Source organism: Chryseobacterium sp. 2987 (genome assembly GCF_031456375.1).
Taxonomy (GTDB): domain Bacteria; phylum Bacteroidota; class Bacteroidia; order Flavobacteriales; family Weeksellaceae; genus Chryseobacterium; species Chryseobacterium vaccae.
On record NZ_JAVDUN010000001.1, the window covers coordinates 1 to 115,343 of the forward strand.

Sequence of the window (115,343 nt, forward strand, 5' to 3'; positions counted from 1 at the left end):
TTTTTTTTATTTTTTTTTTTTTTTTTTTTTTTTTTTTTTTTTTTTTTTTTTTTTTAAATAATTTTTTGGTTGCCGGCGCGCCCCCCCCCCCCCCCGAATCCCAACTATAAAAACTATTATTTCAATGCTTTTAAAATTCTTTCCAGTTCCAGATCCCGTTTCTGAATAACATCATCATCAGTATACCGAATCAATTCATTGATTTTTATTCCTACTTTCTGAGTCTGGGTATGGTCATAATAAAATATACCGTTTCCTGTAAATACGAGATTGTATCCTGCATAGAGCGGTACTGTTACAATGTCTCCATCGGCTCCGGCGGTTTTCTGGCCAATGGTAATGGCCTGAGGAAAGATATTTTGCAGATTCATCGTGTTCCATTCACTCATGCTCAGGGTGTCAGGATTTACGATCAGAAAAACTTTTCCCTGATAAGGATGAACTGTTTTATTTTTAATGTCGTTGTAATAGTGACCAAATTCTTTATAGCTGATGGGAATATATGTTCCGATGTTGTTGATATTGGGTTTGTAGTATAGTCCAAAATGGTTCTCTATCGGGGAGAAATATTGATAAACGTAATTGAATACAAATCCACCCCAGTCCGGATAGCCTCTCATATCAAAGACCATGATTTTTTTGGATGAGGCTTCTTTAAAAATATTTTCCATGTGCTCATCAAGCTTATCATCAGGAATGTCGTTTGTAAGAGAGAATACATCATTGATTTTAAAATAGGCAATATCCTTATGATTGATTTTATAATGGTCTTTTGTCTGGATTTTTCTTTTTATATATTCTGTGGCTTTAGCGAGATCTTCCTTGTTTTTGAAATTGATAAAATCAGTATTTGAAATAAATGTTTTATGTTTTTGTTTTGATTGGATCCTCAGTTCTTTCTGTTGATGATCATTCGGCCATATCAGATTTCTTTGATAATCAGATAGCATATACAAAAGGGTTTCTGTATTGGATGTGGAAAGCAGTTCCTGTTTTTCTTTAATGATTTGACGGATGGTTTTGCCATTAATTTCTGTTATTTTATCGCCAGTATGAATATTAGCCATGGAGCAGGCTTCAGGGAAAATAAGATCAGTGACAAGAATATGGTCATCAAAAATTGCATAATCAAAAGGAGGATAATATAGACGGTGGTAGATTTCATTTTTATAATTCAGCTGCTCATAAAACTGGAAGGAATGAGTGTCTTCCATTCTAGCGGCTGCACGGGCCATAATGATCTCAAAATCTTTTCGCGTTGCACATTGAACAGTCTGATCTACCAGATTGGTAAAATAAACCTCAGAATTTTTAGGCATCAGATATTTATGCGGATAAAGATAGTCAATGGAACCTTGTATCTTAGCCATGATCAGCAAACGGTAAGGAAGAGGAAGGTTTTCGTCCTTGGCAAATGAGTAGGTGCTTTTATCTTCAGCTGTTTTTTCTTTTTGTGAAGGATCAGCGATAAACCGACGACTGTAAGCATTGTTAAGAAATAATCTGTTTTCAGCACTGATTTTTTTACTTTTCTGAAACCATCCAAAATCCTGATTAACAGACAATATATTTTTTTCATGGTCAGAGACAGGAACTTTGGAGAAAGTATGATTTAAATTTTCCGATAAAAGATGGATAATGGTGTTGATATCGGATTGGGAATTCACTTTTCCAACGGTTGCCAGAAATAAGCTGTCTGCATTAATTTTGCCGCCTGCAATGTCTGAGTGATAATATTTTAAGAAATTCCATGTTTTGAAGAAAAAATGATACTGATCTTTTTGACCATAAACTAATGAATGAATAATAACCAGAAAAAGAATAGTGAATTTTTTCATACCTAACTAATTTACAGATGGAAAAGATAAGCTTTTTCTGTAAATAGAATTTCAGATATTACGCAAAATAAAAACATACGGAAGATATTATTTCTGCTGGTTGACGAAATTCCAAATGGCTTGCGTAAACTCCCTGTTCTTCTCATAATACAAAAGATGCCCTCCTTTTATGGAAACCGTCTTCTGATTCGGGAAATGAAAGGTTTTATAATGCTGTGTTCCGACAGCTTTATCCTCTTTTCCGGTAATAACAAGTACAGGAATAGTAATCTCTTTGGTAAGCATTGTATAATCCGAGTAATATTCCGGGAATTCTTTGGGTTTTGAGATGACAGCCATTCCAAAATCGATGATCCTGGGATGAAGAGAATCTATTTTGTCCGTCTGTCTGATGGTTTCGATATCATCGGTGAGGAATTTATATCCGATTCTTTTCTTTCTCAGCTGGCTGCTTATTTTTGAAAGCTCAGAGGAAAGGCTGTCTTTCGGAACTGTTGTATTCTGCAGTCCAAGGAGACTGTTTCCATATTCAATCTGTTCTTTTAAAGATTCATCATTGAGAAAATGAAGGGTAATATTGGACAGGATCAGGCCTTTGATATGCTGTGGATATTTTTTAGCATAATTAACTGCGATAATTCCTCCGAAAGAATGGGCAAGAAGGTAAACCTTATCGAGTTTCAGATGCTTTCTGAGTTCCTCAATATCCTGTACCATAACATCCAGATGATAATTCCCGGACGGATCAGACTTTCCGGAACCGCGCTGATCCATATAGACCATTTTCATATTTTTTTCAAGACTGTTTCCGCCCAGAAGCTCAAAAGAGCTGTAGCCCTGTCCCGGACCTCCCGGAATATAAATACAGGTTTCCCCTTTTCCGGAAACTTTATAGTTGATCCTGATATGATCTGAGGTCTCGAAAAAGCCTTCAGCACTACGGTTCTGCGCTGGAATTGTAGTGTTAAATGCAACCAGGAAGAAGAGTAAATAAATAGTTCTCATAAAGTAATAACAATCTGGAATAGACATTTATTACTGAAATGCTGAAGATTTTAAAAATAAAATAACCTTAATTCGGAATAAGAATATCTGATTGATGCAGGTTTGAAGCTGGGAGATGGAAGAGGGAAGTTCTGAAGGCCATCCATAATATGAGTGTTAATTTGATTTTACAGCAGTTTTCAGTGCCTATATAACTAAAAATAACATCCAGCCTCTTTTCTTTCATTTTCCAGCCTTTTATCTTATTTTCTTAACCCAAGGTTAAAATAACAGATTTAATAGAGAGGATTAATAAAAATCATAATACAAACTCCATTCACCGGTTTTGCTGTTTTTTGCAAACATCAGGCTTCCGCTGTCAATGACATTAAGTCCCGCCTTTCCGTCTGATGAAATCTGGAAAACATATTCAAACCCTTTTCCGAAACCATCTTTAATTCCGATGCCTGGCTGGCAGAAAGAAGGATAACCTCCCAATTTTGTGCTGTAGCAATGTTCAATGATATCAAAATAACTTCCAATAACACCTTCTTTTTCGAGGTTAATGATTTGCTGCTGTATATCATCGGGAAGATCTTCAAGGCCGCCGCCATCCCATAGCGGAGCATCTTTGGGGACCAGTTGTGAACGAAGTGGGAAAGGTTTCAGGTAAGATTCAGGATTTTTAAGATCTTTAATAACGAATTCCTCTGAATTTTTATATTCCCGGATTATCCAGTTAACGCCCATTTTTTCAAGAGGTTCAGGAAAGTCATAAGTGATAAAGACCGTGAGCAGTTTAGTATCTCTGATAGGTTCAGGAACGAATGGCTGGTCGGGAAGGTATAGCTGAAGCAGGGGCATCATCTGATCCCCGTTTTGGTCTAAAGGAATTTCTTCGTGCTCTGCATAAGCGGTGACACGCCCTATCCAGCATTCTTCTATGGTATTTTCCGGTCTGAACCCTCCGGTGATAAATTCTGTGGCGGGTATTTCAATTTTGTCTTTTATTTCCTGAATTCGTCTATCCATATTTTGGTAGTTGATTATAGGTTAATCTTCTTCCTGAAATTCCCTCATCATCAGATCATGGTAACCCTCTATTTCTGCTTTTTCATTTTCAGTCCAGAGATCCAGCTCAAGAGTTTTTTTTCTTGCTTCTGAGAGTGAAAGCTGTTGGTTGTGCTGAATGAAATAAACCAAGCCCAAAAACGATACTTCTTTATCTTTGAGTTCCTTTATTTTATCCGAAAGTTCAGATATATTCCGTGCTTTGAACAGAAGAGCTTCCTGCTTAATGTCATCCAGTTTCATAAAATTTGTATTTGTTCCATAGCAGAGCAGCTTACAGAAGAGCCTAAAAATAAAGAATATTTACCGGAATTACAAAATAAAGCCTTGATAGAGATGAGTTTTTCATGGTATTGGTAGGAAGCTAAAGCAATAAACTAATGAAGTCCCCGTCTTTCTTTCTCCTTTTTCAGATTTTTCAGATTCATGATATTGACGATCAACAAAGGAAGTAAGCCTATCGGGATAATCATGATCGGATTAAAGCCTTTTTTTATCACCAGAACGATAAAGGTGAAAAATAAAACCATCATGGAGGAAGCGAGCATAATGGTAAGAACCTTGATTTTCTTTTCATTACTGATCAGTTCTTCATCCGTATATTCGGTAAAGTGTTTATTTTTCATATTATTTTTTCTTAATAATTTCCAGATTATTGATAGTGCTAACCGGTGCTATTCTGATCTGCTTTTCTCCTTTTTTAACGTAAAAGTAATAGCTGCTGTTAATATCAATCATATAAATTTCGGCAGGAGCATCCGAACCGGTGGTTAATTTATAATTATAGCGCAGATTCTGGGTGTCCAGCCTTTTTTTGATACGGTTTCCACCACCAATTCCCAGGCCTACAAATAATGAAAGCAGTTCCAGAGCTACAAGTAATACAAATGCAGGGATCATAGCTTTTCTGAGCTCTTTTTTCTCCGGATCTACATTGATCCTGTAACCTTTCAATAATTTCTGGACCCAGTTTTTGTGGCTGTTTTTAATCAGAAGAACCTGAAAGCCAAAGAAAAGAAGGATCATCAGAAGGATCATCACAATCAGAATAGGATTGGTCACCATATCGGCTACAGGACTTATCAGAATATCTGTGAGCGATGAATATTTCAGAATATTAATATCCAGCTGGTAAAACATTACGCTTTCCTTTAAAAGACCCAGTACGATCAGATATAAATAACCAAGGGGAAGAAGGCCCTGAATTTTTTCTAAATATCTCATGCTGTTAATAGATGTATTGATTACTCTGCCCTTCTCTAAAGCTAAAAGATAATTTGTTTATAGTGATAAAAAAGGAAATAAATTTCATGAAGTTAGTTTTTTACTTTTCCAAAGATGCATTTTTTATTGATGGTAAACAAAAAAGAGCGGTAAAAACCGCCCCCTTGTATTTATCTAACAATACTTTATATATTAATATACACATCCACAGCCTGTTTCCCATGGCATACACAGGCGTTGAGGCTCACTGCAGCCACCTCCGCCACCGCCCCCTCCAGGATTGCTGCCCGGATTAAAGCTGTAGCAAACACCATCACTGCAATAATAAATTCCTGCTGTAGGCGGACATTCACCGTTTATATCACAAAATGCATACGGATTATCGCCTCCTTTAATGAATTCCAGTTGCTTTCTTGTTAATTTTTTTCGATTTTTCATGGTCATTAATATTTTTAGTTTGCTGATTACTAATATACAAAAAAAATATTTAATACACATGTGTGGGATTTAATAGAATGTGATCATTAAATTTTGATACAGTGGATTTTAATTCATGTCTGTTCTTCTTATTATTTTTCAGAATAGGGCTTTATTATAAATCGAGGGTCATAAATACAGCAGTTTCATCCGTATTTTCATACAGCCTGGTATTCAGTCCTGTAATGCTGAAGCCCAGTCTTCTGTAAAACTGGATAGCAGCATAATTGGTATTCTGGGTTTCCAGTTCAATAATTCTGCAGTTGAGGTTTCGGGCTTCCTTAACAATGTTTTTAATCAGCAAGATTCCGGTTCCGGATCTTCTGTGCTTTTCACTAACCAGAATATTTTCGATGTAAAAACTGTTGTTCCAGATTCTGTGTTCGCCAATAATCCAGCCTGTTAATTTTCCATCTGTATAAGCTCCGAAAGAATGTCCTTTTTCAATAATTTCGTTAAGCTCTTCTATATCACCGGAGCTGGTTTCCCAGATTTTGGTATAGGGAATTGTTTTTTCTTTCAAAATAAATTCAAAAGAACCAGCATGTTCAATGGAAGAAACGGAAAGAATTTTATCTGTGGTATAACCATTATGTCCCCAGTCTAATGTTGGATTGTCAGTCAGTTGTTCCAGTCTTTTTATTTCCATACTCTTGTTATTGAATTTCTGTGCAGATTTCCACCAGATAATGATCCGGATCTTTGATGTAAGCAGTGGTCTGTCCCCAAGGTTTTACAGTAACATCTTCATAAAGTATGGCACCGTTATCTATAGCCTTTTTTACAAGAGAATCCACATCATCGGTTACAAATCCCAGTTCAATTCCGAAAGGTTTTTCTGAAGCTCTGGAAGTTAAAAATCCTTGCTTAATATTAGATCCGGCCAGTGCAACAGAAGCAAAGGAAAGACTAGTCGTTCCGGTAATCAGTTCTCCGTAATCTTTTTCCGGGGTGATGAATTTTATTTCAGTATCAAAGGTGTCTTTGTAGAAATTCATTGATTTTTCAACGTCTTCCACGTATAAAATAACGTATTTAAATTGGATCATATTGAGGATGATTTTTGTTAATGATATGGAAATTATTCATCTGATTAAAACTTTAAAAAACTGAATAATCCTGATAACTTTGATTGAGATTTTACCAGATCTGTCTCAGGATTGAAAACTTTAATATCAACCTTATCCCGATCTTTTACTACAGTTCCGGAATAGTGTTCAATATTGGAATGGATTTTCTCAAGATACCCCAGACTGAGCATGACATCAAGAATCTTTTTCCCATCATCAAAGTCATCAAAAATCTCTATAGGTAAAGGTTGATATTCGGGAGTTGATTTAATAAAAATGCTAAAAAAATAAGGATCCAAGTCTCCGAATTCCATTCCAAACATATAAGGAACTTCTATTTTCTGCTTTGTTTTTTTATGTTGAAAACCACAGTGATAGCCGTGAAAAAAATAATCCCAATCATCAACTTTTCCGGAATAGTTTCTCCGGATGTTTTTAAATTTATTCAGGCTAAGAAAAGGGAAATCAGTATTTAATGTTATTCTCTTTGTTTCTATAAGCCGGGTGATTAATGCTGTCCCGAGACTTCTGTAATCCTTGGCACATTGCAGGAAGAATAGTTGATTTTTTTCAATTTCTTCATAGGTAATAAGTTTACATATATTTATTTCATGTTCTGTATTATGGATGGCTATCTGAAAATCGGGGAGTAATTTCTCTAAATCTTCACCATAGCTTTTTCTTAAATGGCGAACGGATTCTTCAAAAACTATTTTAAGTTTTCTCTGCCGGGGAATATTGGAAATCTCATCAAGACCAGGAAGTTGGTCTGGCGCTGCAGCGGATATTATATGAATTGTCCTTTCCAAAGTATTTAATTCGGTGATGAGGTCAAATTTAAATAAAATTTCACACTCCAAAACTTTCAAAACCTGTAAATTTGTGCTCAATAAAAATTTTACCGGATGTTTAGGAAAATTTCAATTGCGGCGGCAGCTTTTTTGTCCGTAATTACAATCAATGCTCAGAAGAACAATTCTCAGGTACCAAGACCCAAATTAGTAGTAGGAATGGTGGTAGACCAGATGCGATGGGACTATCTTTACCGCTATTACAGTAAATACGGAAAAGACGGCTTTAAAAGGCTGTTGAATACAGGATATTCATTAAATAATGTTCATATCAACTATGTTCCAACCATTACTGCTTTAGGGCATACCTGTATTTTTACCGGTTCTGTTCCGGCCATCCACGGTATTGCAGGAAATGACTGGACAGATAAGGAAACCGGAAAAGGAGTATATTGTACTGCAGATGACAGCGTTCAACCGGTGGGAACAACCAATACAAGAATAGGAAGTCATTCACCCAAAAATCTTTGGTCTACTACGGTAACGGATGAATTAAGGCTGGCAACCAACTTTCAGGGAAAAGTAATCGGTGTTTCACTGAAAGACCGAGCTTCCATTCTGCCCGCAGGCCACACTCCGAACGGAGCTTTCTGGTTTGATGACAGTACCGGGAACTTTATAACCAGTACATGGTATATGAATGATCTGCCTCAATGGCTGAAGTCTTTCAACGCACAGAATTTACCTGCAAAACTTGTAGCAAATGGTTGGAATACACTGCTTCCGATTAATCAGTATACAGAAAGTTCACCGGATAATTCTTCCTGGGAAGGACTTCTGGGAAGCTCAAAAACACCTGTTTTCCCGTACACTAATCTTGCCAAAGATTATGAAACTAAAAAAGATAATATCCGGTATACACCATTTGGAAATACACTAACCCTGAAGCTTGCTGAAGCTTCTGTGGAAGGAGAAAAGCTGGGTGCTGACAATATCACGGATTTCCTGACGGTGAATCTTGCTTCTACAGATTATGCGGGGCACAAATTCGGGCCAAACTCTATTGAAGTAGAAGATGTTTATTTAAGACTGGATCAGGATCTGGCACAGTTCTTCAATTACCTGGATTCAAAAGTAGGGAAGGGCGAATATACCGTTTTCCTTTCTGCAGACCATGGTGGAGCACATTCAGTAGGATTCCTGAAAGAACATAAAATCCCGACAGGTTTCTTCGGGGAAGGAATGGAGAAGGATGTGAACCAAAAGCTGAAGGATAAATTCGGAGTAGATAAACTGATCAATGCTGTAGATAACTACCAGGTTTATTTCGACAGAAAATTGTTGAGTGATAATAAGCTGGAGCTGGATGATGTAAGAGATTTCGCGATCAAAGAAATCCAGAAAGACCCAAGTGTTTTATATGCCGTTTCTGTAGAAGAAGTTCAGGAGTCAAGTATCCCGGAGCCGATTAAACAGAGAATTATCAACGGAATCAACAGGCAGAGAAGCGGTGATGTTCAGCTGATCTCCCGTGATTCTATGCTGCCTCCGTATTCTAAAACAGGAACAACACACAGCGTATGGAATTCTTATGATTCCCATATTCCGCTGATCTTTATGGGTTGGGGAATCCAACATGGAGAAAGTAATAAAGCATATAACATGACGGATATTGCGCCTACGGTTTCTTCTTTACTGAAGATCCAGTTCCCAAGCGGAAACATAGGAAATCCAATTACGGAAGTTATTAGTAAATAAAATAAAGAAGAGGCTGTTTCAAAAATGAGACAGCCTTTTTCAATGTATGCGTTAAATAAAGGGGCTGCCTTATCTTCGAAATAAAAAATATCTACAAAAATCCATGAAATCTGAGCGATCTGTGGGAAACTTTTTTAACCACAAAGGAAAAGAAATTTAGTACTTAAGAATTATTTTAGGTTTAAAACTTTGTAAATAGAAGTTCACTTAAGCTCTTTAAAAATCTACGATTTTTATTAGGTTAATTAAAAAGATCTGCTCAATCTGCAAAATCCGCGAGATAAAAAAAATACCAAAGAGTTTTAAAGAAAACCTTTATGTTAGACTGTAGAATTTATTCCGCCTAAATAATAAAAACAATCCATTGGCTTTAGCCAAAGTCTAAATTTTCTCAATATTTTAAAACAAAAAAATGTCAGTAAGCTTTTACCTTGTTGTAAAATACTCACCGACACTATAATTTTTTCAGTTTAAATACTGCTGAATTTATTCTTCATCTTCCGTATCCTCATCTTCATACTGCTCCAGATAATAGGTGAAGCTGAAATCCTCTACCTCATCTTCGGCATCTTCCAAAGTAGTCAGAAGATCTTCAAAGATCTCAAGCTGATCTACAGTCATATTAACGAATTCGATGTGGAGAGGCATTTCCAGTTCTCCGGTAATAACATCAGAAAGAGCATCAAGGTTATCTCCAAAATATTCCGGAAGGGTGATTTTTTCTTTCAGCTGAGCATAAAAATCCTCATAATCACCGATGTCTGTAAAATCTATATATATTGTCTTCATATTGAATTGAATTTCCAGTTTTTATGGATTAAAAAAGTTTTGCAGGATGGGCAGAAATCCGTTTCTTCATCTGTGGGATTTCCTCCTTTTGCATCTCTCATGAAGCAGGTTTTTTCAGGGCAGTGCTTCAGTCCCTGAGTGTGGCCGAGTTCGTGAATGGCTATTTTAAAGAACTGTTCGTCTGCATTCTTTTTATTCAGTCTGAATTTTGAGGCGATACAGGCTTTTCCCGGTCTGTAGCCGAGTCCCATAATTCCGTAATCTTTTACTTTTCCTTTGGTTGCACTGATATCTTTGGTAGTCAAACCAATTGTTACAAAACCTTCCTTCGTTTGGGTATTCAGAAACTTAATCGTAGAGTCAGCTCTGTAGCGGTTTCTTTCTTTATAGTAAGCATTTTCAGGAAAATCAATGGGGTCCAGAACCTTGATATTAGGATAGATCTTTCTGATTCCTTCTGCGGCAATGGTCACTTCTTTTGAACTGATGTCTCTGAAAGGCTGTATCAGAATAGTCATGGGCGATCTATCTGTCTGTGCTGGGGAGTTTTTTTCCGAACATGAAAATATCAGGAAAAACAAAAGGCCCAGGCTGTAAATCTTACTGCTTTTCAAAACTTTTATAATGGTTTTTGGTGAGATAAACATCACCATTTTTTGTAAAGATGATCCTGTCAGCATTCCGGTTCCCACAATGATAATTCACATCAGCCTCGTAATATTTTTCACCTTCCGGCAGTCTCTTTTCGCGGTTACCAAACTTGTCCCCGCCAATGGCTTTTCCGGGAAGCACATCGCAGAGATTTCCTTTGGAGGGGTTCCAGCCCTGCTGTCTGGCTTCATTTTTAGTGATATAATAATCCGGCAGCCTGTGATTTTGCTTCACATAGCTGATGACTGTTTTTTCTTCCGTAAGCTGGTCAATGGAAACATGTTCCGTTGAATTTCCTGCATTATATTGCTCTTCTGTTGCAGCACTTCCATAATTTACCGTTTCAGTTTTATTCTCTTTCTTGCCTTCAATAAAGTTCTTATAAATGTACATCACAGACATTCCGAAAAGAAGTCCGAGACACATGAATAATACCGATCTTATTTTACTGTTCATAATATGATTAATGTAACAATGTACCAGTCTGGCAATGTAATAATATATTGGTAAACTGGTACATTGTTATATTGGTAAATACAATTAGCTGTTTCTCCATTCCTCCGGAATATCACACACCGGAATAGGATCAATTTTATGTCTTGCTGCTTTGTGCATCCTGTCGAAGATTAAGAACACTTCCTTGTCACGCCCTTCATAATCGTCAGCTGTTTTCGTTCCATATTCTTTCTGGATTTTTTCCAGTTCAGGGTAAGTAGCACCAATCTGCTGTTCGTCTGTTCTGTCTACATCCCAAAGTCCGTCTGTAGGAATTGCTTCCTGGATATTTTTAACTAGGTTCAGTGCTCTGGCAAGGGTATACACTTCGGTTTTATAAAGATCAGCAATAGGAGACACATCTACACCGCCGTCCCCGTATTTGGTATAAAACCCGATTCCGAAATCTTCCACTTTATTTCCTGTTCCGCATACCAGAAGCCCGTTCAGCTGTCCGTAATAATACAGGGTAAGCATTCTCAGACGGGATCTTGTATTGGCGAAAGCAAGCTTTTCATTCGGATACAGATCATCTTTTACATCGAATGTTTTATAAAGTTCTTCAAAAGCAGGTGTAAGATTAACAGACATGGCCTCTACATTCGGAAATTTTGATTTCAGATCATTCATATGCTCCCAGGCACGGTCTATCTGATCAGGTTTCTGGCGTATTGGCATTTCAATCAGAAGGGTTTTTAAACCTGTCATGGCTGCCAGCGTTGATACCACTCCTGAATCCACACCACCTGAAACTCCTATTACATACCCGTTTACTTTTGCTTTTACGGCATAATCTTTCAGCCAGCCTACAATATGATCTATTACTTTTTGTGTCTGCATTAATTTATTTTTTTAGTCTATTCCAAATTCTTTAGGGTATTTTACTACACCTGTTACATTTTTTAATCCGTCTTCTATCAGTTCTATGGCCATGCCATTTTCTTCAGGAATATCAAACGGAAAAGAAATTCCAAAATTACTGGTTTTTTCGTAACCAAACCTAGGATAATAATCTTCATGTCCGATGAGGATAACAGATTGATGCCCCAGTTCTTTGGCAATAAGGTGGCCAAAAAGAATAAGCTGCCCTCCAATACCCTGGTTCTGGAATTCAGGCTTTACCGAAACAGGTGCCAGCGCCAGTGAATCAAAGGACCCTGTATTATTTTCTATTTTGATTTTGGTGAATAAGATATGCCCGGCAATCACTCCGTTTTCATTTTCTGCAACCAGGGAAAGTTCCGGGATAAAGGCATCAGATTTCCTTAATCGTTCAACAAGAAAGTGCTCCTGATGATCACTTTGTTCCATCGTGCGGAAAGCTTCTTCCGTAAGTTCAAACACTTTCCTATAGTCTTTTTCCTCTTCCTGTCTTATGGTTAACATGATTTAAATATATTTTTCGCGTTTTAATTCATACCAGTTACAGACTCCATCAGGTTCTGTGAATTCTCCTGTTTTTTCAAAGCCTAATTTTTTCAGAATGTGATTGGAAGCTTCATTTCCTGAATGGGCATGAGCGTAGATAATCTCAGCATTCATTTCATTAAATCCCAGATCCAGAGATGCCTTTGCAGCTTCTACGGCATAGCCTTTTCCCCATGTTTCAGGAAGAAAACGATAACCGAGATCCAGAACATTGCTGTAACCGTTGATAGGTTCGGTCAGCAGTTTAAGACCGCTCCATCCAATCAGAAGTCCGGATTTTTTTTCAATCACAGCCAGCCGTCCGGTGCCGTTCTCAGTATATTGATTTCTGATGAATCTGATAACGTCTATGGTTTCGCTCACTTCTGTAAGTACCGGTACACCGATATATTTCATGACTTCCGGGCTGGAATCAAGCAGAAACATTCGTTCTGCATCAGTCTCTTCCAGTGGCCTTAAGATCAATCGTTGGGTTTCTATTTTCATGGTATTTTGTTTATTCCTCAGTTCCGAAAATGGTTACATCTGTTTTAATTCCTTTTCTGATATCCGTTTCCTTTATTCCGTTTCCTCCTACGTTAAGCGTTTGCAGTAAAGAATTTCCGGAAATATCAAGCTTCTGGATCCTGTTGTGTTCGATGTTCAGTTTTCTCAGATTTCTGAGGGGTGTTATATCTATTGTTTTTAGCTGATTTAAAGATAAAGTTAATTGATCAATTTTCGGGGTTTCTTTTAACGAAATATTCTCCAGAAGATTGTTGTCAAGGTATAAGGCGGTTAGTTTTTTAAGATTTTCAGCTTTGAATAATGATACTTTGCATCCCGTACATGAAAACAGCTCAAGATGCTCCATTCCGCTTATAGAAATGGCAGGAATTGCATTATCGTCAAGAACAATCATTTTAGCATTCTTAAAAAGAGCCAGGTCATCGGTTGAGGTGATATTCTTCTGAGCCAGAAACAGATTGACGATTTGGTTGGCTTCAGGCTGTTCCAGACTTCCGTTTTTATTCAGATCAAAATTTTCCAGCACTGCTTTTTCCAGATTGGGATCCTTACAATGCAGTTTTTGGCTGTTATAAAAAGAAAATCCTGAAATAATCAGGCCGAGGGTTGCAAATATTTTAAAATTCATCACCAATTGTCTTTTTAATCCTTATTTTTGTGTCCTTAAATTTCATGTAAAAATAATGAAGATTTTCAGATTTATTGCGCTTTCTTCTATTTTAATTCTGTCATTGGATTCCTGCAAAAAAGAATCCGGAGATCTGTGGAAGGTAGAAATAAAAGAAACTGCTGAGAAAGTAGACATCACAGATATTTCCAAAGAATTTTATGATGTAAAAATTCCGTTGGACCAGTTTAAAACCAAATTTCCATGGTTCCAGGGGACTGTTTCCGATGCTGATTTTGAGAAGAGAAGAGCCGATGCAGAGGAAATAAAGATCTATAAAGAAGCTGCTGGAAAAATAGATCAGGCTAAGCTTCAGAAAGAGCTTCAGGATTTGTTTTCCCATATCAAATATTATTTCCCGCAGTTCAAAAGTCCTAAAGTATATCTGTTTTCATCCGCTCTGCAGATGGTTCAGGATCCTATTATTTATGATACAAAAGGAAATCAGCTGTTCATTGATATTACAGGCTTCATGGGCGATGGAAATCCAAATTATAAAGGATTGGAATTGTATTTTCAGAAATCGATGAACCCGCAGAATATTGTTCCTAAAGTTTCACAGATCTTTGCTGAAAATATTGTGACAGAATCTCCTGATCACCAGAAATTCATTGATCAGGTGATCCTGAACGGTAAAATAATGATGATTCAGGACGCTTTTCTTCCAGATACTCCTGATTATCTGAAAATGAATTACACCCAGAAACAATACGAGTGGGCAGTAGCCAATGAAGCCAATATCTGGAATTATTTCGTGGAAGGAAATCTGATCTTTGGTGATGATCCGAGATTAGTTGAACGTTTTATTACACCGGGCCCGTTCTCGAAATTTTATACAGAGATTGATAATGTTTCTTCGCCACAGATCGGAATATTTACCGGATGGCAGATCTGTAAATCCTACTTTAAACAGAAACCTGAAACTAAACTTGCTGATTTCCTAAAGCTTGATGCTACCAAAATATTTAACGAATCAGGATATAAGCCTAAATAAAGTAATCACAATAAAAATCAGAAGCCTTCAGAACTATTCTGGAGGCTTTTTCATATTTAAATTTTAAAAAACATACTACTTTGTATTGCATAATACCGTTTTAATTGTATTTTTGTTACAAACGAAATACACCCATGGACAACATGATACAGATTCAAAATCTGAGTTTTGAATTCTCTAAAAACAAACCGGTGCTTAAAAATATTAACCTTTCGGTTCCGAAAGGAAGCATTTTTGGCTTTTTAGGAGCCAACGGAGCCGGTAAATCCACCACTATGAAAATGCTGATCGGCAGCATTCCTGATGAAAACGGAGCGATCAGAATCTTTGATCAGAAATTATCAGACCTTTATCCTGATGGATTCAATAAAATAGGGAGTCTGATTGACACGGCAGCCTTTTATGACCATCTTTCGGGATGGGAAAACCTTCTTGTGATCTCCAGATTAAGAGAACTGCCGGAAGCAGAATGTGAAAGAGTTCTACGCCTTGTAGACCTCTGGGACAGCCGGAACATGAAAATGAAACGGTATTCTCTGGGAATGAAACAAAGACTTTCTATCGCCATGACCCTCCTGGGGAAACCCGAACTTCTCATCCTTGATGAACCGGTAAACGGACTTGATCCAAATGGAATGCTGGAAATGCGGGAACTTCTGATCAAACTGAACAGGGAAGAAGGCGTAACCATTTTTATTTCAAGCCACCTGCTTCAGGAAATTGAAAAAATGATCACCCATCTTGCGATTATTTCACATGGCGAAATACGCTTCACAGGCAGCATTAAAGATCTGAATGAACTTTACCGCTACGATCATATCAGAATAGGGCTGAATCATGCATCACAGTTCATCAGTGAAATTCCGGAAAATTATTCACCTCAGAAAATTGATGAAAATACCATAGAAATCACAGCCGGATCAAAAGAAGACATTGCTGCTCTTGTCAGAATGCTGGTGCAGAAAAATGCTGAAATTTTTGAAATTAAAAACAGTGCAGGCCTTGAGGACTGGTTCATGGAAATAACTAAAAACTAATAACAGATGAAAAAATTAATAACCGCGATCAATATCGAATGGCTGAAAACAAAAGGACTGGGACTTACTTATATTGCCATCATCTTAGGAGGTCTGATTCCTTTACTGGGATTCATTCCAGGATTTTTTGAATCAGAATTTGTGGTGGAAGGAGAGCTTCCGTATTCTGTTTTTGAAGACGCTATCACCGGAGATGCCATTAAATCTTTTACCTTTTTTATATTGCTTGTATTTGTGATCATTGCCGCCAATAGAATTGCCCAGACTGATCATAAAAACAATGGCTGGCAGCTGATGGAAACCCAACCGGTAAGCAGATTTCAGCTTTATTTTGCCAAATATATCGTGTTGATTCTGATGAGTCTCATCTGTATTCTCTCTTATTTTGGTTTCAGCATCATCATGTCAACCATAGATTACTATATTCACCCGAATCCTGCAAAACTGTTGAGTCTGGATTGGGTATGGATGATTAAGACTATCATCAGGGTTTTCATAACTGTTTTAGGGATTGCAGCATTACAGCTTTGTGTTTCGGTGGTATTTCCGGGGTTTATCTGGTCGTTTCTGATCGGTTGTCTGGGACTGGCTTCGAACATCGCTTCATTGATACAGAAACAGTCTTTTTTCTTTAATCCTTACAGTTCTTTGTATATCTTCTCAAAATCTGTGGAAGTGAGAGAACTGAACAGTTTTATTTCCTATTCGGAATATCTTAGCCTTTTCTGGATGGTGGTCTTCCTTACATTGGGGTACTTCTGGTACAGCAAGAAAGGATTCAAAAATGCCTTTCTTAGAAATAAAAAACAGATTATTGTTTCATCTGTATTTCTGATTATTACAGGAGGATTTCTGTATGCTTTCCAGAAACCAAGAGCCTATCAAAGGAGTGATAAAGGAGTGGTGATCAATGGAAAACTGCAGACTGATCTGAAGATCGATTCTGTACGTATCTATTCTAAAGATTTCCATAAAAAGATAGGGGCTGCGGCAGTGAAGAATAATACCTTCAGCTGGACTACTTCACAAGAGCTTCCATTAGGCGAATATATTCTGGAAATAGGAAATAAAAAGACCAATATTTTCATGGGCAGCGGAGACTGGTTTGATTTTGATATCAGACTTAACAGTACCAAAATGGTGTCCTACGTTAATTCCAACAGAAAAGCAGATCAGAAGTATCAGAATACAGAGAATTCTTTCGGGTATGAATTTGGATATTCACTGGAAAAGCAGAATTATAATAATGATCCTGAGAAGTTTTATGAACTGGCAGAATCCGACTGGAAGGAAAACAAAAGAATTCTGGATGTTTTTGCAGACCCGGAAAATAATGCCCTTTCGGATGATTATAAAACCTACAGAAAACAGCTGATGGCCATTGAATACCTCAATGAAATCAATAATTACAGAAAAATGACTTCATGGAATGATCCTAAATTTGCCCCTCCGAAACCTTTCCTTGATGAACTGAATAATAATATTCAGAAGCCAAGCCCGCTTTTAAGCAAAAACGATAATTATCTTCAGTATAAGCTGGATATGATGCTTACCGATGCTGATCAGGCTTCCAATGCGGACAGTATTCTTTTTGTCAAAATAGACCGGCTTCCTGCAGGAATTTCAAAAGATCAGCTTTTATCAAAACATCTTTCAAAAAATATTGAACTTCAGTCTGACAGCCTGGCAAGAAATAAACTTTTTGCTGCTGAGATCAATAAAATACAGAATACGGATTATAAGCAGATGCTTTATTCAAAACTTGACGGAATTAACAGGTCGCAGAAAGGCGCCATATTTCCTGATCTTGTTCTTGAAAACGATAAAGGGAAAACCCAGAATCTTTCAAAATATAAAGGAAAGTATGTGGTGATTGATTTTTGGGCTACATGGTGCGGGCCGTGTAAGCAGATCCGTCCGGTGTTTGAAACCAGAAGCCATCAGTACAGATATGCTGACAACATCCAGTTTATTTCCATTAGTCTTGATGAGGACAAATCGAAATGGGTGAATTACCTTAAAACCAAAAAATCCAATAACCCGCAGTTCTGGCTTACCAATGCTGAAAAATTTATGGGTCAATATAAAATTCAGTCTATTCCAAGGTTTATTATTGTAGATCCGGAAGGAAAGATTTTTAATTTTAATACACCTTTTCCTGATGAAGATAATTTCGTAGAAATTTTAGATAAGCTAAAGAAGTATTAACTTTGCAGAAAAATTTTAGATTGATATGAGAAAAACTCAGATTACGATAGATGTAGAGCTGGATGAAAACCACATTCCTGAAAATATTACATGGAACGCTCAGGATGGAGGTGTGGAAAAGGAAGAAACTAAGGCTACCATGATCTCTGTATGGGATGATAAAGCAATGGAAGCGTTAAGAATCGATCTTTGGACTAAAGAAATGCCGGTAGACCAGATGAAGATGTTTATTCACCAGATCTTAGTTTCTTTAGGAAATACCTATCAGAGAGCAACTGGTGAAGAAGATGTTGCCCAATGGATAGAGCAGATCGCAGAAGAATTCGCAGTAAAATCAGCTATCAAAATGTAAAACAATTTGAAAACGAGTTAATTTTACGATAGAATAAATTGATTATTTAAAATGCTGATCAGTATCTGCTTTATTTCAAATTAACTCATTTTCAGATTTTCAAATTATATACATATGAACTTTAATACAAAAGTAATTCACGGAGGGCAGCATCATGAGTCTGCTACAGGTTCTGTTAATGTACCTGTATTTTTAACCTCTACATTTGCACAGAAAAGCCCGGGAGTACATTCCGGATACGAATATTCAAGAGCTGCCAACCCTACAAGACAGGCTTTGGAAGACTCTCTGGCAAGCATTGAAAACGGAGCGAGAGGTCTTGCTTTCGGTTCTGGTCTTGCAGCTATTGATTGTGTTCTGAAACTGTTAAACCCCGGTGATGAGGTGATTGCTGTAGACGACCTTTACGGAGGTACTTACAGAATGTTTACCAGACTTTTTGAGAAATACCAACTGAAATTTACGTTTGTGAATTTTGATGATGTTTCTAAAATTGCTGATGTCATTACCGATAAAACAAAACTGATCTGGGTGGAAACACCTACCAATCCGCTGATGAAGCTAGTAGATATTAAAGCGGTTGTTGACATGGCAAAAGGAAAAGACATTCTGGTTGCCGTTGACAATACTTTTGCTACTCCTTACATTCAGAGACCGATTGATTTAGGAGCAGATATCGTCATGCATTCCGCTACAAAATATCTGGGTGGACATTCGGATGTAATCGCCGGAGCACTTATTGCCAAAGATGCTGAACTGGGAGAAAAACTTCACTTCATTCAGTTTGCAAGCGGTGGTATTTTAGGACCTCACGACTCTTATCTGGTTTTAAGAGGAATCAAAACACTGGCATTAAGAATGCAGAGACATTCTGATAACGGACTTGCTGTAGCGAAATATCTGGAAACCCATCCTGCAGTAGATAAAGTAATTTATCCGGGATTGGAATCTCACCCTCAGTATGAACTGGCAAAATCCCAGATGAAAGAATCCGGAGGGATGGTTTCTTTTACATTTAAATCAGGTAAAAAAGAAGATGCCATTAAATTCCTTGAAAAAGTAAGAGTGTTTACACTGGCAGAGTCTTTAGGAGGAGTAGAGTCTCTTGCGAACCACCCTGCTTTGATGACACACGCTTCCATTCCAGCTGAAAAACGTGCAGAATTGGGAATCACAGATGACCTTGTTCGTTTAAGCGTAGGAATTGAAGATGCAGAAGATCTGATTGCAGATTTAGAAAAAGCTTTTTCTTAAAATAGATATCAAAAAAGAGAGGATCAGTTCGCTGAAACTCTCTTTTTGCTATTAAACACCATCACAGAATAAATATGAAAAATACAAGAAAAGCTACCCTTGAAGATCTTGAACAGTTGTCAGCACTATTTGACCAGTACAGGATTTTTTATCATAAAGAATCTGATATTCCTGCCGCTGAAAACTTCCTGAAAGAAAGAATTCAAAACGAAGATTCTGAAATTTTTGTAGTCGTAGATAATGGAATATTAACCGGATTTGTTCAGTTGTATCCTATATTTTCATCGACAAGAATGCAGCGTTACTGGTTGCTGAACGATCTTTATGTAAATGAAAACCATAGAGGAAAAGGCTATTCCAAAGAATTGATAGAAGTCGCCAAAGATCTTTGCAGATCATCAAATGCCTGTGGTATGCTCCTTGAAACCGGAAAGTCAAACGATGTAGGAAACCGGCTTTATCCGTCGTGCGGTTTTGAACGATATGATTCTGTAAATTTCTACGAATGGACCAATACCATGAGGAATAGGTAATGAGTAATAATTGTATGCTTATTAATTTGTAACTCAATTTCAAAACACTTTTTATATAAAAATCAAAAGCAAAATATGACAGATTTTCAAAAATACATTCAACGATATTTAGATCAGATTCCTGCGGGAGACTGGCTGGAAGAATTAAAAAAATCAGGAGAAGAAACCATTGCATTATATTCAGACCTTACTGAAGAGCAATCCCATTTTGCCTATGCCGAAGGAAAATGGTCTTTAAAAGAACTCTTACTGCACTTATCAGATTGCGAAAGAGTATTTCAATACAGAATGTTAGCTTTTGCAAGAGGAGAAAAAGCATCACTTCCGGGTTTTGATGAAGAATTGTATGCTGGTAATTCTTACGCGGATAAAAGAACTCTGGAATCTCTAATGGAAGAATATAAATTGGTAAGGAAATCCTCACAGATCATGATGGAAACCTTCGAACCATCTGTTTTAAACAATACAGGTATTGCCAACGGAAACGAAATTTCCGTAGAAACAATCGGAAAACTGGTTGTCGGACACAACTACCATCACCTGAAGATTATTAAGGAAAGATATTTACCGGGATTGAAATAGAGATTAAAATAAACGGTAAATAATAAATCAATTTGAAACGGGCTGAAGCCCGTTTTATTTTTTTTGAATATCAACAAGAATAATTAAATTAGATTAAAGGATACCACGTAAATATATGCATCCAATAGAATGGCTTTAATTTGTTTTATTTTTAACAGAATAAATGAAATAGGTTAAAACAAATAATAAAAATTAGATTTGTAAAATGACTTCCTTATTCAATAGAAACGGGCTTCAGCCTGCTTAAATAAAAAAATAAATAAAAAACACCCATCCAACCAATTTCCCAAATTAAATTTGGCCCGAAACCACCAGATTCTCTACCTTTATCATCAGTTTGAATTTTACAGAATTATGGAACATATTATAGACGTATTAAAATCCGGCGGAACCATTCTTTATCCTACCGATACTATTTGGGGGATTGGCTGTGATGCTACCAATATAGAGGCGGTTAACAAAATTTTTGATATTAAGAAACGGGAGAAAAACAAATCCATGATTATTCTGGTGGAATCCGAAAAGAGGCTTCAGGACCTAGTGGATGTTCCGGAAATGGCCTGGGAAATTATTGACCTGAGTGAAAAGCCGGTAACCATTGTTTATGAAAAGCCAAGGGGACTGCCGAAAGAATTACTCGCGGAGGATGGTAGTATCGGAATCAGGCTGGTAAAAAATGACTTCTGTAAAAAACTGATTACAAAACTGAATAAACCTTTGGTGTCTACTTCGGCTAATTTCAGTGGAGATAAGAGCCCTTTGAAATTTTCAGATATTTCACCGGAGATTATCAGTATGGTGGATTATGCAGTGGAAGAGGATCGTGAGAAAGTTTCAAAATACTCGGGATCTTCTGTCATCAAGATCTGGAGCGATAACAGGATAAAAGTGTTACGCGAATAAACCCGCACAAAACAATAAGAGTTTTAAAGTCTTGCCAATCCGGATTGGCAGGATTTCTTTTTTTAATTCTATCTTTGCAAAACTTCAACTGATAAAAGTTACGCAATGAACCACCAAAAATTTGCTAAAGAATGGATCAGTGCCTGGAATTCTCACGATCTGGATGATATATTGTCTCATTATTCTGAAGACATCGAAATCAGTACACCAATGATTGCTATGGCTACAGGAGGAAAAGAAAGTACACTCAAAGGAAAAGAAGCAGTCCGTGAATACTGGAAAAAGGCACTGGATAAATTTCCGGATCTTCATTTTGAGCTAATACAGCCTACGGCGGGTGTCAATTCAGTAGCATTGTTCTATAAATCTATTATGGATAAACATGCAGTTGAGGTCATGTTTTTTAATGAAGAAGGAAAAATTAACAAAATGTATGCTCATTATGACTAACAGAACGAAAGTTGGGTTAGGACACAGATGATCTATTATATAAACGATGAAAATTAATCTTACTCAAAATAAAAATTTAAAATTATTTAAAATAATTTCTGATGCTGCGGAAAAAAATAACCAGTCGGTGTACATCGTTGGGGGATATGTCCGTGATCTTTTAATGAAAAGAAAAGCATCTACCGATATTGATTTTGTAACAGAGCAGAGCGGTATTGAGCTGGCTCAGACGGTTGCTCAGGATCTGGATCCTAAATTAAAAGTTTCTGTTTTCAAAACCTATGGAACAGCCATGATCAAATACAAGGATCTTGAACTGGAATTTGTAGGAGCCCGGAAAGAAAGCTACACCGAAAACAGCCGCAAACCGGAAGTAGAAGGAGGTACCCTTGAAGATGACCAAAAGAGAAGGGACTTTACCATCAATGCCATGGCGATTTCTTTAAACAAGGATAGTTTTGGTGAATTGGTAGATCCTTTTGATGGAATTGGTGATCTGGAAAGAGAAACCTTGAGAACACCTTTGGAACCTGCACAGACTTACTCAGACGATCCTTTAAGAATGATGAGAGCAGTACGTTTTGCTTCCACCCTTAATTTCAAAATTGAAGGAAATTCTTTAGAAGCGATAAAGCAGGAAGCCGAAAGGATCAAAATTGTTTCTATGGAGAGGGTTATGGTGGAATTCAATAAGATCATGATGTCTCAAAAACCGTCTGTAGGATTAAGATTAATGGAGCAGACAGGCCTTTTAAAGCTCATTATTCCCGAACTTATCGAACTGAAAGGAGTGGAAGAAGTTGAGGGGCAGACCCACAAAGACAATTTTTACCATACCCTGGAAGTGGTAGACAATATCTCTGAAAATACGGATAATCTCTGGTTACGCTGGTCGGCGCTTCTGCATGATGTAGGAAAAGCGCCCACTAAGAAATTTGTAGAAGGAACAGGCTGGACCTTTCACGGACATGAATTTTTAGGCTCGAAAATGGTGAAAACTCTTTTTCAAAGACTGAAGCTGCCATTAGGAAGTGATATGAAATATGTTCAGAAAATGGTTAAGCTTTCGTCCCGCCCTATTGCATTAATCACGGATGATGCTTCGGATTCTGCATTAAGAAGGCTGTTGTTTGATGCCGGAGAAAATCTGGAAGACCTTTTCACACTTTGCAAAGCTGATATCACCACCAAGAATTCTAAAAAGCAGGAGAGATTCAAGAGAAACTTTGAATATGTAGCAGTTAAGATCAAAGAAGTGGAAGAAAAAGATCAGGTAAGAAACTTCCAGCCGCCGATTACCGGAGAAGAGATTATGAAAATGTTTAATCTTAAACCCGGCCGCGAAATTGGTATTCTTAAAGAAAAAGTAAAAGAAGCTATTCTGGAAGGTGAAATTCTGAACGACAAGGAAGAAGCTGAAAAATTTGTCATCGCTGAAGCTGAAAAACTGGGACTTCAGATCAATTGAAAATAAATTCTTAAAAAATCTTAATTTTTTATCAATTATAGATTGAAAATAATACACTGTTGAATTGATTTTGTAATTACATTTGTAAAAACATTTCAATTCAACAGTGTATTATTTTTAAAACAATCTATTGGTGAAAAATATATTCTTATTCCTATCTCTGGTTCTTTTCCTGATTTCTTGTGAAAACAAAGTAGAATCCGTTGAAAAGGCTTTCTACTACTGGAAATCCGATAGCTATTCCCTGTCTGAAAAAGAAAAAGATATTCTGAAAAATCAGGACATCAAAAAACTGTATGTAAAATTCTTTGAGGTAGATTATAGTGAAGCGATGGGAAACCTTCCGGTTTCCAAAACCAGTTATAGTTATTATACCTGCTGCGACGGAGAAAAAGCAGGCTACGAGGTTATTCCGGCAGTCTATATTAAAAATATTGTTTTTCAGAAAAGCAGTGAAAAAGAGCTAGATCAGCTGGCAGATAATGTCAACTATCTTGTCGATAAATATGCGCAGGAAAAAATGGATTCACTACAGGTTTCAGAAATTCAGATTGATTGCGACTGGACAGAATCCACAAAGAATAATTATTTCTATTTCCTGAAAAAGCTTAAGCCTCTCTCTAAAAAACAGATCTCTGCCACCCTTCGTCTTTATCCATACAAATATCCTGATAAAATGGGAGTTCCTCCGGTAGATAAAGTAACGTTAATGTGTTATAATCTTATCAATCCGCTTGAAGACAAATCAAAAAACTCAATCCTTGACCTGAAAGAGCTGGAAAGTTATCTGGACGGTACCCAAAAGTATCCTCTGCATCTGGACATTGCCCTGCCTGTGTATTCATGGATGCAGATTTATCAGAATAACCGTTTTACAGGTATCATATACAACGGAAATCAGCTGAAGAAAAGCCTGAAATCTGTAAAACCGATGTGGTATGAAGTGACTAAAGATACCGCGATGGATTACCAGACTTATCTTAGGATCGGCGACAAAATAAAATATGAAGAAATAACCACAGATAAGATCAATCAGGCTATAGAACTGATTAAAAAGCATGTGAAATTCGATAAGAATATCACGGTAACCCTGTTCCATTTAGACGAAAACCAGTTGAAAAATTACACCGATGAAGAAATTAGCAGTTTTTATAGCCGTTTTGCTAAGTAGCATCATCACGGCCTGCGGGTATTATCCTTACGGTGAGGATTTGCGGTTTTCCTTTTTAAATCCGAAGAACTTTCCTTACCGGAACTATGCTTCATTTTATTATTCGGCGTTAGGTTTTACAGCAGAACCTGAAGTAGGAGCAGACACTCGTGATAACGAAGAATTGTGGAGGAAATACTGCGGAAATAAAGCTTCTCTGGAAGATATAGAAGACGTTCTTAATAATTACAGCTATTCTGATATCCGTCCGGACAGGAAGAATACTTTTCTGAAATACCTTTACACCCAGAAAGATACGGAAGCCCTGAATTATCTAAAGTTCGCAAAAAACTGTGAATATTTCAATACCTGGCAGGATGATCCTTGGGAAAGGAATGATAAAACAGCCAATATCAAGAGAAAAGATCTGATTCAAAAAGCGGTGTCCTTTGCCAAAAGCAGCCGGAATATGGAAATCAGGAAGAGATATGCTTTCCTGGCTGTAAGACTCTCATTTTATCAGGGAGAAATGAAAACCCTTAATCAAATTTACGATCAATATTTCTCTGTAGATAAAACAGATACGGTTATTGATGTCTGGGCTCTTTACTTTAAAGCAGTCTCAGAAGACAATCCGGGATTAAAGAACCTTTATCTCGCAAAAGTGTTTGCGCTGTCTCCTGCAAAACGTTTCGTGGCATGGCAGCTTTTTATTTCCAAACTTTCTCAGGAAGAAACCCTGAAATATGCAAAAAATAATGCTGAAAAATCTGCAGTTCTTCTCATGTATGGAATTTACAATCCGGAAAAAAATCTGGAGAACCTGAAAAAAATGTATGCTGTAGACGCCGGAGCTGAAGGACTGAGTTTTCTGCTTCTAAGAGAAACCAGCAAATTGGAAGACTGGATTTATACCCCTTATTACTCCCTGTTTGAGCCGGCTATAAGACAAAATTACTTTACCAGCGATAATGATCCTGAAAGTCAATCTATACAAAGGATCTTAAAGAGAACTGAAACAGATCGTGAATATGCCGGAAAAGTCCTGGAGTTTATCAACGCTGCAGACCTTTCCAAAGTAGAAAACCCGGAATTCTGGAAATTTGTAAAAGCTGAACTCATGCTTATGACCCGGGATTACTCAGGCAGCCTTAATGAAATTGCGGGACTTGAAAAAATCCTTCCGGTAAACAGTGAAATATGGGGAAATCTGGAACTGATCAAAACCCTTAACCTTTTTGCCTGGCAGGAGCCCGGAAAAGCTATAATCCCTGAAAAAACAAAAAAGATCCTGCTTAGAAATAAGCACAACAAATATTTTATTTTTGCTTTGGGCCGAGAACTGGAATATCTGGGAAATACCGATGATGCTGCCTTTTTATACGTTTCATTGGACACCAGCCATCAGAATGACTATTTTTCTGTTTTCTATAAATCTCTCAAAAATACCAAAAAGACCTTTACAGATTATTACGCAGATTATTTTGATTACTTTGATGCGGTGTATACCTCCGGAGAGTTGAAGAGTTTTCTCAGCAAAGCAGAAACACTCAATAAAAGTGAAGATCCCTTTTACCGGGAATATCATCCTTTAAAACAAACCCAGATGAATGAGCTTTATGATCTGCTGGGAACCAAATACATTAGAGAAAATCAACTTCAGCCTGCCCTCACTGTTTTCCAGAAATTAGGTGAGGATTATTTTGACGGACAGTTTGCGCTCTGGGAAAGAGAAAAAGAAGATAATAAGGAGGCCGGTAAAATATTTGCCAAAAATCCTTTCTATGAACTAAAATACACCCCGGATTTTATTGATAAAAAAGAAAAATTCAGACTTAATAAAATCAGTATTACCAAAAAGCTGATAGAATATATAGGCAAAGCAGAAAATATCAATGAAAAAGACCGTGATTACTATTACTTTTTAATCGCCAACTGCTATTATAATATGTCACAATACGGAAATGCCTGGATGATGACAAGGTACAGCCTGAGTTCATCAGGAAACATTTCCGTTCGTGAAGATAATGAAGAGTTCAATACCGCAAATCTGGCCAAATTTTATTACGGAAAAGCATTGGAACAGGCTAAAACAGAAAAGTTCAAAGCACTCTGCCTGAGGATGCAGGGCCGATGTGAAAACTATAAACTGGATTTTAAACAGGAGGAAGCCGTAGACTATTTTTACGCTCCTGAAGGATATGAAGAGGAAAGACTTCAGAAAAATAAATATTATCAGGATCTGGCCCATAATTATGGTGATTACTATTCCGATATGATAAGCGGTTGTGATTCCTTTGCAGAGTATTTTAAAGCCAGAAGATAAAAAATCCGGCCGCTTCGAAGAAGCGGCCGGAAAAAAAACACAAATGATGAAAAAAAATAAAATTTATAGTAATACCGAAGTATTATTTTCTTAGTTCCAATATAGTGCGTTAGAACCTAACCCACCAGTCAGTGTCTTGATAATTGTTCCTGAAGTAGCAGAGTAAATAACGATTTTACTACCCGCCGTAAACCCGTTGGAGTCAGAAGTGAAAATCTTATCATTGATTACACTGAATCCGTAAAGATCAGAATAAGGATCAACACTGCTGGCAACAGTAAACAATGGTGAAGTAGGAGCTGTGGTAGCTGCCATATCCATGGTATAAACTTTAGTTCCGGAGCTGAAATAAAACTTACCATTTGAGATCTCAAGGTTCTTTGCGTCTGCAATACCTGTTAAAGTGGTAGTCTTCGTTACAGATCCTGTATTGGAGATCTGATAGATATAAGAATCTGTAGTACCTGCAGCAACAGCATAAACGTTTTGGTCGTTGGCAATCATTTTAGTGATATTTCCGTTAGGAAGTTCAATAACATCCTGAACTTCATTCGTGAAAGTATTGATATAAGTGATCTTATTTCCGTATCCGTACGAAGCATTTTGTACAAAAATCTTATTCCCAGCCTCTACAATTCTTTCAGCAGCACCCGCAGTAACAGGGATTTTTTTGATGAAAGCGTGGTCTGATATCCTATAAACACTTACATATTTATCACCTCCGAACTTATCATTGGTTACATAAATACTGTTATTGGCAAAAGCCATATAACGAGGGGCAACAAGTTCTGTGGTAATTTCACCTTTTGCTTTAAAACTCCCCCGGTTAACTATTTGTATTCTGTTGGAGTTATTTAACAAAAGATAAGCGTTGTCACCATTGAAAGTAATGCTCTGAAGAACATCACCAAGCTTTACTCCATTACTGGAAGAGAAAATATTGTCCTTTTGAGTACTAAGGTCTGCACTTAAAAACGTTACTTCTGCTGTAGGAGACTGAAATTTACCTTCATTAGCAATCAGAAAGCCGTTTCCGTAGAATGCTTCAGGCTCATCATTGTCACTGCTACAGGAAGAGATACCCAAAAGCAGGGTAAAAGCAAAAAAGAGGGATAAAAGTTTGTGTAGTTTCATAATATTTTCAGTTTTAAAAATTAATGGTTGCGTAAATACTGTAGTTTCTCTTAGGCATAGGATAATAGTATACCGTCTGGTACACAGTATCGGTAAGATTATTAACTTTAACCCCTAGAGTATATTTTTTCAGGAAGGTTGCAGAAACTCCTGTATTTATGATAAAATAAGGATCAAGCGACGTTGCTTTGCTTTCATCCGTACTCGTGTAGGTAAGGCCGTTGAAAAGCCCCTGAACATACACTTTAAAGAAATCATATTGATATTCCGCTGTTCCGTTAGCTTTGTGTAAAGGAACATACATCATCTGTTTCTGGGTTTCTTTATTCACCGATTTAGAATAGGTATATCCTGCATTCAGTCTTAGCCCGTGCTTGCCCCAGTTTTTATGAAATGAAGCCTGTGTTTCCAGACCATAAGATTCAACTTTGTAGGTATTGAAAGCTCCCCAGTATCCGTAAGGAGTCGGAAGCCAGTTGATATAATCCTTAATATCCATGTAATAAGGACTTAAAGTAACTTTAAAATTACCAAAGAGGAACTCATGGTTCATATCGAGGTTGATGGAAGTTTCCGGTTTTAAATCACGGTTTCCGCCGGGCTGCCAGTAAAGATCATTAAATGATGGGAATCTGAAGTTTTTGGAAACACTTATCCCGGCATGATACCATTTCAAAGCATTCCATTTTCCTGAAAAGGAATACAGAAGCGGAGAAGAAATATCCTCAATGAAATTCTGCTTTACACCGGCTTCAAAACGGAGATCCTTTGTTGTAAAATACCTGATAATACCTGCTATAGATCCCACATTTCGACTGACCTTATCCAATCCCGATTCATAACCTTCCCCTTTATTGATCTGGAATTCCCCAATCGCATTGATATTGATCTTTGGAGTGATAAAATAATTGAAATCGTTCTTGAATATATAATTTTTTCCTTCGGCTCCGCTCGTTTTCGGACGGGTAATATCCCCGAAATACTGGAAATTATCCTCCGTATAAGCAGCCTTTAAACTATTGGAAAGATTCGTTGTATTAATATCCCAGGAGATAAGACTTCTTAAAGTCTGAGCGTTGTATTTGGTCTTATTTCCGTTAGGTTCAAAAATAGGGTAGTGCTGGGACGCATCGAAGATCTGGTTCTGCCATGAAATGGTCTGATGGTCCGCAATCTTATAGGAAGCCCCAATATTAAAGGCCGTATTGTAATATTTTCCGTTGAGATTATTATAGGGAGAACTTCCTGTTACAAATTCTGGAACCTTATAATCATTTTCACTGATCACATAGCTGCCCGATGCTTTGAAACTGAATTTTTCATTGCTGTAAGAAGCTTTGACAAAATTATTATAAGTCCCGAAAGAAGCAGCCTCCGAATATAAGGAAGCCCCAAATCCTCTGTTGAATTCCAGATTATTATTAAGATGGATACTGCCGCCAATGGCAGAACTTCCATACTGTACACTTCCTCCTCCTGCTTTCACTTCAAGCTGGTCATAGCCATAAAGCGGAATATTATTCACATCCCCTTGTCCTAAAAAAACAGAGTTGATGTTGATTCCGTTCCATACAAAAGCTGTGTGGCCGGCACTCGTTCCCCGAAAAGACGGTGAAGAAACAGCACCACGGCCATTCTCCTTCATATAAATCTGTGACTGGAACCGTAAAAGCTCAGAAAGACTAGTGGAATTCTTCTCAATATCTTTTGGAGTAATCGTATTGACGTGATGAAACAGTTTAACTTTGCTCATCTGGTTGTCAAATACATAAATGGTATCAATGGCCTTCTCCTGTCCTAAAAGAAAGCTGCCATATGACGAACAAAGCAGTAATAAAGATCTTTTTATATCCATACTAATTTCACTTTTCCTCCGAAAGTAATCTGTTTTTAGTTAGTATTCTGGCAGGTCTCCTGACTTTCGCGTTCTGCACCTTCCCGTATAAACAGTGGTTTGTTGCAGAAACTCTCATTGCGATTTACAGTTGCGGGGACAGTTTGGGGTTTTCACCCAATTCCCTATTATTTCCAATATGCTGGAAACCAAAATTTTTGCAAAGATAAGTTTTTAAATGTATTGGACAACAGGACAGAAAGATGAAACGATAAATGGGAAAACAGGCAGAATTCTATCAGATCCCATAGATTACGTAAATTTTTTGTTGGTTTGATATAATATAGTAATAAATTTAATTATTATCATGTTTTAAGGTGTAAGAAAATCAAATATTTTCATCCGTTTTACAATCAAATATTTTAAGAGCTAACACAGCCGAAGGCTAATCCACCACTTCATCGAATCAACGGAGTTGATTCCATCCTTAGCTCCCTAAAATCAAAAAGATCCAGAATAAGGCTTTGCGTGACAAAAAAATATCAAAAGAAGTAATACAAATTAGATTTTCCACAGATTGCACAGATTTTCTAGAAAAAGATCTGCGTCATCTGTGAGATTTGTGGGAACAATATGTATGAAGGTTTTGAAAAGCGATACTTTAAAAATCTGCAAAACCAGATGATCTACGAGCGTGAAATTTTCTCGGATTGATCAGGTTTTTCACCAAGAATTTAAATGAATTTCTATAGGTAAAGCTTTAAACTTTCATATGAAAGCGGTAAAATCTTTTGTGGTTAAAAAAGTTTTATTACCACAGACACAGATATTTTATTAGTGAATTCGTGGCAAAAAACAACAGATCTTCCATCCAGATTTTGAAATTCTTATCAGCTTTTACAAAAACGATGAATCAAAATAAAACGGAAGCAAATCTTTAATCGCATGTACTTTAAAAACTTCCTCGTTCATACTTGAAAAATAAAGTTCTATATTTTCGTTCTGTTTGGTTTCAAATTCTATTAAACTCTGACGGCAGGCTCCACATGGTGGGATCGGAGGATTTTTCTCATGAAATTCCTTAGGTCCGCCCACTACAAAAATCTTTTCTATTTTAACATCCGGAAAATTGGCGGCTACCCAGAAAAGTGCTGTTCTTTCTGCACACAATCCTGATGGGAAGGCTGCATTTTCCTGGTTGTTACCCGAATAGATTTCTCCGTTTTCAAGAAGTACGGAACAGCCTACCAGAAACTGGGAGTAAGGTGCGTAGGCATTTTCGCGGGCCTGCTTGGCTCTTTCGAATAATTTTTTTTCAATATCGCTCAGTTCGCTGCTGTTTTTAAAATACTCGTAACTGATCTGTAGGTCTTTTTTCATATATTGTACGACTAAAAAAGGGGGGCTAAAATTAGTTCTTTTTAATCAGGTGGGCAATATTTTTTGCTCATTAGATCATTAACCTGAAATTCAAAAGATTAAAATGCTTTATACACCAATAAAATTCAGAAACGTTGAAGTAAAAAACCGTTGGGTGATGTCACCAATGTGCATGTATTCCTGTGAAAACGGACTGGCCAATGACTTTCATTTTGTACATTACGGAAGCAGGGCGCAGGGCGGAACAGGACTGCTCATGGTAGAAGCTACCGGAGTAGAGCCACAGGGAAGGATCACCAATAAATGTATGGGAATATGGAATGATGAACAGGCAGACCAGCTTAAAAAGATCGTTGATTTTGTTCATACCCATTCAGAAAGTAAAATAGGAATCCAGCTGGCCCATGCAGGAAGAAAAGGTTCAACATGGAATAATCAGCAGATTTCTCTTGAAGAAGGTTGGGAAACGCTGGCTCCGAGCCCGATTCCTTATCATCCTTCAGAAAGAATTCCTCATGTTCTGACTACTGATGAGGTTAAACAGCAGGTACAGAATTTTAAAGAGGCTACCAAAAGAGCGGTAAAAGCAGGTTTTGATATCATAGAAATCCATGGAGCGCATGGATATCTGATCCATCAGTTTCTGTCACCGCTTTCCAATATAAGAACAGATGAATATGGCGGAAGTTTTGAAAACAGAATCCGGTTTTTAGTAGACATCGTAGACGCTGTGAATGAAGAACTGGGCGCAAATACGGCTCTTTTTGTCAGGATTTCCGGAACCGAATACGCGGAAAATGGCTGGAATATTGAAGACAGCGTTCAATTGGCTAAAGTGTTAAAAGAACATTCTGTTGATCTTGTTGATGTTTCCAGCGGAGGAAATATCCATGGAGCGAAAATCTCTGTTTTTAACGGGTATCAGGTTCCGTTTTCTTCCCAGGTAAGAAATGAAGCTGAAGTAAAAACTGGTGCTGTCGGATTAATTACCACACCGGATCAGGCTGAAGAAATTCTTCAGAAAGGAGAAGCAGACCTCATATTTGTAGCCAGGGAGATCTTGAGGAACCCTTACATCGCAGTACAGGGAGCTTTTGAAATGAAAGAAGAATGTTTTTTTCCGCATCAATATTCCAGAGCAAAAATTTCTTCCTGATAGGAGATGAAAAACCGATGGAAAACTTTTCAACAGAAGCTCGGTATATATTAAAATCAGCAGATCAGCGAGAGATTTTTTACGCTCGCTGATTGGGCAGATTACGCAGATTTTTTTAATTACTATGGAAATGATATGAACATAGAAGACTTTATGCTGACCTGTCCCATCAAAAAATATCTGGGGTTTGAATGTTTGGGCTGTGGGGCCCAGAGAGCCGCCGCATTGGTATTTCAGGGAGAATTTTCTGAAGCTTTTCACACCTATCCAGCAATATATACTTTGCTGATGTTCTTTTTTACGCTAGGTCTGAGTTTTATTGACCGGAAAAGAAAATACGGTACCATCTTAATGAGCATGGCAGCCGTTAATCTGGTTATTATCATTGCTGCGTATGTTTATAAGCATCATTAATTGTATTGCTGAGGTTTTAATTACATCATTATGAAAATTCTTCTTGTATTAATTCTGTTTCCGGCATTATTATTTTCACAAATCGGGAACATGATGAAAGGGTTGGATGATACCCAAAAGAAAATAGTTTTGAATCTGATAAAAGAAGATGCTAAGGTGGCTTTGTTTTCTGTTCAGCATCAACTGTATCTGGATTCTATTCTCATTTTTCTGCCCAAAGAAGCCTTTTTATGGCAGCAGAAAGCAATGCCTCTATTCAAACAGAGAAAATATGAACTGGGAATGACCTATCTGGATAAAGCTGTTGAGTTGGATACAACAAACCATTATAGAGAATACAGGGCATTTATAAAATGTATATTCCAAAAAAGTTACTTGGAAGCTTTACATGAATTTGAAGAACTGTCTAAAGTCAATCAGGACGGTGTTGTTATGGATCATACCTATTCCTTTTGGATGGCTTTATGCTGTCTGCAGCTCAATAAATTCGGCTTATCTAAACAATATATGGAAAAGGGAGTTGCTTTCGGAAAAAAGCATAATATTGTAAATCCCTATGAAATGTTTTATCTGGGAATTATAGAATATGAGACCGGAAACTATTCAAAAGCAATAGAATATCTCAATGCGTCACTATTGCATTACAAAAATTTTGCAGATGCTAAATATTATAAAGCATTGGCATTGGCTAAAATGAATAAACAAGAAGAAGCGGAAAAATTATTTAGGGAGTCAGAGAAAAATTTTAAAGAAGGATATTCTTTCAATGAAGGAAACTCTTTGTATGAAATGTTCCCTTATCAGGTCTCAGAGGTTACTTATAAATATACTGAGGCATTTTTTAGTAAATAGCCGGGTCTTCATCTTTCGGTTTTTCCAGCTAAAACCAAGGGAAAAATCGTAGAATTACTACAATTTACGAAACTCTCACTTAAAAACTTTTCAGATTAGAACCTGAATTTTATCTTTGCTTCCGAATCTGATGAATACAGCATCATCAGGAGAAAGATAAAAATTTAAGAATATGGCAGGAAATTCAAGAGGAATCTTAAAATTCAATGGTGGCGAGGGTCAAAAATTGTTAAAACTAAACTACAGTGTATCAAGATCTACGGATGTTTCAGGCCGTGTAGCTTCTGATCCGTCTAATGCTCTTATTAAAGTAACGATAGAGGCAACAGAAAAATCTGATATTCTGGAAAGTTTGCTGAACAGCAAATACAAACCTACAAACGGAGAAATTACATTCAATAAATCTCATGAAGAAGGAACACTGATCTCATTGAAGTGGGAAAACGGATATGTGATCCAGCATGAAGTAGATTTTGATGCACTGGACAGCAATAATATGCTGATCAACTTTATCGTAAGTGCAGAAAGCATTATTTACGGTAGTGCATATTATGAAGGATTCTGGCCTTTAAGCTAGTCCTGAGTATCCCAAAATATAAAGAGACTGTCCCTGAAAAGACGGTCTTTTTTCCCCTGATACAAAGATCTCTTTTATGGTATTTTAGGAAATCATGTCCAAAGCTGGGTAAGCAGAATGCTACAGGAATCTATATTTAAGAAATAGACGGAACCGTTTTGTTCGTATTAAAAATACCATGTTATTATTAATTCTCATTTATCTTTGAGATTAATGATAAAAAAAATTAGCCCTTTTTTCGGGTTTGGTCCGTTTTATGGACTTGCAGGAATTCCAGTATAATTGAAAAATTATCAAATTAAAAAAAACAAATCACCGATAGAAAACAAAATATGTCAATTACACCTGAAAAATCAAGAGGATCATCATTCCGTCCCGCTCAAAATGCAGACGGAGTATCCGAAAATCATCATATAGGTATTAATCGTCTGGTAAAGCTTTCTCTTGTGATAGAAGGTAAGATCATTAAATATTACAAGCATTTTAAGCTTAAACAAAGCACCAGACGCCATCACGAATTTACCCTTACACTAGCCCACGATACTTTGGGAGACCGCCAGACCCATTCTCTGGAAGATGCCAATAAATTCCTTGGAAAACGCCTTACAGCGGTTATTTCCTATAAAGATATAGACAACAGTCCTGAAAGAACCTTTGTAGGTGTAATTACCGGAGTAGGATTCAGCCAGGAAAAAATGAGCCTCGGAAATATCGTACTTACAGGATACAGTCCGACTGTTTTGTTAGACGGTGCTCCCCATATTCAGAGTTTCGGAGGAAGCCAGCCTGTGAATATGGGAATTATTGCTGAAGAAATCATCAGGCAGGGGATTGATAAAAGCCGTTTTGACATCAGAATAGAGGCTAACAATTTCTCTCAGATCATTTATAGCAGCCAGTACGATGAAACCCATTATAATTACTTGGCAAGAATGGCAGAAGCCTATGGCGAACAGTTTTATTATGACGGAGAAGTTCTTCATTTTGGGAAACTTCCGCCTCAGAATAAGCCGATCATGCTGACCTACGGAAGCAATGCCAATGATATTAAAGTAGATCTGAAAGCAGTACACACCAAACCTCAGTTCTACGGCTATAACAGTAACAGAGATGAAAAGCTTACCTCCGGTGCAACACCTGTACAGCATGTGGGCGACCTGGCAAAGACTGCCTATGAACACAACAACAGCATTTATAAAACACCGGCACTTAGGGTGGCTCCAATCAAAGCGAGCACTCATCTCGATGTTGAATACTCTCAGAAAAGTGCCTCAGGAAGTGAAGCTGTAAACGTTTTTTCCATATCAGGAAATACCACAGTGCCTTTCCTGCACCCAGGCTGTGTGGCTGATGTACAGATGCGGAAGCCTGATTCCAATGAAACATCCTATTTTACAAGAATCATGATCACAGAATCTGAACATGAAATTGATACCATAGGACATTACCACGGAAGTTTTTCAGGAATTGCAGCCGATACAGGATTCCTTCCAAGACCTGAATTTAATACTCCAAAAGCAGAACCACAGACGGCTGTTGTCATCTCCAATACCGACCCTGAAGGACAGGGAAGAATACAGGTGAGATTTGACTGGCAGACGAATGATACCACCCATTTTATCAGAATGATGAGCCCTGATGCAGGAGGAACCGATCAGATTACCCAGAACAGAGGCTATGTTGCCATTCCGGAAGTGGGAGATCAGGTGATGGTGAATTTCGTTCACAGCCATCCGGACAGGCCGTTCGTGATGGGAGGAATGTTCCACGGTGGTATAGGCTTAGGAGGCGGAATCAATAACCACCTGAAATCGATACAGACCAGAAGCGGAATCAGAATTCTGATGAATGATGAAGAAGGAAGTGTAAAGATCCTGGATCCCAGCGGAAATACCTTCTTTATGGACGGACAGGGAAACATCAGCGTAAAAGCTCCTAAAAATTTTACTCTGAATGCCGGAGAAAATGTAAGCATCACAGCAGGAAAAGAAATTTCAATTGATGCTGGCGCAAGCATTACCAGCACAGCCAATGAAAATATCCGCTCTACGGCAGGAAAAGATATAGAACAGACTGCTTCAGGCGATATCAGGGAATCTTCAGATACAAGGACAGAACTTGTAGAAAAAGAATTCAAGAGAGAATCCGAGACTTCCAATGAGATAGCAGGTGAAATATCCATGTTCAGCGAGCTTGAAAATATGACCATGCAGAGTGGGAAGATCGTAGAATTCAACAGCGCTGAAAAATCAAAACTTTTCTGATATGGCGATCATCAAAACAGCAACCAACATCAAGGTAACCGTTAAAGATACCTATCATCTGAATGTTGGAAAAAAGGTTGAAAAAATTGCAAAAAAAATTAATGTAGAGGCACGAAAAGCAAACCTTGTTCTGGCAAGCAACAAGAAAATCATGTCTCATGGAAACAAATAAATTACAGAATCTATGTCGAATGTAGTTTTTGGAAATTACGAACCTTCACCACCGGGAAAAGGGCAGATTGATATCCGCATCGGGATTTTTTTTGATGGTACCCAGAATAACCGGACCAATACAAGAGCTGGAGGAAATGAACCAGGCCATACACCTACAGCCAGCGAAAAAGAAGTCTATAAAAAACAGTCTAATAAAGAAGATGACAGCTACACCAATGATCTGTCTAATGTAGCCAGAAAAGAAACCTGCTATAAAGAAGACCGGAAAAACAATGTTGCCAAGATTTATATCGAAGGAATCGGAACAGAGGACCTGGGATCAGACAGTGATAAAAAACTGAACCATAAAGGAGTCGCTTATGGCGCCGGAAGTACAGGGATCAGGGCAAAAGTTGAAAAAGGATGCCGGAGAGTTGCTGAAAAGGTCAATGAGCTGAAGGGCAGATATGAAGTAAACACCATTACTCTTGATGTGTTCGGTTTCAGCAGAGGAGCCGCCGCAGCAAGAAACTTCGTATTTGAAGTAACGCAGACTAAACCCAAAAACGGAATCCTTGGAAACCTTCTCGATAGAAGCCAAATAGAATATAACGCTATAATAATAAGATTTTTAGGGATTTATGATACTGTTTCGTCCTATGATCCCAATGCAAAAGAAACAACCATAGATCCGGATTTTACCAATGACGTGGGAGAACTGAACCTGAACACGCTTAAAGCCAGAAAGATTATTCATCTGGCAGCATCGGACGAGCACAGAGAAAACTTTATGCTTACCAGAACACAGCTGGCTGGAGGAACAGATTACTATCTGCCGGGGGTACACTCTGATATCGGAGGCTGCTATACCCATGAAATGAGGGAGGAAAGGCAGATCATGGATTTTGACAATACTCCGGGAGACGGATTGGACAATGATAAATACAAAAAGATCCTGAATAATGATCTGAATAATCTTATTGCACAGGGATGGTTTAAAAAAGAGGAGGTGACACGCCCTAACTACTGGCTTGAAACCTATATCACCAGAGAAAAGATCAGCAACCGGTACAGCTTTATTCCACTGCACATCATGTGTGAGCTGGTGAATAAAAATTATGCGGATACCATTGATCTTGTTAATCTCAGCATTAATTATAAAATTCCTGACGGGAAAGAAGATCCTTATTATCCTCTTGATCTGACCAAAGTGAAACAAAGACTGGATGAATATATCAATGGAACTGCTCCACAAATGGTTTACTATACCAACAGTCAGATTGAAGATATGAGGAAACAGTTAGCCCTGAAGAAGATCAGTGTGGCAAATTTCAACAGGATTGTTGCAGATCATAACATACTGATGGATCTTAGGAACAGGTATCTGCACTGGAATTCAAAATTCGGAGCTGTTGGATACAAACCCAATTATACACTGGATAAAAATAAGCTGCAGGTAAGACGGTGGCGTAGAATGGCTCCCCACTCATGAAAACACCTATAAAACATATCGCTTTCAGACTTATCCTTTTGCTGATCCCTTATCTGGCATTCTATTTCATGTTTGCCGAAAGCGGATTTAAAGGACAGACTTATGACATAGACGAAATTCCGTTGTATGTCTTTTTTGCCGTATGGGTTTACATTTTTCTGGAAACCTTTTTCTGGCTGTATAAAAAGAACAGAGCTAAAGTAATAAGTAATATTGTGATATTGCTGTTTATGTTGGCTTTATATTTTATATTACCTCATCGAAATTATTTTAACTGAACCAACAATGAACGTGAAAACAGGTATTATTAGTTTATTGATTTTTATAAGTTCATTCATTTCATGCCAAAATAAAATGGAAAAATATCAATGGCTTCCTACGGAAAGCTCACCTTTACTATACCCGATGAACATTTATCAGGGCCATCTTTTTCTTGAAGACGGAAACAACGTATACATTCCCTGTTCCGGAGTGTCACATACAGGTTGGGGCTACAGTGGATCTCTTCATACCCAGGGAGAAGACCTTAAAGCAGTTCCGGTGAGACTGGAAGTAACCTGGGCATCATTTCTGGAAAATAAATTTTATAAAGGAAACTGGGACCTTCCCGTAGACAAGATTAAAAAACTCTTTAAAGAAGGTACAGTCAACTGGAGAACCAATGAGAAAGAAAGTTATTCATCCGTTGTGGTTGGGCTGGCTCCGGGAGGCGTGGCTGTTGTATGGCTGTACGGAAACGATCAGCAGGTAGAAATAGGCAGATTCCAGGCGAAAGAAACTACTGTTGCCATGAAAGATTACGTTCCGGGAAATCCTACCATTTCACAGGAGGAATATTTTAATGTGAGCAGTTCTGTACCCGAAGCGTATGAAAATATGAAAGCCAAAGGCATCCCTTTCGGAATCTGGGATACGTACAGGAAAAAATACAACTGGAAAACAAAAACAGAGATTCCGGGACATGTTCTGAAAAATGTGACCATGGAAATGTATAACGGGGAAGAAGAAACATTGTTCAATCAGTCCGTTATTGAAAATCCTATTAAAGAAAGAGCCGTTCCCCGCCTTATTTCTTACCAGTTTGAAGCTAAAGACGGGACGCAAACTGTTTTTGAAGTCAAATATTTTGATGAAGATGAAATTTTCTCTCTGTTTAAAAATGCAGATGAAAATCAGCCCATTGAAATTATCCTTAAAATGAATGAAGATTTGAATGACAGAAAGCTGGTGTTCAGGCAGAATGGTAAAGATATCCAGATCAGGAAGATTGATATGGAGAATATGTGGAAGACTAAAAAATATGAACCAAAATAAAAGAATACCCGTCTGATTCAGGGAATTTATGCAGAAGTTTAACAGACATACCATTCAGAAAAATGAAACCTTACAGAGTGTCGCGTCGCTTTACGGCATGGATGCAGATGCTTTGAAGCTGTTTCACAACAATCAGTGTGAGGTAAAAGATATGATCCTGATCGGGCTTACCAGTCAGAAAGAACTTTTCCTTCCCAGAACAGCCGTTGCTGATAAAAACAGCCTTGTGAAGTTTGGTCCGGGAAATACACTCTTATTTCAGCCTGAGCATTCATTCCAGAGATATGCAGCTGCTATTACCATTGATAACGGCAGCCGTAGAAGTGAATTAAAATATGAAACTTCTGTACGATGGCTGAAAACTGAGAACAAGCTGCATTTTTTTGAAATTGACAGAACTTCCGCTCTGTATCTGAATGAAGAAGAAGTGAATGAAATTGCAGACCTGCTGGCTTATAAAACATCCAAAGTGCTTTATCCGCTGCAAATCAGTACAGACAGACAGGGAAAATTCAATGCAGTGGAAAACCTCTCCGTATTCAAAGAAAGATGGCCCGCCGTGAAAGAAGAGGTATACCAATTATTTGAAGGAGAAACAGTAGACCAGTATTGTCAAAAGATAGAATATATTGTTGATGAACCTGATGCCATCGGCTTGTATCTGAAAAATGATTATTTCCTGAGAACTTTATTCTTCGGGATCTATCAGCGCTTCGGAGAAGAATATGAAACAGAAATAACAGAAACGTTTCCGGTAGTTGATAATGTGATGGAACCTGTTTTCGGAATAAAGCTTGAAACAGATCCTCTGAAAGACGAATATGATCTCATCCAGATAAAAGGAGGAGGGATTTTGAATGATGAACGGTCTGTCAATGATTTTATAGCCGGAACACCATTTTCATTAATCATTGATGACGAGGGAGAAATGAATCATGACGGAAGTATCACACTCCATTATTTCCTGAACGGAAAGACAACACTGGCAGAATCCATTTACCTGGAATGTGATATAAAACTTGAACAGGAAAAGAAAATAGTCGTAGAAATAGCCGCCATAACAGAATAAAAAATAAACAAAATAATATGAAAACAAAATTCAACAATAGATTACTTACACTGGTTTCAATCCTGTGTTTCAGTTTGTATTTCGGGCAGAAAACAGAGTTTACAGTGCCTAAAAATATTGAGACCTTACAAAACTTCATTTTTAATTTCAGCAATGACTTTACAAAAGATGATGTTAAAGGAGCAGCTGCATCAGATACCGATTTCTCCACCTCAGTTGACCTCTACAATCTTAAAGATGAAGCAGGAAAAAAGAATCCTTATCTGATTCTTGCTCTGAAAAGCGGGGCAAAACCCAAACAATTCATTAGTCATGCTGCCTGGAATATAACGATGAAAAAGCTGTCTTCCAAAAGTACGAAAGTCAGTATTTCCCTTCAGGAAGTTGTTCCGGACAACTGGTCCAAGAAAGAGGTGGATGTAAAGCAGACCAAATCAACAGGCCTTCTGGAAAAAGAGATCAAAGCATTCCTGTTAAGTGATAAAACAGCTCAGGAATCAGCAGCATATGTTGCTGATTCCGTCGTTGCTGCAACAGAACCCGTAGCAGCAGACGATTCGGATTTTGTTATAGAAGAAAGCACACCAAAAAAGAAAATAGCATCCAAAAAACTGCAGAATCTGTTCAATAAAAAACAGTTCATCTCCCTGCCGGCATCAGAAGCTGTATTTACCAAACTTTTACAGATAAAATCCAGCCAGATGTCTTGCGAAAGCTGTAAAAACGGAACGCAGAGTAGCTGGGACTTCGATGATTTTAACCTGATCTACGGACATATGACCGATGGAACTGAATATTATGGACTGCAATATTTTGGGGATAAAGCGGTTTCTGGATTACCATACGGACTGGTGTTCAACAGCAGTTCGCCCACAGAATGCAGGGATAAGTTTGCAAGATATAATGCCAGTCTTTACCAGACTTCGGTAGAAGTAGACGAAAACACCTCCAGTGCCCTTACTGTGGTTACCTTTAAGATGAATTCCTCATTTGTCCGTCTGGAATTCGGAAACAGCTATTTGACCCGGGTTTTAATTTCCACTAAAGAATTTTAAGCATGGCAGAACAACATATTGTAGTACAGGGCGCTATGTGCAAATGCCAGTTCGGGCAGGCTCCCGATAAGCTCAAAGTACTTACCCATCAGAAAGAATACGCCAATGATAAAGACGGGTCCAAAAAGCTTATTGTAACCACCAAAGAGATTGGAGGAGCTACTTTCGAAAAAAATACCTTCGGAAACTGTACCAAAAACGGAGGTCCGCCGCCACCATGTAAGATCATGGTCACCGAATGGCAGGATTTCTACGATAAAGTACAACTCAGCAATGGAGGACACATTATTTTAGAAAAAAGTAAAGCCATTTGTGCGGTTGCCGGAACACCCTGTATCGAAATCATTGATCATGGCCAAAGGGCAGAAGCCAGCCAGCAGAACTTTAAAAATGCAGATAAAGACGTACAGCAACAGATCAATCCGCTTGTAAGTTCCGATGAAATGTATAAAGAAGAACCTACCCACGAAGGAGTGGAAGCAGGAGAGTCCCCAAAATTATAAGCGATGGCGAAAGGAATAAAAAAAATAAAATTTGTACCGATGCCCAATGAGGCGAATAATTCGAACTCCCGGTTCGGACCGGATAAATGGGTATGTGTTCCTGCGGATAAAAAGGCACATTTCTATATCAAAGAATGGCATAAAGACACTACAGAAGACCAGAAGAAAGGAAAACTCTACTGGATGGTGCTGGATAAGGACCGGAAAAATATTGTGGAACGTCTTCACTGCATGACTGATAAATATTTTTCATACAAAATTCCCAAGCGTCTCTGCGGATATACTTATTATGTGGAAGCCAGTATGACAGGGAAACCGGATGTGGCTTTTACAGGATTGATGATTGCCGGATTCTGCAATCCGCTTATTACCTCCAGCAAATGGAGTAAAACCAGAGGAGGAACGAATATCAGGAATACCGACAGCAAGAATTTTGGAGTGTCCTACGGAGAGATTGTTCATTTTCATGCTGATACAGAGGGGATTAATGGGGAAGTAGTAACCGTAGAGGTTCACAATGAAATGTGGAGCGGCGATTATAAAATGCGTACCATATACAATGTGGAAGTAAAGGACGGACAGATCAATCTTGAAATTCCCAATACATCACAATGGAAAGCATACATCAAATATATTCAGGAAAATGAGGAGTTTTATGTGAAAATTAAAAGAAAGAACGGAACCTACCTCAAAGATAAAGCAGGAAACGACAGGCACGGAAAATACCTGAACATTAAAAATGCGGTAAAAGCGGTTGTTAAAACACCACCGTCCAATCAGACCCCTTTAATCATCGGGCAGCCGAATACAGATATTTCAAGGGTAGGAACCTGTAAATTCAAACAGATAAAAATCAATGAGACCGATGAGTTTATCGTGTTTGAAGATGGAAAATCCAAGATCAAAGCAGTAGGAACAACACCCTTGGAACAGAAACATTTTGTGTTTTTCGATTTTAACAAGAGCGCTGTAAGAGCAGATGCACAGAAAACGCTAAACTCTCTGGTTGCCCTTTTGAAGTCCAACCCGCATTCCCAGATCATTATTGACGGTCATGCGGATGAAAGAGGTCCCGGGGATTACAACCTGAAACTGTCGCAGGACAGATCAGAAGCCGTCATGAATTTCATGAAAAGCAACGGGCTGGGATCTTCCAAATTTAAATGCCACGGACATGGGGAAAGCCAGTTAATTCATAAAGGAACAAAACTTACCGAAGCACAGCATCAGCAAAACAGAAGAGCAATGATCCGTTTCAATTATTATGAAAATAATTATGCCCCTATTATTTTCGAAACCATAGCTCCGTTTGCAGGTAAAACAAAAAATCTTACCGTAAGTGCGGTAAATAAAGAAAGAAAAGGCTGCAGAAGTACCCATAAAGACGAAATCATTATTCAGGAGGCCGGACTTCCTAAAAAAACTGAAGCTAAAAATACAGTCGTTTATCCGGTAAACGCTGATATAGGAAGTGATTTTATCCCAAACTATCTTAAGTATTTTGGAAAATACATCAATTATTTTTCCTCAATGCATAAAAGCTATTATTTCTATATCAACAGCTGTACTTATTTTCCTCAGAAAGACAAACCTACCCTTCAGGTAAAAACCTACCCGGATATTGTCTGGCTGGCCCACGGAAAATACGATTTCGAGGAAGACTATTTCTTCCACAACCACAGCGTAGACCTGCAGAAAGGATTTGTAACAGAGTTTGAATCCTTCATCGAAAGGGTTTATTTAGGAACCTCCGTAACGCTTGTGGATTATATGGCAAAACAGGTTCTTCTGGACTATATAAAATCCGAAGCCCAAAAGCTGGAAGCGGGATTACACGCTATTCACAACCGTACCCAGGAAAAAAAAGGAACAGCACTCAGCCTGACAGGAACCACCGTGAATTTTATAACCCAGACCAAATACACCAAATATGCCACCAGTATAGCCATGTTCGGTTTCGTATGTCTGCAGATCGTTATCGAAATTCTCATCCTGATTCTTACCAGAGGAAGAAGTGGTATCAGTAAGCTGAAGAAAATTAAAAAACTGGCGAAAGGCGTACAGAAAGCAATGAAAGCCATAGAAAGCCTGCCCGACTCCATTGAACTGGTAGGCCCATCCATGGCATACAAAAGCGGACTGTATTATTACAAACAGGCTGACGGAAGAGTAGCCATGATCTTTGAAGCAGGAATCAAAATAGATCCTCTGATCGGAGTAAAATATGAACTTGTAGGTAAAGACCTTCTGGATTATGTAACGGATAAAACCTTAAAAGATAAGCTCCCTGAAACAAAACATAAAGACTTTGAAGAAATCAGAGACAAAGTTAAAGGAACCTATGAAGATAAAACAACCAATATTTCATTCTCAGTAAGCATCATTGGAGCGATAAGTATTGAACAAAATATAAAATACAACTTCCTTACGAAAACCTATTCCTTCTCCAAACAGGCAGGCAACTACTACGATGAGGCGAAGGGAATCGTTGCTTTTGGCCAGTATGTAAGAGGAAAAGCGGAAGTAAAAAGTATTTTCTATAAAGAATTGTTTAGCTTTACCCCTTTAAAAACACAGGTAAAACTGGAGGCGAAATTAGAGATAGACTGTTCCTTTGGAATTGTACAGCAGTACGGGAAAGATGAAGGAGGTTTCTTTGTAGACAACAGCCTGTATTTTTCCGGACTGAAAGGAAAATATAAGTTTAAATCTGAGGTGAAAAACCAACAGCTGGGTATTGATTGGGAAACCTCTACAGATACGGATAAAGACAAAGAAGATAAATCATTCACTATTTTTAAAGAAAAGACCATCACCTTATACAAGATATACCTGCTTAAAACTTAATGCGATGAAGTATTCAAGACTGATATTTTTAATGCTGATGCTTACCTTCAGCCTGAATTGCTCACAAAAAAAAGATAACATGCAAAACAAGATAGAAATTAATTCAAAAAATATAGTAGAAGAGATCACCAGAAAAGTAAAACACTATGACTATGAGCCTAGATATTTTATAGAGATCGGTCAGAATATGGGCAATGCCGAAATCTTTGTGAACGGACTGCCGGTTTACAGAAATTTTGAAGAAGAATCAGTTAGTACTTCGGTAAGTATTAATCACTGTATTTTCAGATCGGGAGTGCAGAAAATTACCTATAAAATATATAGCGACAGTCCTGATCATGCATTCCTAGAAATCAATGTTAAAGAATTTGATAACAAAAAACATGACGCTCCGGGAAAAGAAGTAATCATGCACAGAAGCCAGGCATTGGTGAAGAATACTGATTATAACATCAAACCTTACGAATATACTTTTGAATTTAAAGCGGCTGTCCCCTATCAGCTGGATCAGCCCAAAGAATATAAGAGTCTGAAAAAACTAGGGAATGAGGTGCTTAACGAAGAATTAAAAGAAAGATACAGCAAGATTAAAAGCTTATACGAAAATAAAGATATTGACGGGCTAGCCAGAGCTGTTTATCCAAGCATGAGCAACCAGTATATTTCAGAATACAATGACAGTACTGTAAATATTGGCTGGAACGAGCTGACCGAGGTTTATAAAAACTCCACCCTCAAAATGCAGGATGCAGAATCTTACGATACAGAGATCAGTGAAGACGGAAAATTTGCAAGATTCATCCAGAAAAGTACAGATCCAAGGCTCAAGCACAGAAGTGTGCTCTGGGGACTGTATAAAGTAGGAGGGAAAACAAAAGCCATGTTCAACAGCAGTTCTTTTTATCTTACGGAAGGAAAGACAAAACTTGAGATTTATTAAACAAAATACCCATAGAAAACCCAATGAAGCAGATCCTGATTATTTTTAGCTGTCTGATTACCTTAACCTGCTGTTCTCAAAAGAAAGAGGATACAGAACTTACTGGCAAATGGGTAGGAAAGGTTAAAGAATCCACAACCCAAAATGCAGTGGAGAAAATCGTACTTGAATTTACCAAAGACGGAAAATATATTCAGCATACCGGAGAAGGAAAGATGAAGCATACCACAGAGTCATCTTACAAAACAGAAAACGGGAAAGTGATCATTACGGAAACAGAAACCGGTGAAAAAACAGAAGTAAAATATGCTGTTAAAAATGATACGCTGACCATTGTATTCGAAGGAGTGGAAAATAAATTCGTAAAACAGAAATAAAGAGAAAGTAAAATCCTATGACTTTTTTCGGATATTTTGTTGTCATAATCACCCTATTTTCTGTATACGCAGGATATAGAATTTTCAGTAAGGTAATCCGGGTCAGAAATAGAGATAAGAAAGAGGGAAGTATCCTGGAAAAAGGATTTCTTCTTTTTTTTGTATGCCTGATCATGGTTGTGATCAATAGCCTTACTTTCGTGTTGTCGTACAGCTTTTTCTGGGAAAAGGGCTACAGAACTTTAAGCGAAAACAGATATGAAGCAGTTGTTACCGGCTATAAAAAGGAGATGGTCAAAAGCCAGAACTTCCGTAATTCTTCCTATTCCGATAAACCGGTATATTTTCCTGAAGTAGAATTTACCAATGGAGAAGGGAATAAAGTAACCAAAACATTGGATATTGCAGAGAATAATCCACCGAAGATCGGGCAGCACCTTCAGATCACTGATAAGAGCTCTGAAAACAGCGCCAATGCCATCGATCTCAACTGGATCATGTTCTTTTTTGGAAGTATTTTTACAGGAATATCGGCATTTTTCGCCTGTTTACTGTTCTCTTATACCACAGAACAAACCATGAAAAAGAGAATATCTGTATCTGCATACTTCGGATTGCTGATTCTGCTGATTAATATAGGCTGTGTGGTCATTATTTATCTGAAACAGTAATAAAACCAGACTTTTCCTGTTGTTTTTTAATGAAAATTCAGAATCTTTTAATTTGAAATAAAACGTATTTTTAAACTTTCTGTCTGTGGTATAAAATATTCAGCGGATAATGATAACATAACCATGAGAAACAAAAGAAAAGTATCATATATAGGATGGGCAATTTTTGCAGTCCTTCTGCTCTGTCTGATCTATTTTATTTTATGGGTTGCAGTTTTTAAAGAGAAGATGCCTTTACATCACGTAATGCTGAACATAGCCCAGAATTATGATGCCTACGCAGAACAGCTGTTTGTATTTTTTCCTCTGGCATTTTTTGTTTTCATCGCACTGGTTTTGATGAAGCCTACACCTGCCAAACGTTTTCTCAGGCTTCAGGCTTCTCTGCCTACGTCAAAAATAAAATCGCTGGCTAAGGGTCTTGTGGAAATTGAAGGAACACTGATGATGGATAAACCACTTATTTCTCCGGTAGATGGTGAAGAATGTATAGGATATTATTATACTATAGAAGACATTGAAAGAGATTCGGACGGGAAAGATTCATACAGAACCATTCACCGCGAAACCCAATGTAATCCTTTCCGGATACAGGATGATACCGGAATGATAGACATAAAACCGGAAGGCATAGAGCTCATCCTTCTGGCAGAAACCAATGTAAGCCGGGGCAATAATAAAAGATACACAGAAACCCTTCTGAAAAACGGGCAGAAAATGCTTTTGGTAGGATATGCCGATGCTGAAGACGGAACGACTTTCATCAGAAAAGATGACCATTACAAAATATTAGGGATCACTTCCGCATCAGGAATTACCATCTGGAATAAATATCAGCCCCTGTTGAGGTCTTTCATGTTTACCTGTACAGCCGTGATCATAATGATTATTTATATACTTTTACAATAATGAATCAGACTACCGCAATAGCATTTTCAATACTCCTGGTGATCGCCGTGATCAGCTTTTTTATCAATATTTATAATAAGCTGGTTCTGCTCAGATTTAATATCGAAAAAGCTTACAGTAATATAGATGTCGTTCTGAAACAGAGAGCAGATGAAATCCCCAATCTGGTCAATGTAGCCAAAAGCTATATGAATTATGAAAAAGAAATTCTTACCCACCTGACAGAGCTCCGGTCTTCTTACAGAAATGCTACAGATTCCGATCAGAAGACAGGATTGGCCAATGAAACTTCAAGAGCTCTTCAATCTTTCTTCGCGGTATCTGAAAACTATCCGGAATTGAAGTCCAACAATAATTTTCTGGAGCTGCAGAAAAGAATCACCGAACTTGAAAATAAAATTGCAGACCGCAGAGAATTCTTTAACGACAGCGTTAACCTATACAATATCGGGATTCATGAATTTCCCAATGTGATCTTTGCTAAACTGTTCGGATACAAAAATAAAACCCTGCTGGAAATCCCTGATTCAGAAAAACACTATGAAAATGTTCAGTTTTAATACCTTCTTCGGGCTGGAACAGGAACTGACAGAGCATCCCGAAACTGTAATTTTTGCCGCTATGTTCCTGCCATTGATATTGGCCGTACTCCTGATACCCATAGCCTGGATATTCAGAAAATTGAAAGTGAATATGTACCTCATTCAGGCATTGTATTACACGCTGCTTTTTACCTTTATATTGGGAGCTGTTGCCATATTTGTTCTTTTCCTCACCACTGATAAGAACGGTATTAAACTCGCCTACTGCTGGCTGGTCATTTTCATAGGAATGCTCACCTTTTCACTAGTAAATACATCTACGCTTAATAAAATGTTTACGGATTGGGGGAAAACAATCAAGACAAAAAAATGAATTAAAAATTGTGTGACAAACAGAAAAAGGAATGAACATTTCAAGGTGATCTCATTTGAAAGAAGGCAATCTTTATTGAATAAAGATGGGCTTTAGCCCATCATATATCCATCCCTCTTTATGAATCAAAGATTTTGTGGAAAAACCAAAAACAAGGAATGAATCTGTTAGGGTAATCTCATTTGAAAGAAGGTAATCTTTATTCAATAGGAACGGGCTTCAGCCCGTTCACAACCAAAACATTCCATAATCATTAAAACAAAAAGACCGGCTTAACCGGTCTCATTATAATATGGTATTCAAAATTATTTTACTAAAAATTTCAATGTTGATTGATCCAGTTTCAATAAATAAACCCCTTGTCCAATATTTCCGGTTTTAATAGAATTCCCGTTTTTAAAAGGCTGGTCAATAGTCTGAAGAGGTCTTCCCTGAAGATTATAGATTTCTGCTTTTTTGATATTCTGAACATTTCCTTTCACAAAGATTTCCTGCCCTGAAATTGGATTAGGGTAAACCTGAAGCTCCTGAACCGGAGTATCGGCAGAAAGCGTTCTGCTTTGTTTGGAAGTTCCTGAATAGCAGGTCCATTTCAGATCATCAATAGCAATTCTGTTGCCTGAAGAATTATTAACCAGGCTCACCGTTACATTTCCGGAAATATTAATATTACTGATTGTTGTTGTAGTTGCGGTTGTGCTGTAAGGAACTGTTCCAACAGTGGTTCCGTTTACTTTTACGTCTAAGTTTCCGTTGCTTCCTGAAAACTTCAATTGGGTAGTTACCGTTAATGATCCGATTCCATTGGCTGAGCTGCCTGAAGTTAAAGAACCATTTCTCACCGTAATAGCTTTATTGCTAATCGTTTGATCCGTTCTGGCATCTGTGGCGGTCCATGAAATACCTCCGTTTGTCCATGTTCTTGTTGTGTAAGAGGCATTGGCTGCCGGGATTGATTCAAATGTTTCGTTGATACAGTCTGTTCCCGGATTAGGATTAGGATTAGGATTAGGATTAGGATTAGGATTAGGATTAGGATTAGGATTAGGATTAGGTGTTCCCGGATTGGAAGATCCCCAGATCAGGTTCACATAATTCGGATTGTCAATAAACGGATTTCTGTTTCCCTGATATTTATAGGATGCATTATTTCGGTTAACTTCTGCCGGAGAAACGGGATCCTGATTATGCCATGCGAGAAGAACATTCAGCTCCCAGGTCTGAAGCCCCGGAAATGTGGTGTTTCCAAGCATATTCCCTGAAGAAAATGAAGAAAGCTTGCTTTGGTAGCGGGTTACAAAATAGAAAATCATACGGGCTACATCCCCTTTAAACTCATCAATCGGTTCAAATACAGTACCCGAATAGCCTGAAGAAGCAGAACTGCCGAGTTTAGAACCGTTTTTCGAAGTAAATGTTGCCGTTCCTACTTTCCCGAAAGGATAATTGCTTCTCATTCCGTTCACTTTTCCGTCAGTGGCACGAATGAAATGAATATCTGAAACCATTGGCGCCGATTGATTGAATAAGCTTTGAGGAACAATATGTTCACGGTTGTAGCAGTCGCCTTCCGTTCCGTAAGTTCCGCATTGGTTAGTTCCCGGAGTATACTTGTAAGGATCGGTTCCGGCTGGCTTCTCTGAATAAATATCCATGATAGAGCCGTCATTTTCATAATTTTTATCAACATCAGTGGTTTTGTAGCCGGTCCACAAACCGTTATAACCTTTGTCCTGATGCCCGTTGGTAATGATGGTGCTTAATGCCGTTTTCAGCGATGCTCCACTCAATCCGCTGGCTGAATTGTAATACCCTGCAGGAGCCTGGGCATTGGCAAACCCCGCTATTACAGTGAATAAGATGATTTTTTTCATATCAATAAAATTTCCGTAAGATTACTACATTTCATTGAATAAAAAATGACATTACCGTTAATTTTGAATGAACAGCCTTCTTATTTTATATGCTGAGAATAATACGTAAAATCTAGCAGGTTTCAAAGACCTGTTAGGTTTAGAAATAACAACAATAACAAACAAAAAACCGGTACAAAAAAATGTACCGGCTATATATCATAATAAATTGAAACTTATTTTTTCTGTGGCGGATAATTCTTCATAATCTCAGCCATAATTTCCGGGATTTGTCTCTGTTTAGCTTTTGGAGAATCTACAGAAATTCCGCTTCCGATTCCCTGCCATACCAGTTTGTTACTTCTTGAATCAATAAGATCTACAATGATTGCCCCTTCGTTATAGTTGCTGGTCCATGTTCTGCTCATGCCAACACCCCATCCGAAAGGTCCGCCCCATCCATACATCCCGTAAGGAGTATTATTGGTAATATCAGTGACTTTTTTGTGGTTGGCTTTTACATTAACAATCAGATCAGGATTTTCTCCGGATTGAAGACCTTTGCTCTGAAGTTGCCTCGACAGTTCATTCAGAACCCTGTCTTTATCAATGTCATTTAATTTCAGGTCGTCAATTCTTATTTTATACGTTTTATACGTAGTAAAATTTGCAGTCTCAGCATAATCTGAACGTACCTGGAAAGGACTACACGATGTAAGGGCTAATGAAGCCGATGCTAACAAAATAAAAATATATTTTTTCATTTTATTTATTTTTTTTATCGTTTTTTATGAATGTATCAGTCTTTTTATCGTACCCGTAAGGACAGTGTCTGCAGCCGCTTTTACAGCAATATCCTCTTTTCAGATGGAATTTCTCTGTAAAAACCTTGTACCCCTGTTCATTATAGTAAAAGTCTTCACCTTCTTTGATGTCATAATGGGCCATAAGTTAAATCTCTAAGTCAAAAAAACTTTATATTTGTTATATGATAATTGTATGCCAAAAGCCATTAAAAAAACTTAAAATTAACGGCATTGCTCTTTTTCCCTTTATCTTCATTAGGAAACCCGAAGATAAGGAAAATAAAATACTTATCAATCACGAAAAAATCCATTTAAGACAGCAGATGGAGATGCTGATCATTTTCTTTTATATAGTCTATGTTATTGAATATTACTACTGGTTTTTCAGATTAAAAGACGGCTATCTTGCCTACAGAAGAATTTCATTTGAAAGAGAAGCTTATACTAATGAATCTGATTTAGGTTACCTTAAAAAAAGAAAGTTCTGGAATTTCAGAAAATACCTGTAACGGTTTACTTCTTGTTTTCCCATTCTTTGTCAAAATCCTGCTGCTTTTTTTCAGGGGCGAAATAGCTGTCCCGGTTTCTGCCCATATCATAAGAAATCGCTTTTTCTATCATGAGATTGAGATCCGGAATGATCCAATCCGGAGAACCTTTTTTCTCCTGTCCGTTGGTATACACTTTAATTGCTTTTCCATCACTCATTTCTACCTTCATCAACAGGCAAGGGCTCATATATCCCGAGCATGAATGCCCCGTATATACTTCCCGGGCTGCCGTACCATCATTAAATGTAATATTAAGTTCAAGATAGTTTCTGGGCTGGGTTGATTGTACGCCATAGCGGGCATAACTTTCAATAGTTTTGATGGTTTTTAAATAATTGATTGTATTTTGACGGCTTTCACTGATATATCCGGGATACATCGTACTTTGCGTATGATTTTCGATTTGCTGGTCAACCTGTGCATTGAACATACTGATGATCTTGTCATTGGATTGATCCACCTTATCAAATTCAGATTTTGAACCAAAAGGATTCCCTAAAAACGCATACAGGATACCGGCTGATAATCCTGCAATGATAAAAATAATGCCAATAGGATAGAACTTTTTCATGGTGGGTCATATTTTTGTTTACACTAATGTACAACAAAATAGTTCTGACTCCTGATCCCGCTAAAAAAGTTACTTTCAACGAATTAAAGCATCTGAAGTTCGGCTTTTATATTTTCTATAGCCTGAGTTTCATATAGGCTTTTGAATTCTTCTGTTTTAAAGATCCCGTCAAGTTCCAGAAAATGTTTCAGCACTTTTTTTCGTCCGGGCTTATAGAGAAAATCAGGATAGATAGAATATTCTTTACGGATTTTCCGGCTGTAATCGAGATAAGTTTCCAGATCTTTCCCCAAAACAGAAAGATCAGCATCCAGAAGATAGTTGGTATCATGATCATCAGATTTCTGATGGGTTTTTGTAGCAATGATCTGATTTTGAATTTTTAAAATTTTATCCTGAGAAAGTTGTAATTTCTCAAGCCTTAGTACAGCATATGCTGCGCTTTTTTCTTCATTGGACTTTGAAGAAGCATCATAAATAACATCATGATAGAATACAGAAAACAGAATCTCATCAAAACTGGAGATTTTGTCTCTTACAGTTTCAAGTTCATGAATCATATTTTCAAGATGAAGAAGATGATGATAATGTCTGCCTTTTTCAGAATACTGAACATCAATTTCCTGCCAGCAAGAGCTGATAAGGTTCTTATCTTTTGTAAAAGAAAGAGAGAGCTGTTCAAATGTTTTTTTCAGATCCATGATTCATTAAGATAAAAAAAGGAACTTTTAAAAAGTTCCCTGATTTGCTTCCAATACTGCTTTTAGCTCAGCCCAGCCTCCGCCGTTATGACCGTCTTTCAGGCCTTGGCCGTTAAGATATTCCAATGCTTTTCCGCTTCTGTTACCACTTCTGCAGAATAAGATCACCGGTTTTTCAATGGATAAGATTTCTTCTTTTCTATCTTCTACTTCACCAAGAGGAATATTTTTCGCTCCCTCAATATTCCCGTCCATTTCAAGTTCCATTGGCTCACGAACATCAATTAGTTCATAATTTCCTGATTGTATTACTTCTATTAAAGACATAACTGTTTAATTTTAAATATTAAAAATATGAACGAAAATACACAATTTTTTCTGAAAACTTTCTACTGCATCCAAATATTCATCCGCTTCATCGGATCAACGAAGTTGATTCTGTTCTTAGTCCCTTAAAAATCGATATTGCCTATAAATCATCTTTGCGTTTCCAAAAAAATCTGCATTTCCAACAGTTTCTTATTCAATTGAACATTGATAAAATAATATTAATTTTGCAAAGTGGAAATCCTGAACACCGGTGCCGAAAAATACTCACAGCTGATTAAATCTAAAGCAGAACGTTTTGGATTTCAGAACTGCGGTATTTCAAAAGCTGATTTCCTGGAAGAAGATGCACCCAATCTTGAAAAATGGCTCAAAAATAATTTTCATGGCGAGATGAAGTACATGGAGAATCATTTTGACAAAAGATTAGATCCAAGGCTGCTGGTGGAGGGCTCCAAATCCGTCATCTCACTTTCCTATAACTATTTCCCTGAAGAAAAAATCTCTGCACTGGAGAACTATAAGATCTCCAAATATGCTTATGCAGAAGATTATCATGAAGTGGTTAAAGAAATTCTTCGTGAAATGGTGGCAGAACTTCAGGAAGAAATAGGCGAGTTCGGATTCAGGGTTTTTGTGGATTCAGCACCTGTGTTGGAAAGAAGCTGGGCCAGAAAATCAGGAATAGGCTGGGTTGGTAAAAATGCAAACCTCATCACCAAACAGAACGGCTCTTTTTACTTTCTGGCAGAAATTATCTGTGATCTTGAACTTGTTCCGGATCATGCCGTGACGGATCACTGCGGAACATGCAGGAAATGTATTGATGCCTGCCCTACAGATGCCATTGTATCTGAAAAGATCATCGACGGAAGCCGCTGTATTTCCTATGCCACCATAGAACTGAAGAATGAAATTCCGGATCATTTTAAAAATAAAATGGAAGACTGGATGTTCGGATGTGATATCTGCCAGGATGTATGCCCGTGGAACCGGTTTTCTGCGCCTCATCAGCAGAACAGATTTGCTCCCAATGAAGCCTTGAAAAATTTCAAAAAAGAAGAATGGAAGGAAATTACCCAGGAAATATTCTCCGGAATCTTCAGAAAATCACCTGTGAAAAGGACCAAATTTGCCGGTCTCAAGCGAAATATTGAGTTCCTTGAAAAATATTCAGATAAAAATTAGCCTGGATTGCAGCGGACGTTCCCTCGTCTGGAATTTTGAGGTTCCAAAATCTAAAAGGATAATCGTCCATTCCTTAAGTTTTCAGTCTTAAAGAGGTTAGATTTAATACGGTAAGAATCTTTATAACATCTTTCCTAAAAAGAAAAATTGACTTTCAGGAGACTTAAGTCCCACAGAAAATCAACGTTTTTTTTGTACTCTTTTAGGAGCTGTTTTTACTCTTATTTTAAATCTTTTTTGTGATTTAGTGTTTTTACGCATATTTGTGAATATTTCGTAACTAAATATACTCATTTTTCGGATTAAAACAAATACTTTTACTGAAAATTATAGATTAAATTTTATTAAAACATGACTGTGAAAATGATATTAATGTATGTCCTGAAAACCATAGGCGTAATTTTGGGAATTATAATTGTATATGTTGCATTAGGCCTTGCGCTTCCGCTTATATCCGTTTCTGCCAAAAATGACGGACAGGAAAAGGTTATTCCCATCTATATTTATACCAACGGAGTGCACACCGATATTGTGATGCCTGTGAAAAATGATCTGCAGGACTGGAGCCAGAAAATTCCTTTCAATAATATTAAATCGAAAAAAACAGATTACAGCTATATTGGAATAGGCTGGGGGGATAAAGGATTTTACCTTGATACACCCACCTGGGCCGACCTTAAGTTCTCAACAGCCGTGAAAGCCGCCTTCTGGATGAGTGAGTCAGCCATGCATTGCACTTATTACAGAACGATGAAAGAAGGGGATGACTGCAAAATGATCATGATCAGCAGAAACCAGTATAAGGATCTGGTGAAATTCGTAGAAGATAAATTTGACAGAGATCAGAACGGAAACTTCATCCTGATTCCTACCAATGCGGTTTATGATGATAACGACGCATTCTACGATGCTAAAGGAACGTACAGCTTCCTGTATACCTGCAATACCTGGTCAAACGATGCTCTGAAAGCAGCCGGACAGAAAGCCGCCCTGTGGACCCCAACCGATTTTGGAATTTTCCGCCATTATAAATAACGGCAAATGAAGCTTCTGCTTGTAATTTTCAGTGTTTTTCTCCTGTTTTCCTGCGGTAATGAGCCTAAATTTATACCGGTAAAAAATGTTACAGATAAATCAACTGTTCAGACTGAAAAAAAGCCGGAAGCTGATCTGTCTGAAATAGCAGCCAAAGCAGAAGAAGCCCTGAGATGCTGCACCGCGACGAAGATGAATACAGATTTCTGTATCCTGATCGATATGAGCCTGCATTCCGGGATCAAAAGATTTTTTGTCTGGGATTTTAAAAATAAAACTATTTCAAAACAATATCTGGTTGGGCATGGATGTGGTACGAATTCCTGGAGTGCTGATGGGTCTAAAGCCAATCCACAGTTCAGTAATGAAGATGGAAGCCATCTTTCCGCATTGGGAAAATATAAGCTTGGAGAAAGAGGGTACAGCAATTGGGGAATTAATGTGAAATACCTGATGCACGGCCTTGAAAAAACCAACAACAATGCTCTGAGACGCTTCATTGTCTTTCATTCGTGGGATTTGATGAGTGATGAAGACGTATTTCCGAAAGGTTCTCCGGAGGGCTGGGGATGTCCCACCATTTCCAATAATGCCATGAAAGAAATTGACCCTATGCTGCAGAAAGCCGGAAAACCCGTTTTAATGTGGATTTATCAGTAAATAAAAAACAATGAAGCACCGCTTTTACAGAGAACAGCAGCTTAACTGCAGCCTGGAAACCGCCTGGAAATTTTTCTCTTCAGCCAATAACCTGTCAGAGATCACCCCGGAAGATATGAACTTTACGGTAATCACCACAATGGAAAATGATGAGATTTACGAAGGAATGCTCATTGACTATTACGTTTCCCCTTTATTGGGTATTAAAATGAAATGGCAGACCGAGATCATTCAGGTAGATCCTCAAAAAAGTTTTACCGATTTTCAGAAAAAAGGACCTTATAAACTATGGCATCATCATCATGAATTTATCCCGAATGAAAAAGGAGTATTGATGAAAGATACTATAGATTATGAATTGCCAATGGGATTTCTTGGAAATATAGCCCACCGTCTTATGGTAAGAAATAAACTGAAACAGATCTTTGATTACCGCTATCAGGTATTGGAGAAAATGTTTGGAGAAAAATAATTCTGAAATTAAATTCAGATAAGATGAAATGAATTCATGGTGTTCATTTTTTCAACTTTAAATAAATGGTGAAGTATTTTGTATGTTTAAAAGTTTCCCACGGATTCCACAAATTACGCTGATGTTTGTGGATATTTTAAAAGCCTGCAGATTGGGCAGATCACGCAGATTTTTTTAATCAGCCCAATAAAAATCGTAGATTTTTAAAGAGCTTATGTGAACTTGTTAAAAATCAAAGTGTTAAAATATTTTGTGCCTAAAAGATTTTTCCCATACACATAATCTCTTAAAATGAGACTTTTGAATACCCTCAAAGTTTTTTCTGGTAAAACTCTCATTGTTTAAGTTTTTTTAACATTTAAAAGACCGTGAACCTCGTCTGAAATCCATAATTTTGCAGAACTATTGTTTTTACTGAAAAACTAAGTATTCTTTTGACATGGCAGGCCTGAAGTCATTTATCTTTTTTTATTTCATGTTGGTTTTTACCCTTTTCAATTCGAAATGGGCAGAAAAATCATTGCAGAATGTTCCATGTGTACCTCAGGTAGGCAATGTTCATATCCTCGATTTTTACGAAGAAACGGATATGAATGCCCATGCCGTGTCTGCAGTTTCTAAAATTGTAAAAAATGCGGCCCGCAAAATTGATGAAGCATCCGGTGACTTCTCAGCAATTGAAAAAATCACTTCAAAAATTACGCTCCCGGATATTGCCGTTTCATCCATCTGCGGTGTCAAATCCTTTCTCCATCTTCTCCAGTTGTACTAGTTTAAGTTATTGAAAACCAATTTATTTTAACGAAATTTTATAACTTAAACAACTTAAGATGTATTCTAAAAACGTAATAATTTGCATTCTTGCAATATTATTCGCTGTGTCATGCAGTAAAGACAACAAAAAAAACAAAAATAAAGAGAAGGAAGTTCCCGTGCTGGAAATCAAAGAAAAAGATACTCTTGTGAATAACCAGTTCGTAACCGATATTCAGGCCAAGAAAAATGTGGATATCCGTTCCAGGATAGGAGGAATTATCCAGCATATCTATGTTAATGAAGGCCAGTTTGTGCATCAGGGGCAGCCATTATTCAAAATCAATGATGCCGAACTGCAGATGGAATTGCTGAAAGCAGATGCTGCTCTGAAGCAGGCAGATGCTGATGTACGCATTGTAGAGGTAGAACTGAAGCAGATTCAAAGCCTTCATGCTAAGAAATTTGTAGCCAATAATGAGCTGGAAATGGTAAAGGCTAAACTTTCATCAGCCAAAGCAAAATACGCCTATGCTGATGCTGAACGAAGAACCGTTTTACAAAAGATAAGCTTTACAAAAATTACAGCTCCTTTTGACGGCGTGATTGATGTAATTCCACACAAAGACGGAAGTCTTGTAGAAAACGGAATCCTGCTTACCACGCTTTCACAGCTTAACGAAGTTTATGCTTACTTTTCTATTCCGGAGAATTTATACTTTGAACTTTTGGCCAATGATAAGATCGGAAACCATCAGAAAATTGAGCTTACCCTTCCGAACGGAGTCAATTATCAGTTCAACGGAGCCTTAAAAACAGCTGAAGGAGAAATCGACAGAACTACAGGTTCCATCCGGTATAAAGTACTCTTCCCAAACCCGGACCGTCTCATCAAGCACGGTACTTCAGGGAGGCTTATTATTTCCGAACAGCAGGATAATGCCATCCTGATCCCACAGAAATCAACATTTTCTATTCAGGATAAAACCTATGTATTTGTCGTGGATAAGCAGAATAAAGTAAAAATGACCAGCATTAAGATCGGAACCACTTTAAGAGATTCTTATATGGTGGAAAGCGGTCTTAAAAAAGGAGACGTGATCATTTATGAAGGAACACAGTCTTTAAAAGACGGCGATATCATTAAAATCAAAAAGAAATATTAACCTTCATCTTTAAATCAACTTACCATGGTAGAAATGTTTATAAGACGAAAGGTTCTTTCGTTGGTTATTTCCATTGTATTCGTATTGTTGGGAATCATGGCATTGATGAAAATGCCGATCACTCAGTTTCCTGATATTGTACCACCTTCTGTAACGGTAACCGCAAAATATACAGGAGCCAATGCCGAAGTGTCGGCCAATGCGGTGGCGCTTCCTTTAGAACGGGCCATCAACGGGGTTCCCGGAATGACGTATATGTCAACGGTAACTTCCAATGACGGGCTTACCCTGATTCAGGTTTTCTTTGAAGTGGGAACGGATCCCGATGTAGCAGCAGTAAACGTCCAGAACAGGGTAACCACTATCCTCGATGAACTTCCGGAAGAAGTAATCCGGGCCGGGGTAACTACTGAAAAAGAGGTAAACAGTATGCTGATGTACCTTAATATTACCAGCACAGATCCCAGTCAGGATGAGCAGTTCATCTACAACTTTACAGATATCAACGTACTTCAGGAGCTGAAACGTATTGACGGAGTAGGAAGGGCAGAAATTATGGGTCAGAAAGAATACTCTATGAGGGTATGGCTGGATCCGCAGAAGATGGCTGCTTACAATATTTCGGCAGACGAAGTAATTGGTTCTTTGCAGAAACAGAATATTTCGGCAGCACCGGGAAAAGTAGGAGAGACCTCCGGAAAGACTTCCAGCCAGCTGCAATACGTTATTAAATACAAAGGAAAATTCTTTGAACCTAAGCAATACGAAGAGGTTCCGATCAGATCAGATGTCAACGGAACCATTCTCAAGCTTAAAGATATTGCAAAAGTAGAGTTTGGAGCGATGAATTACGGAATGGTTTCAAAAACAGACGGAAGACCTTCTGCCTCCATTATGATGAAGCAGCGTCCCGGTTCCAATGCATCCGAAGTGATTGAAAGCGTAAAGGGCAAAATGGAAGAACTGAAAGGAACTTCTTTTCCTCCCGGAATGGAATATAACATGGCTTATGATGTTTCCCGATTTCTTGATGCCTCTATCAGTGCGGTACTGATTACGCTTATCGAAGCGTTTATTCTGGTGGGAATTGTGGTATTTATCTTCCTGCAGGACTGGCGTTCCACTTTGATTCCGGTTCTTGCCGTACCTGTGGCACTGATAGGGACTTTTGCTTTTATGAGTATGCTGGATTTCTCAGTAAATTTATTGACCTTATTTGCTCTCGTTCTTGCCATCGGGATTGTGGTGGATAACGCGATTGTCGTTGTTGAAGCCGTTCACGTGAAGATGGAGGAAGGGATGATACCGTTGGAAGCTACAATCAGTGCAACCAAAGAAATTGCAGGAGCAGTAGTGGCGATTACCATTGTGATGTCAGCAGTATTTATTCCGGTAGCATTTCTGGATGGTCCGGTAGGAGTATTTTACCGTCAGTTCTCACTGACACTGGCCATAAGTATTGTAATATCGGGGGTAAATGCATTAACCCTTACTCCTGCACTTTGTGCCATTATTTTGAAACCTCACAGCCACGATAGAAAGAAAACGGTTGTTGACAGGTTTTTCCAGAGTTTCAATAAAGGTTTTGAAAAACTAACGGACCGTTATGTAGGTATCCTTTCAAAATTTGCCACCCGTACAGTAGTTACCTTTGGATTACTCTTTTTATTTATGCTTCTGACAGGAATTACCAGCAGGTTCCTTCCCACCGGATTTATCCCGATGGAAGATCAGGGAATGGTGTATGTAAGCGTTACCACACCACAGGGAGCTACGGTTGAAAGAACAGAAACGGTTCTGGACGAAGTAACAGTTATCGCCAAAAAAATTGAAGGCGTAGAAAACGTAACCACCCTTGCCGGATACAGTATTGTAACTGAAATTGCGGGATCTTCTTACGGAATGGCCATGATTAACCTTAAAGACTGGAAAGAAAGGAATATTTCAGTCAATGATCTCATCACAGAACTTTCTGACAAGACAAAAGGTATTGCTGATGCCCAGATTGAGATTTTTGCACCGCCTACCGTTCCGGGATTCGGAAATACGAGTGGTTTTGAACTTCGTTTGCTGGACAGAACCGGAGGAACTATTGAAAATACGGATAAAATCACCAAAGATTTTGTAAAAAAACTGAATGAAGCTCCTGAGCTGCAGAATAATTTCACCAGCTTTGATGCTACGTTTCCGCAATACATGATCAATATGGATTATGATATGGCGGCTAAAAAAGGAATTTCGGTAGATAATGCGATGTCTACTTTGCAGACGATGCTGGGGTCCTATTATGCCACCAACTTTATCCGTTTCAGTCAGATGTATAAAGTAATGGTACAGGCAAGTCCGGAACACAGAGATACTCCGGAAAGCATCCTGAATTTATACCTGAAAAATGACAAAGGTGAAATGGTCCCTTTTTCAACCTTCATTACCATTGAAAAAGTATATGGACCTGAAGTTCTGACGAGGTATAATATGTATATGTCAGCGATGATCAACGGAGAACCTGCTGATGGGTACAGCTCCGGTGATGCCATTGCAGCTGTAGAAAGAGTAGCCAAGGAAACTCTTCCGAGGGGTTTTGATATTGAATGGTCCGGAATGACGAGAGAAGAAATCCTCTCCGGAAATCAGACGGTTTACATTTTCCTGATCTGTCTTTTATTCGTATACCTTTTGCTGGCAGCACAATATGAAAGTTTCCTGCTTCCAATGCCGGTGCTTTTAAGCCTTCCGACTGGTATTTTCGGATCTTATATCGCGCTGGTCCTGACAGGGCTGGATAATAATATCTATGCACAGGTTGCCCTTGTCATGCTGATCGGACTTTTGGCAAAAAATGCCATTCTGATCGTAGAATTTGCCGTAGCCAGAAATAAAGAAGGGTATGATATTATTCCGGCAGCTATTGAAGGAGCGAAACAGCGTTTACGTCCGATCCTTATGACTTCCTTTGCTTTTGTAGCAGGGCTTATTCCGTTGTGTATTGCTTCGGGAGCCGGAGCGGTAGGAAACCGTTCCATCGGTACCGCAGCAGCAGGAGGAATGCTTATCGGAACCATCTTCGGACTGGTGATCATTCCGGGGTTATATATATTCTTTGCGAAACTTGAAAATAAGAAGAAAGATGAAAAGATTAAATCATAAACCTATAGTATATGGAATCATAATGTTGGCACTCACCTCATGTGCTGTTCCGAACGTTGCTGATATTAAAAAAGCCAGAACCCTGCCGGGTGAAGCTGTCCAGACTGAAAATAGTGAAGATAAGTTTCAACCGATCAATCTCAAGGCTTATTTTACAGATCCTCAATTGCAGGAACTTTTTGAAAAAGTAATAGAAGCCAACCCTGATTTTAAGATTGCTCAGCAGCGGGTAGATATTGCCAACAGCTTTCTCCGAAGATCAAAAATGGATCTTCTTCCTTCTCTTGAAATAGGAGCGGCAGCTTCAGGGGACCGTTATGGAAAATATACGATGGAAGGGGTTGGAAATTATGATACAAACCTTTCACCCAATATTGCGGAGGATCAGAAGATTAACCGTGATTTCACTCCGAATTACTGGCTGGGGGCAAGAAGCAGCTGGGAAATAGATGCATGGGGAAAGCTTAAAAATAAAAAGCTGTCTGCCCAGAAGAAATATCTGGCTTCTGCTGAAGGTTTAAGACTGCTGCAGGTAGAACTGTTTACCGATATTGCGAATCTCTATTATCAGTTGGTTGCTTTGGATAACCGGCTGGCTATTTATCAGAAGAACTATAAGCTTCAGCAAAGGGCGTTCGAGATTGTTCTTGCCCAAAGAGAAGTAGGAAAAGCAACGGAGCTGGCGGTGCAGCAGTTTAAGGCTCAGAATAACAACTGGCTTGCTGAGATTGAACATATCAAAGTAGAGATCGTTACAGTGGAGCAGGCGATTACAACGCTGACGGGAAGTTATGGGGGCGGCGTAAAAAGGGGAAAAACTTTGATGCCTACCAATATGGAAATCCTGAATAAAGATATCAATATAGAAGCTGTAATTCATTCAAGACCAGATGTAGCTGCGAATTATTATGTGTTGGAAGCTTCCCAGGCTGATGCAAAAGCGGCAAGAGCTGCCTTTTATCCTAAAATAGATCTGGGAGCAAGTTTTGGGTTGAATGCTTTTTCTGCCGGAACATTCTTCAGGCCTGCATCACTCGCGGGACAGCTGTTGGGAGGGCTTATGGTTCCTGTTTTTAATAAAGGCCAGCTAAAGCATGAATTTAATGTAGCCGGTAAAGAGCAGGAGATCGCTTTTTTAAATTATCAGAAAAGCATTACTACGGCATTTAACGAGCTGCAGTCGATTCTGAAACAAACGAAGATCTATGAGAAGGTATTACAATTGAAGTCTGAAGAAGTAGGATTTCTTGACCGTGGAGTAGAGGTTTCCAATGATTTGTATCTGACAGGCTATGCCAATTATTTTGAACTGATTAATTCTCAGAAAAGCAAACTGACTGCTGAACTGGACCTGCTTCAGTTTCAGCATCAGAATACCAGAAATAACGTTCTGCTGTTTAAGGCATTGGGCGGAAAGCTGGACTAATGCAGATTAATATCTAATCTGTTAATTTTTACTTTTTTTTACGATGCATGAAGCCACCTGAAAAGGTGGCTTCTGTAGTATATTAAAAACGGATTTGCCTGATAAGGCTGTCTGTTTTTGGTTAAAAGATTATTTAACAATCTGAATGTTAACGGCTGAAAAACCTTTTGGAGATTTTTCCTTTTCAAAAGAAACCTTGTTTCCTTTTTTTACCAGTTCTGTACAGCTGTTATTGTGAAAGAATATGTTTTCCTTCGTTTTATCTTCAGTAATAAAACCATATCCTTTCTCGCTGTGGAATGTGATGATTCCTGTTTTACGAGGATCTTCTTCAACAATAGGAGCAGCACCAAGCTGAATCTCATCAAGGTTCACCTCCTGTCTTCCTTCAGGTGGCGTAGAGGTAAGTCTTCCGAATTCATCTACATACATGTAAACATCTTCAAGTTCTTTACCTTTGTTGTTGTTCGTTTTACGTTCTTCGCGTCTTAGCGCCTTTTCTTTTTGTTTTTGAATTTTTTTCTTAAAATTTTCTTTTTTAGAAAAAGAGTCTGCCATAAATTATTTTTAGTATTTAGTTTCCGGGTTAATATAAGTTATTTTAGTCTGCCTAAACGTTGTTGATTCTGCCGCTAGCTTTTTGTTCCGTCTTTTGTATAAGATTCTTAATCATCCGGTTCAGTACTCTGAAATCCTATCATTCATACAAGAATCAAAAGCTAAAAATGCAGCTGCTGAAAAAGCAAAAACTGAAAGAAAAAAGAGGTATTTTAAACCACAACAGAAAGCGAAGGCAGTTTCCTGCTTACTAATTTGTACAAAGGTACGAATAATAAAATGAATGACACCGTTTTAAATATTTGATTATCAAAAATATATTTTCTGAATTAAACGGGCCTTGCTGGTCCTGATCCTGTGTTTCCCTGTATTTTACATCTTTAGAACCTGCTTTCAAAGGCTGAAGCGATGTTCTCAGTCCGAAAATAATAGATTTAGTTGTAGAAAAAATCCCCAGCATGCTGAGGATTGTGGAAAATAATATATTATAAAAATGAAGTGGTGTTATTCATAATATGTTTTTTCTAGCAGCAAATGTTATGCCTAAAGTTCACAAATACTGGAATTTTGTCCTTTGTTCAGTCTGGGAATATACTGTTTTTATAGTGTTTTATAAGTGTATCTTTCTGTGATGTAGTGGGATATAGGAGCATTTTTTAATTTCAAAAAAATGTGAATACTTTTTATTTTTTGACCAGTTTTATAGAGCGTTCACCATGAATTGTAGTTTCCGAAAGATTCACCATGATAGATTTATTTTCATTATCCATCTTTGTTCCAGTAACATAAAACAATATACAATGTCAACACAAGATGTTAAAGGAAAAGTAGTGTTAATTGCCGGAGGAGGCAAAAATTTAGGAGGACTGTTAAGCAGGGATTTTGCTGCAAAAGGAGCAAAACTGGCTATTCACTATAACAGTGAAAGTTCCAGGGCGGAAAGTGAGAAAACACTGGCTGAAGTTCAGGCTTTGGGGGCTGAGGCATTTTTATTTCAGGGAGATCTTACCCAGGTAGACAATATCGCAAAATTCTTTGATGAAACCGTTTCTCAATTCGGAGGAATAGATATTGCGATCAATACAGTAGGGATGGTGCTTAAAAAACCATTTGCGGAAACTACTGAAGCAGAATATGATACCATGTTCAATGTCAATTCAAAATCAGCCTATTTCTTTTTACAGGAAGCCGGAAAAAAATTGAATGATAATGGAAAGATCTGCACTATTGTGACTTCTTTGCTGGCAGCTTATACAGGATTGTATTCTACCTATGCAGGAGCAAAGGCACCGGTAGAGCATTTCACGAGAGCTGCTTCTAAAGAGTTTGGAAGTAGAGGAATTTCAGTAACAGCAGTTGCTCCTGGTCCAATGGATACTCCATTTTTCTATGGCCAGGAAACAGACGATGCCGTAGCCTATCATAAATCAGCTTCAGCATTGGGTGGGCTTACCGATATTAAGGATATTGCCCCTCTGGTTGAATTTCTGGTAACGGACGGGTGGTGGATCACTGGTCAGACTATTTTTGCCAACGGCGGCTATACAACCAGATAGTTTATTTTCGAAATAATGGATGGTGGATAACTGAGTGTTCGGTTATCCATTTTTTATATACACTTGTCAGCTGTTGATATACGCTGTCAGTCAGTTTTTTTCATGATTTTTCTAAATTGGTTTCATGAAAAAGTATTTCTTTCTCCGGTGTGGTCTTTCGGCTATTCTGCTGATGCATAGTGTTATTTCTATTTTTAGCGGTGATGTCAGTAATTTTGGACTTTTTTTTTAGATACTATCGGTTTCAGTCCTTTTGGACTGTATTTGGCATGGATGATAAAGCTTGTTCATCTTGCTTCTGTAGCTTTAATCTGGGTAGATTCATTCATCAGGCCCGTAGCTGTATGTAATATATTGATCTTTATTTTCGGGATTTATTATGTTCACTGGCAGAATGGCTGGTTTGTAGTAGGAGGCGGAACCAACGGGATTGAATTCAATGTACTTCTTATATGCAGCTTTTTACAGTTAATGTTTTCTGAATGTCCGACTGAAAAGAAAAGACACCATTGATAGACGAATACGTTTCTTTGATAGCTATTCTATTTTTATTTTTCATTGAAAGATAGTATTTTGCATTATAAATCATCACAGATTTGAAACCCTACATAAAATCAAAATTATATGTCCATCTGCTTTTTTGGATTCTCTATTATATTCTGGAAGTGTATCTGGATTTCTATTGGTCAAGGTATCAGTTTCCTGGTTTAGAGTGGCAGGTAAGACTTCAGAATACACTGGTTCTGGAGCTGGGGTATCTTTTGGTTAAAATTCCGTTGGCTTATTCACTGCTTTATTTATATGAGAAGATAGAACTGAACAGGTTTTTGAAGCCGGTTCTGTATCTTCTTATGATTGTTTTGGCTGTACTTACTCACAGATTGTTTACCCATTATATCATTTATCCTCATATCTACGGAGCCATTGAAACACTAGACGGGAAACAACCGTCAGGATTTATCAATGGATTGGTGGCTTTCAATTCATTTATGGATCTTATTTTTATGGTAGGTCTGGTTTTCGGGGTTGAAATTACCAGACAGAAGAATCTTCTTAAAGAACAGCTATCCCAGTTGAAAACAGAAAAATTGGATCAGGAACTGACGATGTTGAAGGCTCAGATTAATCCTCATTTCTTATTCAATACCCTTAATAATATTTACGGAATGGCCCTTAAAAAGGCGGATGGCACCCCTGAAGTCATTCTGCAGCTCTCCAAAGTGATGAGGTATAATATTTATGAAGCAGCCAAAAAATCCATTTCTATTGAAAAAGAGGTAGATAATATCCGTGACTTTATCCAGATTCAGCAGATCCGGCATTATGACCTTGAAGTCAGTTTTCATGAAAATGTAGACCGCCCGTTACAGGAAATTTCGCCGCTTATTCTGATACAGTTTGTAGAAAATGCTTTTAAACATGGTGTTTCGGAGAGTATCGGACAGAAATTTATTCATATTGATATTCAATTGAAAGACGGGATCTTCCATTACCGTATTGAAAATTCAAAAGAGGAAAAACCTCATGGCAATTCTACTAAAATAGGGTTGAAAAATATCCGCAGACAGCTTGAACTGCTTTATCCAAAGCATATTCTGGTTGTTGAAGATAAAAAAGACCATTACATTGTACACCTAACTATTGATTTGAATGACACATCCAGCCACTAAAAAATACAATTGCATCATTGTTGAAGATGAACCGATTGCTTCTGATATTCTTGAAAGTTTCGTGAATAAAGACGAAGACCTCCACCTTATAGGAAAATGCGCAGATGCTGTATATGCAGGAACTCTGTTGGGAAGACATTCTATTGACCTGATGTTTCTTGATCTGCATCTTCCGGTAGTAAAAGGTTTCGATCTTCTGAAAAAACTGAAAGATCCACCCCTTGTCATTGTTACGACGGCCTATCATCAGTACGCAGTGGAAGGCTATGAGCTTGATATTGTAGATTATCTGATGAAACCTATTCCGTATGACAGATTCGTGAAAGCGGTGGAAAAGTTCAAATATCTGATCAGTGCTGAAGAAGCGCTTCTGGAAGCTGCAGACCGCGATCATATTTTTATCAGCAGCGGGAAAAAACAAATCAAAATCATTTTGAATGATATATTTTACATCGAAAGCTTACGGGAATATATCCATATTCATACAAAAGCGGGAACAATTACCGTGAAAATGCCGCTCAGCAGAATAGAAGAAAGCCTGGATCCGAAAACGTTCATCCGGATTCACAAATCTTATATTATTTCTAAGTCTAAAGTAGAAGTGAAAACTTCCGCCATGATGCAGGTAAATGGTAAAAAACTGCCGGTAGGAAGAACGTATAAGCCTTTTATTGATTTCAAATAAAATTGATTAAGATTCAGACTGATGAATTTGGTAGATGGCTAAGATCAATTGATAGATGTTTTTTTCAAAGCTTGTACAGAAGATCTACTTTTGGTTAAAGAAACAGAGTAAGTAACACCTTTGACCAGCAATAATTAGAAGATATGAATGTGGAGAGTTAGTATTCGACTGATGAATACACTTGGCTTAATGATCTGTAAGTTCTTAAGCCATTTTTTTTAAAAGTTATAACAGAAACCTCCGGAATATGTCATTCCGGAGGCTTTTTATAATGATGTTATTTTTTCATAAACGGATTATGAAACCTTTATTTCATCTTTATCCCGGATGCTTTTGATCACAAAAAACAGTCCCAGAAGAATAAAAGGAATACTTAGAAGCTGGCCCATATTCAGGCTCATTCCCTGTTCAAAACTCACCTGATCTACTTTGATGAACTCAATAAGCAGTCGCATAACGAAGATCAGTAGTGAACTTATTCCGAAATAAAAACCTTTTCCGACTTTGAACATTCCTTTTTTGTAAATAAAATAAACCAAAGAGAAAATCAAAAAGTAAGAAATGGCTTCATAAAGCTGGGCAGGATGCCTTGGAATATCATCTACTCTGCGGAAAATAAATGCCCAGGGAGCATTGGAAGGAGTTCCGATAATTTCAGAATTCATCAGGTTGGCCAGTCTGATAAAACCTCCGGCCAGAGGGGTAGCAATCGCAATAATATCCAGAATTTTCATAAACTTAATAGAATATTTTCTGGCATAAATAAGAAGCATGATGATCAGCCCGATTCCTCCGCCATGGCTTGCCAGTCCCGCATATCCGGAGAAGAAGTAAGCTCCGTCCGGTCCCTTTTGGATAGGCAGGATAATTTCAAGCGGATGCTGTGAGTAATAATCAAAATCATAAAACAGGCAGTGTCCCAATCTTGCCCCTGCCAGAATACCAATGACAGCGTAAGAAAAAAGGGCTTCATGAGCCTGATTGCTGAGTTTCTCCTCTTTATAAATCTTTTTTAAGATCATATAGCACAAAACAAGCCCTGCGAAAAATAATAAACCATAATATTTAAGAGGAAATCCAAATATGTTGATAATCTCGGGATCTACATCCCAGTTAATGTACAGTAAATTCATTGATAGTAATTGTTGAAATTTCAGGCAAAGATAGAAAGATATTTCTGCGTGGTTACAGTGAAAGAATATGAATTTTTGAATAGAAAAGGTTTTATCCACATCTAATTTATATTGATTCCGGAAGAATCATTTCTTATTTTTGATAGAACCTATATTATTTCCGGTTATGTATCATCAATTAGAAAAACATTACGTCAACAGAGTAGGGTGGCTTCGGGCTGCCGTTTTAGGGGCTAATGACGGACTTTTATCTACAACCAGCATCGTGATTGGTGTGGCAGCGGCACAACCTGAAAGGAATACCATTATTCTGGCTGCCTTAGCCGGGATGATTGCCGGAGCAATGTCTATGGCTGCCGGAGAATATGTATCGGTGAGTTCCCAGGAAGACACAGAAAAAGCAGATCTTCACAGGGAAAGGAAAGAACTGGAAGAGATGCCTGAAATTGAGCTTAAAGAACTGGCGAAGATCTACGAAAGAAGAGGGGTCAGTAGAGAAACAGCGATGAAAGTTGCCACAGAACTTACTGAGCATAATGCTCTGGAGGCCCATGCCAGAGATGAATTGGGAATCAACGAAATTACCAAAGCACAGCCTTTACACGCCGCAGGAGCTTCCTTTATTTCTTTTGCAGTAGGAGCTTTACTACCTTTTGCCGTCTCACTTTTGGCACCCATTAAACAGATGGTTTACTTCCAGTATGGATTTTCTATTGTATTCCTGATGCTTCTAGGTGCTGTTTCAGCCAGAACAGGAGGATCAAGAATAGCTCCCGCAATACTGAGGATTTGTTTCTGGGGAACGGTAGCAATGGGAATGACCGCATTAGTAGGACATTTTTTTGGAGTGAGTGTGTCGTGAAATGGCTGTCGGATTTTGTTAAAGGTTGAAAATCATACGCCGGAGGTAAAGTTTACGGCTAGGAAACAGATGAACAAGAGGTACGTCAATGAGAATATTTGTTATTTTTGACGGACAGTAAATTGATTATAATGAAAAACCTGGAAAACAAAAAGATTGAACAAATTAGATTAAAGACAATCAAAGGCGGGACTTTAGTGTATACTGAAGATCCGAAGCCTACTACTTCACCTGAAGGTGCTGGTGAAGTGATCAAGTAGTAGCCTTGTTAATTAATATAACAAATTAAACTTAGGAATAAATAATATTTCGTTTATTTCGTTTGTTTCGAATATTTTATTTGTTATATTTGTATGTGTTTTAAAATCAAAATGATGGGTGTTAAGAATATAATTACAAAAGAAGACCGGAAAAATGCAAGAACTTCTTTATCCGTTTTACGTACCAGTATCAAACAGGTAAGGAAACAGGATAAAAGAGGAACTGTAAAACTAAAATACAATGAAGAAGAGATTCAGATCCCTGAGCAGGCATTTGTCTTATTTAAAAGTATTTTGTCAAATATAGCAGAGGGCTTGGAGGTTGCAGTTATTCCTTCCCATAAAGGGCTGTCTACCCAAATGGCTGCTGACCTATTGAGAATATCACGTCCACATTTAATCAAACTTTTAGAAAGAGGTGATATCCCTTTTTTTAAAGTTGGAACCCATAGAAGAATTGAATTGGAAGATCTTGAAAATTATGAGGAAAAGCAAAAGGAAATACGTGAAAAGCAGTTAAAGTTTCTTACAAAACAGGCACAGGATCTGAATCTTGGGTATGAATAAAACAATTGCCTTACTGGATGCTAATGTACTCTATCCTGCTCCTGTGCGGGATATTTTACTTTATATTGCTTCTGAAGGTGGTTTTGAACCTAAATGGACATCGGCTATTCACGAAGAATGGGTAAGAAATCTTCTTAAAAATAGACCTAAGTTAAATAAAACCAGTTTGGAGAAAGCCATAAGTGCTATGAATCTTGCTTTTCCCGAAGCTGATGTAAATGATTATGGAGAATTAATTGATGCTTTGGAACTTCCAGATAAAGATGACCGCCATGTTTTAGCAGCCGCTCTGTATAGTGGAGCCAATTTTCTGTTAACTTTTAATTTAAAGGATTTTCCTTCCAAAAGTATTTTAAAATATCCTGTAAAAGTTATTCACCCTGATGATTTTATTGTTCAGATTTTATCGGAAGATACAGCATTAGTGAAATCTGCTTTCAAAAAACAGGTTTTAAACCTTAAAAATCCCAAAAAAACAAAAGAAGAAGTTTTAGAGATATTAATGAAGTGTGGTCTTAAAAAAGCAGCTGAGCTTCTTCAATAGCCTCAAATTTCTGATTTAGATAGGTTTGAAGCTGAAAGAGAAGTAATTAATAATAAGTGTCATTCTATTTTTATTTTTTTATGATAACTTGATTTTACTGTGGCCTTCAATGCCTATAACTAAAAATAACTTCCAGTCTCCTTCTTTTATCTTCCAGCCATTAATCTTAACTTCCTTAATCCGAATGATGTTTAGATTAATCTTTTACAAAGAGTTAAAGTAAACATCATTTAAAATGTGCAACAGATGTAATACTTGTATCTTTATACCTTTAAAAATTACTAGAAGCCAATGAAAATCAGTTTGTGTCTAATTGTTAAGAATGAGGAAGAAGTTTTGGGACTACTGGATTTTTCATTCAATTTTTTAAGATATTTTACTTGTGAAAAATATTTTTTACACGATTTAACTGGTTGATTAGGTTTTGTGAAACAAATTCACTATTTAGGGATAAATTTTAAGCGAAATCAGAGAAGCTTCCATTATACAATGGCATTAATAATATTTCTTTTTTAACCATAAACTTATTCTTACAAGCAATATCAAAACCGGAACTTCTACTAATGGTCCGATTACTCCAACAAATGCCTGTTGAGAGTGAATTCCAAAAACAGCAATCGCTACGGCAATCGCCAATTCAAAATTATTTCCTGTTGCTGTAAAGGCTATGGAAGCATTTTTATCATAAGGAATATTAAAGGATTTGTTGATAAAGAAACTAACAAAGAACATGAGTACAAAATACACTATTAGTGGTACAGCTACTTTTAAAACATCTAATGGTAACTCTAAGATCTTATCACCTTTAAGGCTGAACATGAGGACAATCGTAAATAAAAGTGCATATAAAGTCAGCGGAGATATTTCAGGAATAAACTTCCTATTATACCATTCCAAACCTTTTAGCTTGGTTAAAAAGTAACGGGTTAAGAAGCCTGCTAAAAACGGTATACCTAAATATACCAGAACACTTTCTGTAACATCTCCCATTGATACCGTTACATTAAAATTAGCCAATCCTAGTTTCTCGGGTAAAACATTGATGAAGAGCCAAACCATAAAACTGTAACTTAATACCTGAAATATACTGTTTAGAGCGACTAGCAATGCTCCGTATTCGCGGTTTCCTTTAGCTAAATCATTCCATACCAATACCATTGCAATACACCTTGCTAAACCTATAAGAATCAAACCAATCATATAATCGGGTTCATCTTTCAGGAAAAGAATGGCTAATAAGAACATCAAAACTGGCCCGATAATCCAATTCAATACTAAAGAAATTCCAATTGCTTTTTTATCCTGGAAAACTTTGGGTAACAGTGAATAATCAACCTTTGCTAATGGTGGGTACATCATTACGATTAAACCAATCGCCAATGGAATATTTGTAGTTCCTACGGATAGAGAATTTGTGATTTCAGAAATGTTAGGAAAGAAATATCCCAGAGCTATCCCAAGGAACATCGCTAAAAATATCCAAAGAGTAAGGAATCTATCCAGAAATTTTAATTTGGGCTGCATTACGTTTATTTTATCAATTCTTATTTTTTATCTGTGAAAAGACATAGAACATTTCAGTACCCATCTGTAAACTTCTCTCATGATATATCTTTGTCTGTTCAGGGGTACCATCAGAAATTTTTGGGTCTTCAAAAGTGATAGGAATACGTTTGTCAGCTCCTGCAATAAATGGGCAGTCACCGTCTGCCTGAGAACAGGTCATAATTGCAGCAAAACCATGCGTCGGATTAAAAGGACTGTCATACTTTTTAGAAAAACCTATGATTGGGAGCCTGTCTTCATCAAATTTGATAGCATACACTGGATTTTCCGTATTGGAAATTTTTATAATTGAAAGTCCTTGTTCGTTCAAAGTCTCCACAACTTTAGGAAATAGGGCCGTTTCTTCTGTTCCTCCTGAATAACAGGTTACATTCGATATATCATAATAAGCACTTGCAACCTGTGCCCAAACTTGTGACAAATGGCTTCTTCTTGAATTATGGGTGCAAATAAAGTTAAGGATTACTTCTTTTTGCTGTTCCAATCTTTTTTGAATAAAATCAACCAATGGTGCTAATGTGGATTTCCTATCTGCACTGATTTCCTGATTTTTTAGTATGTCTATTGTTTGTAATAGTTTCGGATACATAGTTTATATGATTTAGCAGCATCCGGAATTTGGAGTACAGCAAGAAGTTTGATGAGTAGAAAGTTCAGATAAGTTTACTTTTGGCTTTTCTGCAGGAATCCCGCAGGCATCCTGGGCTAAACAGGCTGTTGTTTTATTTTTAAGAACAAAATGTTTCCCGTTAAATTTTAAATCATATTTTCCAATTGTGGTATTTTGATATTCAACTTCAATGTCACCATCTTCAATACCTAATTTTTCTTCCGAGAGTCTGATAATATGTAAAAGCTTCCCAGGCTTTAACCTATGCTCAAAATCATCAGCATTCCATAATTGAAAATTAACCACGCTTTCATTGCGGATGGTACCACCACAATCAATAAAGTGTTTGGTCACAGTTCCTACTTCTGTAACATGAAAATGTTCAGGAACAAAAGCTCCGTTTTCTAATTGAAACTCAACATTTTCTAATGTTGGTAAAATTTCTTTGATTTCAGATAATTTCATCAATTTTTATTTATTGGTTAAATGCAATATTGCGATATATGTATTTAAAAAAATGCCCTAACAGCATTTCTGATTTGTAGTCGTCAGAATTATATTTGAAAAATAATCTTTCAGGATTCCAAAAGTATTTTCATCAATACAGTAGCAAATGGCAGTTCCTTCGATATTCCCTTTGATAAGACCGGCATTCTTTAATTCTTTCAAATGTTGAGAGACGGTTGCCTGTGCTAAAGGAAGTTCATTAACAATGTCTCCACAAATGCAGGTATTTACTTTTAGCAGATATTCAATAATCGCGATTCTGGCAGGATGTCCTAATGCTTTTGCAATAACAGCAATCTTGTTTTGCTGATCTGTAAAGTGATCTGTTTTTGTTACTCCCATGATTAGAATAATTATATCGCAATATTACGATTAAATATTTGAAATGGAAAATTTATTTGGTTTTTTCTAATTTCAATATCATGCCTGTAATACAGGATTAGTTATAACCTTTCAACTTTATACAGTTACTTTAATTTTCTAAAACAAAAATATTTTCTTTTTTGTAATAGTGAATTACATTAAAAATGACAGAGATCTGTTATTTTCTGAAAGACTGATACCAGGTAAATTTGTAGCATAAATAAATACAATGATGCTATGAAAAAAATTATTAGAATAGGAATTCTTCTTGTCTCCTCTATTATGTATTCGCAAGTCGGGATTAATACTGAAAATTCTAATAGTACATTGACTGTAAATGGTTCATATGCTGGGAACTATAAGTCGGTAGCTGTGGATACTAACTTAACCATTACTGATCAATTTGTGAATGTAGTAGGTGCCTCTGGTACTGTTACCATTACCCTTCCTGATGCTGTGGTAGCAGATGTAGTAGAAAATTCATTTTATGGAAGAGTGTATCATATTAAAAATACATCTTCTTTTGATGTCACCATCAAAGGAAATGGTACACAGTTGATACAAACCGGTTCCGCTTCCACGGGCAACACCATTACTATTAAATCAGGACAATCGGTCATGGTTATTAAAAATTCAAATAATGTGACAACTGCTCCTTTATGGGATATTTTTCAACAAACTACCGTCTCCAATGATAATAATTTTGTGGCAGGTGCCATTAAATCGTTTAGGGTGGTGATACCTGCTAACATATTTACAGCCAATGGAGGAACAAGAAATATAATGACCGGGAGAGCAGTGACCAATACTGGTACTACCAATAGAAAATCTGCTTATGAACTTTCCAATGCTGTTGACCAGGCAAAATTTATTCATATCAACGGGTTAAGAATGGATTTTTTGGAAGCTGCGTTCGATGGAGATGTAGCTCCCAAATTCTGTAATGTTACTTCTGCTCCAATTACATATAGTGTTTCTTCTCTTTCAACAAACAACCGATATATTGATGGAGCTAATACCACTATTGCCGGACCTGGTTATTATTATAGTTATAACATTGATGGAGATGATGATTTCGGTGCAGATATGGATCGAGCAGAGTATGTGAATGCCATGATCATCTTTCCTAATGGAGAGTGGCACAACTGTACTTGGCATGCTACCAGAGATGCTGTCAACTATTATTTTTATTTTACTGCACAGCGTTTAAATTGATTATAAAAACTATTCAATATACATATAGGTTCAAGCACTTTTTTAACCACTCGAATCGAAAATATAAATTGATATTGTAGGTTGGGTAGTCCGGATGGAATTCAGATTTATCAATATGGAAAAATTTTTCCAAGGAATTTACAGCATAGCGGGTACTATAGTTACAATAAGGCGATGAAGAAAATATTACATGTACACTATGAAAATGTTCAAATAGATTGACGAAACTATGTAATATCAGCTTTAATTTTAAAGCTGATACTTTGTATATGTAAGATTAGAAAATAGAGGATGTATATTCAAATTATTTTCAATTTTTTATTACATTAAGTTGTGAATCATGACAAATGCAATGAGCTCAGATGATGTTTTTGTATTGGTTTTTTTTCGAAGATTTCTTTTGTGATTTTCTACGGTATGATAGGATATTGATAATTTTAAAACAATCTGAGGGGTATTGTAGCCTTGGCACATCAGATCTAAAATCTCTTTTTCTCTTGTGCTTATTTTGGGAACGTCAATCTCAATGCTTTGAATATTTTCTTCAATAAATTTATAATATCGTGTTTCTTTATTACTGTCATCAATGACGGAAAATAATGGAAGGTTAGGAATTTTAAAATGAGAGATGTCATAAATCACAACCAAAGAGGCTTCTATTTCATTTTTATCATTAATATATTGGCCTATTGATTTAATCATAACCATACGGTATTGATTATTCCGATCAATCATTCTTCCATAAAAATTAAATTTTAATGTTTCTTTTTTGGAATTATCTAAACTTAAACGTGTTCTCTCAGCAAACTGAAAAGCCGCATTTAAATAATCCCTGTCTTCAGGATGATACAACTCCATGTAGAAATGATTTTCAAAACTATGAATCCAGTCTTCCTTTTTAGTAGGAGTAAACTGTTCGATATTTTCACTTACCATTTCAATTTTCCTTTCCGATCGGTTAAGGAGAATCCAAAAATATATACTCATAGCATGGTCTGCAATACTCTTAATTTTTTCTTCAAAAAAATTATAATATTTCCCTTGTGTCTTATTACTATTATGACCAAGCGAACTGATCAGTTCATCAGTACTAATAGGGTGAATTTTTTTCATATGATTTGTTGTTTTTTATAAAATAATGTACATTAAATTTAGTGAAATAATAAAAACAAATTTAGAAAATAGGGATGAATTTTTAGGTTAATTTAGTCTTTACAGTAATGCTCTTCAAATGTATAATTTTCTAAAATGACAGATATCTGTTATTTCATGAAATACCTTATTGAAATATATTTGCGCATAGTATTTCTGTACTGTAAAAACACAAAATCGAGTATATATTAAAAACTAATAACTATGAATTACTCTATGAAAAAAATGACCTATGTGCCCTGATTATAAGAAGATTTATACGGATTTGATCTCAGAGAAATTCCCTTTAAAATTGAATGAATGCCAAGATTTTTTTAATAAAAAAACATTGAATAGCTTAGATATTATTCAATTGAATAATATACTTTTTCCAAACAATAAATTTAATGATCAAAAACATAAATCTTACGATAAGCAAAGCATATTTGAAATGTTAAAGTATCAAAGAGAAGAAAAACTTAATAATTCACAATTAGCATTGCATTTTAAATTGAGTAGGAATACAGTAGCTGCCTGGAAGAAAAAATATAAGATTTAAGGAGAAGTGTAGATCTAACAAATTAAAAAAACATGATGAAAAAAATAAAAATAATATAGACACGATCAAGTATTATTTAGGTTACTTATTAGGATTGTATTCAAAAATAAATAATTAAGTCAATTTATGCCATGAACTTTAAAAATATACATATTGGTTCTTTGATTAAGAGTGAAATTGTGAAAAATGAAATAGAGTATTCCCGTATTTCAACATTTTTTAGTAAACCTGTTGTAGAAATAGAAGAAATGTTCAATCAAGAACATCTTTCTACAGAATTATTATTGAAGTGGAGTAAGCTATTGAAATACGATTTTTTTAGACTTTACTCTCAGCATCTTATTTTATTTTCCCCACAAAGGAATATGGGGAGCGATATCAAAAGAATAAACACGCCTGTCTTTAGAAAAAATATTTATACTAAAGAAATGATATTATTCATTTTAGAAAGGATAGACAGTGGCAAAATGTCAAAACCTGAAGTAGTAAGTACTTATAAGATACCTAAAACTACTCTTTATAAATGGATTCGTAAGTATTCAAATTTGGATTCTTAAACAATAAAGATGATCTCTTGATGCTATAATCTTAAATGAAATAATATACTAAGACTCTGGAATACAAATTTTTCTTTTAAAAAAATTAATCACCTTTTTGATCCCCTAAAAATCAAAAACCTCTGAGAATCAAAAGATTTCAGAGGTTTTTTGTACCCATAAACGAAGAGATATCGAAACATTTAGTGGAAGATTTAGAAAGAATCGTAGAATTAAATACTCCTCTTCTGTGACCTTGACGAGCATATCTTCAAATACTGTTATTGTTTTTTGTCTTGTTATTTCTTACGTCATCACAAAGTAATATAAATAGGTTACAATAACACAATAGTTGCTCTTGGTGAAAATTATTAACTCTTCCTTATGGGAGGGGTTTGAATATAGTATCTTAAAATGATACATACTTGTCAAAGCTTTTATCTTCCATATGTTTTCAACTAGCAAGTGTAAGTTCATAGTATGACAGATTGTTGTAAAAATGAGAATTGTAGTGAAGATTAAATGAGTGGGTTATTTAGAAATGGTTTGAACATACGGTTTATGATGTAATTATATACTTTCATAAAAAAGCCAAAAGTCAAATAAAGTATTTATAAGATGGATTTTTACGAAAAAAAATATATTTTAATTTTTAACATGTAATACGTTATCATTTATTTTTTAATTGTGGATGGCTTAAAATTTGTATCGATGTATTATCAATTTTAACTGAGATATTCGTATAAAAGTCATTATAAAATAATAAAATATGATTATCGATGAAAATCTTTTGCTCGAAAATGGAGCGGTTTATGAGAACTATTCTGCAAAGGAAATTATCTATCTATTGGGAGATTGTCCCTATTATTATTTCCAAATTGTAAGAGGAATAGTGGAACTGAATAATTACCATGAGGATGGAAAGGAATTTACTCAAAATATCCTCTCGGATGGGCAGAGTTTTGGTGAATCACTTCTTTTTAGTGATAAGAAATATCCAACAAATGCTATTGCTAGAACAGAATGTACTATAATAAAGTTAAGAAAGTCAGATTTTTTTAAGATGTTAGAGGAGAGGAAAGATCTAATGTTTTCCCTTTTCGCATATCTTTCCGATCGGCTTTTCTATAAATATATCATGCTTTTTAATAACTCATCCATTGACCCTATGTCAAAAATAAAGTCCTTGATGGATTATTACAAGGAGAGTTCAAGTTGTAAAAAACAATATTCATATGAAGTACCTTTAACCCGGCAGCAAATTGCGAATTTGACAGGTTTACGTGTTGAAACGGTCATTAGAACTGTAAAAAAAATGGAGAAGAAAGATATTATTAAGATTAATGGTCGTCATATTATGTACTAGTTCGCATAAATTACGTTAAATTTTAATAAGCCTTCTGTTAATTGAAGGCTTATTGATTATAACCAACTGCTATTTTACATAAATATTTCTATACTTTTAGTACGTAATTTTATTTTTACGGTTATAAAATGGATAGAAGTTGTAACTTTTTATCATTAGTGATCTCTAAACTTCTTCCATTAGCGAATATCTTCAAAATTTGAAAATCTTGATCGTAATCTTACGACTACTGTATTTGCCTGAAAAAGCTTCAGTATATAGTCTAAACTGTATGAGAGTATTATCTAACTCGTAAAGCGAATATGGATCTTGTATTTATTGCAATATTCTTATTGTGTTTCATTTTTTGAAGAATTAATTAAAATAAATATTTTTTTCAGATCTGGACTCTCATAACGATTAAGGAAGAATGATAAAATGATTTTAAACATCTGATTTCATTATGAATTTATTCTAAAAGTAAATCCTTATAATGTAGCTCTTAAGTCAAAAAAGAGAATTCCATAATTCTTAACACTTTTATATAATAAATAAAGCCTTGCATTGTTTATTATACTATTACTTCAGTAAGATGTGCGTTTTCTCAAATATTTTTATATATTGTTTGGTTACTAATCATGAAGACTAAAAAGTTTCATTTTTACCAAGTAATTTTTGTTACAGGGAGATATAATAATATATATTAATAAAATATTTTACTATTAATAACCAGGCGTATTCCTTGATTTTGCAGTTTTTTAATTGTTCTTATAACAGTTTCCACTCTTAATCCTGTTAGTGATGCAATTTGATGTCTGGTGAGAAATACTTGAAAAGAATCAGTCGGAGGTTTTGATTTTTTTAAGTAATTGAATAGATTCATTATTTTTTCGGACGGGCTTTCTGATGCAAATCCTTTCATCAGGTAGGTATAATGCATATTTTCTGCGGTATATTTGTATAAATCTAACAGTATTTTGGGATTATCTTTTAGCATTAAATCAAAGCCCAATTTTTCCAATTTGATTATCCTAGAATTCTCCATTGCAATGGCACTTACAGAATATGGATGTTTTAAGAACAGGAAAAGTGCTCCTAGACAATCACCTTGAATAGAAATGTTGTGAATAAATTCACGACCCGCTTTTTTCTCACTGACAATCTTCACAGTTCCTGTTGAAATTTGAAAATAAGAGATTACGTCATCATTTTCTTTAAATACATATTTTCCCTTTGTAAAATTTACAATTTTAGCTCCACAGTTCATCAAAAGCTCCTCTTTGATCAGCATCAATTTTTATTTTAATTATTCATATGAAAATATTTTGTGTACAGTTCCTAATTTATTTACAAGTGTACAAAGCTTTCTTATGACCATTTGTCGTCGTGATCATTTCTCTTAAGTTCTCTTTCAACTTCATTAATTTCAGGTAAAGGAAGAAGATAAGTGTCATTAATATATTTTAGAATATTTTTATTTGTTTTATCATCTATTTTTCTAATGAAAAGGTTATTGGAGGATTTCAGAGTTTCGATGAAGTTGTCAGCATATTGGTCTTTACTAAAAAAAGTTTTTTCAATGACTGCTCTTTTATCATCATTCACAATAATATCACTAAAGGCTGTATTGAGGAGTACTGTCTGGAAAAATGATTCAGCCGGTAAAAGAGTGTGCAGGTAATAATCTTCAAAATCCATTACCCTTTTATTATTGGTTAAAAATACACAGGTTTCTCTTGTAAGGATAAACCACTTCCCACCAATTATAAGGTATAACTTCCTTCATAAATTCTCTTTTATAAATAAATGAAGATATTTTATGGGTCAGCTCTGTAAAATGATTCTGTATTCTTTGAAGTGTATCAGGCCTGTAAAATTTCTGGTCATAATAAAAAGATAGTTTCTTCCGCTATTAAATAGATAAATTTCTTTCATCTTGCTTCAACTTTTCAATGAAATAGGATGGCGTTACGCCGTGTTCGTTTTTAAAAGCAGCGACAAAAACCTTGTGCGTGACAAATCCGCTTTCTTCAATGAGGTGGCTTATTTTGTATTCTCTGTATTTGGGATTATTGTAAAGCTTATCAACAATATAATTGATTCGCAATCCGTTAATGTAATTTGAAAAATTTTTACCTCGTTCAATCTTGATAATTTCAGAAAGGTATTTGGTATTGGTATTGAGATTATTAGCAAGCCATGTTAAACTGGCTTCTTTTTTTAGATATTTCTCAGATGCCTCAAACTTTTCCAACTTCTGGAGCAATGATTTTGCGGTATCGTTAGGAATGCCTGTGGAACCTTTATTTTCTTTGTTTCTTATGATTTCTGAAGATTTTATGGGTGAATTTTCTTTCTTACTGCTTATTGTAGAAATCATCTGTTCGTATTTCTTGTGAAGATTCTTATTTTTTCTTCTCCAGAGCAGACTTATAATGATGGTAGCAATAATTATAAGAATGCCCATAATGGTTAGCAAATTCTTTGAAGCGGCCTTCTGCTCATTTACTTCATGTGCTACCAAGTTTTTCATGGTAACATCTGCATTATTTTTTGTAACAGTATTTAAGCTATCTTTAAGATAGTTATATTTATCCATATAAAATTTTGATTTCTCTTTGTCACCTATACTTATGTAAGAGTCTGTAAGAAATTCAAAAGATTCCATTCTACTGTACGGACTACGAAATTTTTTTTCCAGTTCTAAAGCATGTAGCGCATAATGAATAGATTTTTGATAGTCTTGTTTTTCTGAATACAACCAGCTTGCCTGATTCAGCATTATTATTTTATTCTTAGGAGGTATATTGTATTTTTCATTCTTATGAATTTTTAAACCTTCTAAAAGGTATTTTTCTGCTAATGCTATATTCTCTTTGGTATCTTCCTTGGATAGATACGATATACCAATAGCCATACTACCAAAAGCAATCTGGTCGTATTTTAAGTCATTGGATATATTACCGTTATTGTCACTTATTTGTTTTGCCGCATCAAGGCTCTTTTTTCGAAAATACAGTATTGAATCTGCAAATTTACTCTCGAATTGTCCATTCTCATAATAGGCAGTGATATTATCATAGCATAGCGAAAGATAATATAGTCTCTTATCTTTATTTTTAATAGTTTGTATAAATTTAATAGCTGTTCTAAAATCCTTAATACTGGCATCGTTCAGACCCAAATAGCCCAATGCAAGTGCATTTCTACGATATATATTAGAGATGTAGCCATAAGGGTCTTCTTTACCGTGGGCAACTTTCTTTAGTTCACTGCCTAATTTAATCAATTCTCTATTTCGATCCTGTACTGTATATAGTAACATTATAAGACTGCCACTCTGTAAAATCCCCTGGTCATATTTTAATTTGTCGGAGGCACTTTTTAAGTGGAATAACTGTTCTTCTTGTTGTTTTGGGTCACCTGCATGTTCATTAATTTCTTTTGTAATTTCTTTTAATTTTATGTCGATAGCTTCAATCTGTGACGTAGTACCATATTGTTTGTTCTGGCCAAGCACAAAATAAAAGGAGAAAAATAGAATAAAAAGATAGAATGTTTTTTTCATTGATTGAATAGTTTATTTATTTGGTAAGAAGTCTTTGTGTAGTGTATCAAGCTTTCACTTGCAAAGTTATTAGATAAATTCAGAATTATATCTCAATTACTGGATGTGCATGTTAGAAATTTTATTCGACGGTATGTGAATTGTTTATTTATATAAGATATTGATAATCATATATGATTTATTGTAAAATAAAAATAATAACTCTGAAGTTGTTAGACTAATTCCGAAATCGCCAAGTATAAGCTTTGTGAGAGAGGTGGGTTCATCTTAATATTGTCATGAATTTATTTATTCATAAATGTGGTTTGTGATTGCATAATCTTTTATTTACTGTGATTAAAATATTCCGCATTAAGATAAAATATTTGGAGGGTTAATCGGTGCAGATTAATATGATGAATTATATTTTAGCAACTAATCAATATCCAAAGCTTGAAAGAACTAATGATCATAAAAAAAATAATAATATCCTCTTACTTAGGGAGAAGATATTATCTATTTATTTTATCTTTTATTTTTTCACTTTTATCGTTTGCAAAAGCATCTGAAATTTCAGATCATAATTCTGGTAATATATATATATATGGTGATGTTAAATTTATAGTTTCCGAGGGTACTATATTACATGGTAATGCTGTTATTGCACCTGCCAAAAAAATGCAGAAGACCTTAAGAAAGTTATCGTCTCAATCTGTAAAAACAAAATCAACCGAGAAGAAAATAAGAAAGATGGAAAACCTTTCTTATTATGATATAGCTAAAATTATTCCTTTGGACAGTGCAGAAGATTTCAATCCCGGATCTTCAGGAATTAAAAAGTTTTCTGTTATAACTCGGTATGATTTGAAATTATATGCTGTTATTATTAATAGTATTTTTATACTTATTCTTTACTTTTTTTCCCTTGTAGGTATTCGTTCATATAAATGCAGGGTAATTCCGGTATTAGATATGGGCCACAATTTCCAGCGTCCACCACCGATTTTATAGATCACCACAACTCTCTTTTATCATCTGTTTTATACTGTCAATAAACTACAAAATAAACTTAAAACTCAATTTAATTGTAATAGAGAAAAAATATTTTATATACAAATTTAAAATTTTCTATTATCAAAAGAATTAAGTATTTAATGTTAAAGTTGCAGGGTTCCCCTAAGCTTGTTAGCAACTTAGATGATTTCACCAAGAATGCTTAGAGTAGTAATCTTTCCATAAGCAGATTTAGAATATCAAATATATAAAAAGAAAAACTAGACAAATGACAATTTTATACAAAATCAAGGATTATCTCCACGATAATTTCCTTACAATAGACAACACAAATGATTTCATAGCTCATACAGTGAGAGGACGATCCCTGAATATGATACAGATATGCGATACTGCTTTTAACCGCAAAGAGGGCAAGGTTACAGCCGCTACTATCGAGCTGTTCTAAAGAAGTGGCATATTAGCTATGTAAGGGAGGTTCTGTAAATACCGGCTATTTCATTGCAGGTACACAGAACCTTGGAGTATCCATCCAACAGCCTTTGTAAACCTTCAATGATAACATATCATCTTGTTCCTCTTAATCAAAGAGAAAAATTTAGATGCGAAATCTCCAGTATTGAAATCAATATCCTGGACATGGCAGAAGTTTCCAACATATGAAGGCTATCAATTGTCAAAACAGCTTAATGTTGAGATTCAAATGTTACAGTGTTGGGCTAAATAATATGAAGCAATTGTCACCCTGCACATGAAGTGTAACGAAACAGTTGGACGATTTTTTTATAACAGATCTCTTTTCCATTGGAATTACGATAGTGGAGCCGAAAAGTTTATTAGTAGAAAAACCATATAAAAAAATATGAAATGATACAAAATATGAAAATGATGATAAAACAAGCAAAAACGATTCTAAAAGCAAAAACATGAAAAAACAAAACCTCTTTTTATTCCTATTGCTCTTTCTGGGTAATATGATACTGTACGCACAGTGTATCGTGAACGCAGGAGGGAACACCACAATATGTGGCACATCCTACACCTTGCAGGGCTCGTCTGGCAGTGCAGGAACCCCAACCTGGACACTTGTCTCCAAGCCGTCCGGAGCACCAGATCCCATAATTAGTAATGTGAATTCCTTAACCCCCAATGTTACAGGAATAACATCCCCTGGAAATTATGTATTTCAAGTAGAACAAGATTGTGGTATTTCTGGCTCGGCTACTTCTCAGGTGATCATTACGGCACCGGGAGACTCCTCAACATTTACAGCAGGACCGGATATTACAAATGTTAATGCAACCACAGGTACCGTTACACTGAATGGTGTTGTACCTGCCGGATATACCGCATCATGGAGTGCCTATAATATTTACAGATGGGAGCGAAGCAGTGTAAAAACTAGCCAAAACTCACAGTTTAGCTCGACAACATCGGCAACAACAACATTCAGTCTTATTAATAAAGCCAATCACGATATTGATCCGGCCTATGTAGTGACACTAAGAATAACCTCTACTAACAATCCAAACTGTTGGTACGAGGATTCTGCTATAGTGCGTTTTATCCCGAATCCGCAGATATTGCCGACTGTGTCTACCTCACGATGTATTTCGGGTACAGGAAATCATTACGTTGCGCTTCAAAGTACATCCCCTAAATTTTCTAAGGGATATCCTACCTCCCCAGGTTCATCAGGGAACTTTGGTACAACTATTACCATGAATGTGATCAGCCAACCATCAGGTGGAAATATTTCCTATTCGAATATTTATGATGATAATATATATTTTACCGGTGCAAATGTTGTGGGAGTCTACAAGTTCACTTTGACTGTAGCTAATGCCAGCGGAACCTACACAACACCGGAAATCACGTATACTTTCACTGGAACAACTCCTAATCCGGTAAATTTTCTGGTACCTTCAAGACCGGAGCAAATGATGATTTATGATAGTGGTAATTCAGGTGGGGAGGTACATTGCGGGTATGCAGGGCAGTCTACCCCCATTACATTTTATTATACTGTCAATTCTGCAGATAACCCTACAACAATCAATACAAGTGCAGCTTCATCAGGCATTACTCCTCCAGGAGGTGCACCTGTTGTAACAAACGGAGGAGCAGGTACCGCAACGAGATCGGCTACTATAACACCGCCCTCGGGAGGATGGCGTGTAGGAACGTATAAGTTTTCCATCACAAGAGAAAATGCTGGGGCATGTTCTGCTACACAAACTTATTACATTCATATTTCGGATGGAAGCCGTCCGGATGTAACCGTACCGACTACTACGGTATGTTACCCGGGGAGTGGTGTAGTGACAGCAACAATTCCCTTACCTGCAGTTTATAAAGGAGTAGTAAACACAAGCTATTTCCAAGATTTTAATGGACGTTACAGATTAACATTGGTTTCAAAACCTGCTGGTGCAGCAGATCCAGTATTTGAACCTTATAACAATACATTATTTACCAATACTTCGACTACAATTTCCAACTTGAATACGCAGGGTGAATATGTATTTAAAATAAAAGCAGATACTTATAATCCAAGTGTCGGAGCGTTTTTAGATAAAGAATATGTCTGTTCCGGAACTTCCTTAGAAAGTAATTTTTCGGTGTTCGTATCAGCACAGGTTGGGGCTAATGCAGGATCTACTCAAACATTGATAGGGACATCCCAAACAACTTTCAATGCCAATAATCCAGGGGCAGCTACCGGTTTATGGACGCTGTTATCTAAGCCTGTGGGAGCAACCGATCCGGTAATTGCAACACCATCAGCCTACAATACCAACGTGACAGGATTTAATACGCCGGGGACCTATACCTTCAGATGGACAGTGACAACAGGGAGTACATGTTCTACTACAAGTGATTTGACAATAAACGTCATAAATGCTGCAGCAGGAGGTGTTTCCGGGGCTGATTTCTGGGTGAAATCAGATGATGCGGGTACTATTGCCACAGCGTGGAAAGATCATTCTATAAATGCAAATGATATTCCTGCAGTAGGAACATGGACACTTTCTGCAGCAGATAGAAGTCATAATTTTAATCCGTACACCACAGGATATTCTGCTTCAAAATTCTTCTATAATTCTACTTCGGTAATGAATTCTACCAATGGAGAGTTGGCCAACACCAATACATCTATTTTCTCTGCGGTAAGACCTACAACAAACGGAACAGGACGTATTACAGGGATTGATGATGATGTAGCATATGCGTCAGAACCAGGAGTTTCTATTGCAAACGGAGCTCCAAGACAGTATGAATATTATAATATCATTACATCAACAGATTTTCCAACCACATTCAATATCGGTATTTCAAATATCTTCTCTGCAATAGCTAATAACTCTGTTGCGAACGGAGGAACTTCAGCTTCCCTTGGAGGAGAAAAAATATTGGGTTTAAATGGTTCTTATCAAACAACTCCATTTGCAGGTACCAATAAATTCCAGATTTATGGGCGTAACTTAAGAATAGGCCATGCAGGCTGGGATGCTCCGGGTGCATTCCCTGGAGATATTATGGAAGTTGTTTGGTACAAGCGTACATTAACAGCGAATGAACAGTCAAGAGTAAACTCATACCTTGCGGTGAAGAATGGTGTTACTTTAAATGAAAATTATCTTTCTACCGCCAGCGCTGTAGTTTGGGACAGAACCATTAATACTGGCTATAACAACAACATCTTTGGTATTGCAAGAGATAATATTACGTTACTGCATCAGAAACAGTCTGGTAGTGTAAACAATGGACAGAAGCTAGTAATTTCCACTACCGGGTTCGCAGACAGCAATGCTGCAAACAGCACAGATTTACTAAATGATCTTCAATTCTTAATGACAGGAGATAACGGTTTGAAGCAAAGTCTTGCAGTACCTTTGAATTATACCGCAGGTTCAAACGGATCAACCAACTATCGTTTTGAATCGATCTGGAAAGTTCAAAATTCAGGAAGTATAGGAACTGTTACTGTGGCATGGCCAAAAGGTGTGAAAAACTTGTATTTAGTGCAGTCTTCCGACGCAGCTTTTGATCCAACAGATACATTTACCCCAATGACTACAGAAGTTACTGTAAATGGTGTGGTATATAATACCGTAAATGTAACATTAGCAAACGGACAATTCTTTACCTTCGCAGGTTTCGGAAACGCTCCGGGTGGTGTAGCAACCGGCTTGTCTTACTGGTATAGAGCCGATAAAAACGCAACCAATACAGGAGCTGCAACAGATGTAACAGGATTGACGGATATGTGGAACGGAACTACCGTTGCACAGTTGGGAACCAACGCGTTACCAAAGTATGTACTGGGAACGTCCAACTATTTCAACTTTAATCCTGGAATTAATTTTACAGTAAATACCCAATCATTAGGTAATATTTCTGTACAAACTTTAACTTCTCTTAATTATGACATCTTTACGCTTACAAAAGAAGGCATGATTGGTACAAGATTCTTCAATATAGGTAGAAATAATACAACATTCGGCGGTGATAACTGGGATTCCCCTGCTTTCGAACCGGGAGGAGCTATAGTTAGAAGAACCAACACTGGTGCTGGACCTACTTATTGGGCTAACCCAGGGAATCCTTTTGAGGTGGGAATACCAAGTATCGTCTATACAACTTTTACAGATGTTAATCTTAAGAAAGGAGTTAATGGAAGCACACTGCTTGGTCCGGGTACCAACCATAGTGCTATCGGAGCGGTAACTGGAGGGCATATATTTGGCCGAAATGCAGGTACCCTGACAGGAGGTGACGATGCCGGTTTTGTAGGGCACATCGGAGAAACTATCGTGTATGGCGCAGGCACATTATCGAATGTAGAACGCAGAAGAGTAGATTCTTACCTTGCCATTAAATATGGAATTACATTAGGGCAAGTGGCTACAGACCACTATCTGGACACAGACGGTAATATAGTATGGAATGGAGCTTCTAATACTGCTTATAATAGCAATATCTTCGGAGTATCAAGAGATGATATTGAAGCTTTTGAGCAGAAAGTATCAAAAAGTGTAAATACAGGAACGATACTTACCGTTGCCACTGTAAACGATTTCGTCAATCCAAATCAGGATGCAACTCGTACAGGATTTACCAACGATAAAACATATTTCTTATTAGGAGATAATAATGTGACGGTAACACCTCTTGTTGATATTACTATTGGAGGAAACACTTGGAAGAGAATTCAGAGAACATGGCTGTCTCAGCGTAAAAATACTCCGGGTGCGCTGTATTTTGAGGCAGATCTATCGATGTATGGAGCTAATTTTTCCTTAGGAAGTACGGTTTGGATGCTTGTTGCAGACGATGCCGCATTTACAACCAATGTACAAAATGTTGCAGGAACATATACAAATGGGAAATGGGTATTTAGCAATAATTTCAATGCAGATAATACGCAGAGATATATTACTTTCGCAGGTGTTGCGCCAAGCTATTGCGTTACCGGTGACTGTAATCCAAATACCTTTTTAAATACCTCAGACCCTAACACCATAGAGTACGACAATATGGTAAGCACTTTCCACAGTACCTTGATGCGCGACGCATCTACCGGTGCGCTAATGGTGTGGGGTGAAAGAATGGCAAACAATGGTACAGGTCACGTATTGTCACCTATGGAGGTCAATAGTACCAACTACCCGGCATTGACCGGTGATATCCTTAAGTTTGCCGGAGGAAGCAATAGTCAAAATATTGAGCAACAAGTCGTTTTAACCACAGACGGGCTATTTGCCTGGGGTGGTGAAGCTCATTTGATTCATACAGATCTTACCAGCAGTACTGCCTTTCAAAAGATAGGTGTAGGAACCTATGGAGTCAATGGCGGTGCGCCAAAAGCAGACGGTTTGCCTGACGGCGTAGCTCCCCAAGACGTCAAAATGTTGTTTGGTGCTTACCAGACCTTGGCATTAACCACCTGTTCTGGTGAAGCATGGGTACTGGCGCAAGATGTCAATAAATACAGCGATGGAGCAGCAAGTTCCGCTGCAAACGATAAGCTATGGCATCGGGTACATACCGATGCAACTACACCGCTCAACAACGTAGTAGCTATACGTGGAAGTGGTAGAGGCTTACTGATGGCGTTAACCGCCACCGGCGAGGTATATACCTGGGGAACCAACACAAGGTTGGGGAATGGTACTGCTGCTGCAAACAGAGCATTTGCCACACCAATGACGATACCGGCAGGCGTAACCCCAAAAATGATAGGGGCATCCGTAAACACTTATTATATATTGGGTACCAACGGCAATCTCTATAGTACGGGAGAAGGAACCTTCAGACAGTTGGGTAACTTTAGTACGGCAAATAGCAACACCTGGGTACAGGTACAAAAATCGTCGACAGCGGGTGATTACCTTACCAATGTGGTCTGGATTAGTCCAAATGAACATGATTTTACTTTAGCTGCCATCAATGTACTCACGGCAGACGGTAGGCTATGGGCTTGGGGAAATAATGGTTCTCAAATGCTTGGAGGAACAGGTACTAGTATAAATCCAACCGAGATGCCGGGCAGTATTCCTTCTGCTAATCCGTATAACATAGGGAAATTGAATTGGACAGACAAAGTGATTGCCGTAGAAACCGGTGGGCATACTTCAATGATTGTAAAAGAGAATAACCCAAAATACGGCTATGTAGGGCATAGGGTTAATGGAAGTATGGGAGATGGTACAAGCACAGATGCTGCGGAGGATGAATATAACTTTGCTGACACCCCAGAGATCGATCTTTGTGGAGCGCCAACGCAAGGGGCTTGCTCCGGTCCTGATTCTGACGGAGATGGTATTCCGGATATGTGTGATATGGATGATGATAATGATGGTATTTTGGATGTTTTTGAATGCAGTGATTTAGACCCAAGTATTGATTTTAGTATTGCTAACGGTAATACGGTTACGTTCAATGCTCCGGCAGCAGATCTAGGTTTTATATTTGATATTTACTCGTTAGACAATTCGTTCAATTTAAATATCAATGGAGTAAATTTGGCAACCAACGAGATAGACTTCCAATCTAGTCATGCTACCCGCAATATCAGATTTGCAGATGGATCACAGTATGGTACTGGAGGTATTCCTGAAATTTGGTCAATGACAGGAAATAGTACAACACCAATTGTCAGAATTATTATCGGTCCTAACGGTTCTATTTCAATGCTGGGCAGTAAATCCACAGGTGGAAATCTATATCCACTAGAGCTTTTTAACGGTACAACATTTAATACAGTAGTTTGGAATAACAATTCAAGTAATACGGTAATTGCTTCGCAACAGGTTGTTGGAGCAACTAATATGACCGGACATGGAACAGGATTTAAAAAAGGATTTTGCGACCCTGATGGAGACGGTATTTCTAACGAATTGGATTTGGACTCTGATAATGATGGATGTTTAGACGCAATAGAAGGCAGCGCTAATTTTGTAGCGGCTAATTTGATAACAGCCGGTGGAACCGTTACAGTTGGTATAGGTTCAGCTGCATTAAATCAAAATTTATGTGGAGACGGTTCTTGCGTTGACGCAAATGGTATCCCAATCACCGCAGGAGCAGGGCAAGGCATTGGAAGTTCACAGAATTTAGCTATTAACGGCTGTCAAACTGGATGCTATAAGCCAGGAATTACAACAGGTACTCCATTAGATACCAGGGTAGGAATTACTTCTCTTAACAGAGCCGGAGCGACAGACATTGACAATTGGCCTATGACACGTAAAGGTGGATGGTTAGCATTAGAGTCAAAAACCAAAGGATTTGTGCCAAACCGCGTAGCTTTCAGTGGAGGTAATCCTGTAGGTATTGCACCTGCCAACTTTGTAGAAGGAATGATGGTATATGATACGACCAATAAGTGCATGAAGATGTACACCCTTAAAGATGGTGATACTTCTATGGCCTGGCATTGTATCACTACACAGACTTGTCCTGATTAATTAAATGATTTAACAAACCTAACAGGTTTTCAAAAACCTGTTAGGTTTTTAAAAAGACAAAAGTATCAACCTAATCTTCCAGTAGAAATGGTTTGCTTAAGAATTGTAGAGAAAAGGAGTTAACCTTTTCATAAGTACCAAAAATACTGTTCGTATTAATAATTAGTAAAAATATTCAAAAAATGAAATCAACAATTATCACAACATTAATATTATCATTAGCTTGTTTACCAGCTAAGTCACAAGTGGCAATAGGTAAGCAATCGGTAACTAATATATCGGTTTCACTGGAATTTGCCAGTACAGAGAACAGAGGGCTTATTCTTCCTTACATTACAGACAAAAGTAGTATTACAGAAGAGGGAAGTGTCATTTATGATACAACTGACCATAAAGTAAAATATCTAAAAGATAGTGGAATGTGGGTCAATCTTAGCGAAGACGATGGAACAGTATCTACGATAGGTACAGCAGATCTGTCAGTACAAGGATCTGATAAGGTAGAAAAACCTACGGCTAAAACTGCTATCGGAACAAATGGAGCAATGGATACCACAAGCGGAATCCTGGTTTTAACAGATGTAGATAAAGCAATGATTCTTCCAAATGTTGCAAGTCCACATTTAAATATCATCAATCCTGCATCAGGCATGCTGGTGTATGATACCACAAAAAAACAGCTTGCTGTTTACAATGGCAAAGTATGGTCTTTCTGGAAACCATAAAGTACTTACTTTAAAATATAAATTGATCCTTGTAAAGTTTCAAAACATAACAGGTTGGTATAAAATCATTAATCAATTGCAATGTAGCTTGTTTCTTTATTCAGAAAGCTGATAAAAAGATTGGGGAAAGAGGTAAATATGTACGATTGCAACATCAAATGCTACAGGAACTCTAATGAGATGACTTTGTAATGACAAATGGGAGGATTTGAGAATGGATTTACAAGGACTTGGAGGGATTATGAACTTACAAGTTGTAAAACAATGCCCAACTATAGCGGAAAGTTATTAAACTTTTGAGCATACTTCAATAAAAATAATAACACAAATTAAATATATATAATGGATTTTAAGAACATCCATATTGGTCAATTAATAGAAAAAACAGTTGCAGAAAGCAGGATAGAAATGTCCCGTATTTCTAACTTTTTGAAATGTAGTGATGAAGATGTCAGGAAAATGTACCAATCAGAAAACTTACCCACTAATATCTTATTACGATGGAGCAAACTTTTGGAATATGATTTTTTTCGATTATATTCCCAGCATTTGATTTTATATGCTCCTGGAGTGAGAGAGGAAGGAAAAGCAACCAATAAAAAATATTCGCTTCCGAAGTTTCGAAAAAGCTTGTATACAAAGGAAATCATTGATTTTATAGTGGAACAGATTGAGTCTGAAAAAATGACAAGAGACCAGGTGATACTGAAATATAGGATACCTAAAACTACATTATACAAATGGATCACCAAATACAAAGTTAAAATGTAAGAGGATGATTTCCTCCATAAATGTAAAGAAAAGGTAAGTTTTATCCTAATATAATAATAAACTAAATTCTTCCTAGAAAATAGGAGAGATCTATATCTCTCAAAATGGTAAGACATGAAAATAGTTTTACCAATAAAAATTGATTTTGATTGAGTTATTGATAAAGCTTATATAACGAGGTTTAAAGAAAGATACACAACAGAATAATCTTGTTCAAGAAAATACTTTTGTGAAAATTGTTAAAAGTAAGATTCTCATCAACAGGAACCCATTAGAATGCAGGAAACTGTTGGGTATCATGGTAAATCTTCGCAAATAATAATAAAGAATTTTTTATGAAAATAGATTCATAATTATTATCCATGTAAAAATTCTTTTAATAAAAAGTTGGCTAATGATATTGATAAAAGTACAATCATTAAAGCTCAATTAATTTCTAAAATTAGAATTATAAAAATTAGGTAGAAATTTAGCTATATATAAATTAACCCTAAATAAATAACCCACATGACAAAAAAAAAATATTCAAATAGTAATCCTGATTATAAAGCTATTTATACAGATATTTTATACCAGAAATTTCCAGATAAATTGCACAAATGTTTACCCTTGTTGAATAAAGTATACTTGTCAGCCATAGATATTCTTAAGCTAAACAAAAAAATTTTTGGACCATCAGAAGAAGAATCAATAAAGATAAACAAGAGATTTCATTCATACAATAAATCTGATATTTTACAAATATTAGACTATCAGAAACAGAATAAATTAAATAATAAACAACTCGCCAACCATTATCAACTGAGTAGAAATACTGTTACTAAATGGAAAAAAATGTTTTTGTAAGAGGGATTCGAAACAACTCTTTAAAAACATTGTCAATAGATTGGAATCTGATCTGTTAATTCAGACTTATGGCACATACTTGTGGAATAAGATTTCAACCATCATAAAGAACTCAGGTTGCTCAAGCGCAAGTTTTACCTCATGGATATGAGTGTGGTTCCGCAGCAATAATGGAGCTATCAAATTGCATACTGTATTGGACTATGATGGTTGCCGGCTGGTATTTGATGACTACCGATGGCAAGGCGTATGAAAATTGAAAAAGCCAACAGTTTTTCTTTTCCCAAGCTAAGTATTATGGTTTCCGTCCTATATTGTCTTAGATTGAGCAAGCAATTATTCTTCTAAAACTATATTGGAATTACTATATTTAATATCGAAAAATTACAATAAGCAAAAATAGAAAGAAATACTGGAACCTTTTCCACAGTACAGTTTACTCCAGATGAGAGAGCGGGATTTAAAAATGGTGATGCAGCATGAGATTTTAAAAAAGATCGCTCACAAACAACTTACGAGTATTAATAAAAAAGCGTATCCCATTTTCCAGAGTAAAGCCGACCAAGTTTTAGAGGATATAGATGCTTATGTTGATGAATCTGAAACAATACCTGATGTTATATTCTTAGATCTACCGGGAACTGTGAATACCGCTGGTATTTTAAAAACTTTGACGAAAGTCCATTATATTTTTTCTGCCATTACTGTGGATCGTTTTGTGCTGGAAAGTACGTTAAGTTTCACCCATGTTCTGACCAATGTATTAATGAAAGAAACTCAAACGGGAATTTGGGCAGTCCATCTTTTCTGGAATCAGGTGGATGGAAGAGAACGGACGTTGCTCTACAAAAACTACAGTAAAGTGATTTCAGATTTAGGGCTGCCACTTATGGAAACAAGCATTACAGACAGTAAAAGATTTAGAAAGGAAGGAGAGGCTATTACAAAGACTGTTTTCCGATCGACTTTACTGCCTGCAGATCCTAAATTGTTAGCTCAGTGCAGGCTGGATCAATTTGTAGAAGAATTTTTAGGAATTGTAAAACTATAAGAGTATGGAATATGAAAAAAATAACAATGATGATAGGGGGATCGATGAACAATATCTGATGTCCATTATGGCAGGAAGTCCTAAGAAGGAAGTTATTTCAAAAACTGATGATCCTCCAAAGGAGAAGGGTGAAGCAAAAAATAAGTTGAAGAATAAAAAAACATCAGATTTAAGTTATGTTGAGCAGTTTCTTACTCATCATACAATGACTAAGCGGGGTGATAAAAGTATCTATATCCGTCCTGAATATCACGAGCGCCTCTCACGCATTATTCAAATCATTGCCGATGACCAGATTTCTCTGTATGCTTATCTGGATAATATACTGGCGTATCATTTCGAAATGTTTGAAAAGGAAATTACTGATGATTTCAATAAAAAATACCGTCCCATTTTTTAATATCATTTTATGGAAAAAATAATCATTACAGGTTTATTAATCGCTATCATTCTAATTCTTCTCGACAGAAGATTCCCAGTCAATGTCCGTGCGAAAGATAGGGGTAATACTAAGAAAAGTTCTCCACCGATAATGGGAGATATTAAGCAAACAAAAAGAAAAGGTTGGCCAGTTGAAGCCACTGAAAGCCACCTTGAATTTACTTCATTAGCAGAAGATAATTTTGAATCAGAAACAGGAGACGGGAAAGCTGAGGATGTAACCGAGAATAAAAACCTTGATGATATTCTAATCAAGGATAATTGGGGGCAGGAGGAAGAGGATTGGAAGTATCAGGACTCTAATATCGAAAGCGGGTTTGCTACAGGGGTTACCTTTCAGGAATTGAGTACTGCGGGTCAGCTGTTACAGCGGAAAATGCTGGAACCTGATTTAGAACAGCAAGCAGTTGCTATAATTCAAAAAATTCATGGGACCGAGCTTTTTGATCTTTTGGAGAATTCGTTGGGGGAGGCTTCGAAGCGTATTTCAAATTTGTTAAGTCAGAGCATTTCGAATGATGTTCAAGGCATATCTTCCAGTTACAAAGATGGTGTTGAAGGTTTCGATATTGGGGAGTTTGTTTAGGCAAATTCCCCTTTTGTTATTAATAAATTTCAACTAAGATCTGTTATCAAACAATTCATGCAGTTTTTTCTGCAGAACCTTTTTGTCGGGAAGCTGCGTTTTGTATTCAGAAACCATTGTCGGAGAAAGACTTCTACTCAGCGCATATTCTACTACTTCGCTGTCTTTGTCTTTACAAAGCAGTACGCCGATGCTTGGATTTTCGTTCTGACGTTTAACATCCCTGTCCAGCGCTTCCAGATAAAAGTTAAGCTGACCCAGATGTTCGGGTTTGAATTTATCTGCTTTCAGTTCGAAAGCGACAAGGCATTGCAGCCCCCTGTGGAAGAATAAAAGATCGATATAAAAATCAGAATTGCCGACCTGTACTTTGTACTCTTCGCTGATAAAAAGAAAATCCCGTCCTAACTCCAGGATAAAATTTTTCATCTGCTCAATTAAACCTTTTTGGAGATCATTTTCATTGAATGTTTCAGGCAGATTTAAAAAGTCAAATACATAGCTGTCTTTAAATGTATTGACTATATCAGCGTTAGTTTCTCTCAACACTGTTGAGAGTTTTGAATTTCCAATCATCGTTCTTTCAAAAAGGCTGCTGGATATCTGTCTCTCTAACTCCCGGAAGCTATAATTTTCCTGTTTGGTCAACTTGATATAAAATTCCCTTTCCTCGATTGATTTACATCTGGAGAATATGGACAGATTATGAGACCAGCTGATTTCTCTCAACAGTGTTGAGATTTTTGGAAATTCCTTGTAAGTCTCATAAAACTGCTTCATTCTCCAAAGATTCTTATCCGAAAAACCTTTTAGTTCAGGTTCATGAGTCTGGATAAACTGAGAAAGTTCTTTAACCACAGATTGTCCCCATTCACTCAGCTCAACCTTTTTGCTGATATACTCACCAATATTCCAGTATAGATCGATGAGTTCCTCATTGACTTTTCTTATCGCATTGTTACGAGACTGTTTGATGAGCTCAATAATATCTGTGAACCTTTTATCCATGATTTCTCTTTTTTGAAATTCCTTACAAATTTACAATTAATTATACAGGAATTCTGACTGGCGCACGGTTCTTTAACAGCCAAAAGATTCCATCCAATGCCATTCCTGTTACTGAGTATCTAGACTCGGAGATCTTTGTCTTCAAGCCCGTAAAGTGCGGGTTTCATAATCAAAAAATCTATTTATTATGAAAAAACAAAGAAAAAAATTGCTGTATGCTGTTTTAACATTGGTAACAATTAATTCGGTATTTGGTCAAGGCAATGGTTCAGCCGGGATTAACGAAGCTACACAGATGGTCACTTCTTATTTTGAACCCGCTACACAATTAATTTACGCCATCGGTGCAGTCGTCGGACTCATCGGAGGCGTAAAAGTCTATAACAAGTTCAGCAGCGGTGATCCTGACACCAGTAAAACCGCTGCAAGCTGGTTTGGAGCATGTATCTTCTTAATTGTTGCCGCAACCATTCTTCGTTCATTCTTCCTTTAAAATATTGACTATGAATACCTATCATATCAATAAAGGAATAGGAAGGACGGTAGAGTTCAAGGGACTTAAAGCACAATATCTCTTTATCTTCAGTGGAGGACTCTTAGGAATATTGATCTGTGTCATGGTTATGTATATGGCAGGCGTCAATACCTATCTGTGTTTAATTCTCGGAGGAGTCAGCAGTGGACTTCTTACCGGGCAGACTTTTGCACTGAATGGAAAATACGGTGAGCATGGTCTGATGAAATTAGGCGCACGCAAGAGACATCCAAAATACATCATCAGTCGAAAGAGTATTTATCGGTATTTGAGAAACAATCGTAAAAGAACAGAAGTATGAGAAATTCTTCCAAAGCAGCAACCTTGGAAAGTAAATTCCCATTGCTTGCGATTGAAAATGACTGTATCATTTCAAAGGATGCTGATGTTACTGTTTGCTTTAAGGTTAGACTCCCCGAACTGTTTACCGTTGCTTCCGCTGAGTATGAAGCCATGCATTCCGCTTGGTTCAAAGCCATTAAAACGCTCCCGGATTTCACCATCGTTCACAAACAGGATTGGTTTATCAAAGAAAACTACAATCCTGATTTGTCAAAAGAAGACCAGAGTTTTCTTTCCAAATCATTTGAAAGACATTTCAATGAAAGACCCTTTTTAAATCATTACTGCTACTTGTTCATCACAAAAACCAGTAAGGAGAGAATGAGGATGCAGAGCAATTTTTCTTCTCTCTGTAAAGGCAAGCTGATTCCAAAAGAGATTAAAGACAAAGAAATCATTGGTCGTTTTCTTGAAGCGGTCGATCAGCTGGAGCGGATTATGAATGACAGTAGTTATATCCATCTGGAAAGGATGACAGAAGATGAGATAGCAGGAACTTCCGAGAGGTCAGGACTACTGGAACAGTATCTGACTCTATCCCGTGAAACCCATCCGTCATTGCAGGACATCAAATTAGGCTCAGAAGAAATGAGAATTGGTAACAACCGGATTAGTATGCATACCCTATCGGATACGGAGGATTTACCAGGCACAGTCTCATCACATAGTCGGTATGAGAAGTTAAGCACCGACCGCAGTGATTGTCTTCTTTCATTTGCTTCTCCGGTGGGACTTCTGCTCAATTGCAATCACATTTATAACCAATATCTGTTCATCGACAACAGTGATGAGAACCTTCGTCAGTTTGAAAAATCTGCAAGGAATATGCACTCTTTAGCCAGATATAGCAGAGCCAATCAGATCAATAAGGAATGGATTGAAAAGTATTTAAATGAAGCACATTCATATGGTCTGCAATCTGTTCGTGCTCATTTTAATGTGATGTCATGGTCTGATAATTCTGCTGAGCTCAAACAATTAAAAAATGATACGGGTAGTGCGTTAGCCTTAATGGAATGTAGGCCCCGTCATAATACGACAGATACAGCAACATTATATTGGTCAGGAATTCCGGGTAATGCAGGAGATTTTCCTAGTGAAGAAAGCTTTTACACATTTATTGAACCTGCATTGTGTTTTTTCACAGAAGAGACCAACTACCGGGATTCACCATCACCTTTCGGGATCAAAATGGCTGACCGCCTAACGGGAAAGCCTATTCATTTGGATATTTCGGATCTGCCGATGAAACAGGGGATTATTACCAATAGAAATAAGTTTATCCTTGGTCCATCGGGCAGTGGTAAATCATTCTTCACCAACCATATGGTGCGACAGTATTATGAGCAGGGAGCGCATGTTCTTCTTGTAGATACCGGAAATTCCTATCAGGGATTATGTGAACTCATTAAAGGAAAGACCAAAGGAGAGGACGGGGTTTATTTTACTTATACTGAGGACAATCCTATCGCTTTCAATCCATTCTATACTGATGACGGCGTTTTTGACATTGAAAAAAGGGAGAGTATAAAAACCTTGATTCTGACCCTGTGGAAAAGAGACGATGAACCACCAACCCGTTCAGAGGAAGTGGCACTCTCCAATGCAGTCAGCGGATATATCGAAAGAATTAAAACCGATGACCAGCATCCTTCTTTCAACGGATTCTATGAGTACGTCAAAGATGATTATCAGAAAGTATTGGAGCAAAAGAAAGTCAGGGAAAAAGACTTTGATATTGCCAACTTTCTCAATGTGCTGGAACCTTACTACAGAGGAGGAGAGTATGACTATCTGCTCAATTCAGAGAAGCAGCTGGACTTATTATCCAAGCGTTTTATTGTCTTTGAAATCGATGCTATTAAAGATCATAAAATTCTATTTCCTATTGTAACCATTATCATAATGGAGGTCTTTATCAATAAGATGCGAAGACTCAAAGGAATCAGAAAACTCATTCTCATCGAAGAAGCCTGGAAAGCCATTGCCAAGGAGGGAATGGCTGAGTATATCAAGTACCTGTTCAAGACCGTCAGGAAATTCTTCGGAGAAGCCATTGTAGTAACTCAGGAAGTCGATGATATCATTCAGTCACCGATTGTGAAAGAAAGTATCATTAATAATTCGGATTGTAAGATTCTTCTTGACCAAAGGAAGTATATGAACAAGTTCGATGATATTCAGGCGATGCTGGGATTGACTGATAAAGAAAAGTCCCAGGTGCTGTCGATCAATATGAACAACGATCCGAGAAGGCTGTACAAGGAAGTCTGGATTGGACTGGGTGGAACGCACTCTGCAGTCTATGCCATTGAAGTTTCAACACAAGAATATCTGGCATATACTACAGAAGAAACGGAAAAGATGGAAGTGATGAATCTTGCATCGGAACTTGACGGCAATGTCGCACAGGCCATCAAGAGGATTTCTCTTAAGAGAATCAAATCGAATAGAAAAGACCATTAAATCATTTAAAAATGTACAACAATGAAAAATTTAATCATTAAAACCTTAATGGTAGCATTCTTTGCTACCGTAACCTATACAAAAGCACAATTTGTCGTAACAGACCCTGCAAACCTGGCTTCGGGAATTTTGAACTCAGCCAATGAAATTGTACAGACTTCTTCAACAGTATCTAACGTTGTTAAGAACTTCAATGAAGTTAAGAAAGTATATGAACAGGGTAAAGAGTATTATGACCAGCTGAAAGCCATCAATAATCTGGTCAAAGATGCCAGAAAGGTTCAGCAGACCGTCCTTTTAGTGGGTGATGTTTCTGAGATGTATGTCAACAATTTCGGTAAAATGCTGAATGACCCCAATTTTAATGCTCAGGAATTAGCTTCCATTGCCAATGGTTATTCTGCGCTTCTTACGGAGAGCACGGAGCTATTGAAAGAACTCAAAGAGATCATCACTTCTAACGGTCTTTCTCTGAATGATAAAGAAAGGATGGATGTTGTTGACCGGGTTTATAAAGAGGTCAAAGCGTATCATAATCTGGTACGATACTATACCAATAAAAATATTTCGGTCAGTTATCTCAGAGCAAAAAAACAGAACAATACCCAAAGGGTGCTGGATCTTTACGGAACCTCCAATCAAAAATACTGGTAAGATGGAACCGAATAACTTACACGAAGTACTTCGTTCCGTTTATGAGGAAATGATGCCGATGTGCGCTGATATGGCTGCTGTGGCAAAAGGGGTCGCCGGATTAGGCGCTTTATTCTATGTAGCACTAAAAGTCTGGCAGTCATTGAGTCGTGCAGAATCGATTGATTTGTTTCCCATGCTGAGACCTTTTGCCATAGGCATCTGCATTATGTTTTTTACCACATTGGTTTTAGGAAGCCTTAATGGAGTGATGAGCCCGATTGTTCAGGGCAGCCACTCCATGTTGGAGAATCAGGTCTTGGATATGAACGAGCTGCAACAGAAAAAAGATCTTTTAGAACGGGAAGCGATGCTCAGGAATCCGGAGATAGCTTACCTGATTTCAAATGAAGAATTTGATAAAAAGCTGGAAGAGCTCGGATGGTCACCATCGGATCTGGTCACGATGTCCGGAATGTATATTGAACGAGAAATGTTTGCCATCAAAAAAGATATTAGAGATGGTTTCCGGGAGTTTCTTGAAATTCTGTTTCAATCGGCAGCCTTAGTTATTGATACCATCAGAACATTCTTTCTGATAGTGCTTTCAATATTAGGACCTATCGCATTTGCGATTTCAGTTTGGGATGGTTTCCAAACTACTTTAACTCAATGGTTGACGAGATATGTTAGCGTTTATCTATGGCTTCCTGTTGCTGATATTTTCAGTGCCATTCTTGCCAAAATACAGACTTTGATTTTAGAACGGGATATCGAGATGCTCGCAGATCCCACTTTCATTCCTGATACCTCCAATACCGTGTACATCATCTATATGGTGATTGGGATTATCGGATATTTTACGGTGCCAACGGTTACGGGCTGGGTGATTCAGGCAGGAGGTGCTGGCAATTTCATGCGTAATGTGAACCAAACTGTTGCAAAATCAGGTAATGTCGCAGGAGCGGCAGTAGGTTCTGCAACAGGAAATATTTCAGGAAGATTATTAAAATAAAAAATAGAGTTATATGGAATTTAAAACATTAAGAAATATTGAAAGCAGCTTTAAGCAGATCCGCTTATTTACGTTCGTTTTTGCGGTGTTGTGTTTTGGAATTGTAGGGATTGTGGTATTCAAATCCTATCAGTTTGCCGAAGAGCAGCGTCAAAAGATCTATGTGCTGGATAACGGCAAATCATTGATGGTAGCGCTATCTCAGGATATGTCTATCAACAGGCCTGTAGAAGCAAGAGAGCATGTGAGACGATTTCACGAATTATTCTTCACCATTGCCCCAGATAAGAATGCTATTGAAAGTAATGTCAAAAGGGCTTTCAATTTGGCTGATCAATCCGCATTCAATTACTATAAAGACCTTCAGGAAAAAGGTTACTATAACAGAATCATTTCAGGTAATATCCAGCAGAGAGTTGAGGTAGACAGTGTCGTTGCCAACTTTGATAGTTACCCTTATGACGTAAAAACTTATGCAAGACAATTCATTATCAGGTCCAGTAATCTTACCATCAGGAATTTAATTACCAACTGTTCATTGGTTAATTCTGTACGGTCTGACAGCAATCCTCAGGGATTTATCATTGAAAAATTCAACGTGCTTGAAAATAGAGATGTCGAAACTGTTGAACGCTAATAAGACCGATATGAAAAAACTAAGAGATACACTCGAAAATTATGTTGTAAAGATTGATAAACACTGGAAATCTCTTCCGGTAGAGCGACAAAAATTCCTGACCAAGGTTTTCTTTGGTGGTTATGTTTTGATAACTGTCATCGTCATTGTCAATATCTGTATTTCTACAGGTCAAAGAAGTAATACCATTTCTATCAATCATATTGACGGCATTTCTAAGAAACCTATCGAAAAAGGATCGAAGCATAATGAAATAGTAAACTCATCCACTAAAAAATAGAATATGAAAGATTCAGAGAAAATTAGAGTGACAGAAAATGATCTCTCCCAAAATTCTAACGGAGTGAATGATCATCCCAAGGCTCAATGGGAAAGATTAAAGAAACCTTTCATCTACTTTTTGATGGCTGCTGTATGTGCATCTTGCTTTTATCTCATCTTTAAGCCCAAAACCGATCATACCATTATTGAAGAGGCCGGCTTTAATGCAGCTATTCCAAAGGCAAAAGACGGTCAATTGCAGTCTGATAAGCAAAAGGCTTATGAGCAGCAGTTATTAGAGCAAAAGAATGAAGAAAAGAGAAATTCAATAACAACTTTATCAGATTACTGGAATGACCAGAACGGTGTAAACTATAATAGCAACCCACCTTCTTCAACATCCAATAGAAGTGTACTTCAGCAATCCGATCAGAATGCTCTGAACAGTTATCGAAATGCACAGCAGACCTTAAGCTCTTTCTATAATCGGGATAATCAGGAGGTCAATAATCTGAGGAAAGAAATTTCAAGGCTAAAGAATGAGTCAATGCAAAATCATGCTGTTCCTGCGGGTCTGGGAATGAACGACCAGTTAGAGCTCATGGAAAAATCGTATCAAATGGCTGCTAAGTATCTTCCAACGATGCCAAAGCAGGAAAAACCAGCAGAAAAAGAAGAGGTCGAAAAGCCAACGGAAAAGAAGGTTACACTGACTTCAGCAATACCGGTACGTTCCAATGTTGTTTCCTCATTATACAGAGACCGGTCGGATAGTGCTTTTGTCGCAGGTTTGAATCAGAATCGATTTTATGACAGTCAAAATGATTCAGAAAACTCAGTTCAAACAAAAAACGCAATAAGAGGTGTGGTCTATGAAACTAAGACTTTGGTCAATGAAAGTACATTATCTATAAGGCTTTCAGAAGCGATGAAAGTCGGACGAGCTGAAATTCCAGCGGGGAGCTTACTGATTGCAGTAAGCAAATTTCAGGGAGAGAGGCTTCAGTTAAAAATATCTTCCATTCAATCTCAAGATAATATCTATTCTGTAGAAATCAATGTTTATGACACTGACGGTCAGATGGGATTGTATGTTCCTTATTCAGCGGAGCAGAATGCGGTAAGCGACATTGTAGCTAATATGAGCCAGACTTCCGGTACCAATATTATGGTAGCCCAATCAGCAGGACAACAGATTGCAGCTGATCTGAGCAGGGGAGTAGTACAGGGATTGTCGGGTTATTTTCAGAAGCGAGTCAGACAATTGAAAGTAACTGTAAAAGCGGGCCATCAAGTCTTCCTCTTACCCAAAAATAACTAATCAAAAAAAATAAAAATGAATACACAAAAGAGTCATTATATTCTCATTATGCTATTACTTCTATTAGTAAGCAAGGCATTTGGGCAGGATTCTGTGACAACTTATATTTCCTTGGAACAGGCAAAATTAGAGCCTTTCAGGATACAAGTTACCTACAATAAAACCAGCCATTTGATATTTCCTACATCAATACGATATGTTGACCTGGGAAGTGACTTCTTGGTTGGCAATAAGGCAGAGCCTATCGGAAACGTTCTTCGGGTTAAGTCAGCTGTCAGGGATTTTGAAGAGGAAACTAATTTTTCGGTCATTACTGAAGATGGAAAATTTTACAGTTTTGATGCATCCTACAGTTCTTATCCGGAAATACTCAGCTATGATTTAGTAAAACTTCAGAGAGGTATGGAGAGACAGGATTCTGATGTATTATTTGAAGATCTTAAAGGAAGCTCAACATCTTTCACTTGGCTCATTATGGAAAATCTTTACAGGAAAAGCAACAGAACTATTAAACATATTGTTTCAAAAAGCTACGGAATTGAATTTTCAGTCAGGGCACTGCACGTTAATGACAGCAAGTTTTATTTCACATTGCAGGTTAAGAATCAAAGTAATGTGGGGTATGCTATTGAATGGGTCAATTTTAAAATTGTCGATAAAAAGAACTTAAAGCGAACGGTCGTTCAGGATAAGATTTTAAAGCAGGTTCGTACCTATTTCCCGGAAAGGATAATAGCTGATCATTCAGACAGTAAAGGGATTTATATGCTTGATCAGTTTACACTCTTAAAAGATCAGGTTTTGGAGATTGAAATTCTGGAAAAGAATGGGGGAAGGCATCTGAAAGTACAGCTTGAAAATGAAGATCTTGTTCATGCAAGATTGATAAACAGTTTAACCATTAAAACGGAGTAAGATGCACAAAATATTTTTAACAGTCATCTTCATGATGATAATGGGTAGCAAAATATTTGCTCAACAGATGATTCCTAAGCAAATTGGTGTTGAATTTACCTATTCGGTATTTCCAAAATCTCCAGAAAAACAAAATTATATGTTAAGTACTGGGCTTGTTTCTTACTCGAAGAATGGTAATTACTTTTTTGGACTGGCAGAATATGGTAGAAAATATTATAAATACACAAGCGGCGATATCCCGATAGATAGTTTCCTGCTGAGCAGTGGGTACAGTTTTTATGTTTGGGGAGACTTCATGCGAAATGTCAATTTTAATCTGGGAATTGGAGGTCTTGTTGGTTACGAGCAGATTAATAGAGGTGATGAATTGTTGTATGATGGATCAAAGCTTAACTCTACAGGTAATTTTATTTATGGGACGAACGGTAAGCTGTCTATTGAAAGCTATCTGACTGAGCATTTAGTTTTCCTGGTCAACGGGCAACTTCGCTTTTTGAAAAATAGTCAAATGGTTAATTTTCACTCTCTGCTGGGGGTAGGAATAAGATATAATTTCTAAAAATAATGAAAAATGAAAAATATAATTAATACAGCTAAAATACAACTAAAGTGTTTCTTGCTACTATTTGTGATTGGACTATTTGTACAATCATGTGAAAAAGATGATTTGGAAATTCAGCAGAATTATCCTTTTAAGGTGTCGGTTATGCCTGTTCCTAAGGATATCGCTAAAGATGAGTATGTGGAGATCCGTATCAAAATTATTCCTGAAGGTAATTTTGCTGACACCAAATATTATCTTCGATATTTTCAGTTTGAGGGAGCAGGAAAGCTGCAGTATTATAACACTCAACCTTACTTTCCTAATGATATTTATCCTCTTTATGAGAAAGAGTTCAGATTGTATTATACTTCAACCTCTGAAGTTTCACAATCATTTACGGTATGGCTTTCAGACAGTTTTGGAAATGAGGAGAAAATTGAATTTCAATTCAACAACAAAAAGCTAAACGGATAAATACTATTTCTTTAGCTTACAAATATATATTTCCACTTCAAATAAAACCATCTAATTTGAGAAGTATTGTTTAGTATTTGCGGAAAGATGGTTGGCCTCCTAAAGGACAAGCATCTTTCCGCGACGCCACAAGAATCCAGACCGGGAACCGGCTCTGGATTCTTATTTTTAGAAATTTAAGTCCCTTATAAAATACCTTCATCGGAGAAAGAGAAGGAGTCGGTTGAAGTTATTATACAATGATCAAGCATGTTAATATTTAATAGTTGGGCAGCCTCCTTTATTTTTTGTGTGATGCCTATGTCTTCGCGAGAAGGTGTAAGGTTTCCGGAAGGATGGTTATGGGCTATAATAAATGATACGGCATTACATAATAGAGCTCCCTGCATGATGATTCTGATGTCAACAAGAGAAGAGGTAATTCCAGATTCTGATATTTTTTGTATTCCTAAGACCTTGTTAGCCTGATTCATATACATTGAGTAAAATGACTCTCTGTAGTCGATCTGATCTGCATCAAAATGTTCCCTGAAAATATCTGTAGCATCCTGGGAGTTCAGTACTTTTTTTTCAGCATTTCCTTTTCTTGTGTAGATCAATTTGATCTCATTTACGATATTATATTTCATTGTTATTGCTCTGAGTACGGCAGAGCCTTTTGTTTCCCGTACTTAAGTTAAAAAAGCATTTATTTAAAACATTATTTAAAACACTATTTAAAACATCTTTGAAATGTTATGTATCTTTTCTGGATCAAAAGCCTTTTCAATCTCTTCTCCGTTCTATTTCTTAAAAGCCTTTCAGGCTTCGCTGAATATTTTTCAAAAGAAAACCGGAAAAAAGAAAGCAGATATGAAGTGTTGACAATGAAAAAAAACAAAAGGAAACGGAATAATTGGAGGGTACCTTTAGGGAGGAAACCGTTTATGCCGTAGTCTTTTGGTTGGATTAGCATGACGGCTGGCAACAATACCTTAGCTGCCTTTTTACCGGTTTATTTTGGGAAATGTTTCGTGTAATAACAGTCAATAACCTGTTTTTGTATATGAAATGAATGTTTAAATTAACAATGTTGATTTTATTTGTATTTTAGTTGAATCTAAGAATGATGAATTTCTTTGCATCAATTTTCTCTTGTTGCACCTAAAAAATAAATTTAAACGTAATCACATCTTTTATAAATCAAAATTTTTTCCGCCTGATGGTTGACGTTAAGTGTTTCGTTTGATTTTACATGTTTCAAGCGTTAGACATTTATATTTAAAAGCCAAATACATCGCATAAGTGTCTGGGTTTAATTTCAGAACAGTTGTCCAATACTTTTATTAAAAATGTATTGGTATGGAGAAGAAAGTTGAAATTAGTAACATTACCATAGAGGAGATTATCAAGATTTTTAAAGAAGAGGAGGGAATTGAATTGAGCATTGAGGAGGCGAAAAATATTTTAAGCTTTCTGACGATGCTCTTAAAAATTACCATTAAGAGTTTTTTAGAACAATAATATTTTCTAAGATTTATATATGAAAAAAGCCGATTTATATATCCGTGTGTCAACTGATGAGCAGGCAGATAAGGGATACTCGCAAAGAGATCAGGAGGAACGATTAAAACGTTATTGTGAAAACAATAACATTAAAGTAGGTCAAATCATTTATGAAGATTACTCAGCCAAGACTTTTATCAGGCCAGAGTGGATTAAATTACTGGATACGCTAAAGAAAAAAAGCTCAAAAACGGATCTGCTGCTTTTTACAAAATGGGATCGCTTCAGCAGGAACGCTGGCGATGCGTATCAAATGATTAACATACTTAGGAAAATTAACGTTGAACCGCAGGCCATTGAGCAACCTTTAGATCTTTCAATTCCTGAAAATAAAATGATGCTGGCTATATATCTTGCTGCACCGGAAGTTGAAAACGACAGGCGCGCTCTGAATACTTATTATGGAATGCGCCGTGCTAAAAAAGAAGGCAGATTAATGGGAAGGGCACCTTATGGCTACGCTAACAGAATAACGGAAAACGGGAAAAAGTATGTAATTCCGAAGGAACCGGAAGCTTCCAATATGAAATGGGCATTTAATGAAATGTCCAAAGGCATTTATTCAGCGAGCCAAATCATGGATATGATGAACAGAAAAGAAGGAAAGTCAGTTAAGATAAGTGCCTTTCTTGCAAGTTTACGGAATACCGCATATTGTGGGAAAATTTACGTGGAGCAATTCAATGAAGAGGAGGCTCATTTTGTTAAAAGTATTCATGAACCTTTGATCAGTGAAGAACTATTCGAAAAAGTTCAATGTATAATGGATGGAAATGTGAATCCAGCCAGACCTAATGTAAAAGTACTGTCTGACGATAATTTGCCATTAAGAGGTTTCCTTGTGTGTCCGGAATGTGGTCATTTGATTACAGGCAGTGCCTCTACGGGACGTTCTGGAAATAAATATTATTACTATCATTGCCAGTCCCCGTGTTCATACCGTTACAAATCTGAGATTATTAATTCTAAATTTTTAGAGATATTGCAGTCATTGGAAATGCGCATATCTATAAAAAATTATTTGAAAAAAGTACTGAGGCAAAATTTTGAAAAATTAATCAATAATCCCCAAAGAGAAAGGAAAGCAATTCTATTAGAAATAGATCGTTTAAACAGTAAATTGAAACAGGCAAGAAATAAACTGATGGAGGAAGTCATTGATGATGAAGATTATCTTGAAATTAAGACCGACTGTAAAGCACAAATTGAAAAGCTCGAAGCTAAATTAACTAAAGGAAAGGATAATAAGAAAATAGATTTTCAAAAACTACTAGACCCAGCATTATCGAACCTAGTAGACCTTGCGAAAGTCTATACTGATGGGGATATCGAGGTAAAACGTAAAATAATTGGTTCGATATTTCCTGAAAAATTGCAATTTTCAAAAAATCATTATCGAACCACCCGACCCAATGTTTTGCTCTCTTATATATACCAGATAAACAATGAGTTAGGTATGAAAAAAAACCGGAAAGAAAGTGAATTATCACCTCTTTCCGGTCTTGTACCCAGGACCGGGATCGAACCGGTACTCCTAAGAACTGGTGTTTGAGACCAGCGCGTCTACCAATTCCGCCACCTGGGCTGCTGTAAATCGGTGTGCAAATATAGAAACTTTTTTTAATGTCCAAAAGCTTTTTAGAGGAAAATTTTTAAAATTCAATTTCCAGTCCGTCGTAGGCAAGGTGCATTCCGGATGGAAGCTGCTTATCTTCAACGTCATGCAGTCCGAGGTGATGGCTGATGTGGGTTAAAAATAATTGTTTAGGTTTCAGCTCCTCAAACAGGTTGATGACATCTGGAAGGATAAAATGAGCAGGATGGGGATCAAATTTTCTGATGCAGTTCAAAATCAGCACATCCAGGTTCTTTAATTTTTCCTTTTCAGTTTCAGAAATAAATCCGGCATCTGTAATATAAGCCAGATTTTTAAATTTATACCCGAAGACCGTAATTTTATAATGAATCACCTCAACAGGAGTGATTTCCGTATCCAGAACATGAAAGGGCTGGTTTTCAATTTCATGAAGCTCAAATGCAGGTGCACCGGGATACCTTACATCTGTAAAGGCGTAAGGGAAACGGTTTTTGATTTCGTGGGCTACTCTTGGATAGCAGTAAAGAGGAACATCTTTTCCGCTTTTGAAGATCAGCGGACGCATATCATCAAGCCCGATTACATGGTCATTATGCTCATGGGTGATCAGTGCAATATCCACATGGTTTTCATGGTTAATCAGCATCTGCTGCCTGAAATCCGGACCGCAGTCGATCAGGATTTTTTTATTTTCTTCTGTAGTGATCATCACAGAAGAGCGGAAACGTTGATCTTTGGGATTTTTGGAAGTGCATACTTCGCAGGTACAGCCTATGACGGGCACACCCTGTGAAGTTCCGGTTCCTAAAAATTTCAACTTCATTTTCTTTTGAGGTTGGTTTAATTTTGGTAAATTTACGAAAAATTTGACGTCCTAATGTATCAGAAATTAACTCCTAAGCAAAAAGCATTAACAATTAATCTAGATCCTAGTATTTATGGTACTTTCGCAGAAATTGGAGCAGGACAGGAAACCGTTCGACATTTTTTTAGAGCAGGGGGAGCTTCTGGTACAATTGCTAAAGCGATGTCTGCTTACGACAAAGATTTTAGTGATGCGATCTACGGAAAAGAGGTAAAAAACAGATATGTTACCCAGAACAGACTTCGTAAAATGCTGCGTTATGAAGTAGCATTAATTGAAGAACGTATTTCAAGGGAAAATAATCCCAATAGAAAGTTTTTTTCCTATGCCAATACGGTAACGACGATCAATTTCGATAAAACCATCAAAGGCCACGGCTGGGTAGGAATCCGTTTTCAGGTAAAAGAAAATGAAGATTACAACGAGATCGTGATCCATGTGAAATTCAAGGAAAATGATGCTACTTTACAACAGGAAACTTTAGGGAATCTTGGAGTAAATCTTATTTTTGGTGCTTTCAATTATTTTGATAATCCGAGAACCCTGATCGAGTCTTTATACGATGATATCGCAAAAGATAATCTGGAAATTGATATGATCGATTTCAACGGCCCTGCGTTTGCTTATGTAGACAACAGGCTCATGTCTCTGCAGCTCGTTAAAAACGGGATGACAGATGCTGTGATCTTCAATTCCGAGGGGAATAATATGCTTCCTGCCGATGTGTTGTACAAGAAAAACATATTTGCGGTACGAGGAAGTTTCAGACCCGTTACAAAAGTAAATATCGATATGCTTCAGAATGGTCTGGATATGTTTTTGAAAGATGCCATCTGTACCCATGAAGAAACAGAAGTGCTTATTGAGATCACCATTTCAAACCTTAGGGCAGACGGAGATATTGATGAACGGGATTTCCTCGACAGGGTAGATATCCTCGGTAAATTAGGATATACCGTTATTATTTCCAACTTCTCAGAATATTACAGACTGATTGATTACTTTGCTTCTTACACTACAGGAGATATTGGTGTTGCGATGGGCGTAAACAACCTTTTGATGGTATTTGATGAAAAGTATTACAAAGATATGTCGGGTGGAATTCTGGAGGCTTTCGGGAAATTCTTCAGAAACGGAATGAGAGTGTATCTGTATCCGTATAAAGATCCTGAAACCCATGAACTGCTTGATGCATCTAACCTTAAAGTAGAAGAAAACTTAAAAGAACTCTATAAATATTTCAAACATAATAACCGTATCGTAGATATTACCAACTACAATCCGGAATTTTTAGAGATCTATTCAAGAGAAATATTAAGAAAAATTGCATGCTGTGTCAAAGGCTGGGAAAACCAGGTTCCTGATGGCGTTGCAGAAATGATAAAAGACCGTGGAATGTTCGGATACAAAGAAGAACTTTCCCTAAAACAATTCTCTTAAAAACATCAATACAATGTCAGAATTAAAGAAAAGACTTTCGTCCATTCTTGAAAGTCCCAAGCATAATACAGAAGAAAAACTGCAGAAAGTATGTCACCTGCTGGATCAGGAGATTTCCTATTTCAACTGGACCGGATTTTATTTTAAAAACGGAGATAAGGATGAGCTGATCTTAGGACCTTACGTAGGAGCACCTACCGATCATACCATTATTCCTTACGGAAAAGGGATCTGCGGGCAGGTTGCTGTTTCCAATGAAACATTTGTAGTTCCTGATGTTCACCAGGAAAGCAATTACTTAAGCTGTTCAATTGATACAAAAGCAGAAATTGTAGTTCCTATTTTCAAAGACGGGAAAAACATTGGTCAGATCGACATTGATTCTCATAAGATCAATCCGTTTACAGCCGAAGACCGGGAACTCTTAGAATGGCTTTGCAACGAAGTTTCCAAAATTTTGTAAAAACAGAATAAATATCAACATACAGTTCCGGTCCACCAATCGGAACTTTTTTATTGTATGCATAACATGTACTGAGTAAGATCTGCAAAATCTGTGGGAAATAATATTCAACAAAAATCAACATTATAAAATCTTATCTCTGATAAAATCCAGGTGTCTTATACCACAGCAATAAAAAACAATTTGTGGCTTTGCACTTACCAACCATTGAGCTGAAAATCGGAAGCATCCTCAAAAGCTGTGGAAACATAAAAATTTCAGGATAAGTTCTGTACTGTACGGATTTCTTCTATTAATTCTTTAAAATAAGCTTCACACTTAGCGATATGCGTTCCATACCATGAAAAGGCTTCCCCATCTACAATCATAATCTTTTTATCAGGGTAAAATGCTTTCAGCTCCTCAATATGTTTTTCTTTGAATGGAAAAGGCTCTGAAGACAGCATAATCACATCTGCATCTGCCAGATCTTCCGTTCTGATTTCAGGATAGCGGGTTTTATCTTTGAAAATATTTTCAAAACCGATTTCGGACATGATTTTATGAATAAAAGTATCAGAACCAATAGTCATATAAGGGTTTTTCCAGATAAGATAGGCTGCCTTTACCGGAGTATCAAGTTTTGACTGATTGAGAATATCGTAGATTTTAAGATTGAAAAGTTGAGCTCTTTCTTCCTGGTTCAGAAGTTTTCCAAGGTTTTTTAAGAGATAATAATTGTCTTCAATAGTTTCAACATTGGTTACCATTACCTTGAAATCATCCATTAAAGCTTCTACCTGTTCCTTGATATTTTCTTCCTTGTTGGCAAGGATCAGGTCAGGTTGTAAAGATTTTATTTTTTCAATATTGATGTTTTTTGTTCCACCAATGATGGTTACATCTTTTATTTTATCCTGTGGATGAATACAGAATTTAGTTCTGCCAACAACTTCATTTTCGGTGAGGCCCAGATCAAACAATGCTTCTGTGATAGAAGGAACAAGAGAAACAATTTTCATAATCAGACTTTGTCTGCCTAAATTACAAAAGTTTTCCGGTCAGGAAAAGTCCGGCTACAGAAAAATAAATGATAAGCCCCGTTACATCTACTAAAGTTGCCACAAAAGGAGCAGAAGAAGTAGCAGGGTCAAGGTTTAATTTTTTAAGAATAAAAGGAACCATAGAACCGGAAAGTGTTCCCCAAAGTACAATCATCACCAAGGAAACGCCCACGCTTAGTCCTACAAACGGCCAGTATTGCCCATAATTGAAAAATCCTGCTTCATGCCAGACCATAATTCTTAAAAATCCGATGATTCCAAGAATTCCACCTAGGAAAAGTCCGGTAAAGATCTCTTTTTTCATTACATACCACCAATCTTTTAATCCTATTTCCTGAAGCGCCATGGCTCTGATGATCAGGGTAGCTGCCTGAGAACCGGAATTTCCTCCACTGGAAATGATCAACGGAACAAATAAAGCCAATACTACAGCTTTCTGGATCTCATCTTCAAAATATCCCATCGCCGAAGCGGTAAGCATTTCAGAGAAGAAAAGGATAATCAGCCAGGTTCCTCTTTTTTTGACCATTTCTATGAGAGAAGTCTGGGTATAAGGAAGGTCCAAAGCTTCAAGCCCCCCGAATTTCTGGATGTCTTCCGTGTTCTGCTGTTCAATCTGATCGAGGATGTCATCAATAGTTACGATACCTACCAGTACACCGGCTTCCGTAATAATCGGCAATGCAGTTCTGTCGTACTTTTCAAAATAGGTTACGGCATCTTCCTTGGAAGTAGTGGTGGTAATGGCTACAAAATGATTATCGGTGATATCAGAGATCAGGGTATCTTCTTCGGCTAAAAGAAGGCTTCCTAAAGCAATATCGTCAATAAGACGGTTTCTTTCATCTACCACATACAGGTGGTTCATGGTTTCCACTCTTTTTCCTACCTTTTTAATTTGCTGAAGACATCGTTTCACTGTCCATTCCTTACGGATCTGGATGTAATAAGGGGTCATCAGGCGGGCAATGGAATCTGAGTTGTAGCCCAGAAGTTTCAAAGCGATCCTTCTTTCCTGTGGATTAAGATGGTTGATAGAGTACTTGATCAGCTCGTCGGGAAAATCCTCAAAAAGGGAAGTCCTGTCATCCGGCGTCATGGCGTTCAGAATCTCAGAAACATCATCGCTTCCAATACTTCTGATGGTATCTTCCTGAAAGTCCGGATCAAGATGAGAAAAAACTTCTGCTTTATACTCCTTAGGAACCTTCAAAAATGCCAGCAGCCTCTCGTCAGCAGGAAGTCCGCTGAGAGTTTCGGCAATATCGGCAGGATTTAAGATAAGTTCGTCTCTGGAATTCAAAACGTGAAATTTTTGGATATGCAAAAATAATTCAAATTTTTAAAACTGGGCAACAAAGTGATAAAATTAAGGATTAATTAAAGTTCAACATTCGTTATAACAATGTATTGGAAAATAAAAAAACATCCGCGGGAACGGATGTTAAAAAATTAAATTTCAAAATATCTGGTATTATTCCAGTATAGGTCCGCATAAAGGGTAAGGGGAGGGCATACACTGGCCGCCTTCACAGCATTCCCCGAATCCACACTGTGTATGGGTCTGGCATTTCCTGATGGGACCGCCACCATTGATTTGCAGCAGTCCTTTTCTGTTGATTTTTTTAAGATTTTTCATGACTATTCCATTTGAAATGATGAATAATAACAAAAATGTCAGGCTTCAATGCAGATATATGGTTTACATACACCGTTGCAGCACCATCCTACAGTGCAGGGTACGGTTTCACTGCATCTTTTGAGAGCCCCACCGTTGATCTGTTTCTGCTGATCTCTCGTGATTTTCTTTAGGTTTGAATTTTTCATATGATTTAAATTATGGACATACTAAAATAAGAAAAATTACTTTATTATTCACTATTTTGTGAAAGTATTTAACTATAAATCAGATGGTTGCGAGTGTTTGTTGGAAAATAAGAGGTCTAACGTAGGATGAACGATGAACTAAAACTAAAAGAATTTTGGATATGAATTGCCAAAGGTGAATAGCGAATAGTGAATTTTTTTATGGTTATAAAATTAACCATTGACCAGCGCAGCTGAATTGACCATTGATACTAATAACGTACTATGAA

The 115,343-nt window shown here is 37.0% G+C and carries 119 protein-coding genes, 1 tRNA gene and 1 riboswitch; of the genes, 76 read left to right on the forward strand and 44 right to left on the reverse strand.

Features of this window, described 5'->3' with window-relative positions; all coding sequences use genetic code 11:
* Nucleotides 1-116 precede the first annotated feature (116 nt).
* The 10 genes from J2Y40_RS00005 to J2Y40_RS00050 form a co-directional block, all read right to left on the reverse strand.
* Complete coding sequence (locus J2Y40_RS00005; RefSeq protein ID WP_153394784.1) at nucleotides 117-1,838, reverse strand: S41 family peptidase; 1,722 nt, start codon at nucleotides 1,836-1,838, stop codon at nucleotides 117-119.
* Between the two features lie 87 nt (nucleotides 1,839-1,925).
* On the reverse strand, nucleotides 1,926-2,843 hold the full coding sequence (locus tag J2Y40_RS00010) for an alpha/beta fold hydrolase (protein WP_185151959.1): 918 nt from the start codon (nucleotides 2,841-2,843) through the stop codon (nucleotides 1,926-1,928).
* 288 nt (nucleotides 2,844-3,131) lie between these two features.
* Complete coding sequence (locus tag J2Y40_RS00015) at nucleotides 3,132-3,854, reverse strand: DUF1963 domain-containing protein (protein ID WP_153394781.1); 723 nt, start codon at nucleotides 3,852-3,854, stop codon at nucleotides 3,132-3,134.
* 21 nt (nucleotides 3,855-3,875) lie between these two features.
* A complete protein-coding gene (locus J2Y40_RS00020) occupies nucleotides 3,876-4,136 on the reverse strand; it encodes a hypothetical protein (RefSeq protein ID WP_153394779.1) in 261 nt (86 codons plus the stop codon).
* Nucleotides 4,137-4,270: 134 nt separating this feature from the next.
* The gene (locus J2Y40_RS00025; RefSeq protein ID WP_153394777.1) at nucleotides 4,271-4,519 is read right to left on the reverse strand and encodes a redox-active disulfide protein 2; all 249 of its coding nucleotides are present in this window, start codon (nucleotides 4,517-4,519) and stop codon (nucleotides 4,271-4,273) included.
* 1 nt (nucleotide 4,520) lies between these two features.
* On the reverse strand, nucleotides 4,521-5,117 hold the full coding sequence (locus J2Y40_RS00030; protein WP_153394775.1) for a hypothetical protein: 597 nt from the start codon (nucleotides 5,115-5,117) through the stop codon (nucleotides 4,521-4,523).
* 192 nt (nucleotides 5,118-5,309) lie between these two features.
* On the reverse strand, nucleotides 5,310-5,555 hold the full coding sequence (locus J2Y40_RS00035) for a hypothetical protein (RefSeq protein ID WP_153394773.1): 246 nt from the start codon (nucleotides 5,553-5,555) through the stop codon (nucleotides 5,310-5,312).
* A 154-nt stretch (nucleotides 5,556-5,709) separates the two neighbouring features.
* On the reverse strand, nucleotides 5,710-6,243 hold the full coding sequence (locus J2Y40_RS00040; protein ID WP_153394771.1) for a GNAT family N-acetyltransferase: 534 nt from the start codon (nucleotides 6,241-6,243) through the stop codon (nucleotides 5,710-5,712).
* A 7-nt stretch (nucleotides 6,244-6,250) separates the two neighbouring features.
* Nucleotides 6,251-6,643, reverse strand: coding sequence for a VOC family protein (locus J2Y40_RS00045; RefSeq protein WP_153394770.1), 393 nt, complete (start codon nucleotides 6,641-6,643; stop codon nucleotides 6,251-6,253).
* A gap of 44 nt (nucleotides 6,644-6,687) precedes the next feature.
* Nucleotides 6,688-7,473: a DUF6896 domain-containing protein gene (locus J2Y40_RS00050; RefSeq protein ID WP_185151958.1), complete on the reverse strand. Its 786-nt coding sequence runs from the start codon at nucleotides 7,471-7,473 to the stop codon at nucleotides 6,688-6,690.
* 96 nt (nucleotides 7,474-7,569) lie between these two features.
* Between J2Y40_RS00050 and pafA the strand changes: the two genes are divergently transcribed.
* The gene (gene pafA / locus J2Y40_RS00055) at nucleotides 7,570-9,213 is read left to right on the forward strand and encodes an alkaline phosphatase PafA (protein ID WP_153394769.1); all 1,644 of its coding nucleotides are present in this window, start codon (nucleotides 7,570-7,572) and stop codon (nucleotides 9,211-9,213) included.
* A gap of 486 nt (nucleotides 9,214-9,699) precedes the next feature.
* On the opposite strand, the gene J2Y40_RS00060 is transcribed toward pafA, so the two are convergent.
* The 7 genes from J2Y40_RS00060 to J2Y40_RS00090 form a co-directional block, all read right to left on the reverse strand.
* Entirely contained in the window at nucleotides 9,700-10,002 is a 303-nt protein-coding gene (locus J2Y40_RS00060; protein WP_153394768.1) for a barstar family protein, read from the reverse strand.
* Nucleotides 9,999-10,520, reverse strand: a complete 522-nt coding sequence (locus J2Y40_RS00065) for a matrixin family metalloprotease (RefSeq protein ID WP_153394755.1) — start codon at nucleotides 10,518-10,520, stop codon at nucleotides 9,999-10,001. The genes J2Y40_RS00060 and J2Y40_RS00065 overlap by 4 nt, the downstream gene beginning before the upstream one ends.
* Nucleotides 10,521-10,602: 82 nt before the next feature.
* Nucleotides 10,603-11,109 (reverse strand): ribonuclease domain-containing protein, encoded by a 507-nt coding sequence (locus J2Y40_RS00070; protein WP_309995583.1) that lies wholly within the window; start codon nucleotides 11,107-11,109, stop codon nucleotides 10,603-10,605.
* A gap of 84 nt (nucleotides 11,110-11,193) precedes the next feature.
* Nucleotides 11,194-11,988 carry an NAD(+) synthase gene (gene nadE / locus J2Y40_RS00075; RefSeq protein ID WP_153394753.1) on the reverse strand — a complete coding sequence of 265 codons (795 nt, stop codon included), beginning with the start codon at nucleotides 11,986-11,988 and terminating at the stop codon, nucleotides 11,194-11,196.
* Nucleotides 11,989-12,000: 12 nt separating this feature from the next.
* Nucleotides 12,001-12,537: a GNAT family N-acetyltransferase gene (locus tag J2Y40_RS00080; RefSeq protein ID WP_185152046.1), complete on the reverse strand. Its 537-nt coding sequence runs from the start codon at nucleotides 12,535-12,537 to the stop codon at nucleotides 12,001-12,003.
* The gene (locus tag J2Y40_RS00085) at nucleotides 12,538-13,062 is read right to left on the reverse strand and encodes a GNAT family N-acetyltransferase (RefSeq protein WP_153394749.1); all 525 of its coding nucleotides are present in this window, start codon (nucleotides 13,060-13,062) and stop codon (nucleotides 12,538-12,540) included. It lies immediately after the preceding gene.
* A gap of 10 nt (nucleotides 13,063-13,072) precedes the next feature.
* Nucleotides 13,073-13,711: a leucine-rich repeat domain-containing protein gene (locus J2Y40_RS00090; protein WP_309995588.1), complete on the reverse strand. Its 639-nt coding sequence runs from the start codon at nucleotides 13,709-13,711 to the stop codon at nucleotides 13,073-13,075.
* Nucleotides 13,712-13,766: 55 nt separating this feature from the next.
* On the opposite strand from J2Y40_RS00090, the gene J2Y40_RS00095 reads away from it, so the two are divergent.
* The 12 genes from J2Y40_RS00095 (at nucleotide 13,767) to J2Y40_RS00150 (ending at nucleotide 27,007) form a co-directional block, all read left to right on the forward strand.
* Nucleotides 13,767-14,744 (forward strand): gliding motility protein GldB, encoded by a 978-nt coding sequence (locus J2Y40_RS00095; protein WP_153394745.1) that lies wholly within the window; start codon nucleotides 13,767-13,769, stop codon nucleotides 14,742-14,744.
* A gap of 134 nt (nucleotides 14,745-14,878) precedes the next feature.
* Entirely contained in the window at nucleotides 14,879-15,781 is a 903-nt protein-coding gene (locus J2Y40_RS00100; protein WP_153394743.1) for an ABC transporter ATP-binding protein, read from the forward strand.
* Between the two features lie 6 nt (nucleotides 15,782-15,787).
* A complete protein-coding gene (locus J2Y40_RS00105; RefSeq protein ID WP_309995593.1) occupies nucleotides 15,788-17,989 on the forward strand; it encodes a thioredoxin-like domain-containing protein in 2,202 nt (733 codons plus the stop codon).
* Nucleotides 17,990-18,014: 25 nt separating this feature from the next.
* Nucleotides 18,015-18,341 carry a gliding motility protein GldC gene (gene gldC, locus J2Y40_RS00110; protein ID WP_153394741.1) on the forward strand — a complete coding sequence of 109 codons (327 nt, stop codon included), beginning with the start codon at nucleotides 18,015-18,017 and terminating at the stop codon, nucleotides 18,339-18,341.
* Between the two features lie 114 nt (nucleotides 18,342-18,455).
* Complete coding sequence (locus J2Y40_RS00115; RefSeq protein ID WP_153394740.1) at nucleotides 18,456-19,595, forward strand: cystathionine gamma-synthase; 1,140 nt, start codon at nucleotides 18,456-18,458, stop codon at nucleotides 19,593-19,595.
* A gap of 74 nt (nucleotides 19,596-19,669) precedes the next feature.
* Entirely contained in the window at nucleotides 19,670-20,128 is a 459-nt protein-coding gene (locus J2Y40_RS00120; RefSeq protein WP_309995599.1) for a GNAT family N-acetyltransferase, read from the forward strand.
* Between the two features lie 75 nt (nucleotides 20,129-20,203).
* Nucleotides 20,204-20,710, forward strand: coding sequence for a DinB family protein (locus J2Y40_RS00125; RefSeq protein ID WP_153394738.1), 507 nt, complete (start codon nucleotides 20,204-20,206; stop codon nucleotides 20,708-20,710).
* 354 nt (nucleotides 20,711-21,064) lie between these two features.
* The gene (locus J2Y40_RS00130; RefSeq protein ID WP_153394737.1) at nucleotides 21,065-21,613 is read left to right on the forward strand and encodes an L-threonylcarbamoyladenylate synthase; all 549 of its coding nucleotides are present in this window, start codon (nucleotides 21,065-21,067) and stop codon (nucleotides 21,611-21,613) included.
* A gap of 105 nt (nucleotides 21,614-21,718) precedes the next feature.
* The gene (locus J2Y40_RS00135; RefSeq protein WP_309995605.1) at nucleotides 21,719-22,063 is read left to right on the forward strand and encodes a nuclear transport factor 2 family protein; all 345 of its coding nucleotides are present in this window, start codon (nucleotides 21,719-21,721) and stop codon (nucleotides 22,061-22,063) included.
* Nucleotides 22,064-22,109: 46 nt separating this feature from the next.
* A complete protein-coding gene (locus J2Y40_RS00140) occupies nucleotides 22,110-23,531 on the forward strand; it encodes an HD domain-containing protein (protein ID WP_309995606.1) in 1,422 nt (473 codons plus the stop codon).
* Between the two features lie 133 nt (nucleotides 23,532-23,664).
* Nucleotides 23,665-24,702, forward strand: coding sequence for a hypothetical protein (locus J2Y40_RS00145; protein ID WP_309995608.1), 1,038 nt, complete (start codon nucleotides 23,665-23,667; stop codon nucleotides 24,700-24,702).
* Nucleotides 24,662-27,007, forward strand: a complete 2,346-nt coding sequence (locus J2Y40_RS00150; protein ID WP_309995611.1) for a hypothetical protein — start codon at nucleotides 24,662-24,664, stop codon at nucleotides 27,005-27,007. Before J2Y40_RS00145 ends, J2Y40_RS00150 begins: the two co-directional genes overlap by 41 nt.
* Nucleotides 27,008-27,097: 90 nt before the next feature.
* Here J2Y40_RS00150 and J2Y40_RS00155 read toward each other — a convergent pair whose 3' ends face one another.
* The 3 genes from J2Y40_RS00155 to cdd form a co-directional block, all read right to left on the reverse strand.
* On the reverse strand, nucleotides 27,098-28,141 hold the full coding sequence (locus J2Y40_RS00155; RefSeq protein WP_153394732.1) for a YncE family protein: 1,044 nt from the start codon (nucleotides 28,139-28,141) through the stop codon (nucleotides 27,098-27,100).
* Between the two features lie 13 nt (nucleotides 28,142-28,154).
* Nucleotides 28,155-29,996, reverse strand: a complete 1,842-nt coding sequence (locus tag J2Y40_RS00160) for a TonB-dependent receptor domain-containing protein (protein ID WP_309995615.1) — start codon at nucleotides 29,994-29,996, stop codon at nucleotides 28,155-28,157.
* 31 nt (nucleotides 29,997-30,027) lie between these two features.
* Nucleotides 30,028-30,204: riboswitch (cobalamin riboswitch) on the reverse strand.
* 668 nt (nucleotides 30,205-30,872) lie between these two features.
* Nucleotides 30,873-31,355 (reverse strand): cytidine deaminase, encoded by a 483-nt coding sequence (gene cdd, locus J2Y40_RS00165; protein WP_153394730.1) that lies wholly within the window; start codon nucleotides 31,353-31,355, stop codon nucleotides 30,873-30,875.
* Nucleotides 31,356-31,458: 103 nt separating this feature from the next.
* On the opposite strand from cdd, the gene namA reads away from it, so the two are divergent.
* The 19 genes from namA (at nucleotide 31,459) to J2Y40_RS00260 (ending at nucleotide 48,863) form a co-directional block, all read left to right on the forward strand.
* Nucleotides 31,459-32,511, forward strand: coding sequence for an NADPH dehydrogenase NamA (gene namA, locus J2Y40_RS00170; protein ID WP_309995619.1), 1,053 nt, complete (start codon nucleotides 31,459-31,461; stop codon nucleotides 32,509-32,511).
* Nucleotides 32,512-32,646: 135 nt separating this feature from the next.
* A complete protein-coding gene (locus J2Y40_RS00175; protein WP_309995622.1) occupies nucleotides 32,647-32,925 on the forward strand; it encodes a DUF2752 domain-containing protein in 279 nt (92 codons plus the stop codon).
* A gap of 30 nt (nucleotides 32,926-32,955) precedes the next feature.
* A complete protein-coding gene (locus J2Y40_RS00180; RefSeq protein WP_309995624.1) occupies nucleotides 32,956-33,777 on the forward strand; it encodes a tetratricopeptide repeat protein in 822 nt (273 codons plus the stop codon).
* A 172-nt stretch (nucleotides 33,778-33,949) separates the two neighbouring features.
* Complete coding sequence (tssD, locus tag J2Y40_RS00185; RefSeq protein ID WP_153394723.1) at nucleotides 33,950-34,354, forward strand: type VI secretion system tube protein TssD; 405 nt, start codon at nucleotides 33,950-33,952, stop codon at nucleotides 34,352-34,354.
* Nucleotides 34,355-34,686: 332 nt separating this feature from the next.
* Nucleotides 34,687-36,618, forward strand: coding sequence for a type VI secretion system Vgr family protein (locus J2Y40_RS00190; RefSeq protein WP_153394721.1), 1,932 nt, complete (start codon nucleotides 34,687-34,689; stop codon nucleotides 36,616-36,618).
* A 1-nt stretch (nucleotide 36,619) separates the two neighbouring features.
* Nucleotides 36,620-36,790 carry a hypothetical protein gene (locus J2Y40_RS00195; protein WP_153394719.1) on the forward strand — a complete coding sequence of 57 codons (171 nt, stop codon included), beginning with the start codon at nucleotides 36,620-36,622 and terminating at the stop codon, nucleotides 36,788-36,790.
* Between the two features lie 12 nt (nucleotides 36,791-36,802).
* Nucleotides 36,803-38,263, forward strand: coding sequence for a phospholipase effector Tle1 domain-containing protein (locus J2Y40_RS00200; RefSeq protein WP_309995629.1), 1,461 nt, complete (start codon nucleotides 36,803-36,805; stop codon nucleotides 38,261-38,263).
* On the forward strand, nucleotides 38,260-38,541 hold the full coding sequence (locus tag J2Y40_RS00205; RefSeq protein ID WP_153394715.1) for a hypothetical protein: 282 nt from the start codon (nucleotides 38,260-38,262) through the stop codon (nucleotides 38,539-38,541). Before J2Y40_RS00200 ends, J2Y40_RS00205 begins: the two co-directional genes overlap by 4 nt.
* Before the next feature lie 76 nt (nucleotides 38,542-38,617).
* Nucleotides 38,618-39,577, forward strand: coding sequence for a DUF2931 family protein (locus J2Y40_RS00210; protein ID WP_231128662.1), 960 nt, complete (start codon nucleotides 38,618-38,620; stop codon nucleotides 39,575-39,577).
* 28 nt (nucleotides 39,578-39,605) lie between these two features.
* Nucleotides 39,606-40,646 (forward strand): hypothetical protein, encoded by a 1,041-nt coding sequence (locus tag J2Y40_RS00215; RefSeq protein WP_309995635.1) that lies wholly within the window; start codon nucleotides 39,606-39,608, stop codon nucleotides 40,644-40,646.
* Nucleotides 40,647-40,663: 17 nt separating this feature from the next.
* A complete protein-coding gene (locus tag J2Y40_RS00220; RefSeq protein ID WP_153394710.1) occupies nucleotides 40,664-41,701 on the forward strand; it encodes a hypothetical protein in 1,038 nt (345 codons plus the stop codon).
* A 2-nt stretch (nucleotides 41,702-41,703) separates the two neighbouring features.
* Complete coding sequence (locus J2Y40_RS00225; RefSeq protein ID WP_153394708.1) at nucleotides 41,704-42,204, forward strand: DUF4280 domain-containing protein; 501 nt, start codon at nucleotides 41,704-41,706, stop codon at nucleotides 42,202-42,204.
* A 3-nt stretch (nucleotides 42,205-42,207) separates the two neighbouring features.
* Nucleotides 42,208-45,051, forward strand: coding sequence for an OmpA family protein (locus J2Y40_RS00230; RefSeq protein ID WP_153394706.1), 2,844 nt, complete (start codon nucleotides 42,208-42,210; stop codon nucleotides 45,049-45,051).
* 79 nt (nucleotides 45,052-45,130) lie between these two features.
* Nucleotides 45,131-45,991 (forward strand): hypothetical protein, encoded by an 861-nt coding sequence (locus tag J2Y40_RS00235; protein ID WP_153394704.1) that lies wholly within the window; start codon nucleotides 45,131-45,133, stop codon nucleotides 45,989-45,991.
* 23 nt (nucleotides 45,992-46,014) lie between these two features.
* Nucleotides 46,015-46,368, forward strand: coding sequence for a hypothetical protein (locus tag J2Y40_RS00240; protein WP_153394702.1), 354 nt, complete (start codon nucleotides 46,015-46,017; stop codon nucleotides 46,366-46,368).
* 17 nt (nucleotides 46,369-46,385) lie between these two features.
* Nucleotides 46,386-47,039, forward strand: a complete 654-nt coding sequence (locus tag J2Y40_RS00245) for a hypothetical protein (protein WP_153394700.1) — start codon at nucleotides 46,386-46,388, stop codon at nucleotides 47,037-47,039.
* A 123-nt stretch (nucleotides 47,040-47,162) separates the two neighbouring features.
* A complete protein-coding gene (locus J2Y40_RS00250) occupies nucleotides 47,163-47,948 on the forward strand; it encodes a hypothetical protein (RefSeq protein WP_309995643.1) in 786 nt (261 codons plus the stop codon).
* Nucleotides 47,948-48,508: a LemA family protein gene (locus J2Y40_RS00255; protein WP_153394696.1), complete on the forward strand. Its 561-nt coding sequence runs from the start codon at nucleotides 47,948-47,950 to the stop codon at nucleotides 48,506-48,508. The genes J2Y40_RS00250 and J2Y40_RS00255 overlap by 1 nt, the downstream gene beginning before the upstream one ends.
* A complete protein-coding gene (locus tag J2Y40_RS00260) occupies nucleotides 48,495-48,863 on the forward strand; it encodes a hypothetical protein (protein ID WP_185151957.1) in 369 nt (122 codons plus the stop codon). Before J2Y40_RS00255 ends, J2Y40_RS00260 begins: the two co-directional genes overlap by 14 nt.
* A gap of 305 nt (nucleotides 48,864-49,168) precedes the next feature.
* On the opposite strand, the gene J2Y40_RS00265 is transcribed toward J2Y40_RS00260, so the two are convergent.
* The 3 genes from J2Y40_RS00265 to J2Y40_RS00275 form a co-directional block, all read right to left on the reverse strand.
* Nucleotides 49,169-50,737 (reverse strand): endonuclease, encoded by a 1,569-nt coding sequence (locus tag J2Y40_RS00265; RefSeq protein ID WP_309995646.1) that lies wholly within the window; start codon nucleotides 50,735-50,737, stop codon nucleotides 49,169-49,171.
* A gap of 215 nt (nucleotides 50,738-50,952) precedes the next feature.
* Nucleotides 50,953-51,480, reverse strand: a complete 528-nt coding sequence (locus J2Y40_RS00270; RefSeq protein WP_153394690.1) for a DUF4136 domain-containing protein — start codon at nucleotides 51,478-51,480, stop codon at nucleotides 50,953-50,955.
* A gap of 1 nt (nucleotide 51,481) precedes the next feature.
* Nucleotides 51,482-51,664, reverse strand: a complete 183-nt coding sequence (locus tag J2Y40_RS00275) for a DUF5522 domain-containing protein (protein ID WP_007842321.1) — start codon at nucleotides 51,662-51,664, stop codon at nucleotides 51,482-51,484.
* 40 nt (nucleotides 51,665-51,704) lie between these two features.
* On the opposite strand from J2Y40_RS00275, the gene J2Y40_RS00280 reads away from it, so the two are divergent.
* Nucleotides 51,705-52,031 (forward strand): hypothetical protein, encoded by a 327-nt coding sequence (locus tag J2Y40_RS00280; RefSeq protein ID WP_309995659.1) that lies wholly within the window; start codon nucleotides 51,705-51,707, stop codon nucleotides 52,029-52,031.
* 4 nt (nucleotides 52,032-52,035) lie between these two features.
* Here J2Y40_RS00280 and J2Y40_RS00285 read toward each other — a convergent pair whose 3' ends face one another.
* The 3 genes from J2Y40_RS00285 to J2Y40_RS00295 all read right to left on the reverse strand — a co-directional run bounded on the left by J2Y40_RS00285 (nucleotide 52,036) and on the right by J2Y40_RS00295 (nucleotide 53,672).
* Nucleotides 52,036-52,644, reverse strand: a complete 609-nt coding sequence (locus J2Y40_RS00285) for a hypothetical protein (RefSeq protein WP_153394686.1) — start codon at nucleotides 52,642-52,644, stop codon at nucleotides 52,036-52,038.
* Nucleotides 52,645-52,727: 83 nt separating this feature from the next.
* On the reverse strand, nucleotides 52,728-53,345 hold the full coding sequence (locus J2Y40_RS00290; protein WP_153394684.1) for a hypothetical protein: 618 nt from the start codon (nucleotides 53,343-53,345) through the stop codon (nucleotides 52,728-52,730).
* Between the two features lie 27 nt (nucleotides 53,346-53,372).
* A complete protein-coding gene (locus J2Y40_RS00295; RefSeq protein ID WP_153394682.1) occupies nucleotides 53,373-53,672 on the reverse strand; it encodes a rhodanese-like domain-containing protein in 300 nt (99 codons plus the stop codon).
* Between the two features lie 243 nt (nucleotides 53,673-53,915).
* Here J2Y40_RS00295 and queG point away from each other — a divergent pair, with 243 nt between their 5' ends.
* From queG to J2Y40_RS00335, 8 genes are all read left to right on the forward strand, one after another.
* Nucleotides 53,916-54,860 carry a tRNA epoxyqueuosine(34) reductase QueG gene (queG, locus tag J2Y40_RS00300; RefSeq protein ID WP_153399843.1) on the forward strand — a complete coding sequence of 315 codons (945 nt, stop codon included), beginning with the start codon at nucleotides 53,916-53,918 and terminating at the stop codon, nucleotides 54,858-54,860.
* 357 nt (nucleotides 54,861-55,217) lie between these two features.
* Nucleotides 55,218-55,895 carry a TIGR02117 family protein gene (locus J2Y40_RS00305; protein ID WP_394349958.1) on the forward strand — a complete coding sequence of 226 codons (678 nt, stop codon included), beginning with the start codon at nucleotides 55,218-55,220 and terminating at the stop codon, nucleotides 55,893-55,895.
* A gap of 6 nt (nucleotides 55,896-55,901) precedes the next feature.
* Nucleotides 55,902-56,555, forward strand: a complete 654-nt coding sequence (locus tag J2Y40_RS00310; protein WP_309995668.1) for a murein L,D-transpeptidase catalytic domain-containing protein — start codon at nucleotides 55,902-55,904, stop codon at nucleotides 56,553-56,555.
* Between the two features lie 10 nt (nucleotides 56,556-56,565).
* Nucleotides 56,566-57,027, forward strand: a complete 462-nt coding sequence (locus J2Y40_RS00315; RefSeq protein ID WP_153394676.1) for an SRPBCC family protein — start codon at nucleotides 56,566-56,568, stop codon at nucleotides 57,025-57,027.
* Nucleotides 57,028-57,502: 475 nt separating this feature from the next.
* Nucleotides 57,503-57,799, forward strand: coding sequence for a hypothetical protein (locus tag J2Y40_RS00320; RefSeq protein ID WP_153394674.1), 297 nt, complete (start codon nucleotides 57,503-57,505; stop codon nucleotides 57,797-57,799).
* Nucleotides 57,800-57,857: 58 nt separating this feature from the next.
* A complete protein-coding gene (locus tag J2Y40_RS00325) occupies nucleotides 57,858-58,946 on the forward strand; it encodes an efflux RND transporter periplasmic adaptor subunit (RefSeq protein WP_153394672.1) in 1,089 nt (362 codons plus the stop codon).
* A gap of 24 nt (nucleotides 58,947-58,970) precedes the next feature.
* Nucleotides 58,971-62,093: an efflux RND transporter permease subunit gene (locus tag J2Y40_RS00330; RefSeq protein ID WP_309995673.1), complete on the forward strand. Its 3,123-nt coding sequence runs from the start codon at nucleotides 58,971-58,973 to the stop codon at nucleotides 62,091-62,093.
* Nucleotides 62,074-63,519 (forward strand): efflux transporter outer membrane subunit, encoded by a 1,446-nt coding sequence (locus tag J2Y40_RS00335; RefSeq protein WP_309995676.1) that lies wholly within the window; start codon nucleotides 62,074-62,076, stop codon nucleotides 63,517-63,519. The genes J2Y40_RS00330 and J2Y40_RS00335 overlap by 20 nt, the downstream gene beginning before the upstream one ends.
* Nucleotides 63,520-63,648: 129 nt before the next feature.
* Here the strand turns inward: J2Y40_RS00335 and J2Y40_RS00340 are convergent, their stop codons facing one another.
* A complete protein-coding gene (locus J2Y40_RS00340) occupies nucleotides 63,649-64,077 on the reverse strand; it encodes a cold shock domain-containing protein (RefSeq protein WP_153394666.1) in 429 nt (142 codons plus the stop codon).
* Between the two features lie 800 nt (nucleotides 64,078-64,877).
* On the opposite strand from J2Y40_RS00340, the gene J2Y40_RS00345 reads away from it, so the two are divergent.
* From J2Y40_RS00345 to J2Y40_RS00360, 4 genes are all read left to right on the forward strand, one after another.
* On the forward strand, nucleotides 64,878-65,633 hold the full coding sequence (locus J2Y40_RS00345; protein WP_153394664.1) for an SDR family oxidoreductase: 756 nt from the start codon (nucleotides 64,878-64,880) through the stop codon (nucleotides 65,631-65,633).
* Nucleotides 65,634-65,906: 273 nt separating this feature from the next.
* Nucleotides 65,907-66,146 (forward strand): hypothetical protein, encoded by a 240-nt coding sequence (locus J2Y40_RS00350; protein ID WP_309995681.1) that lies wholly within the window; start codon nucleotides 65,907-65,909, stop codon nucleotides 66,144-66,146.
* 83 nt (nucleotides 66,147-66,229) lie between these two features.
* Nucleotides 66,230-67,303: a sensor histidine kinase gene (locus tag J2Y40_RS00355; RefSeq protein ID WP_309995684.1), complete on the forward strand. Its 1,074-nt coding sequence runs from the start codon at nucleotides 66,230-66,232 to the stop codon at nucleotides 67,301-67,303.
* Nucleotides 67,284-67,988: a LytTR family DNA-binding domain-containing protein gene (locus J2Y40_RS00360; protein WP_309995687.1), complete on the forward strand. Its 705-nt coding sequence runs from the start codon at nucleotides 67,284-67,286 to the stop codon at nucleotides 67,986-67,988. The genes J2Y40_RS00355 and J2Y40_RS00360 overlap by 20 nt, the downstream gene beginning before the upstream one ends.
* A 296-nt stretch (nucleotides 67,989-68,284) precedes the next feature.
* Here the strand turns inward: J2Y40_RS00360 and lgt are convergent, their stop codons facing one another.
* Entirely contained in the window at nucleotides 68,285-69,121 is an 837-nt protein-coding gene (gene lgt, locus J2Y40_RS00365; protein ID WP_153394656.1) for a prolipoprotein diacylglyceryl transferase, read from the reverse strand.
* Nucleotides 69,122-69,287: 166 nt separating this feature from the next.
* Between lgt and J2Y40_RS00370 the strand changes: the two genes are divergently transcribed.
* The 4 genes from J2Y40_RS00370 to J2Y40_RS00385 all read left to right on the forward strand — a co-directional run bounded on the left by J2Y40_RS00370 (nucleotide 69,288) and on the right by J2Y40_RS00385 (nucleotide 71,354).
* The gene (locus tag J2Y40_RS00370; RefSeq protein ID WP_309995689.1) at nucleotides 69,288-69,983 is read left to right on the forward strand and encodes a VIT family protein; all 696 of its coding nucleotides are present in this window, start codon (nucleotides 69,288-69,290) and stop codon (nucleotides 69,981-69,983) included.
* A gap of 131 nt (nucleotides 69,984-70,114) precedes the next feature.
* Nucleotides 70,115-70,243, forward strand: a complete 129-nt coding sequence (locus J2Y40_RS00375) for a hypothetical protein (protein WP_262885775.1) — start codon at nucleotides 70,115-70,117, stop codon at nucleotides 70,241-70,243.
* A 111-nt stretch (nucleotides 70,244-70,354) separates the two neighbouring features.
* Nucleotides 70,355-70,810, forward strand: a complete 456-nt coding sequence (locus tag J2Y40_RS00380) for a helix-turn-helix domain-containing protein (RefSeq protein WP_309995694.1) — start codon at nucleotides 70,355-70,357, stop codon at nucleotides 70,808-70,810.
* Nucleotides 70,803-71,354, forward strand: coding sequence for a PIN domain-containing protein (locus J2Y40_RS00385; protein WP_309995697.1), 552 nt, complete (start codon nucleotides 70,803-70,805; stop codon nucleotides 71,352-71,354). Before J2Y40_RS00380 ends, J2Y40_RS00385 begins: the two co-directional genes overlap by 8 nt.
* 495 nt (nucleotides 71,355-71,849) lie before the next feature.
* Here the strand turns inward: J2Y40_RS00385 and arsB are convergent, their stop codons facing one another.
* The 4 genes from arsB to J2Y40_RS00405 are packed head-to-tail and all read right to left on the reverse strand — an operon-like array spanning nucleotide 71,850 to nucleotide 74,379.
* Nucleotides 71,850-72,878 carry an ACR3 family arsenite efflux transporter gene (gene arsB / locus J2Y40_RS00390; RefSeq protein ID WP_153394651.1) on the reverse strand — a complete coding sequence of 343 codons (1,029 nt, stop codon included), beginning with the start codon at nucleotides 72,876-72,878 and terminating at the stop codon, nucleotides 71,850-71,852.
* Between the two features lie 13 nt (nucleotides 72,879-72,891).
* The gene (locus tag J2Y40_RS00395; RefSeq protein ID WP_309995701.1) at nucleotides 72,892-73,509 is read right to left on the reverse strand and encodes a protein-tyrosine-phosphatase; all 618 of its coding nucleotides are present in this window, start codon (nucleotides 73,507-73,509) and stop codon (nucleotides 72,892-72,894) included.
* A 12-nt stretch (nucleotides 73,510-73,521) separates the two neighbouring features.
* Complete coding sequence (locus tag J2Y40_RS00400) at nucleotides 73,522-73,995, reverse strand: DUF6428 family protein (protein WP_309995703.1); 474 nt, start codon at nucleotides 73,993-73,995, stop codon at nucleotides 73,522-73,524.
* A 57-nt stretch (nucleotides 73,996-74,052) separates the two neighbouring features.
* Nucleotides 74,053-74,379 (reverse strand): helix-turn-helix transcriptional regulator, encoded by a 327-nt coding sequence (locus J2Y40_RS00405; protein WP_153394645.1) that lies wholly within the window; start codon nucleotides 74,377-74,379, stop codon nucleotides 74,053-74,055.
* Nucleotides 74,380-74,637: 258 nt separating this feature from the next.
* Between J2Y40_RS00405 and J2Y40_RS00410 the strand changes: the two genes are divergently transcribed.
* A complete protein-coding gene (locus J2Y40_RS00410; protein WP_309995707.1) occupies nucleotides 74,638-75,615 on the forward strand; it encodes a hypothetical protein in 978 nt (325 codons plus the stop codon).
* A 321-nt stretch (nucleotides 75,616-75,936) separates the two neighbouring features.
* Here J2Y40_RS00410 and J2Y40_RS00415 read toward each other — a convergent pair whose 3' ends face one another.
* The gene (locus J2Y40_RS00415) at nucleotides 75,937-76,728 is read right to left on the reverse strand and encodes a LuxR C-terminal-related transcriptional regulator (RefSeq protein WP_309995709.1); all 792 of its coding nucleotides are present in this window, start codon (nucleotides 76,726-76,728) and stop codon (nucleotides 75,937-75,939) included.
* Nucleotides 76,729-76,999: 271 nt separating this feature from the next.
* Between J2Y40_RS00415 and J2Y40_RS00420 the strand changes: the two genes are divergently transcribed.
* The 3 genes from J2Y40_RS00420 to J2Y40_RS00430 all read left to right on the forward strand — a co-directional run bounded on the left by J2Y40_RS00420 (nucleotide 77,000) and on the right by J2Y40_RS00430 (nucleotide 79,207).
* Nucleotides 77,000-77,305, forward strand: coding sequence for a helix-turn-helix domain-containing protein (locus J2Y40_RS00420; RefSeq protein ID WP_309995712.1), 306 nt, complete (start codon nucleotides 77,000-77,002; stop codon nucleotides 77,303-77,305).
* A gap of 131 nt (nucleotides 77,306-77,436) precedes the next feature.
* Complete coding sequence (locus tag J2Y40_RS00425) at nucleotides 77,437-77,862, forward strand: transposase (protein ID WP_153394637.1); 426 nt, start codon at nucleotides 77,437-77,439, stop codon at nucleotides 77,860-77,862.
* Between the two features lie 748 nt (nucleotides 77,863-78,610).
* Entirely contained in the window at nucleotides 78,611-79,207 is a 597-nt protein-coding gene (locus J2Y40_RS00430) for a Crp/Fnr family transcriptional regulator (RefSeq protein WP_309995717.1), read from the forward strand.
* Between the two features lie 682 nt (nucleotides 79,208-79,889).
* On the opposite strand, the gene J2Y40_RS00435 is transcribed toward J2Y40_RS00430, so the two are convergent.
* From J2Y40_RS00435 to J2Y40_RS00445, 3 genes are all read right to left on the reverse strand, one after another.
* Entirely contained in the window at nucleotides 79,890-80,477 is a 588-nt protein-coding gene (locus J2Y40_RS00435) for a Crp/Fnr family transcriptional regulator (RefSeq protein WP_309995720.1), read from the reverse strand.
* Nucleotides 80,478-80,554: 77 nt separating this feature from the next.
* A complete protein-coding gene (locus tag J2Y40_RS00440) occupies nucleotides 80,555-80,953 on the reverse strand; it encodes a beta-1,6-N-acetylglucosaminyltransferase (protein ID WP_309997516.1) in 399 nt (132 codons plus the stop codon).
* 145 nt (nucleotides 80,954-81,098) lie between these two features.
* On the reverse strand, nucleotides 81,099-82,754 hold the full coding sequence (locus tag J2Y40_RS00445; RefSeq protein WP_309995723.1) for a helix-turn-helix domain-containing protein: 1,656 nt from the start codon (nucleotides 82,752-82,754) through the stop codon (nucleotides 81,099-81,101).
* Nucleotides 82,755-83,186: 432 nt separating this feature from the next.
* Here J2Y40_RS00445 and J2Y40_RS00450 point away from each other — a divergent pair, with 432 nt between their 5' ends.
* The 8 genes from J2Y40_RS00450 to J2Y40_RS00485 all read left to right on the forward strand — a co-directional run bounded on the left by J2Y40_RS00450 (nucleotide 83,187) and on the right by J2Y40_RS00485 (nucleotide 96,140).
* Nucleotides 83,187-83,744, forward strand: a complete 558-nt coding sequence (locus J2Y40_RS00450) for a hypothetical protein (RefSeq protein WP_309995726.1) — start codon at nucleotides 83,187-83,189, stop codon at nucleotides 83,742-83,744.
* A gap of 929 nt (nucleotides 83,745-84,673) precedes the next feature.
* On the forward strand, nucleotides 84,674-91,720 hold the full coding sequence (locus tag J2Y40_RS00455; protein WP_309995728.1) for a hypothetical protein: 7,047 nt from the start codon (nucleotides 84,674-84,676) through the stop codon (nucleotides 91,718-91,720).
* A gap of 182 nt (nucleotides 91,721-91,902) precedes the next feature.
* Nucleotides 91,903-92,445 carry a hypothetical protein gene (locus J2Y40_RS00460; protein ID WP_309995731.1) on the forward strand — a complete coding sequence of 181 codons (543 nt, stop codon included), beginning with the start codon at nucleotides 91,903-91,905 and terminating at the stop codon, nucleotides 92,443-92,445.
* A 342-nt stretch (nucleotides 92,446-92,787) separates the two neighbouring features.
* Nucleotides 92,788-93,216: a transposase gene (locus J2Y40_RS00465; RefSeq protein WP_309995733.1), complete on the forward strand. Its 429-nt coding sequence runs from the start codon at nucleotides 92,788-92,790 to the stop codon at nucleotides 93,214-93,216.
* Nucleotides 93,217-93,723: 507 nt separating this feature from the next.
* Entirely contained in the window at nucleotides 93,724-94,062 is a 339-nt protein-coding gene (locus J2Y40_RS00470; protein ID WP_309995736.1) for a helix-turn-helix domain-containing protein, read from the forward strand.
* Nucleotides 94,063-94,528: 466 nt separating this feature from the next.
* Nucleotides 94,529-95,113 (forward strand): ParA family protein, encoded by a 585-nt coding sequence (locus tag J2Y40_RS00475; protein ID WP_309995739.1) that lies wholly within the window; start codon nucleotides 94,529-94,531, stop codon nucleotides 95,111-95,113.
* Between the two features lie 4 nt (nucleotides 95,114-95,117).
* Entirely contained in the window at nucleotides 95,118-95,513 is a 396-nt protein-coding gene (locus J2Y40_RS00480; protein WP_034692228.1) for a DUF3408 domain-containing protein, read from the forward strand.
* 9 nt (nucleotides 95,514-95,522) lie between these two features.
* Nucleotides 95,523-96,140, forward strand: a complete 618-nt coding sequence (locus J2Y40_RS00485; RefSeq protein ID WP_309995743.1) for a hypothetical protein — start codon at nucleotides 95,523-95,525, stop codon at nucleotides 96,138-96,140.
* Nucleotides 96,141-96,173: 33 nt separating this feature from the next.
* Here J2Y40_RS00485 and J2Y40_RS00490 read toward each other — a convergent pair whose 3' ends face one another.
* Nucleotides 96,174-97,148, reverse strand: a complete 975-nt coding sequence (locus tag J2Y40_RS00490) for a YhcG family protein (RefSeq protein WP_002980937.1) — start codon at nucleotides 97,146-97,148, stop codon at nucleotides 96,174-96,176.
* Nucleotides 97,149-97,335: 187 nt separating this feature from the next.
* Between J2Y40_RS00490 and J2Y40_RS00495 the strand changes: the two genes are divergently transcribed.
* The 11 genes from J2Y40_RS00495 to J2Y40_RS00545 all read left to right on the forward strand — a co-directional run bounded on the left by J2Y40_RS00495 (nucleotide 97,336) and on the right by J2Y40_RS00545 (nucleotide 106,294).
* Nucleotides 97,336-97,641, forward strand: coding sequence for a DUF4134 domain-containing protein (locus J2Y40_RS00495; RefSeq protein WP_045495720.1), 306 nt, complete (start codon nucleotides 97,336-97,338; stop codon nucleotides 97,639-97,641).
* Between the two features lie 10 nt (nucleotides 97,642-97,651).
* On the forward strand, nucleotides 97,652-97,984 hold the full coding sequence (locus J2Y40_RS00500) for a DUF4133 domain-containing protein (RefSeq protein WP_309995750.1): 333 nt from the start codon (nucleotides 97,652-97,654) through the stop codon (nucleotides 97,982-97,984).
* Nucleotides 97,981-100,491, forward strand: a complete 2,511-nt coding sequence (locus J2Y40_RS00505; protein WP_309995754.1) for a TraG family conjugative transposon ATPase — start codon at nucleotides 97,981-97,983, stop codon at nucleotides 100,489-100,491. Before J2Y40_RS00500 ends, J2Y40_RS00505 begins: the two co-directional genes overlap by 4 nt.
* Before the next feature lie 48 nt (nucleotides 100,492-100,539).
* Complete coding sequence (locus tag J2Y40_RS00510) at nucleotides 100,540-101,145, forward strand: DUF4141 domain-containing protein (RefSeq protein ID WP_034692369.1); 606 nt, start codon at nucleotides 100,540-100,542, stop codon at nucleotides 101,143-101,145.
* 1 nt (nucleotide 101,146) lies between these two features.
* The gene (gene traJ / locus J2Y40_RS00515; RefSeq protein ID WP_309995757.1) at nucleotides 101,147-102,139 is read left to right on the forward strand and encodes a conjugative transposon protein TraJ; all 993 of its coding nucleotides are present in this window, start codon (nucleotides 101,147-101,149) and stop codon (nucleotides 102,137-102,139) included.
* A 13-nt stretch (nucleotides 102,140-102,152) separates the two neighbouring features.
* Nucleotides 102,153-102,776: a conjugative transposon protein TraK gene (gene traK / locus J2Y40_RS00520; protein ID WP_007846384.1), complete on the forward strand. Its 624-nt coding sequence runs from the start codon at nucleotides 102,153-102,155 to the stop codon at nucleotides 102,774-102,776.
* Between the two features lie 10 nt (nucleotides 102,777-102,786).
* Nucleotides 102,787-103,056 carry a hypothetical protein gene (locus J2Y40_RS00525; protein WP_309995762.1) on the forward strand — a complete coding sequence of 90 codons (270 nt, stop codon included), beginning with the start codon at nucleotides 102,787-102,789 and terminating at the stop codon, nucleotides 103,054-103,056.
* A 3-nt stretch (nucleotides 103,057-103,059) separates the two neighbouring features.
* Nucleotides 103,060-104,358: a conjugative transposon protein TraM gene (traM, locus tag J2Y40_RS00530; RefSeq protein ID WP_309995765.1), complete on the forward strand. Its 1,299-nt coding sequence runs from the start codon at nucleotides 103,060-103,062 to the stop codon at nucleotides 104,356-104,358.
* 15 nt (nucleotides 104,359-104,373) lie between these two features.
* Nucleotides 104,374-105,273: a conjugative transposon protein TraN gene (traN, locus tag J2Y40_RS00535; RefSeq protein ID WP_309995768.1), complete on the forward strand. Its 900-nt coding sequence runs from the start codon at nucleotides 104,374-104,376 to the stop codon at nucleotides 105,271-105,273.
* Between the two features lie 67 nt (nucleotides 105,274-105,340).
* The gene (locus J2Y40_RS00540; RefSeq protein WP_309995771.1) at nucleotides 105,341-105,835 is read left to right on the forward strand and encodes a conjugal transfer protein TraO; all 495 of its coding nucleotides are present in this window, start codon (nucleotides 105,341-105,343) and stop codon (nucleotides 105,833-105,835) included.
* 12 nt (nucleotides 105,836-105,847) lie between these two features.
* Nucleotides 105,848-106,294: a DUF3872 domain-containing protein gene (locus J2Y40_RS00545; RefSeq protein ID WP_002980926.1), complete on the forward strand. Its 447-nt coding sequence runs from the start codon at nucleotides 105,848-105,850 to the stop codon at nucleotides 106,292-106,294.
* A gap of 185 nt (nucleotides 106,295-106,479) precedes the next feature.
* Here the strand turns inward: J2Y40_RS00545 and J2Y40_RS00550 are convergent, their stop codons facing one another.
* Complete coding sequence (locus J2Y40_RS00550) at nucleotides 106,480-106,923, reverse strand: JAB domain-containing protein (RefSeq protein WP_007846375.1); 444 nt, start codon at nucleotides 106,921-106,923, stop codon at nucleotides 106,480-106,482.
* Between the two features lie 712 nt (nucleotides 106,924-107,635).
* Here J2Y40_RS00550 and J2Y40_RS00555 point away from each other — a divergent pair.
* Both J2Y40_RS00555 and J2Y40_RS00560 read left to right on the forward strand, forming a co-directional pair.
* Nucleotides 107,636-107,797, forward strand: a complete 162-nt coding sequence (locus tag J2Y40_RS00555) for a hypothetical protein (RefSeq protein WP_167348773.1) — start codon at nucleotides 107,636-107,638, stop codon at nucleotides 107,795-107,797.
* 19 nt (nucleotides 107,798-107,816) lie between these two features.
* Nucleotides 107,817-109,391 carry a recombinase family protein gene (locus J2Y40_RS00560; protein WP_309997517.1) on the forward strand — a complete coding sequence of 525 codons (1,575 nt, stop codon included), beginning with the start codon at nucleotides 107,817-107,819 and terminating at the stop codon, nucleotides 109,389-109,391.
* On the opposite strand, the gene J2Y40_RS00565 is transcribed toward J2Y40_RS00560, so the two are convergent.
* Both J2Y40_RS00565 and J2Y40_RS00570 read right to left on the reverse strand, forming a co-directional pair.
* Nucleotides 109,345-109,424, reverse strand: a tRNA-Leu gene (locus J2Y40_RS00565). The genes J2Y40_RS00560 and J2Y40_RS00565 overlap by 47 nt on opposite strands.
* A 67-nt stretch (nucleotides 109,425-109,491) precedes the next feature.
* Nucleotides 109,492-110,259, reverse strand: coding sequence for an MBL fold metallo-hydrolase (locus J2Y40_RS00570; RefSeq protein ID WP_309995778.1), 768 nt, complete (start codon nucleotides 110,257-110,259; stop codon nucleotides 109,492-109,494).
* 54 nt (nucleotides 110,260-110,313) lie between these two features.
* On the opposite strand from J2Y40_RS00570, the gene J2Y40_RS00575 reads away from it, so the two are divergent.
* Entirely contained in the window at nucleotides 110,314-111,741 is a 1,428-nt protein-coding gene (locus J2Y40_RS00575; protein ID WP_309995781.1) for a TonB-dependent receptor, read from the forward strand.
* Nucleotides 111,742-111,754: 13 nt separating this feature from the next.
* Nucleotides 111,755-112,204, forward strand: coding sequence for a GAF domain-containing protein (locus tag J2Y40_RS00580; RefSeq protein WP_309995784.1), 450 nt, complete (start codon nucleotides 111,755-111,757; stop codon nucleotides 112,202-112,204).
* Between the two features lie 257 nt (nucleotides 112,205-112,461).
* Here J2Y40_RS00580 and J2Y40_RS00585 read toward each other — a convergent pair whose 3' ends face one another.
* The 4 genes from J2Y40_RS00585 to J2Y40_RS00600 form a co-directional block, all read right to left on the reverse strand.
* Entirely contained in the window at nucleotides 112,462-113,205 is a 744-nt protein-coding gene (locus tag J2Y40_RS00585; protein ID WP_153394509.1) for an ABC transporter substrate-binding protein, read from the reverse strand.
* A 22-nt stretch (nucleotides 113,206-113,227) separates the two neighbouring features.
* The gene (mgtE, locus tag J2Y40_RS00590) at nucleotides 113,228-114,550 is read right to left on the reverse strand and encodes a magnesium transporter (RefSeq protein ID WP_153394507.1); all 1,323 of its coding nucleotides are present in this window, start codon (nucleotides 114,548-114,550) and stop codon (nucleotides 113,228-113,230) included.
* Between the two features lie 171 nt (nucleotides 114,551-114,721).
* Entirely contained in the window at nucleotides 114,722-114,886 is a 165-nt protein-coding gene (locus J2Y40_RS00595) for a hypothetical protein (RefSeq protein WP_153394505.1), read from the reverse strand.
* A gap of 38 nt (nucleotides 114,887-114,924) precedes the next feature.
* A complete protein-coding gene (locus tag J2Y40_RS00600; protein ID WP_309995790.1) occupies nucleotides 114,925-115,074 on the reverse strand; it encodes a bacteriocin-like protein in 150 nt (49 codons plus the stop codon).
* Nucleotides 115,075-115,343: the final 269 nt, after the last annotated feature.

Bases quoted from the DNA above. Each gene is read 5' to 3' on its own strand.
- J2Y40_RS00005 (WP_153394784.1), bottom strand. From the start codon at position 1,838: ATGAAAAAATTCACTATTCTTTTTCTGGTTATTATTCATTCATTAGTT.
- J2Y40_RS00010 (WP_185151959.1), bottom strand. From the start codon at position 2,843: ATGAGAACTATTTATTTACTCTTCTTCCTGGTTGCATTTAACACTACA.
- J2Y40_RS00015 (WP_153394781.1), bottom strand. From the start codon at position 3,854: ATGGATAGACGAATTCAGGAAATAAAAGACAAAATTGAAATACCCGCC.
- J2Y40_RS00020 (WP_153394779.1), bottom strand. From the start codon at position 4,136: ATGAAACTGGATGACATTAAGCAGGAAGCTCTTCTGTTCAAAGCACGG.
- J2Y40_RS00025 (WP_153394777.1), bottom strand. From the start codon at position 4,519: ATGAAAAATAAACACTTTACCGAATATACGGATGAAGAACTGATCAGT.
- J2Y40_RS00030 (WP_153394775.1), bottom strand. From the start codon at position 5,117: ATGAGATATTTAGAAAAAATTCAGGGCCTTCTTCCCCTTGGTTATTTA.
- J2Y40_RS00035 (WP_153394773.1), bottom strand. From the start codon at position 5,555: ATGAAAAATCGAAAAAAATTAACAAGAAAGCAACTGGAATTCATTAAA.
- J2Y40_RS00040 (WP_153394771.1), bottom strand. From the start codon at position 6,243: ATGGAAATAAAAAGACTGGAACAACTGACTGACAATCCAACATTAGAC.
- J2Y40_RS00045 (WP_153394770.1), bottom strand. From the start codon at position 6,643: ATGATCCAATTTAAATACGTTATTTTATACGTGGAAGACGTTGAAAAA.
- pafA (WP_153394769.1), top strand. From the start codon at position 7,570: ATGTTTAGGAAAATTTCAATTGCGGCGGCAGCTTTTTTGTCCGTAATT.
- J2Y40_RS00060 (WP_153394768.1), bottom strand. From the start codon at position 10,002: ATGAAGACAATATATATAGATTTTACAGACATCGGTGATTATGAGGAT.
- J2Y40_RS00065 (WP_153394755.1), bottom strand. From the start codon at position 10,520: ATGACTATTCTGATACAGCCTTTCAGAGACATCAGTTCAAAAGAAGTG.
- J2Y40_RS00070 (WP_309995583.1), bottom strand. From the start codon at position 11,109: ATGAACAGTAAAATAAGATCGGTATTATTCATGTGTCTCGGACTTCTT.
- nadE (WP_153394753.1), bottom strand. From the start codon at position 11,988: ATGCAGACACAAAAAGTAATAGATCATATTGTAGGCTGGCTGAAAGAT.
- J2Y40_RS00085 (WP_153394749.1), bottom strand. From the start codon at position 13,062: ATGAAAATAGAAACCCAACGATTGATCTTAAGGCCACTGGAAGAGACT.
- J2Y40_RS00090 (WP_309995588.1), bottom strand. From the start codon at position 13,711: ATGAATTTTAAAATATTTGCAACCCTCGGCCTGATTATTTCAGGATTT.
- J2Y40_RS00095 (WP_153394745.1), top strand. From the start codon at position 13,767: ATGAAGATTTTCAGATTTATTGCGCTTTCTTCTATTTTAATTCTGTCA.
- J2Y40_RS00100 (WP_153394743.1), top strand. From the start codon at position 14,879: ATGGACAACATGATACAGATTCAAAATCTGAGTTTTGAATTCTCTAAA.
- J2Y40_RS00105 (WP_309995593.1), top strand. From the start codon at position 15,788: ATGAAAAAATTAATAACCGCGATCAATATCGAATGGCTGAAAACAAAA.
- gldC (WP_153394741.1), top strand. From the start codon at position 18,015: ATGAGAAAAACTCAGATTACGATAGATGTAGAGCTGGATGAAAACCAC.
- J2Y40_RS00115 (WP_153394740.1), top strand. From the start codon at position 18,456: ATGAACTTTAATACAAAAGTAATTCACGGAGGGCAGCATCATGAGTCT.
- J2Y40_RS00120 (WP_309995599.1), top strand. From the start codon at position 19,670: ATGAAAAATACAAGAAAAGCTACCCTTGAAGATCTTGAACAGTTGTCA.
- J2Y40_RS00125 (WP_153394738.1), top strand. From the start codon at position 20,204: ATGACAGATTTTCAAAAATACATTCAACGATATTTAGATCAGATTCCT.
- J2Y40_RS00130 (WP_153394737.1), top strand. From the start codon at position 21,065: ATGGAACATATTATAGACGTATTAAAATCCGGCGGAACCATTCTTTAT.
- J2Y40_RS00135 (WP_309995605.1), top strand. From the start codon at position 21,719: ATGAACCACCAAAAATTTGCTAAAGAATGGATCAGTGCCTGGAATTCT.
- J2Y40_RS00140 (WP_309995606.1), top strand. From the start codon at position 22,110: ATGAAAATTAATCTTACTCAAAATAAAAATTTAAAATTATTTAAAATA.
- J2Y40_RS00150 (WP_309995611.1), top strand. From the start codon at position 24,662: ATGAAGAAATTAGCAGTTTTTATAGCCGTTTTGCTAAGTAGCATCATC.
- J2Y40_RS00155 (WP_153394732.1), bottom strand. From the start codon at position 28,141: ATGAAACTACACAAACTTTTATCCCTCTTTTTTGCTTTTACCCTGCTT.
- J2Y40_RS00160 (WP_309995615.1), bottom strand. From the start codon at position 29,996: ATGGATATAAAAAGATCTTTATTACTGCTTTGTTCGTCATATGGCAGC.
- cdd (WP_153394730.1), bottom strand. From the start codon at position 31,355: ATGAAAAAAGACCTACAGATCAGTTACGAGTATTTTAAAAACAGCAGC.
- namA (WP_309995619.1), top strand. From the start codon at position 31,459: ATGCTTTATACACCAATAAAATTCAGAAACGTTGAAGTAAAAAACCGT.
- J2Y40_RS00175 (WP_309995622.1), top strand. From the start codon at position 32,647: ATGAACATAGAAGACTTTATGCTGACCTGTCCCATCAAAAAATATCTG.
- J2Y40_RS00180 (WP_309995624.1), top strand. From the start codon at position 32,956: ATGAAAATTCTTCTTGTATTAATTCTGTTTCCGGCATTATTATTTTCA.
- tssD (WP_153394723.1), top strand. From the start codon at position 33,950: ATGGCAGGAAATTCAAGAGGAATCTTAAAATTCAATGGTGGCGAGGGT.
- J2Y40_RS00190 (WP_153394721.1), top strand. From the start codon at position 34,687: ATGTCAATTACACCTGAAAAATCAAGAGGATCATCATTCCGTCCCGCT.
- J2Y40_RS00195 (WP_153394719.1), top strand. From the start codon at position 36,620: ATGGCGATCATCAAAACAGCAACCAACATCAAGGTAACCGTTAAAGAT.
- J2Y40_RS00200 (WP_309995629.1), top strand. From the start codon at position 36,803: ATGTCGAATGTAGTTTTTGGAAATTACGAACCTTCACCACCGGGAAAA.
- J2Y40_RS00205 (WP_153394715.1), top strand. From the start codon at position 38,260: ATGAAAACACCTATAAAACATATCGCTTTCAGACTTATCCTTTTGCTG.
- J2Y40_RS00210 (WP_231128662.1), top strand. From the start codon at position 38,618: ATGGAAAAATATCAATGGCTTCCTACGGAAAGCTCACCTTTACTATAC.
- J2Y40_RS00215 (WP_309995635.1), top strand. From the start codon at position 39,606: ATGCAGAAGTTTAACAGACATACCATTCAGAAAAATGAAACCTTACAG.
- J2Y40_RS00220 (WP_153394710.1), top strand. From the start codon at position 40,664: ATGAAAACAAAATTCAACAATAGATTACTTACACTGGTTTCAATCCTG.
- J2Y40_RS00225 (WP_153394708.1), top strand. From the start codon at position 41,704: ATGGCAGAACAACATATTGTAGTACAGGGCGCTATGTGCAAATGCCAG.
- J2Y40_RS00230 (WP_153394706.1), top strand. From the start codon at position 42,208: ATGGCGAAAGGAATAAAAAAAATAAAATTTGTACCGATGCCCAATGAG.
- J2Y40_RS00235 (WP_153394704.1), top strand. From the start codon at position 45,131: ATGCAAAACAAGATAGAAATTAATTCAAAAAATATAGTAGAAGAGATC.
- J2Y40_RS00240 (WP_153394702.1), top strand. From the start codon at position 46,015: ATGAAGCAGATCCTGATTATTTTTAGCTGTCTGATTACCTTAACCTGC.
- J2Y40_RS00245 (WP_153394700.1), top strand. From the start codon at position 46,386: ATGACTTTTTTCGGATATTTTGTTGTCATAATCACCCTATTTTCTGTA.
- J2Y40_RS00250 (WP_309995643.1), top strand. From the start codon at position 47,163: ATGAGAAACAAAAGAAAAGTATCATATATAGGATGGGCAATTTTTGCA.
- J2Y40_RS00255 (WP_153394696.1), top strand. From the start codon at position 47,948: ATGAATCAGACTACCGCAATAGCATTTTCAATACTCCTGGTGATCGCC.
- J2Y40_RS00260 (WP_185151957.1), top strand. From the start codon at position 48,495: ATGTTCAGTTTTAATACCTTCTTCGGGCTGGAACAGGAACTGACAGAG.
- J2Y40_RS00265 (WP_309995646.1), bottom strand. From the start codon at position 50,737: ATGAAAAAAATCATCTTATTCACTGTAATAGCGGGGTTTGCCAATGCC.
- J2Y40_RS00270 (WP_153394690.1), bottom strand. From the start codon at position 51,480: ATGAAAAAATATATTTTTATTTTGTTAGCATCGGCTTCATTAGCCCTT.
- J2Y40_RS00275 (WP_007842321.1), bottom strand. From the start codon at position 51,664: ATGGCCCATTATGACATCAAAGAAGGTGAAGACTTTTACTATAATGAA.
- J2Y40_RS00280 (WP_309995659.1), top strand. From the start codon at position 51,705: ATGATAATTGTATGCCAAAAGCCATTAAAAAAACTTAAAATTAACGGC.
- J2Y40_RS00285 (WP_153394686.1), bottom strand. From the start codon at position 52,644: ATGAAAAAGTTCTATCCTATTGGCATTATTTTTATCATTGCAGGATTA.
- J2Y40_RS00290 (WP_153394684.1), bottom strand. From the start codon at position 53,345: ATGGATCTGAAAAAAACATTTGAACAGCTCTCTCTTTCTTTTACAAAA.
- J2Y40_RS00295 (WP_153394682.1), bottom strand. From the start codon at position 53,672: ATGTCTTTAATAGAAGTAATACAATCAGGAAATTATGAACTAATTGAT.
- J2Y40_RS00310 (WP_309995668.1), top strand. From the start codon at position 55,902: ATGAAGCTTCTGCTTGTAATTTTCAGTGTTTTTCTCCTGTTTTCCTGC.
- J2Y40_RS00315 (WP_153394676.1), top strand. From the start codon at position 56,566: ATGAAGCACCGCTTTTACAGAGAACAGCAGCTTAACTGCAGCCTGGAA.
- J2Y40_RS00320 (WP_153394674.1), top strand. From the start codon at position 57,503: ATGTTGGTTTTTACCCTTTTCAATTCGAAATGGGCAGAAAAATCATTG.
- J2Y40_RS00325 (WP_153394672.1), top strand. From the start codon at position 57,858: ATGTATTCTAAAAACGTAATAATTTGCATTCTTGCAATATTATTCGCT.
- J2Y40_RS00330 (WP_309995673.1), top strand. From the start codon at position 58,971: ATGGTAGAAATGTTTATAAGACGAAAGGTTCTTTCGTTGGTTATTTCC.
- J2Y40_RS00335 (WP_309995676.1), top strand. From the start codon at position 62,074: ATGAAAAGATTAAATCATAAACCTATAGTATATGGAATCATAATGTTG.
- J2Y40_RS00340 (WP_153394666.1), bottom strand. From the start codon at position 64,077: ATGGCAGACTCTTTTTCTAAAAAAGAAAATTTTAAGAAAAAAATTCAA.
- J2Y40_RS00345 (WP_153394664.1), top strand. From the start codon at position 64,878: ATGTCAACACAAGATGTTAAAGGAAAAGTAGTGTTAATTGCCGGAGGA.
- J2Y40_RS00350 (WP_309995681.1), top strand. From the start codon at position 65,907: ATGATAAAGCTTGTTCATCTTGCTTCTGTAGCTTTAATCTGGGTAGAT.
- J2Y40_RS00360 (WP_309995687.1), top strand. From the start codon at position 67,284: ATGACACATCCAGCCACTAAAAAATACAATTGCATCATTGTTGAAGAT.
- lgt (WP_153394656.1), bottom strand. From the start codon at position 69,121: ATGAATTTACTGTACATTAACTGGGATGTAGATCCCGAGATTATCAAC.
- J2Y40_RS00370 (WP_309995689.1), top strand. From the start codon at position 69,288: ATGTATCATCAATTAGAAAAACATTACGTCAACAGAGTAGGGTGGCTT.
- J2Y40_RS00375 (WP_262885775.1), top strand. From the start codon at position 70,115: ATGAAAAACCTGGAAAACAAAAAGATTGAACAAATTAGATTAAAGACA.
- J2Y40_RS00380 (WP_309995694.1), top strand. From the start codon at position 70,355: ATGATGGGTGTTAAGAATATAATTACAAAAGAAGACCGGAAAAATGCA.
- J2Y40_RS00385 (WP_309995697.1), top strand. From the start codon at position 70,803: ATGAATAAAACAATTGCCTTACTGGATGCTAATGTACTCTATCCTGCT.
- arsB (WP_153394651.1), bottom strand. From the start codon at position 72,878: ATGCAGCCCAAATTAAAATTTCTGGATAGATTCCTTACTCTTTGGATA.
- J2Y40_RS00395 (WP_309995701.1), bottom strand. From the start codon at position 73,509: ATGTATCCGAAACTATTACAAACAATAGACATACTAAAAAATCAGGAA.
- J2Y40_RS00400 (WP_309995703.1), bottom strand. From the start codon at position 73,995: ATGAAATTATCTGAAATCAAAGAAATTTTACCAACATTAGAAAATGTT.
- J2Y40_RS00405 (WP_153394645.1), bottom strand. From the start codon at position 74,379: ATGGGAGTAACAAAAACAGATCACTTTACAGATCAGCAAAACAAGATT.
- J2Y40_RS00410 (WP_309995707.1), top strand. From the start codon at position 74,638: ATGAAAAAAATTATTAGAATAGGAATTCTTCTTGTCTCCTCTATTATG.
- J2Y40_RS00415 (WP_309995709.1), bottom strand. From the start codon at position 76,728: ATGAAAAAAATTCACCCTATTAGTACTGATGAACTGATCAGTTCGCTT.
- J2Y40_RS00420 (WP_309995712.1), top strand. From the start codon at position 77,000: ATGTGCCCTGATTATAAGAAGATTTATACGGATTTGATCTCAGAGAAA.
- J2Y40_RS00425 (WP_153394637.1), top strand. From the start codon at position 77,437: ATGAACTTTAAAAATATACATATTGGTTCTTTGATTAAGAGTGAAATT.
- J2Y40_RS00430 (WP_309995717.1), top strand. From the start codon at position 78,611: ATGATTATCGATGAAAATCTTTTGCTCGAAAATGGAGCGGTTTATGAG.
- J2Y40_RS00435 (WP_309995720.1), bottom strand. From the start codon at position 80,477: ATGCTGATCAAAGAGGAGCTTTTGATGAACTGTGGAGCTAAAATTGTA.
- J2Y40_RS00445 (WP_309995723.1), bottom strand. From the start codon at position 82,754: ATGAAAAAAACATTCTATCTTTTTATTCTATTTTTCTCCTTTTATTTT.
- J2Y40_RS00455 (WP_309995728.1), top strand. From the start codon at position 84,674: ATGAAAAAACAAAACCTCTTTTTATTCCTATTGCTCTTTCTGGGTAAT.
- J2Y40_RS00460 (WP_309995731.1), top strand. From the start codon at position 91,903: ATGAAATCAACAATTATCACAACATTAATATTATCATTAGCTTGTTTA.
- J2Y40_RS00465 (WP_309995733.1), top strand. From the start codon at position 92,788: ATGGATTTTAAGAACATCCATATTGGTCAATTAATAGAAAAAACAGTT.
- J2Y40_RS00470 (WP_309995736.1), top strand. From the start codon at position 93,724: ATGACAAAAAAAAAATATTCAAATAGTAATCCTGATTATAAAGCTATT.
- J2Y40_RS00475 (WP_309995739.1), top strand. From the start codon at position 94,529: ATGGTGATGCAGCATGAGATTTTAAAAAAGATCGCTCACAAACAACTT.
- J2Y40_RS00480 (WP_034692228.1), top strand. From the start codon at position 95,118: ATGGAATATGAAAAAAATAACAATGATGATAGGGGGATCGATGAACAA.
- J2Y40_RS00485 (WP_309995743.1), top strand. From the start codon at position 95,523: ATGGAAAAAATAATCATTACAGGTTTATTAATCGCTATCATTCTAATT.
- J2Y40_RS00490 (WP_002980937.1), bottom strand. From the start codon at position 97,148: ATGGATAAAAGGTTCACAGATATTATTGAGCTCATCAAACAGTCTCGT.
- J2Y40_RS00495 (WP_045495720.1), top strand. From the start codon at position 97,336: ATGAAAAAACAAAGAAAAAAATTGCTGTATGCTGTTTTAACATTGGTA.
- J2Y40_RS00500 (WP_309995750.1), top strand. From the start codon at position 97,652: ATGAATACCTATCATATCAATAAAGGAATAGGAAGGACGGTAGAGTTC.
- J2Y40_RS00505 (WP_309995754.1), top strand. From the start codon at position 97,981: ATGAGAAATTCTTCCAAAGCAGCAACCTTGGAAAGTAAATTCCCATTG.
- J2Y40_RS00510 (WP_034692369.1), top strand. From the start codon at position 100,540: ATGGTAGCATTCTTTGCTACCGTAACCTATACAAAAGCACAATTTGTC.
- traJ (WP_309995757.1), top strand. From the start codon at position 101,147: ATGGAACCGAATAACTTACACGAAGTACTTCGTTCCGTTTATGAGGAA.
- traK (WP_007846384.1), top strand. From the start codon at position 102,153: ATGGAATTTAAAACATTAAGAAATATTGAAAGCAGCTTTAAGCAGATC.
- J2Y40_RS00525 (WP_309995762.1), top strand. From the start codon at position 102,787: ATGAAAAAACTAAGAGATACACTCGAAAATTATGTTGTAAAGATTGAT.
- traM (WP_309995765.1), top strand. From the start codon at position 103,060: ATGAAAGATTCAGAGAAAATTAGAGTGACAGAAAATGATCTCTCCCAA.
- traN (WP_309995768.1), top strand. From the start codon at position 104,374: ATGAATACACAAAAGAGTCATTATATTCTCATTATGCTATTACTTCTA.
- J2Y40_RS00540 (WP_309995771.1), top strand. From the start codon at position 105,341: ATGATTCCTAAGCAAATTGGTGTTGAATTTACCTATTCGGTATTTCCA.
- J2Y40_RS00545 (WP_002980926.1), top strand. From the start codon at position 105,848: ATGAAAAATATAATTAATACAGCTAAAATACAACTAAAGTGTTTCTTG.
- J2Y40_RS00550 (WP_007846375.1), bottom strand. From the start codon at position 106,923: ATGAAATATAATATCGTAAATGAGATCAAATTGATCTACACAAGAAAA.
- J2Y40_RS00555 (WP_167348773.1), top strand. From the start codon at position 107,636: ATGGAGAAGAAAGTTGAAATTAGTAACATTACCATAGAGGAGATTATC.
- J2Y40_RS00560 (WP_309997517.1), top strand. From the start codon at position 107,817: ATGAAAAAAGCCGATTTATATATCCGTGTGTCAACTGATGAGCAGGCA.
- J2Y40_RS00570 (WP_309995778.1), bottom strand. From the start codon at position 110,259: ATGAAGTTGAAATTTTTAGGAACCGGAACTTCACAGGGTGTGCCCGTC.
- J2Y40_RS00575 (WP_309995781.1), top strand. From the start codon at position 110,314: ATGTATCAGAAATTAACTCCTAAGCAAAAAGCATTAACAATTAATCTA.
- J2Y40_RS00580 (WP_309995784.1), top strand. From the start codon at position 111,755: ATGTCAGAATTAAAGAAAAGACTTTCGTCCATTCTTGAAAGTCCCAAG.
- J2Y40_RS00585 (WP_153394509.1), bottom strand. From the start codon at position 113,205: ATGAAAATTGTTTCTCTTGTTCCTTCTATCACAGAAGCATTGTTTGAT.
- J2Y40_RS00595 (WP_153394505.1), bottom strand. From the start codon at position 114,886: ATGAAAAATCTTAAAAAAATCAACAGAAAAGGACTGCTGCAAATCAAT.
- J2Y40_RS00600 (WP_309995790.1), bottom strand. From the start codon at position 115,074: ATGAAAAATTCAAACCTAAAGAAAATCACGAGAGATCAGCAGAAACAG.